The 114,898-nt window shown below is 38.9% G+C and carries 95 protein-coding genes and 6 tRNA genes (1 of these 101 running past the window's edge); 33 read left to right on the top strand and 68 right to left on the bottom strand.

Features of this window, described 5'->3' with window-relative positions; all coding sequences use genetic code 11:
- On the top strand, positions 1 to 228 hold a 228-nt coding region (locus tag K322_RS0108300; RefSeq protein ID WP_026626469.1), incomplete at its 5' end, for an ATP-binding protein.
- 100 nt (positions 229 to 328) lie between these two features.
- A complete protein-coding gene (locus K322_RS18950) occupies positions 329 to 1,042 on the top strand; it encodes a reverse transcriptase family protein (RefSeq protein ID WP_084158539.1) in 714 nt (237 codons plus the stop codon).
- Positions 1,043 to 1,159: 117 nt separating this feature from the next.
- Here the strand turns inward: K322_RS18950 and K322_RS20220 are convergent, their stop codons facing one another.
- The 5 genes from K322_RS20220 to mnmE all read right to left on the bottom strand — a co-directional run bounded on the left by K322_RS20220 (position 1,160) and on the right by mnmE (position 6,395).
- Positions 1,160 to 1,897, bottom strand: coding sequence for a hypothetical protein (locus tag K322_RS20220; protein WP_051290707.1), 738 nt, complete (start codon positions 1,895 to 1,897; stop codon positions 1,160 to 1,162).
- Positions 1,898 to 1,907: 10 nt separating this feature from the next.
- Complete coding sequence (locus tag K322_RS0108285; protein WP_026626468.1) at positions 1,908 to 2,441, bottom strand: hypothetical protein; 534 nt, start codon at positions 2,439 to 2,441, stop codon at positions 1,908 to 1,910.
- 276 nt (positions 2,442 to 2,717) lie between these two features.
- Positions 2,718 to 3,818 (bottom strand): site-specific integrase, encoded by a 1,101-nt coding sequence (locus tag K322_RS0108280; protein WP_026626467.1) that lies wholly within the window; start codon positions 3,816 to 3,818, stop codon positions 2,718 to 2,720.
- A gap of 2 nt (positions 3,819 to 3,820) precedes the next feature.
- Positions 3,821 to 4,747: a helix-turn-helix domain-containing protein gene (locus K322_RS0108275; protein WP_026626466.1), complete on the bottom strand. Its 927-nt coding sequence runs from the start codon at positions 4,745 to 4,747 to the stop codon at positions 3,821 to 3,823.
- A gap of 256 nt (positions 4,748 to 5,003) precedes the next feature.
- Positions 5,004 to 6,395, bottom strand: coding sequence for a tRNA uridine-5-carboxymethylaminomethyl(34) synthesis GTPase MnmE (gene mnmE / locus K322_RS0108265; protein ID WP_026626465.1), 1,392 nt, complete (start codon positions 6,393 to 6,395; stop codon positions 5,004 to 5,006).
- Positions 6,396 to 6,633: 238 nt separating this feature from the next.
- Between mnmE and K322_RS0108260 the strand changes: the two genes are divergently transcribed.
- Both K322_RS0108260 and K322_RS0108255 read left to right on the top strand, forming a co-directional pair.
- Positions 6,634 to 8,088 (top strand): sensor histidine kinase, encoded by a 1,455-nt coding sequence (locus tag K322_RS0108260; RefSeq protein ID WP_026626464.1) that lies wholly within the window; start codon positions 6,634 to 6,636, stop codon positions 8,086 to 8,088.
- Complete coding sequence (locus K322_RS0108255) at positions 8,085 to 8,783, top strand: response regulator transcription factor (protein WP_026626463.1); 699 nt, start codon at positions 8,085 to 8,087, stop codon at positions 8,781 to 8,783. Before K322_RS0108260 ends, K322_RS0108255 begins: the two co-directional genes overlap by 4 nt.
- Positions 8,784 to 9,203: 420 nt before the next feature.
- Here K322_RS0108255 and rpoC read toward each other — a convergent pair whose 3' ends face one another.
- The 17 genes from rpoC to rpsU all read right to left on the bottom strand — a co-directional run bounded on the left by rpoC (position 9,204) and on the right by rpsU (position 24,046).
- Entirely contained in the window at positions 9,204 to 13,487 is a 4,284-nt protein-coding gene (gene rpoC, locus K322_RS0108245; RefSeq protein ID WP_026626461.1) for a DNA-directed RNA polymerase subunit beta', read from the bottom strand.
- A gap of 130 nt (positions 13,488 to 13,617) precedes the next feature.
- Positions 13,618 to 17,430 (bottom strand): DNA-directed RNA polymerase subunit beta, encoded by a 3,813-nt coding sequence (gene rpoB / locus K322_RS0108240; RefSeq protein WP_026626460.1) that lies wholly within the window; start codon positions 17,428 to 17,430, stop codon positions 13,618 to 13,620.
- 108 nt (positions 17,431 to 17,538) lie between these two features.
- Entirely contained in the window at positions 17,539 to 17,913 is a 375-nt protein-coding gene (gene rplL / locus K322_RS0108235) for a 50S ribosomal protein L7/L12 (RefSeq protein ID WP_026626459.1), read from the bottom strand.
- A gap of 45 nt (positions 17,914 to 17,958) precedes the next feature.
- Positions 17,959 to 18,471: a 50S ribosomal protein L10 gene (gene rplJ / locus K322_RS0108230; RefSeq protein WP_026626458.1), complete on the bottom strand. Its 513-nt coding sequence runs from the start codon at positions 18,469 to 18,471 to the stop codon at positions 17,959 to 17,961.
- A gap of 16 nt (positions 18,472 to 18,487) precedes the next feature.
- Positions 18,488 to 19,186 (bottom strand): 50S ribosomal protein L1, encoded by a 699-nt coding sequence (rplA, locus tag K322_RS0108225; RefSeq protein WP_026626457.1) that lies wholly within the window; start codon positions 19,184 to 19,186, stop codon positions 18,488 to 18,490.
- A gap of 17 nt (positions 19,187 to 19,203) precedes the next feature.
- Complete coding sequence (rplK, locus tag K322_RS0108220; protein ID WP_026626456.1) at positions 19,204 to 19,647, bottom strand: 50S ribosomal protein L11; 444 nt, start codon at positions 19,645 to 19,647, stop codon at positions 19,204 to 19,206.
- Between the two features lie 75 nt (positions 19,648 to 19,722).
- Entirely contained in the window at positions 19,723 to 20,268 is a 546-nt protein-coding gene (gene nusG, locus K322_RS0108215; RefSeq protein WP_026626455.1) for a transcription termination/antitermination protein NusG, read from the bottom strand.
- 18 nt (positions 20,269 to 20,286) lie between these two features.
- Positions 20,287 to 20,478 (bottom strand): preprotein translocase subunit SecE, encoded by a 192-nt coding sequence (secE, locus tag K322_RS21340; protein WP_026626454.1) that lies wholly within the window; start codon positions 20,476 to 20,478, stop codon positions 20,287 to 20,289.
- Positions 20,479 to 20,495: 17 nt separating this feature from the next.
- Positions 20,496 to 20,568: transfer RNA gene (locus K322_RS0108205), tRNA-Trp, on the bottom strand.
- Positions 20,569 to 20,623: 55 nt separating this feature from the next.
- Positions 20,624 to 21,811 carry an elongation factor Tu gene (gene tuf / locus K322_RS0108200; RefSeq protein WP_026626453.1) on the bottom strand — a complete coding sequence of 396 codons (1,188 nt, stop codon included), beginning with the start codon at positions 21,809 to 21,811 and terminating at the stop codon, positions 20,624 to 20,626.
- A gap of 116 nt (positions 21,812 to 21,927) precedes the next feature.
- Positions 21,928 to 21,999, bottom strand: a tRNA-Thr gene (locus tag K322_RS0108195).
- A 6-nt stretch (positions 22,000 to 22,005) separates the two neighbouring features.
- Positions 22,006 to 22,078, bottom strand: a tRNA-Gly gene (locus K322_RS0108190).
- Positions 22,079 to 22,084: 6 nt separating this feature from the next.
- Positions 22,085 to 22,167 (bottom strand) — tRNA-Tyr (locus tag K322_RS0108185).
- Between the two features lie 42 nt (positions 22,168 to 22,209).
- Positions 22,210 to 22,283: transfer RNA gene (locus tag K322_RS0108180), tRNA-Thr, on the bottom strand.
- Between the two features lie 294 nt (positions 22,284 to 22,577).
- Positions 22,578 to 22,874, bottom strand: a complete 297-nt coding sequence (hpf, locus tag K322_RS0108175; RefSeq protein WP_026626452.1) for a ribosome hibernation-promoting factor, HPF/YfiA family — start codon at positions 22,872 to 22,874, stop codon at positions 22,578 to 22,580.
- 34 nt (positions 22,875 to 22,908) lie between these two features.
- On the bottom strand, positions 22,909 to 23,793 hold the full coding sequence (locus K322_RS0108170) for a tyrosine-type recombinase/integrase (RefSeq protein WP_026626451.1): 885 nt from the start codon (positions 23,791 to 23,793) through the stop codon (positions 22,909 to 22,911).
- Between the two features lie 61 nt (positions 23,794 to 23,854).
- Complete coding sequence (gene rpsU, locus K322_RS0108165) at positions 23,855 to 24,046, bottom strand: 30S ribosomal protein S21 (protein WP_026626450.1); 192 nt, start codon at positions 24,044 to 24,046, stop codon at positions 23,855 to 23,857.
- 674 nt (positions 24,047 to 24,720) lie between these two features.
- On the opposite strand from rpsU, the gene K322_RS0108160 reads away from it, so the two are divergent.
- The 3 genes from K322_RS0108160 to K322_RS0108150 all read left to right on the top strand — a co-directional run bounded on the left by K322_RS0108160 (position 24,721) and on the right by K322_RS0108150 (position 30,257).
- Positions 24,721 to 27,375: a TonB-dependent receptor gene (locus K322_RS0108160; RefSeq protein WP_026626449.1), complete on the top strand. Its 2,655-nt coding sequence runs from the start codon at positions 24,721 to 24,723 to the stop codon at positions 27,373 to 27,375.
- Between the two features lie 21 nt (positions 27,376 to 27,396).
- Positions 27,397 to 29,304 (top strand): choice-of-anchor J domain-containing protein, encoded by a 1,908-nt coding sequence (locus K322_RS0108155; protein ID WP_026626448.1) that lies wholly within the window; start codon positions 27,397 to 27,399, stop codon positions 29,302 to 29,304.
- 161 nt (positions 29,305 to 29,465) lie between these two features.
- On the top strand, positions 29,466 to 30,257 hold the full coding sequence (locus K322_RS0108150; RefSeq protein WP_026626447.1) for a TrmH family RNA methyltransferase: 792 nt from the start codon (positions 29,466 to 29,468) through the stop codon (positions 30,255 to 30,257).
- A gap of 94 nt (positions 30,258 to 30,351) precedes the next feature.
- On the opposite strand, the gene secG is transcribed toward K322_RS0108150, so the two are convergent.
- From secG to K322_RS20950, 11 genes are all read right to left on the bottom strand, one after another.
- Positions 30,352 to 30,711, bottom strand: a complete 360-nt coding sequence (secG, locus tag K322_RS0108145; protein WP_026626446.1) for a preprotein translocase subunit SecG — start codon at positions 30,709 to 30,711, stop codon at positions 30,352 to 30,354.
- A gap of 6 nt (positions 30,712 to 30,717) precedes the next feature.
- A complete protein-coding gene (locus K322_RS0108140; protein WP_026626445.1) occupies positions 30,718 to 31,644 on the bottom strand; it encodes a hypothetical protein in 927 nt (308 codons plus the stop codon).
- Positions 31,645 to 31,711: 67 nt separating this feature from the next.
- Complete coding sequence (locus tag K322_RS0108135; RefSeq protein ID WP_026626444.1) at positions 31,712 to 32,218, bottom strand: LptE family protein; 507 nt, start codon at positions 32,216 to 32,218, stop codon at positions 31,712 to 31,714.
- On the bottom strand, positions 32,215 to 33,516 hold the full coding sequence (locus K322_RS0108130; RefSeq protein ID WP_026626443.1) for a sigma-54 interaction domain-containing protein: 1,302 nt from the start codon (positions 33,514 to 33,516) through the stop codon (positions 32,215 to 32,217). Before K322_RS0108130 ends, K322_RS0108135 begins: the two co-directional genes overlap by 4 nt.
- A gap of 286 nt (positions 33,517 to 33,802) precedes the next feature.
- Positions 33,803 to 34,639, bottom strand: coding sequence for a 1-acyl-sn-glycerol-3-phosphate acyltransferase (locus K322_RS0108125; RefSeq protein ID WP_026626442.1), 837 nt, complete (start codon positions 34,637 to 34,639; stop codon positions 33,803 to 33,805).
- 127 nt (positions 34,640 to 34,766) lie between these two features.
- Positions 34,767 to 36,152: a phosphoglucosamine mutase gene (glmM, locus tag K322_RS0108120; RefSeq protein WP_026626441.1), complete on the bottom strand. Its 1,386-nt coding sequence runs from the start codon at positions 36,150 to 36,152 to the stop codon at positions 34,767 to 34,769.
- 18 nt (positions 36,153 to 36,170) lie between these two features.
- Positions 36,171 to 36,785 (bottom strand): DUF4827 family protein, encoded by a 615-nt coding sequence (locus K322_RS0108115; protein ID WP_026626440.1) that lies wholly within the window; start codon positions 36,783 to 36,785, stop codon positions 36,171 to 36,173.
- Positions 36,782 to 37,840: a DHH family phosphoesterase gene (locus K322_RS0108110; protein ID WP_026626439.1), complete on the bottom strand. Its 1,059-nt coding sequence runs from the start codon at positions 37,838 to 37,840 to the stop codon at positions 36,782 to 36,784. The genes K322_RS0108115 and K322_RS0108110 overlap by 4 nt, the downstream gene beginning before the upstream one ends.
- A gap of 32 nt (positions 37,841 to 37,872) precedes the next feature.
- Positions 37,873 to 39,831: a ComEC/Rec2 family competence protein gene (locus K322_RS18940; protein ID WP_051290706.1), complete on the bottom strand. Its 1,959-nt coding sequence runs from the start codon at positions 39,829 to 39,831 to the stop codon at positions 37,873 to 37,875.
- A 14-nt stretch (positions 39,832 to 39,845) separates the two neighbouring features.
- Entirely contained in the window at positions 39,846 to 40,496 is a 651-nt protein-coding gene (gene rpe, locus K322_RS0108100; protein WP_026626438.1) for a ribulose-phosphate 3-epimerase, read from the bottom strand.
- A gap of 102 nt (positions 40,497 to 40,598) precedes the next feature.
- Positions 40,599 to 40,766 (bottom strand): hypothetical protein, encoded by a 168-nt coding sequence (locus K322_RS20950; protein WP_169714140.1) that lies wholly within the window; start codon positions 40,764 to 40,766, stop codon positions 40,599 to 40,601.
- A 159-nt stretch (positions 40,767 to 40,925) separates the two neighbouring features.
- Here K322_RS20950 and K322_RS0108090 point away from each other — a divergent pair, with 159 nt between their 5' ends.
- Complete coding sequence (locus K322_RS0108090; RefSeq protein WP_026626437.1) at positions 40,926 to 41,759, top strand: RsiV family protein; 834 nt, start codon at positions 40,926 to 40,928, stop codon at positions 41,757 to 41,759.
- A 23-nt stretch (positions 41,760 to 41,782) separates the two neighbouring features.
- On the opposite strand, the gene nspC is transcribed toward K322_RS0108090, so the two are convergent.
- The 3 genes from nspC to K322_RS0108075 form a co-directional block, all read right to left on the bottom strand.
- Positions 41,783 to 42,925, bottom strand: coding sequence for a carboxynorspermidine decarboxylase (gene nspC / locus K322_RS0108085; RefSeq protein WP_026626436.1), 1,143 nt, complete (start codon positions 42,923 to 42,925; stop codon positions 41,783 to 41,785).
- Between the two features lie 214 nt (positions 42,926 to 43,139).
- Positions 43,140 to 43,221 (bottom strand) — tRNA-Leu (locus K322_RS0108080).
- Between the two features lie 95 nt (positions 43,222 to 43,316).
- Positions 43,317 to 44,606 carry an Nramp family divalent metal transporter gene (locus K322_RS0108075; protein WP_026626435.1) on the bottom strand — a complete coding sequence of 430 codons (1,290 nt, stop codon included), beginning with the start codon at positions 44,604 to 44,606 and terminating at the stop codon, positions 43,317 to 43,319.
- A 278-nt stretch (positions 44,607 to 44,884) separates the two neighbouring features.
- On the opposite strand from K322_RS0108075, the gene rlmH reads away from it, so the two are divergent.
- The 4 genes from rlmH (at position 44,885) to fumC (ending at position 49,817) form a co-directional block, all read left to right on the top strand.
- On the top strand, positions 44,885 to 45,358 hold the full coding sequence (gene rlmH / locus K322_RS0108070) for a 23S rRNA (pseudouridine(1915)-N(3))-methyltransferase RlmH (protein ID WP_026626434.1): 474 nt from the start codon (positions 44,885 to 44,887) through the stop codon (positions 45,356 to 45,358).
- Between the two features lie 76 nt (positions 45,359 to 45,434).
- Positions 45,435 to 45,794: a MarR family winged helix-turn-helix transcriptional regulator gene (locus K322_RS0108065; RefSeq protein ID WP_026626433.1), complete on the top strand. Its 360-nt coding sequence runs from the start codon at positions 45,435 to 45,437 to the stop codon at positions 45,792 to 45,794.
- 82 nt (positions 45,795 to 45,876) lie between these two features.
- Positions 45,877 to 48,318 carry an FAD-dependent oxidoreductase gene (locus tag K322_RS0108060; protein ID WP_026626432.1) on the top strand — a complete coding sequence of 814 codons (2,442 nt, stop codon included), beginning with the start codon at positions 45,877 to 45,879 and terminating at the stop codon, positions 48,316 to 48,318.
- 104 nt (positions 48,319 to 48,422) lie between these two features.
- Positions 48,423 to 49,817 (top strand): class II fumarate hydratase, encoded by a 1,395-nt coding sequence (fumC, locus tag K322_RS0108055; protein WP_026626431.1) that lies wholly within the window; start codon positions 48,423 to 48,425, stop codon positions 49,815 to 49,817.
- A 149-nt stretch (positions 49,818 to 49,966) separates the two neighbouring features.
- On the opposite strand, the gene K322_RS0108050 is transcribed toward fumC, so the two are convergent.
- From K322_RS0108050 to K322_RS0108025, 6 genes are all read right to left on the bottom strand, one after another.
- On the bottom strand, positions 49,967 to 51,811 hold the full coding sequence (locus K322_RS0108050; RefSeq protein WP_026626430.1) for a glycoside hydrolase family 13 protein: 1,845 nt from the start codon (positions 51,809 to 51,811) through the stop codon (positions 49,967 to 49,969).
- A 187-nt stretch (positions 51,812 to 51,998) separates the two neighbouring features.
- Positions 51,999 to 52,547, bottom strand: a complete 549-nt coding sequence (locus K322_RS18930) for a DUF4269 domain-containing protein (RefSeq protein ID WP_260203706.1) — start codon at positions 52,545 to 52,547, stop codon at positions 51,999 to 52,001.
- Between the two features lie 12 nt (positions 52,548 to 52,559).
- Positions 52,560 to 53,129 (bottom strand): GyrI-like domain-containing protein, encoded by a 570-nt coding sequence (locus K322_RS0108040; RefSeq protein WP_026626429.1) that lies wholly within the window; start codon positions 53,127 to 53,129, stop codon positions 52,560 to 52,562.
- A 109-nt stretch (positions 53,130 to 53,238) separates the two neighbouring features.
- Complete coding sequence (locus K322_RS0108035) at positions 53,239 to 53,670, bottom strand: GNAT family N-acetyltransferase (protein WP_084158538.1); 432 nt, start codon at positions 53,668 to 53,670, stop codon at positions 53,239 to 53,241.
- 8 nt (positions 53,671 to 53,678) lie between these two features.
- Positions 53,679 to 54,341, bottom strand: a complete 663-nt coding sequence (locus tag K322_RS0108030) for a SanA/YdcF family protein (protein WP_026626427.1) — start codon at positions 54,339 to 54,341, stop codon at positions 53,679 to 53,681.
- 190 nt (positions 54,342 to 54,531) lie between these two features.
- Entirely contained in the window at positions 54,532 to 55,398 is an 867-nt protein-coding gene (locus K322_RS0108025) for a nucleoside phosphorylase (RefSeq protein ID WP_026626426.1), read from the bottom strand.
- A 474-nt stretch (positions 55,399 to 55,872) separates the two neighbouring features.
- Here K322_RS0108025 and K322_RS20595 point away from each other — a divergent pair, with 474 nt between their 5' ends.
- The 6 genes from K322_RS20595 (at position 55,873) to thrA (ending at position 64,269) form a co-directional block, all read left to right on the top strand.
- Positions 55,873 to 56,838 carry a GNAT family N-acetyltransferase gene (locus K322_RS20595; RefSeq protein WP_169714138.1) on the top strand — a complete coding sequence of 322 codons (966 nt, stop codon included), beginning with the start codon at positions 55,873 to 55,875 and terminating at the stop codon, positions 56,836 to 56,838.
- 332 nt (positions 56,839 to 57,170) lie between these two features.
- The gene (locus K322_RS0108015) at positions 57,171 to 57,989 is read left to right on the top strand and encodes an enoyl-ACP reductase FabI (RefSeq protein WP_026626424.1); all 819 of its coding nucleotides are present in this window, start codon (positions 57,171 to 57,173) and stop codon (positions 57,987 to 57,989) included.
- 101 nt (positions 57,990 to 58,090) lie between these two features.
- The gene (locus tag K322_RS0108010; RefSeq protein ID WP_026626423.1) at positions 58,091 to 58,699 is read left to right on the top strand and encodes an L-threonylcarbamoyladenylate synthase; all 609 of its coding nucleotides are present in this window, start codon (positions 58,091 to 58,093) and stop codon (positions 58,697 to 58,699) included.
- 55 nt (positions 58,700 to 58,754) lie between these two features.
- A complete protein-coding gene (locus K322_RS0108005) occupies positions 58,755 to 60,161 on the top strand; it encodes a S41 family peptidase (protein ID WP_026626422.1) in 1,407 nt (468 codons plus the stop codon).
- Positions 60,162 to 60,330: 169 nt separating this feature from the next.
- Entirely contained in the window at positions 60,331 to 61,743 is a 1,413-nt protein-coding gene (locus K322_RS0108000; RefSeq protein WP_026626421.1) for a S41 family peptidase, read from the top strand.
- Positions 61,744 to 61,827: 84 nt separating this feature from the next.
- Entirely contained in the window at positions 61,828 to 64,269 is a 2,442-nt protein-coding gene (thrA, locus tag K322_RS0107995) for a bifunctional aspartate kinase/homoserine dehydrogenase I (RefSeq protein WP_026626420.1), read from the top strand.
- A gap of 80 nt (positions 64,270 to 64,349) precedes the next feature.
- On the opposite strand, the gene K322_RS0107990 is transcribed toward thrA, so the two are convergent.
- Positions 64,350 to 69,920, bottom strand: coding sequence for an alpha-2-macroglobulin family protein (locus tag K322_RS0107990; RefSeq protein WP_026626419.1), 5,571 nt, complete (start codon positions 69,918 to 69,920; stop codon positions 64,350 to 64,352).
- A gap of 311 nt (positions 69,921 to 70,231) precedes the next feature.
- Complete coding sequence (locus K322_RS0107985; RefSeq protein ID WP_026626418.1) at positions 70,232 to 71,110, bottom strand: LysR substrate-binding domain-containing protein; 879 nt, start codon at positions 71,108 to 71,110, stop codon at positions 70,232 to 70,234.
- Positions 71,111 to 71,217: 107 nt separating this feature from the next.
- Between K322_RS0107985 and K322_RS18925 the strand changes: the two genes are divergently transcribed.
- From K322_RS18925 to thiL, 5 genes are all read left to right on the top strand, one after another.
- Positions 71,218 to 72,537 carry an MFS transporter gene (locus K322_RS18925; RefSeq protein WP_084158541.1) on the top strand — a complete coding sequence of 440 codons (1,320 nt, stop codon included), beginning with the start codon at positions 71,218 to 71,220 and terminating at the stop codon, positions 72,535 to 72,537.
- A 371-nt stretch (positions 72,538 to 72,908) separates the two neighbouring features.
- A complete protein-coding gene (gene sppA, locus K322_RS0107975; RefSeq protein WP_026626417.1) occupies positions 72,909 to 74,672 on the top strand; it encodes a signal peptide peptidase SppA in 1,764 nt (587 codons plus the stop codon).
- Between the two features lie 5 nt (positions 74,673 to 74,677).
- The gene (gene lpxK, locus K322_RS0107970) at positions 74,678 to 75,790 is read left to right on the top strand and encodes a tetraacyldisaccharide 4'-kinase (RefSeq protein WP_260203667.1); all 1,113 of its coding nucleotides are present in this window, start codon (positions 74,678 to 74,680) and stop codon (positions 75,788 to 75,790) included.
- On the top strand, positions 75,747 to 76,562 hold the full coding sequence (locus tag K322_RS0107965) for a purine-nucleoside phosphorylase (protein WP_026626415.1): 816 nt from the start codon (positions 75,747 to 75,749) through the stop codon (positions 76,560 to 76,562). Before lpxK ends, K322_RS0107965 begins: the two co-directional genes overlap by 44 nt.
- Positions 76,562 to 77,608, top strand: coding sequence for a thiamine-phosphate kinase (gene thiL, locus K322_RS0107960; RefSeq protein WP_026626414.1), 1,047 nt, complete (start codon positions 76,562 to 76,564; stop codon positions 77,606 to 77,608). Before K322_RS0107965 ends, thiL begins: the two co-directional genes overlap by 1 nt.
- 76 nt (positions 77,609 to 77,684) lie before the next feature.
- On the opposite strand, the gene trxB is transcribed toward thiL, so the two are convergent.
- The 4 genes from trxB to K322_RS0107940 all read right to left on the bottom strand — a co-directional run bounded on the left by trxB (position 77,685) and on the right by K322_RS0107940 (position 83,074).
- The gene (gene trxB, locus K322_RS0107955; RefSeq protein ID WP_026626413.1) at positions 77,685 to 78,617 is read right to left on the bottom strand and encodes a thioredoxin-disulfide reductase; all 933 of its coding nucleotides are present in this window, start codon (positions 78,615 to 78,617) and stop codon (positions 77,685 to 77,687) included.
- A 128-nt stretch (positions 78,618 to 78,745) separates the two neighbouring features.
- Positions 78,746 to 79,378 carry a LolA family protein gene (locus K322_RS0107950; protein WP_026626412.1) on the bottom strand — a complete coding sequence of 211 codons (633 nt, stop codon included), beginning with the start codon at positions 79,376 to 79,378 and terminating at the stop codon, positions 78,746 to 78,748.
- Positions 79,379 to 79,420: 42 nt separating this feature from the next.
- A complete protein-coding gene (locus K322_RS0107945; protein ID WP_026626411.1) occupies positions 79,421 to 80,239 on the bottom strand; it encodes a VanW family protein in 819 nt (272 codons plus the stop codon).
- Positions 80,240 to 80,536: 297 nt separating this feature from the next.
- The gene (locus K322_RS0107940; protein ID WP_026626410.1) at positions 80,537 to 83,074 is read right to left on the bottom strand and encodes an FtsK/SpoIIIE family DNA translocase; all 2,538 of its coding nucleotides are present in this window, start codon (positions 83,072 to 83,074) and stop codon (positions 80,537 to 80,539) included.
- 487 nt (positions 83,075 to 83,561) lie between these two features.
- Between K322_RS0107940 and K322_RS0107935 the strand changes: the two genes are divergently transcribed.
- From K322_RS0107935 to K322_RS0107925, 3 genes are all read left to right on the top strand, one after another.
- Positions 83,562 to 85,550: a glucosamine-6-phosphate deaminase gene (locus K322_RS0107935; protein WP_026626409.1), complete on the top strand. Its 1,989-nt coding sequence runs from the start codon at positions 83,562 to 83,564 to the stop codon at positions 85,548 to 85,550.
- A gap of 81 nt (positions 85,551 to 85,631) precedes the next feature.
- Complete coding sequence (gene nagB, locus K322_RS0107930; protein WP_026626408.1) at positions 85,632 to 86,444, top strand: glucosamine-6-phosphate deaminase; 813 nt, start codon at positions 85,632 to 85,634, stop codon at positions 86,442 to 86,444.
- A 243-nt stretch (positions 86,445 to 86,687) separates the two neighbouring features.
- Positions 86,688 to 87,902: a TlpA disulfide reductase family protein gene (locus K322_RS0107925; protein ID WP_026626407.1), complete on the top strand. Its 1,215-nt coding sequence runs from the start codon at positions 86,688 to 86,690 to the stop codon at positions 87,900 to 87,902.
- An 84-nt stretch (positions 87,903 to 87,986) separates the two neighbouring features.
- On the opposite strand, the gene K322_RS0107920 is transcribed toward K322_RS0107925, so the two are convergent.
- From K322_RS0107920 to bcp, 4 genes are all read right to left on the bottom strand, one after another.
- The gene (locus tag K322_RS0107920; protein ID WP_026626406.1) at positions 87,987 to 88,850 is read right to left on the bottom strand and encodes an alpha/beta hydrolase; all 864 of its coding nucleotides are present in this window, start codon (positions 88,848 to 88,850) and stop codon (positions 87,987 to 87,989) included.
- Between the two features lie 119 nt (positions 88,851 to 88,969).
- On the bottom strand, positions 88,970 to 89,422 hold the full coding sequence (locus tag K322_RS18920; protein ID WP_051290703.1) for a hypothetical protein: 453 nt from the start codon (positions 89,420 to 89,422) through the stop codon (positions 88,970 to 88,972).
- A 92-nt stretch (positions 89,423 to 89,514) separates the two neighbouring features.
- Positions 89,515 to 90,558, bottom strand: coding sequence for a recombinase RecA (gene recA, locus K322_RS0107910; RefSeq protein WP_026626405.1), 1,044 nt, complete (start codon positions 90,556 to 90,558; stop codon positions 89,515 to 89,517).
- Positions 90,559 to 90,595: 37 nt separating this feature from the next.
- A complete protein-coding gene (gene bcp, locus K322_RS0107905) occupies positions 90,596 to 91,072 on the bottom strand; it encodes a thioredoxin-dependent thiol peroxidase (RefSeq protein WP_026626404.1) in 477 nt (158 codons plus the stop codon).
- Between the two features lie 349 nt (positions 91,073 to 91,421).
- Here bcp and K322_RS0107895 point away from each other — a divergent pair, with 349 nt between their 5' ends.
- Entirely contained in the window at positions 91,422 to 92,633 is a 1,212-nt protein-coding gene (locus K322_RS0107895; protein WP_026626403.1) for a cofactor-independent phosphoglycerate mutase, read from the top strand.
- 38 nt (positions 92,634 to 92,671) lie between these two features.
- Positions 92,672 to 93,976, top strand: coding sequence for a threonine synthase (thrC, locus tag K322_RS0107890; protein WP_026626402.1), 1,305 nt, complete (start codon positions 92,672 to 92,674; stop codon positions 93,974 to 93,976).
- Between the two features lie 95 nt (positions 93,977 to 94,071).
- On the opposite strand, the gene K322_RS0107885 is transcribed toward thrC, so the two are convergent.
- The 4 genes from K322_RS0107885 to K322_RS18915 form a co-directional block, all read right to left on the bottom strand.
- Positions 94,072 to 94,653: a LutC/YkgG family protein gene (locus K322_RS0107885; RefSeq protein ID WP_026626401.1), complete on the bottom strand. Its 582-nt coding sequence runs from the start codon at positions 94,651 to 94,653 to the stop codon at positions 94,072 to 94,074.
- Positions 94,654 to 94,685: 32 nt separating this feature from the next.
- The gene (locus K322_RS0107880; protein ID WP_026626400.1) at positions 94,686 to 96,065 is read right to left on the bottom strand and encodes a lactate utilization protein B; all 1,380 of its coding nucleotides are present in this window, start codon (positions 96,063 to 96,065) and stop codon (positions 94,686 to 94,688) included.
- Positions 96,062 to 96,802 carry a (Fe-S)-binding protein gene (locus K322_RS0107875; RefSeq protein WP_026626399.1) on the bottom strand — a complete coding sequence of 247 codons (741 nt, stop codon included), beginning with the start codon at positions 96,800 to 96,802 and terminating at the stop codon, positions 96,062 to 96,064. Before K322_RS0107875 ends, K322_RS0107880 begins: the two co-directional genes overlap by 4 nt.
- A 134-nt stretch (positions 96,803 to 96,936) precedes the next feature.
- Complete coding sequence (locus K322_RS18915) at positions 96,937 to 98,556, bottom strand: L-lactate permease (protein WP_084158536.1); 1,620 nt, start codon at positions 98,554 to 98,556, stop codon at positions 96,937 to 96,939.
- 208 nt (positions 98,557 to 98,764) lie between these two features.
- Here K322_RS18915 and K322_RS0107865 point away from each other — a divergent pair, with 208 nt between their 5' ends.
- Positions 98,765 to 100,111: a DUF4026 domain-containing protein gene (locus K322_RS0107865; RefSeq protein WP_026626398.1), complete on the top strand. Its 1,347-nt coding sequence runs from the start codon at positions 98,765 to 98,767 to the stop codon at positions 100,109 to 100,111.
- A 32-nt stretch (positions 100,112 to 100,143) separates the two neighbouring features.
- Here K322_RS0107865 and K322_RS0107860 read toward each other — a convergent pair whose 3' ends face one another.
- From K322_RS0107860 to K322_RS0107850, 3 genes are all read right to left on the bottom strand, one after another.
- Entirely contained in the window at positions 100,144 to 101,097 is a 954-nt protein-coding gene (locus K322_RS0107860; protein ID WP_026626397.1) for an NAD(P)-dependent oxidoreductase, read from the bottom strand.
- Positions 101,098 to 101,159: 62 nt separating this feature from the next.
- Positions 101,160 to 101,531 (bottom strand): DUF3127 domain-containing protein, encoded by a 372-nt coding sequence (locus tag K322_RS0107855; protein ID WP_026626396.1) that lies wholly within the window; start codon positions 101,529 to 101,531, stop codon positions 101,160 to 101,162.
- A 42-nt stretch (positions 101,532 to 101,573) separates the two neighbouring features.
- A complete protein-coding gene (locus tag K322_RS0107850; RefSeq protein WP_026626395.1) occupies positions 101,574 to 102,710 on the bottom strand; it encodes an AI-2E family transporter in 1,137 nt (378 codons plus the stop codon).
- A 254-nt stretch (positions 102,711 to 102,964) separates the two neighbouring features.
- On the opposite strand from K322_RS0107850, the gene dacB reads away from it, so the two are divergent.
- Positions 102,965 to 104,404: a D-alanyl-D-alanine carboxypeptidase/D-alanyl-D-alanine endopeptidase gene (gene dacB / locus K322_RS0107845; protein WP_035331686.1), complete on the top strand. Its 1,440-nt coding sequence runs from the start codon at positions 102,965 to 102,967 to the stop codon at positions 104,402 to 104,404.
- A 23-nt stretch (positions 104,405 to 104,427) separates the two neighbouring features.
- Here dacB and K322_RS0107840 read toward each other — a convergent pair whose 3' ends face one another.
- Positions 104,428 to 105,096: an FKBP-type peptidyl-prolyl cis-trans isomerase gene (locus K322_RS0107840; RefSeq protein ID WP_026626393.1), complete on the bottom strand. Its 669-nt coding sequence runs from the start codon at positions 105,094 to 105,096 to the stop codon at positions 104,428 to 104,430.
- 239 nt (positions 105,097 to 105,335) lie between these two features.
- Positions 105,336 to 106,877, bottom strand: a complete 1,542-nt coding sequence (locus tag K322_RS0107835; protein WP_026626392.1) for a glycine--tRNA ligase — start codon at positions 106,875 to 106,877, stop codon at positions 105,336 to 105,338.
- Between the two features lie 213 nt (positions 106,878 to 107,090).
- Between K322_RS0107835 and blaDYB the strand changes: the two genes are divergently transcribed.
- The 3 genes from blaDYB (at position 107,091) to K322_RS0107820 (ending at position 108,930) form a co-directional block, all read left to right on the top strand.
- Positions 107,091 to 107,843 carry a DYB family subclass B1 metallo-beta-lactamase gene (gene blaDYB / locus K322_RS0107830; protein ID WP_035331685.1) on the top strand — a complete coding sequence of 251 codons (753 nt, stop codon included), beginning with the start codon at positions 107,091 to 107,093 and terminating at the stop codon, positions 107,841 to 107,843.
- Positions 107,844 to 107,980: 137 nt separating this feature from the next.
- Positions 107,981 to 108,190 carry a hypothetical protein gene (locus K322_RS0107825; protein ID WP_026626390.1) on the top strand — a complete coding sequence of 70 codons (210 nt, stop codon included), beginning with the start codon at positions 107,981 to 107,983 and terminating at the stop codon, positions 108,188 to 108,190.
- The gene (locus K322_RS0107820) at positions 108,187 to 108,930 is read left to right on the top strand and encodes a shikimate dehydrogenase family protein (protein ID WP_026626389.1); all 744 of its coding nucleotides are present in this window, start codon (positions 108,187 to 108,189) and stop codon (positions 108,928 to 108,930) included. Before K322_RS0107825 ends, K322_RS0107820 begins: the two co-directional genes overlap by 4 nt.
- Before the next feature lie 54 nt (positions 108,931 to 108,984).
- Here the strand turns inward: K322_RS0107820 and K322_RS0107815 are convergent, their stop codons facing one another.
- The 7 genes from K322_RS0107815 to K322_RS0107785 all read right to left on the bottom strand — a co-directional run.
- Complete coding sequence (locus K322_RS0107815; RefSeq protein WP_035331684.1) at positions 108,985 to 109,356, bottom strand: hypothetical protein; 372 nt, start codon at positions 109,354 to 109,356, stop codon at positions 108,985 to 108,987.
- A 99-nt stretch (positions 109,357 to 109,455) separates the two neighbouring features.
- Positions 109,456 to 110,013 (bottom strand): RNA polymerase sigma factor, encoded by a 558-nt coding sequence (locus tag K322_RS0107810; RefSeq protein ID WP_026626387.1) that lies wholly within the window; start codon positions 110,011 to 110,013, stop codon positions 109,456 to 109,458.
- A gap of 4 nt (positions 110,014 to 110,017) precedes the next feature.
- Positions 110,018 to 110,389: a DUF6249 domain-containing protein gene (locus K322_RS0107805; protein WP_051290702.1), complete on the bottom strand. Its 372-nt coding sequence runs from the start codon at positions 110,387 to 110,389 to the stop codon at positions 110,018 to 110,020.
- Between the two features lie 92 nt (positions 110,390 to 110,481).
- Positions 110,482 to 111,846, bottom strand: coding sequence for a Kelch repeat-containing protein (locus K322_RS0107800; protein WP_169714137.1), 1,365 nt, complete (start codon positions 111,844 to 111,846; stop codon positions 110,482 to 110,484).
- 13 nt (positions 111,847 to 111,859) lie between these two features.
- On the bottom strand, positions 111,860 to 113,182 hold the full coding sequence (locus tag K322_RS0107795; protein ID WP_026626384.1) for a Kelch repeat-containing protein: 1,323 nt from the start codon (positions 113,180 to 113,182) through the stop codon (positions 111,860 to 111,862).
- A gap of 100 nt (positions 113,183 to 113,282) precedes the next feature.
- Positions 113,283 to 114,839: a PepSY-associated TM helix domain-containing protein gene (locus K322_RS0107790; RefSeq protein WP_051290701.1), complete on the bottom strand. Its 1,557-nt coding sequence runs from the start codon at positions 114,837 to 114,839 to the stop codon at positions 113,283 to 113,285.
- Positions 114,824 to 114,898: the 3' end of a TonB-dependent receptor gene (locus K322_RS0107785; RefSeq protein ID WP_035331683.1), read on the bottom strand. The gene runs 2,130 nt beyond the window's last position; only the last 75 of its 2,205 coding nucleotides appear in the window; its start codon lies beyond the right edge, outside the window — the gene reads right to left on this strand; it ends in the stop codon at positions 114,824 to 114,826. The genes K322_RS0107790 and K322_RS0107785 overlap by 16 nt, the downstream gene beginning before the upstream one ends.

The raw sequence follows: 114,898 nt of genomic DNA, 5'->3' as shown, positions 1-114,898 counted from the left end.
GTTCCTCTTGACGCTAAAGAACGTTCAATACTGCTTGACATCATCGAGGATCGTCATGAGCGAAAATCTATCATTGTGACTTCACAATTACCGGTTGCCAACTGGTATGATGCAATAGGAGAGCCAACAGTCGCTGATGCCATTCTTGACCGCATCGTGCACTCGGCACATCTGATAGAACTCACCGGTGAGAGTGTGAGAAAAATGAAGGTAGGTAAAAACAAGTAAATCTGAAATAAAAATGACCCCATCGACCAGGATATTTTAGGGGTAATTATAAAGTTTTTTCAGGGGGCAATTTAGATTTGGCACGAGGGGGCAACGCTCACTGGATTTTCCACATGCTTTTACAGGAAAGAAATCAATAATTAGTAATTGTAGAGTTCATATTGGTCAGCAAGAAATTTTAAAAATAGACTTAAAAGATTTTTTTCCATCCATTTCTTTTAATCGAATTATTTACTTTTTCAGAAGTTTAGGATATGCTAAAAACATCTCGTTTTATTTGGCAAAGTTGTGTACATACGAAGATTATTTGCCACAAGGTGCTCCAACAAGCCCTATCTTATCTAATATAATTGCAAGGAAACTAGATAATAGATTGATTAAATTTGCTCAAACTTTTGATTTAAAATATACAAGATATGCCGATGATATAGTTTTTTCTGGAAAAAAAATACCGATAAAACTTATTGAATATGTGAATGCTATAATTGTTGATGAAGGTTTTGAAGTAAATTGCAAGAAAACAAGGTTATATAAAAAAAATAATAAGAAAATAATAACAGGTATTGTAATAAATTCTGATACAATAACAATCCCGAGAGAATATAAGAGAGAGTTAAAATTATCGTTGAATTATATACTCAGTTATGGCTTAGATTCGCACATTAGCAAGAAAAAAATTAAAGATATACACTATTTAGAAAGAATTTTAGGAAAAGTTAATTTCTGGTTGCAAGTAGAACCAGATAATGAGTTCGCAAAAAAATCGAAAACATATTTATTAGATGAGTTTAGAAAAAAAGTGAATTATACATGAATGTAAAAAAACGCAAGTTCTTTAACTTGTAGTTTTAAATTTACACAATTATATGGATGGTATCCGAGTAAACATCCTTATCAACCCGTATATACAGTAATAAAAATGCTATACCTTTCATAATAATTTCTCTTGTAATCTAATTTTAAACTTCCCTTCATTAAAAGTCAGTTTCTTTCTTATCGTCTCTGCATCGACATCTTTTAGGCTTCGAGCAAAAACAATCTTAATGAATAGAGCTATATCATCCTGCTTATTTATCCGAAAATGATTCCAGATATTCCATCCAAAATGGTATAAATCTATGTTCTGTAAATCTTTCACTCTGATTGGTTCTACATCCTTTAGTTCAGTTCCAGTGGAATATTGAATAACATATTCACATAGGCGATTTATATTCTGATCATCTGCGAATGGGGCAAAGGTTGTTCTTGTATATTGAATAGCAACTTCAAGCACTTCTCGTTTTCTTATAATTTCGTCCTGCTCGTGCTTTTCCCTTATTACATCAAGTTCATTGATAACAGGTGTTTCAATTTCGATAGGTTCTTCTGGCTCTGACTCAACGGTGGGTTCAATATCTTCAACCATATCGCATTCGGGTATTATATCCTGATTTTCTATGGTTTGTTTTCGCCTTTTGAATAATGGAGGGATAACTTTCTGAATGATTTCCAGATAAGAAATAAAAAAGACTAACCCAACTACAAATATAATAATGAATACAAGGTTTGCCCCGAAATCATCAAATCCCCACTTCACAATAAAAAGATAGCGAAATATCAATGCAAGTGCTGCTATTCCTGTGCTTCCGCATATAATGAGTAATATATTTTCAGGGTCTTTGTAATTCATATTGTCAAAATTAGATTTTTTGTAAACTCTTTCCTGTTTGCATTGCTTTAAAAATATTCTTACGGACAGCTCTTATAGATGGAACTAAATCGCCTTCCATCATTGCAAGCATTGTTTTCAATTCTTGCACTAACTCAGGAATGGGACGGCATAATTCGTAAGCGATTTTCATACAAAGCGATTTTACTCCGGGCAATTCTTCGCTAGACATCATTCGCTCTAAACAGAAATCCAGAAAATCTACTCTTGGCGGATTCGGAAATGGTTGTCTGTAAAGTAGGTTGAGCATTACTCTTCGTCTTCCTCCATGTTTGCAGACTAGTACATTATCAATCAATTGATCTTGCTTATTGTATAGCCACTCGTTATCCAATGACGAAAAATGGGTGAAAATCCAAGCGGCATAATACCCGATGGCTTCATCATTACCAATCACTAAGTCATATAACTCTTGCTTTCGGCTGTCGCTATCATGAGTCAAACAAAGTATCTCATTGACATCGTTCATTCCTATACGTTGCGATAGCTTAGTTCTGAAATTCATATTTAGTTATTCTTATTTTCAACATGTGCAAAAAATACACAGATTCAAATTTTATTGGTAATGTGCAAAAATTACTATTTGCTGCTTGTCTCTATACAACTTGTAACTTGCTTTAACTATTCGAAAAAGCCGAACAGTTGAGTATTATTCATCGTCAAAAGAAGAATCAATACATCTTCTTTCTCTCTATAATTGAGAGCAGTATGTTCCAAAATGGAACATATGCGTTTTTTGCGACAATTGCACTAGGCATTTATTGCATATTACTTTAGTAGCTTATTTTAAACTTATCTTATTTGCCGACTCCCTTTTCTTTGCATTTACCAAGTCAGCATAAATCTGTGTTGTAGATACATTTTTATGTGTAAGCATCTTACTTACAGTATAGATATCAGTACCTAAAGCAACTTGCAAAGTAGCAAAAGTATGGCGAAAACAGTGAAATGTAATGTGCTTTGTTATCCCTGCATTGGACACCCAATCTTTCAGAGGTTGTTGAGTCATGGACTTTGTCAACCCTTTAAATACTTTGCCTTTGCCTCTTTCGCCGCATAATTCCAATGCTTCATCGCTAATGGGTAAGGTGGTTTCTGTTTCTGTCTTTTCGGTTCTTAACCGCATACAATAGCCACCCTCGGAAGCTGGGAGTATCTCTTTCCAATCCAACTTTAAAACATCACTTATCCGTAAACCTGTCATACACGAGAATATAGATGCAGATTTCAATATAGGGAAGTCGCAAGGTGTATTGGCTAATGCTTTTAATTCATCTAAAGTCAGGTATTCTTTCTTTACATCCGTGGTATCGATTGAGTCCAGATATTCATTGAGGTTCTCCCTGAAGAACTTTTCTTTGTATGCAACTTTCAGTAAGGCTCTGAATGTAGAGAAATATCCTGATGCCGAATTTTGTGATATGCAAAGGTGTTTGTGCTTCAATTGTTTTGCATCCATCAGATAATCCCGAAAGCGATTGCATAAGTCTACGTTTATATCACCAAAGGTACATTTTCCTTTGACAAAATTGGAAAAGTGCTGATAGACTTTCATCCACTTCTGGTCTTGCTTTTCGGCTTTCAGCTTGTAATAAGTGAGAAAGTCGGCTTTCTTTTTATTCTTATCGAGAAAACCATATTCCTCATTAATTATTGCCTGTACTCTCATACTACGTATGACTTCGGCTTTCATCAGCATCTCATTATTGTACTCCTTCTCAATTTCGTTGCGTGGTCGTCCATAAATATAGATGCCTAAATATTCTCTTCGTATCATCTTCATCGAATGAGGATCACGAATGGCAGGATAATAGTCGAGATACAGACTTTTTCTTCCTGCTGTAATATCACGCTGTCGAAGTGCTACTTTGCTTACTCCCATAGTTACAGTGTTATTTGAGGTTGAAACAATTTATCTAAATCAGGCTTGGATATTTTCAGATATCGTCCTTCTTTTACTTTAGGTATATTATGATACTTCACATAATGATAGAGAGCATCACGAGTGAGGTTATACTTTTGGATAGCTTCCTCTGTCGAGTAATATTCGGCTTCTTTGGGTTGCTCGTAACCTTTGGCTATGTCGAAGTCTTTCTTCGAATACAGCACTTTGCGACCGTCTTTCTTTCGTGGGATATTCTGCTCAGATACAAAACTATATATGGCTGCCGTAGATAGATTGTATTTCTCTTGAATGTCTTCTACTGAATACCACTCTTTTATATCCTGACTTTCGTTAAAGCCTTTCTTTTCAAAATATTTATCGATATACTCTTTACTGAAATATGATTTACCTCGGATCAATGTTTTAGGGATATTATTTTCTCTGGCAATCTTATAAAGCCATGACTCTTTGATCTTGAATTTTTCTTTAATCTCGGCTACTGTATATAATTCGGTTAATGGTTTTGGCTCTTTACTTGGCTTGGCTTTAGATTCGTATTTCTCCGCATTATCAAACATCTCATCGATATCTGATCTACGAATAAAAGACTTACCATTGGTTTGTACAGCCTTAAGAGTCCCTTTGTGTAAATAGCGATAAACTGTTGTACGTTCAATACCAAGAAGGAATGCAGTTTCTGAAACAGAAAGATATTCTTTATCTTTTATTTTTTCATACTTATCACTGATTCGCTCTATCTCCTGCATGGTAGAGTAATTAATCGCTACCATCTTAAACTCCCTCTTACCTTGTTTGTATGCCTTGGAGTTGCATTTATGCGAACAGTAACGCGTAGTCGTTTTCTGTGCGGTGAACGTATTTCCACAGCATTCGCAGACTTTCGATATTTCCATCTTACTACTCATGATTTCTCCTTTATTTCTCCCTGTTTTTGTTGCACTGTGTTGCGTGGTGTTGCACTGTGTTGCAATCATATATAATCTATGAACAAAAACTGAGCCATTTTTATATTTTGATAAAAACGGTACAATTGAGACATAAAAACTGCCACAATATCCATTATCATCAATATTCAAAGGTAGAAATAGAAAAGAAAAAGTCGCTATTTTATAGCGACTTAATGATTAATTATAATTATTATCTATCAAATTTGATTACTTATCATTTTCCGATACAGAATTTACTGAAAATATTACCCAATATTTCATCTGTAGAAATTTGACCTGTTATTTCGCCTAAATAATGCATACACTCACGAATATCTTGAGCAAGAAAATCAGATGATAATCCCGACTCCAGTCCCGATGAAACACGTTCTATAGCCTCCTGAGCTTTTCGCAAAGCCTCATAATGCCGCATATTGGTGACAATCACATCCTGTTCTCCAAATTCAGGAATATTAGCAGCATCTACCAACTGTTTTTGCAGCTCATCTGTACCTTGCTGGTATTTAGCAGAAATAAATATACGGTCGGGAATCTCCTTTTCCAACAACAACACCTTACTTTCTTTCCGTGCTGCAGGAATAATATCAACCTTATTAAAAACCAAGATTAGTTTCTTACCCTCGATCATCGGCAATATCTTCTTCGATAATTCCAAAGCATGATCATCTTCGGTTTCGGCATCCACGACCCAAAGTACGATAGAAGCCTGCTCTAATTTTTTGAAAGTACGTTCTATTCCCAGACTTTCCACAACATCATCCGTATCACGGATTCCTGCCGTATCTATCAATCTGAACATCAAACCATCTATCGTAATAGTATCCTCTATAACATCACGTGTGGTTCCATGAACATCCGATACAATGGCTTTTTCTTCTCTCAACAGAAGATTGAGAAGAGTAGATTTACCCGCATTTGTTTCTCCGATAATAGCTACCGGAATACCCGTTTTCACCACATTACCAAGAGCAAACGAATCTGCCAGTTTTTGAATATGTATATGTATATTTTGTGCAGCTTGCTTCAGATTATCACGATTCGCAAACTCGACATCTTCTTCCGAGAAGTCCAATTCAAGCTCAATCAGAGATGCAAAATTCAGTAGATTTGTACGCAACTCTATCAACTTAGTACTGAACCCTCCACGCATCTGATTCATAGCCAGACGATGTGTTGCTGCAGAAGACGAAGCAATCAAATCCGCTACGGATTCAGCCTGAGACAAGTCCATTTTCCCATTCATAAAAGCGCGCTGGGTAAACTCTCCGGCTGTAGCCAACCGGGCTCCATTATCGAGCAGTAATTGCAAAATACCCTGCTGTATATATATCGATCCATGACACGATATCTCAACACTTTCCTGCCCTGTAAACGAATTAGGACTATGAAAAACACTAGCCAGCACTTCGTCGAAAACTGCATCATCTTTCATTATCGCCCCAAAATGTATGGTATTGGCTTTACAGCCGGCAAGTTTTTTACCCGAAGGCGATTTGAAGACTCTGTCGACCAATCCAATACAACCTTTTCCAGATAAACGGACAACGGCTATCCCCCCAATACCTGCCGGAGTAGATATAGCTGCGATAATGTCTGATTGTAGCATCATAATTCAGATATTTTAAATGATAAAAAGGCACAAGACCTTATTCAAAGTTACTATTATTTCCGAAATAAGGCAAGTACACTTACCATTACGCAAGTACTTCGAGTAAACAAGACAGACTATTTGTTTTTTACCTCATTTAGATATTTGCTAATTTGACAAAGTCTTATTTAGTCTTAACACTTAACGGAATGAATCCTAAATATGTATACATTTGTTTTCAGTAATATTCAAAAATATGAATCGGAATTTCAAATATGTTGTTCTCGGAATTATAGTATCTCTCTCAATTGTTTTCATATGGCAACTTTATTGGCTCAGAGGTTTATATCATACAATAAAATCCGAGACTGAGCAAACTGTCATCGAATGTATTAATACAGCCAATCTGGAGGAAATTCAGTTTCGGATGGACAGCCTTGATAATAAACCCAAAGAAGGAAAGACAATTACTATAACACAAACTCTTTCAGACGATGATGATGACAATACGAAAAAGAATACCGAGAAAAAAGGCATAAAAAAGACAAAAAAAGTTGTCAACCAACAAAATGATACCACAACTACCGTTACGAAGGAGGAAGGTAATAATGCCCTAACAATCCAGCAATTGCAGAAAATCGCATTTTCTTTCACCGAAGCCATCCATCAGGCAATAGATACAGTTGTACCTGTCAACCTCAATAAGATAGACAGTATACTTGTATATAATTTCAACGCCAAGGGGATAAGATCCGATATATACAGTATAGAAATCATTGACCTAAATACAGACAGCATAAAACACCGTTTAGTCAATACCCCTGCAGCTTTAGCACGATCCGAATTTTACGACTTCAAATTTGACACGGAAAATAATACAGCATACCGCATCCACATAGAACCTCTGACAAAGACCATACTGATACAAATGTCGGGAATACTCGGTACAACCCTCTTGATTATTCTTATTCTGTGTTTTGCTTTCTGGTATCTGATACGAACAGTCATTCAGCAACGCACCCTCGAAGAAATGAAAGACGACTTTACCAATAATATGACACATGAGTTGAAAACCCCCATAGCAGTCGCTTATTCAGCAGCAGATGCCCTGCTCAATTTTAAACAAGGAGACGACAAAGAAAAAAGAACCCGTTATCTGACCATTTGCAAAGATCAATTAAGCGAGCTCAGTGCGTTGGTCGAACAAATATTATCAATGAGCATGGAACGGCGTAAAACATTTGTCCTTAACAAAGAAGATATACTGATCGAACCTCTTATACAAGTACTTATCGAACAACACAAACTAAAAGCCGGAAAAGAGGTAAATTTTGCAGTAAACATATCTCACGGAAATTTGAGTATCCATGCCGACCGCACCCATATCAACAATATAATGAGTAACCTGATAGACAATGCAATAAAATATTCCGATGGCAAAGTCGATATCACAATTACAGCAAAGGAAAACAATCGAAACTGTATTCTGACCATTTCAGACAATGGTATGGGCATTGTTCCCGAAAAGCAAAAATATATATTCGAGAAGTTTTACAGGGTAACATCAGGCAATCAATATACTGTCAAAGGATATGGACTGGGGCTTTTCTACGTAAAAACAATGGTCGAAAAACATCATGGAACAATCTCGGTAGAAAGCACTCCGGGAGCAGGTTCAACATTCACGATAATAATACCGACACAACTATGAAAACAAATAAAAATATAAAAGTATTATTGGTAGAAGACGAGCTTACACTGTCGATGATTATCAAAGACACTCTCGATGAAGAAGGCTTCGACGTCATTCAGGCAGAGACTGGCAAAAAAGGGCTAGAGTTATTCTTCAACACCAAACCAGACATTTTGGTTGCTGATGTAATGATGCCCGAAATGGACGGATTCGAAATGGTCAGCAAAATACGTAAAACCGATAAAACAACTCCTATTCTCTTTCTGACTGCCCGATCGGCAATAAAAGATGTGGTATCGGGCTTTGAACTCGGAGCAAGTGATTATCTCAAGAAACCATTCAATATGCAGGAACTCATTATCCGCATCAAAGTGCTGGTCAACAGAGCATATATCGAACAAAGCGAAAAAGAAAAAGAAACATTCGATATTGGTAATTATACTTTTGACTCTATCACGCAAAAGTTGATATGTGAAGGAAAAGAACAGGAATTATCGCATCGAGAGTCCGAAATCCTTAAACGACTATGCAGCAACATAAATGATGTAGTAAACACTCAAAACATCCTACTCGAACTTTGGGGCGATGACAGCTTCTTCAATACCAAAAGCCTGCATGTATTTATCACAAAACTAAGACACAAATTGTCTCTGGACAACCGTATACGCATTGTTAATGTGCGAGGAATCGGATACAAACTGATTGTCGAATAGAAAAAGGGTATCAAATAACATAGTTTTCCCATACCTTTTCCACTACCTTTTAGCACCCCTTTACCAGCAAAAAAGCCGCAACATCATAAGATATAGATATAGATATAGACAAGATATAAATAATAACTATAACTAAAGAAAACAGCCCTCAATTTAGAAATAATTTTATCTATACCTCAGAAAGCAGATACATCCGGCTATCAGATAAGCGCAATCAAATAACCCCGGAAAACTTCTGAGGACATACAACGTTGATCTCCGGTGGAAATCTGAGTGAACAGGCCGGCAATATAACATGATGTATCAATCGGATGAATGTACGGAAAGAGATCCTGCTTCTGATCTTTGACATTTTGAATAATAAAAAGAGCAGTCCGGGAAACCGAACTGCTCTTTACAATATTTTGATTTTCTGAGATATTACTCAACTTTGTCGAAATCGACTACCGTTTTGCGGTTAGCCATCACACGGTCGAAATCTTCCTTAGTACCCACAACGAGTTTTTCGAATTCTCTCTGACCTGTTCCGGCAGGAATCAAGTGTCCGCAGATTACGTTTTCTTTCAAACCTTCAAGTCGGTCAACTTTCGCATTGATAGCAGCGTCATTCAACACTTTCGTAGTTTCCTGGAACGATGCAGCCGACATAAAGCTGGTAGTTTGAAGTGCTGCACGTGTAATACCTTGTAAGATCTGGTTCGCTGTTGCAGGAATTGCATCACGAACTTCAACTGTACGAAGGTCACGGCGTTTCAACATAGAGTTTTCGTCACGAAGTTTACGTGCAGTAACAATCTGTCCGGGTTCGAATGTAGAAGAGTCTCCTGCATCTACAACCACTTTTTTACCCCAGATACGGTCGTTTTCTTCCATCACATCGTGTTTGTCAACTACCTGTTGTTCAAGGAAACGAGTATCTCCCGGATCAACCACTTCTACTTTACGCATCATTTGACGAACGATAACTTCGAAGTGCTTGTCGTTGATTTTCACACCTTGCAGACGGTAAACATCCTGTACTTCATTCACGATATATTCCTGTACTTCTGTCGGTCCTTTAATAGCAAGGATATCCGAAGGAGTAGTAGCACCGTCTGACAATGGCATACCGGCACGGATAAAGTCATTTTCCTGTACAAGGATTTGTTTCGAAAGCGGAACAAGATATTTCTTGGTTTCACCCAATTTGGATGTAACAATAACCTCTCTGTTACCACGTTTGATCTTACCGAACGATACCTCACCGTCTATTTCAGATACTACAGCAGGGTTAGATGGGTTACGAGCTTCAAACAACTCAGTCACACGAGGAAGACCTCCGGTGATATCACCCGCTTTACCTACCGCACGAGGAATCTTAACAAGAACATCTCCGGCTTTGATCATATCCTTATCTTCTTTGATAACGTGCGCACCCAACGGTAAACTGTATGTTTTAAGGATGTTGCCTTTATCGTCCAAGATATGAGCCTCAGGAGCTTTAGTCTTATCACGAGATTCGATAATGATCTTTTCTTTCAATCCGGTTTGTTCGTCCGACTCAACTTTATAAGTAACGTTTTCTATAACATTCTCGAATTGGATCTTACCTGTTGCTTCTGTAATGATAACCGCATTAAATGGGTCCCATTCACAGATAACATCACCTTTCTTCACAGCTGCTCCATCTTTGAAGTAGAGCTTAGAACCGTAAGGAATATTGTGAGTAAGCAATACAATCTTAGTGTTAGGATCTACGATACGAAGTTCAACAAGACGGCTTACAACCACCTGTATTTTCTTTCCTGCATCATCAACAGTTTCAACTACACGAAGGTCATCTAATTCAAGAATACCATCGTATTTAGTAATCACACTGTTTTCTGTAGCGATGTTCGAAGCGATACCACCGACGTGGAATGTACGAAGTGTAAGCTGTGTACCAGGCTCACCGATAGACTGTGCAGCGATAACTCCAACTGCCTCTCCTTTTTGAACCATACGTCCGGTAGCAAGGTTACGTCCGTAACACTTGGCACAAACACCTTTCTTAGATTCACAAGTAAGAACAGAACGGATTTCGACACGTTCGATTGGCGATTCCTGAATAATAGCCGCTGTATCTTCTGTTATCTGCTCACCTGCTTCCACGATAATTTCTCCTGTCAACGGATGTTGAATATCGTGTACTGAAACACGACCCAGGATACGTTCGTAAAGAGAAGCGATAACTTCTTCGTTATTTTTAAGTTCTGTACAAACAAGTCCGCGCAATGTACCACAGTCTTCTTCGTTGATGATCACATCTTGAGATACGTCAACAAGACGACGGGTAAGATATCCCGCATCGGCTGTTTTCAAAGCGGTATCGGCAAGACCTTTACGAGCACCGTGGGTAGAGATAAAGTACTCCAACACCGAAAGACCTTCCTTAAAGTTCGAAAGGATCGGGTTTTCGATAATCTGTGCTCCTTCTGCCCCACTCTTCTGAGGTTTAGCCATCAAACCACGCATACCTGACAACTGACGGATCTGTTCTTTCGAACCACGGGCTCCCGAGTCAAGCATCATATATACAGAGTTGAACCCTTTGTTGTCTTCCGAAAGTTGTTTCATCAAGATGTTTGACAACTTAGAGTTGACGTGAGTCCATGTATCGATAATCTGGTTATAACGTTCGTTATAAGTGATGAATCCCATATTATAGTTACCCATAATCTGTTCAACTTCATCATAACCCTGTTGTACCAGAGTTTCTTTTTCTGCAGGAATAATAACGTCTTCAAGGTTGAACGACAAACCTCCCTGGAATGCCATGCGGTAACCCAAGTTTTTGATGTCGTCAAGGAAGGCGGCTGTTTTAGCAACCCCTGCCAGTTTGATTACGTTACCGATAATATCACGAAGCGATTTCTTAGAAAGCACTTCATTGATAAATCCTACTTCGATAGGTGTATGTTCGTTAACGATTACACGTCCTACCGATGTTTCACGCATGATAGTTGCTACATTTCCGTTTTCGTCCAAGTCACGAACATATACTTTTATAAGAGCGTGGATATCCACTTTCTTTTCATTATATGCGATAATGGCTTCTTCGGGTCCGTAGAATGTAAGACCTTCACCTAATGCTCCGGGACGTATTTTTGTAATATAATACAGACCAAGTACCATGTCCTGAGAAGGAACGGTAATAGGCGCACCGTTGGCAGGGTTAAGGATATTATGTGAACCAAGCATCAACATCTGAGCTTCGAGGATAGCCTCGTTGCCAAGAGGTAAGTGAACCGCCATCTGGTCACCGTCGAAGTCGGCATTGAACGCCGTACAAGCAAGCGGGTGCAACTGGATAGCTTTACCCTCGATCATCTTAGGCTGAAATGCCTGAATACCTAAACGGTGAAGAGTCGGGGCACGGTTGAGCAATACAGGGTGTCCTTTCATTACATACTCAAGGATATCCCATACAACCGGTTCTTTGCGGTCTACAATCTTTTTAGCCGATTTAACAGTCTTAACGATACCGCGTTCGATCAGTTTACGGATAACGAATGGTTTGAACAGCTCAGCTGCCATATCTTTAGGGATACCACATTCGTGCATCTTCAACTCTGGACCAACGACAATTACCGAACGAGCTGAATAGTCGACACGTTTACCCAAAAGGTTTTGACGGAAACGTCCTTGTTTACCCTTCAAGCTATCAGACAAAGATTTAAGCGGACGATTAGATTCTGTTTTGATCGCACTCGATTTACGAGAGTTATCGAACAAAGAGTCTACAGCTTCCTGCAACATACGCTTTTCGTTACGCAAGATTACATCCGGAGCCTTAATATCGATCAAACGTTTCAAACGGTTATTACGAATGATAACACGACGATACAGGTCATTTAAGTCAGATGTAGCGAAACGACCTCCATCAAGAGGTACAAGCGGACGAAGTTCGGGTGGAATCACAGGTACGATTTTCACGATCATCCATTCAGGACGGTTTTTGCCTTTCGATCCACGGAATGCTTCCACAACCTGAAGTTGTTTCAACGCTTCGTTTTTACGTTGTTGCGAAGTATCTGTACTTGCTCTGTGACGAAGAGTGTTGGCCAATGAATCAAGATTCAATCTTGAAAGAAGGTCATACACAGCTTCTGCTCCCATTTTAGCGATAAACTTGTTAGGATCGCTATCGTCCAACAGTTGATTTTCTTTTGGGAGTGTATCTAAAATATTCAGATATTCTTCTTCTGTCAACAGGTCTTTGTAAGCAATACCATCTTCTTCTTTGATACCGGCTTGTATTACAACATAGCGTTCGTAATAAATAATAGTATCAAGCTTTTTGGTTGGTATTCCCAACAGATAACCCATTTTGTTTGGTAGAGAACGGAAATACCAGATATGAGCAACAGGCACTACCAAGTGGATGTGTCCTGTACGTTCACGTCTTACTTTCTTTTCGGTAACTTCCACACCGCATCGGTCGCAGACGATACCTTTGTAACGGATTCTTTTGTATTTACCGCAATGACATTCGTAGTCCTTTACCGGACCAAAAATGCGTTCACAGAAAAGACCATCACGTTCTGGTTTGTATGTACGGTAGTTGATAGTTTCGGGTTTCAAAACTTCACCGCTCGAGCTTTCGAGAATTTCTTCAGGAGAAGCCAGACTTACTGTGATTTTTGAAAAGCTACTCTTTACTTTACTATCTTTTCTAAAAGCCATATGTTTTCTTTATATAAAGAGTTATTGTAATTTATCAATATGATAATGAGATAATAACTGAATATTTTGAATGTGATAATATGCCAATGTCAGTAAAACGATTGGCACATTACCTCATTTTCTCATTATTTTAGTCGAGTGTAACACTTAGTCCCAAACCTTTCATCTCATGCAGCAATACATTCAATGATTCCGGGATACCGGCTTGTGGCATTGGTTCACCCTTCACTATCGCTTCGTAAGCTTTAGAACGACCCATCACATCATCGGATTTGATAGTCAGAATTTCTTGCAAGATGTGTGCTGCACCGAATGCTTCAAGTGCCCAAACCTCCATCTCTCCGAAACGTTGTCCCCCGAACTGAGCCTTACCTCCAAGAGGTTGTTGAGTGATAAGTGAATATGGCCCTATAGAACGCGCGTGCATTTTATCTTCAACCATGTGACCCAGTTTCAACATATAGATGATACCTACTGTTGCAGGCTGGTCAAATTGAACACCGGTTCCACCATCACACAGATAAGCTTTTCCGTAACGAGGTACACCTGCTTTGTCTGTCCATGAGTTCAGATCATCAAGACTGGCTCCGTCGAAAATAGGAGTAGCGAATTTCACACCAAGCTCACGTCCTGCCCAACCAAGAACAGTTTCGAAAATCTGCCCCAAGTTCATACGAGAAGGCACACCCAGCGGATTCAATACAATATCAACAGGAGTTCCATCGGGTAAGAACGGCATATCTTCCTGACGAACGATACGAGACACGATACCTTTGTTACCGTGACGTCCTGCCATCTTATCCCCTACCTGGATCTTACGTTTTTTAGCTACATACACTTTAGCTATCTGCACGATACCCGAAGGTAATTCATCACCGATAGTCAAATCAAAACGTTTACGTTTCAATTCTGCATCCAGCTCTTTATATTTACGAAGGTAATTAACGATAACATCTCTGATCAAATCATTTTTGTGGTCATCAGATGTCCACTTACTAACCTGAATAGATTCGAAATCGATGCTGTCAAGTGCCGATTTTGTAAATTTAGCACCTTTAGCTATTACATCCGTATTTAAATAGTCTTTTACACCTTGTGATGGCTTTCCATCAGTAAGTACCAATAGCTTTTCAACTAAAGTATGTTTTAGCTTAGCCATTTTTTCTTCGTACTCTTCATCCAACTTAGGCAATAAAGCTTTGCTCGAAAGTTTAGTTTTACCTTTCTTAGCTGCTTTAGAGAATAAGTTAGTGCCGATAACAACCCCTTTCAATGATGGAGAAGCTTTCAATGAAGCGTCTTTCACATCGCCGGCTTTGTCACCAAAGATAGCACGAAGCAGTTTTTCTTCGGGTGAAGGATCCGATTCTCCTTTCGGAGTGATCTTTCCGATAAGAATATCGCCGGGACCAACACGTGCTCCGATACGTACGATACCTCTTTCGTCAAGGTCTTTTGTGGCTTCTTCACTAACGTTAGGAATATCAGAAGTAAGCTCTTCTACCCCACGTTTAGTATCACGTACATCAAGAGAGAACTCTTCTACGTGAACAGAAGTCAACATGTCTTCACGAACTACTCGTTCATTCAATACAATCGCATCCTCATAGTTATATCCTTTCCATGGCATGAAGGCAACTTTCAGGTTTTTACCGATTGCCAATTCACCAGCTTCTGTAGAATAACCTTCAGTCAGAATTTCACCTTCAACTACACGTGCGCCTTTCTTACAAGTAGGACGCAAGTCGATAGTAGTATTCTGGTTAGTCTTTCTGAATTTAGGGATGTTATATGTTTTAATCGCACTGTCGAAGCTTACAAATTCTTCGTCATCAGTACGGTCATATTTAATCTTAATGGTGCTGGCATCGACATAAACAATTTCTCCTGCACCTTCGGCCACGATTTGTGTGCGTGAGTCCTGAATCAATTGTCCTTCGATACCTGTACCCACGATAGGAGACTCAGTACGCATCAACGGAACTGCCTGGCGCATCATATTAGATCCCATCAATGCACGGTTAGCATCATCATGTTCCAAGAAAGGAATTAATGAAGCTGCAATAGATGCAATCTGTGTTGGAGATACGTCCATCAATTCGAGCTCTTCTGGACCTACTACCGGATAGTCGGCATCCTGACGAGCTTTAACACGAGTGTTAATGAATGATCCGTCATCGTTCAGAGGTGCATTACCCTGAGCTATGATTTTATCTTCTTCTTCTTCGGCTGCCAGATATATGATACCGTTTTCCGACAAATCTACTTTGCTTTCTGTTACTTTACGATATGGAGTTTCGATAAATCCAAGATCGTTTATTTTTGCATATACACAAAGTGAAGATATCAGACCGATATTCGGACCTTCGGGTGTCTCAATCGGACATAAACGTCCGTAGTGAGTATAGTGTACGTCACGCACCTCGAAACCGGCTCTTTCACGAGAAAGACCACCAGGTCCAAGAGCAGACATACGGCGCTTGTGAGTAATCTCGGCCAAAGGATTGGTTTGATCCATGAACTGAGACAGAGCATTTGTTCCGAAGAAAGTATTCACAACAGATGATATTGTCTTCGCATTGATCAAGTCAATAGGCGTAAACACCTCATTGTCACGAACGTTCATACGCTCACGGATAATACGTGCCATACGGTTCAAACCTACACCGAATTGGTTGTAAAGCTGTTCGCCGACAGTACGTACACGTCTGTTACTCAAGTGGTCGATATCATCAACAATCGTTTTCGAGTTTATAAGCTCGATCAGATATTTGATGATTTCGATAATATCTTCTTTGGTCAATACACGAGTATCATCACTAGTGTGCAGACCTAGTTTTTTATTGATTCTAAAACGTCCTACTTCACCCAGATCGTAACGTTTTTCAGAGAAGAACAAACTGTTGATAACCTCGCGTGCGCTTGTATCATCGGCAGGTTCTGCACTACGCAACTGACGGTAGATGTGGCGAACCGCATCTATCTCTGAGTTACTGGGGTCTTTTTGAAGGGTATTATATATGATTGCAAAATCTGAAGCATTTTGCGAGCTTTTATGTAATAGTACAGATCCTACACCAGAGTCAATGATAGCATCGACATGGTCTTTCTCCAATACTGTTTCGCGTTCGATTATTACTTCATTACGTTCAATAGAAGTTACCTCACCGGTATCTTCGTCAACAAAATCTTCCATCCATGTCTTAAGGATACGTGCTGCAAGTCTGCGTCCCTCGATTTTTTTCAGATTCTGCTTGTTGACTTTAACCTCTTCAGCCAGATCAAAGATCTCAAGTATGTCTTTATCGCTTTCGAAGCCTATAGCTCTAAGCAATGTTGTTACAGGTAATTTCTTCTTTCTGTCGATGTATGCATACATGACATTGTTTATATCCGTAGCGAACTCAATCCACGATCCTTTGAACGGGATGATACGCGCCGAATACAATTTGCTACCGTTGGCATGTACACTTTGTCCAAAGAACACACCCGGTGAACGGTGCAGCTGAGATACCACTACGCGTTCTGCCCCATTAATGACAAATGTACCTTTCTCTGTCATATATGGAATAAGCCCAAGATAAACATCCTGGATCACTGTATCGAAGTCCTCGTGATCGGGATCGGTACAGTACAGTTTAAGTTTTGCCTTGAGAGGCACACTGTAAGTAAGACCTCTTTCGATACACTCTTCGATAGTATAACGAGGAGGGTCGATGTAGTAGTCCAAAAACTCTAATACAAAGTTGTTACGTGTGTCTGCGATCGGAAAATTCTCAGCAAAAACTTTATATAAGCCTTCTTTCTTTCTCTTTTCAGGAGGTGTATCAAGCTGTAAAAAGTCTCTAAACGACTTTAATTGTACTTCAAGAAAATCTGGATAATGCAGCGGATTTTTTATTGAAGCAAAGTTGACTCTTTGATTTGTTGTTGGTGAAGACATGGAATACTCTATTTTTTTGAACTAATTACTTTTGACGCAAAAAGGTCAAGAACCTCCTCCTATTAGAAGGTTCTCAACCAACATCCTGATAAACAGGATTTTCTTGTTTTATTTAAGTTCAATTTCAGCTCCAGCTTCTTCCAATTGTTTTTTCAATGCTTCAGCTTCGTCTTTAGATACGCCTTTCTTAAGGTCAGATGGTGCAGCATCTACAATATCTTTAGCTTCTTTCAAACCTAAACCTGTAAGTTCTTTAACAGCTTTTACAACTTGAAGTTTGTTAGCACCTGCTGATTTAAGAACAACATCGAAAGATGTTTTTTCTTCTTCTGCAGCAGCACCGGCAGCAGCAGGAGCAGCAACAGCTACAGCAGCAGCAGCTGGTTCGATTCCGTATTCTGATTTAAGAACTTCAGCAAGTTCGCTAACTTCTTTAACTGTCAAATTTACTAGTTGTTCAGCAATAGCTTTTACGTCTGCCATTTTTTTGTATGTATTAAAATTGTTATTACTTCTTTTATTAAAAAATTATCTGTTAGATAGAGTCTCAAGTACTCCATGAATGGTGTTACCACCAGATTGTAGAGCCGATACAACGTTCTTGATAGGAGATTGTAACAATCCGATAACATCTCCAAGAAGTTCTTCTTTGCTCTTGATATTTACTAATGCTTTCAAGTTATCTTTTCCTATATAGAAGCTTTCTTGTACGTAAGCAGCTTTCAATGCAGGAATACCTTCTTTGCTATATTTATCTAATAATTTAGCAGGTGCATTAGCAGTATTAGTAAACATGATAGCAGTATTTCCTTTAAGAGTTGGGATCAACTCTGTAAAGTCTGTATCTAATGATTCTAATGCTTTTTGCAACAAGGTGTTTTTTACAACCATCAGCTTAATATCGCTCTTGTAGCATTCTGCTCTTAGTTCGCTAGTTTTAGCAGCATTAAGAGTCGAAACATCTGTCAAGTAGAAGAAATCATATTCTTTTACCGTTTCAGCGATAGTACTTATAATAGTGCTTTTATCTTCCTTTCTCATAATTCCGTAGTTTTAATTAGTTTTCGTCTACTGATTTAGGGTCGATTTTAATACCCGGACTCATAGTACTTGAAAGAAATACACTCTTCACATAGGTACCTTTTGCTGAAGAAGGTTTCAATTTGATAAGCGTATTGATAAATTCTTTCGCATTATCTTTGATCTGATCAGCAGAAAATGATACTTTACCGATAGATGCATGGATAATACCTGTTTTGTCTACTTTGAAGTCGATTTTACCAGATTTCACTTCTGTCACGGCTTTAGCAACATCAACAGTTACAGTACCACTTTTAGGGTTAGGCATAAGACCGCGAGGTCCTAGAACACGTCCCAAAGCACCGATTTTACCCATGATAGCAGGTTGTGTGATGATCACATCGATATCAGTCCAACCACCTTTTATTTTTTCGATATATTCGTCCAAACCTACGTAGTCTGCTCCAGCTTCTTTAGCTGCAGCTTCAGCGTCAGGTGCACATAATACAAGAACTCTCACTTGCTTTCCTGTTCCGTGTGGCAGAGATACAACACCTCTCACCATTTGGTTAGCTTTACGAGGATCAACACCAAGACGTACATCTACGTCTACAGATGCATCAAATTTCGAAGAAGTAATATCTTTTACAAGTTGTGATGCGTCTGTCAGTGAATAAGATTTCCCTGCTTCAATTTTGCTGAAAGCTAACTTTTGATTTTTTGTCAGTTTACCCATTTCTCAATTGAAGTTAATTAATTATTATTTGGGAAAGCCCCTTTTACTGTGATCCCCATGCTACGAGCTGTTCCGGCAACCATCTTCATTGCTGATTCGACTGTGAAACAGTTCAAATCGTTCATTTTATCTTCTGCGATAACGCGAACTTGTTCCCAAGTTATTTCAGATACTTTTTTACGATTTGGCTCTGCAGATCCGCTTTTAAGCTTTGTGATCTCAAGAAGTTGTACTGCTACAGGAGGGTTTTTGATTATAAAGTCAAAAGATTTATCTGCATAGTAAGTAATTACTACTGGAAGAATCTTTCCTGCTTTGTCTTGAGTTCTGGCATTAAATTGCTTGCAAAAATCCATAATATTGATCCCTTTAGAACCTAAAGCAGGTCCTACGGGAGGTGATGGATTTGCTGCACCGCCTTTAATTTGTAATTTCAATTGTCCAGCAATTTCTTTAGCCATTTTTGTTTTAAATTTTTAGTTTTTGTTTAAAACTGGTAGATAGAGCAATAAATAATTATGCGTAACCAAATATATTTATTGTTCTTTTTCGACTTGCATGTAATTCAATTCGAGCGGAGTTTTCCGTCCGAATATCTTTACCATCACTTTGAGTTTCTTTTTCTCGGCATTTACCTCTTCGATAATACCGGAGAATCCGTTGAATGGTCCGTTGGTTACCTTTACGGTTTCACCAACAATGTACTGAACATCCATTTCTTCTGTCTGCTCTTCCAACTCATCCATTGTTCCCAAAATGCGGTTAACCTCAGATTGTCGCAATGGTTGTGGATTGGCTGCATCGGGAAGAAACCCTGCAACATAATTAATGTTGCGCAGTTCGTGCACAACTTCCCCGACCAAAGCTGCTTCTATCAGAATATAACCAGGAAGATACGCTTTTTCTTTAAGCACCTTCTTTCCGTTACGCATGATATAAGTTTTCTCGGTAGGGATAAGAACTTGAGAGATGTATTTTCCTAACTCGGTCTTCTTCATCTCTGCCTCAAGATATTCTTTGACCTTATTTTCTTTTCCACTAACAGCACGTAGTACGTACCATTTCTTTTCGATTTCAGTCATTTTAACAAATTGAGGAGATTAAACAATGCCGTAGAAATACTTCAAGCCCCATTCAAACAACGAGTCTACACCAAACACAACTAATGCCATGATAAAGGAAGCAACCATGACAACTAGCGCACTACTGGTAAGTTCGGCCCTGGTAGGCCAAGAAACCTTGTGTACAAGTTCGTTATATGAATCTTTTATGTATTGAATTATTTTTTTCATTATCCAAATGAGATTTGCACGGGTTGAGAGACTCGAACTCCCGACACCTGGTTTTGGAGACCAGTGCTCTACCAACTGAGCTAAACCCGTAGATTAAGCCGGCAATATTTCAGCCGGCTAGGCTTTATATCTTAGATAATAAAAATTATTCTACGATTTCTGTGATCTGACCAGCACCTACTGTACGTCCACCTTCACGGATAGCGAAACGTAAACCTACGCTACATGCTACTGGATAGATAAGTTCTACAGTAATTGTCAAGTTATCACCAGGCATTACCATATCTGTTCCTTCTGGAAGAGAGATTTCACCTGTTACGTCCAATGTACGGATATAGAACTGAGGACGATATTTGTTGTGGAATGGAGTGTGACGACCACCTTCTTCTTTCTTAAGGATATAAACCTCAGCTTTGAATTTAGTGTGAGGTGTTACTTTTCCTGGGTGAGTGATCACCATACCACGTTTGATTTCTTCTTTATCAACACCACGAAGTAGAAGACCTACGTTGTCACCAGCTTGACCTTCGTCAAGAATCTTACGGAACATTTCAACTCCTGTAACAACTGATTTTTTACCTTCTGATCCAAGACCAATGATCTGAACTTCTTCACCTGTTTTGATGATACCAGTTTCGATACGTCCTGTTGCTACTGTACCACGACCGGTGATCGAGAATACGTCTTCAACTGGCATAAGGAATGGTTTATCAACATCACGTGGAGGAAGTGGAATCCATGTATCAACAGCATTCATAAGTTCCATTACCTGACTTACCCAAGGTTCAACACCGTTTAGTGCTCCTAGAGCTGATCCACGGATAACTGGAGTATTGTCACCGTCGAATTCGTAGAATGAAAGAAGTTCTCTCATTTCCAATTCAACTAGTTCTAACATTTCTTCGTCTTCAACGATATCGCATTTGTTCATGAAAACAACTAGACGAGGAACGTTTACCTGACGAGCTAGAAGGATGTGCTCACGAGTTTGAGGCATAGGACCATCAGTTGCAGCAACTACGATGATAGCACCGTCCATTTGAGCTGCTCCAGTAACCATGTTCTTTACGTAGTCAGCGTGACCTGGACAGTCAACGTGAGCGTAGTGACGGTTAGCTGTTTGATATTCTACGTGAGATGTATTGATTGTGATACCACGTTCTTTTTCTTCAGGAGCGTTATCGATTTGATCAAAAGATTTAGCTTCAGAAAGACCTGCGTCTGCCAATACTTTTGTGATGGCAGCAGTAAGAGTAGTTTTACCGTGGTCTACGTGACCGATTGTACCGATATTTACGTGTGGTTTCGACCGGTTAAAATGTTCTTTTGCCATAATAAAATGTACTTATTAATTAATGATTGCTTATTTATTTTTTCCGTTTATCAGGATGCTACTGCATCTCAAAAAAAACTCTAGCCTCTACGCAAATTGCTTATCGGCAATCTTTGAGCCCATGACGGGACTTGAACCCGTGACCTCTTCCTTACCAAGGAAGTGCTCTACCACTGAGCTACATTGGCGAACAGAGCGGAAGACGGGGTTCAAACCCGCGACCCTCAGCTTGGAAGGCTGATGCTCTATCAACTGAGCTACTTCCGCAAAGAGTGGGCAGTGATGGATTCGAACCACCGTAAGCTTACGCTATCTGAGTTACAGTCAGACCCATTTGGCCACTCTGGTAACTGCCCATTTTCTCTTTACAAACAGATTTTAATCTGTTTATTTTTTTGAGCCTCTTGTCGGATTCGAACCAACGACCCCGAGATTACAAATCACGTGCTCTGGCCAGCTGAGCTAAAGAGGCATCTTTCAATATTTCATTGTTACAGAGAACAAAGCGCTGTTTCGACTTTGTAATTTGTGCGAAACGGCGACAAAAATAGATATTATTTTTTATAATCGCAACAGTTCTGCAAATTTATTTTTCTTCGCAGCGACATTTTAGCGGATATCGCATTTTTGGTTGTACAAAGAAAGGTATAATAGTTTAGATATACCACTAAAAAAGGCTGAATTTTTAAAATACCGGCCTCTTTAATCTTCAAAAAAACTGCCGGACATTTTTCTTGTCCGGCAGCCCTATTTATATTGTTACTTATTAGCTCTTTGCTTTTTCTTTATATTTTACCAATTGTTTTTCGAGAGCTTCGGTACATATATCTATTGCTTCTTCGAAACTTTCGGCCACCTTACTCGCAAACAGGTCGTCGTTTTTCACATTCAATTTAATTGAAGCCTCTTTATTCATCTTTGTCTCAGGTTTCACCACCTTCAGTATCACTTCGGCTGTTAATATATCGTCTGAATATTTTTCTAGTTTAGTTACTTTCTTTTGGATAAACTCTTTCAGTTTGTCAGTTGCATCAAAGTGCAGCGATTGAATGTTAATGTTCATGATAAATTCCTCCTTTATTATTGGTTGTTTACACTTATGCTCGAGGATGAGCTTTATTATAAATTTTCTTTAGTTCATCAAACGATGTATGTGTATAAATCTCTGTCGAAGCTAAGCTCGAATGCCCCAGCAATTCCTTCACTGCATTTATATCCGCCCCGTTATTTAGCATTCCTGTCGCAAACGAATGCCTCAATACGTGAGGGCTTGCCTTGGTCAAAGTCGGTATCCACCTGAGATGGCTTGTCACCACACGATGCACCAGCATTGGATATATGGGTTCTCCGTCTTTTCTAACAAAGAAAGTCTCGGTTTGGTTCTCAAATATTTCGCATCTAACCTCCAGATATCGCTCCAACAGCTCGATTGTCCGCTTACTGATGGGGATAATGCGCTGTTTATTACGCTTTCCGGTAACCCGGATGTTTCCTGCAAAAAAATCGATATCAACATCTTTTAACCCAATCAGCTCTGCTCGCCGCATACCGGTTACATAGAACAGTTCTAGAATAACTTTATCTCTAAACGCTTCATAATCGTCATCAGGAACATCAATATCGAGTACTTTCTCCATATCGTTGTAATTAATAAACGAAGGAATTGGCTTTTTTGCCTTGGGTCCCGCAATCCTTTTCATCGGATTGGATGTTATTTCCCCCATACGTTGCAGATAACGGTAAAACGATTTCAAAGAACTCAGTTTCCGGTTTACAGAACGGGCTGTATTTTTATGCCCCATCAACGACATAATCCATGCCCTGACAATATCTCCATCAACGGTTTCCAAAGCATATTCAGGATAATTACGTTCGAGATAATCCGCAAACTGCATCAGGTCTGTAGAATAAGAAATCTCCGTATGCGAAGAGTAATTCTTCTCATAACGGAGATAGCTTATATATTTTTCCACAATCGTCATACCCTATATTACTTTGGTTGATGACGAAGTTAGGAAAACACTGTTACAAATACAAATTTAATTATTCTTCTGTTTGTTGAAGTTTTTGTACATAAACAGCATGTATTTTTTGCTTTCTATTTGTGATTGAAGGTTTTTCGAAAGCTTGACGACGACGTAATTCTTTTACAACGCCTGTTTTTTCAAATTTTCTTTTGAATTTTTTTAATGCTTTTTCGATGTTTTCACCTTCTTTAATTGGAACTACTATCATGATTTTTTGTTTTAATTCGTTTTTTATAAATGAAATTTGTTTTGATTAGCTGTGAATCTGCATATAATGCAAATCACATTTCCTACACACACCTTAGTATATGTAAGAACGGTTATAACTTTATATATGTCTATTTAAGTTTTAATCAAAACCTCCCTTCATTTTCGGAGTGCAAAGATATAATTTTCAGCTATAAAAACAAAATTTCGATATAAATAAAATTGCACAGTTCGACACGCCGATACAGAACCAAAATCAATCGGAGGTTTTTTTATCAATAATATCACAACCGACTCCAGATACGCATAAAGCTTGTCTGTTAAATTTATTAACCAGTCGGCGTTTTTTTTATGATTTATTTATTATTAAATATAAAATATCTTACCTTTGTTACATATTTATATACTATAAGTGATTATTATGTGGAGTTATTTCTCCCTGTTGAGTTGTTTTTTGTTATTAGGCATTTGCCTTTGCGCTGCTTGTGAGAAGCATTTTCTCATGAGAAACCTGTATCGACGAAAATTCTATCTCGTCTTAACCTGAATCTAATGAGTTGCTTATGGTCACATATAAATATTCAAACGGGTAAAGAACACACACTTTCTTTACACCGCAATCTGACCAGAACAAAATCATCACATTATTTAATATTTAAACTATCTGAAATTATCATGAGGAGAAAACTATCTTTTCTGCTTTTTGCTGTTTTATTTTGTTCAATTTCAGCCTTTGCCCAAACAACGATCAAGGGTAAGATAATTGACAAAGACACTAAAGAACCACTAATCGGAGTATCTGTATTTTCTGAAGTGGCTAAAACCGGAACATCAACTGATCTTGACGGATCTTTCATCATCAAGGTTACATCAGTATCCGGCAAACTAGACATTACTTATGTCGGATACAAGAGCATGAAACTTGATGCTGCCGCCGATTTAGGTACAATAGAAATGGAAAGTGATGCGATCGGACTTAAAGATGTGGTAGTTACATCATCCATCGCTATCAGACGTAAAACACCGGTAGCAATTTCGGTTATCGAACCCGAAATGCTCGAAACCAAATTAAGTTCTCAGGAATTCCCTGAAATATTAAAATCGACTCCCGGGGTATATGCCACCAAACAAGGGGGAGGATACGGAGATTCTCGTATAGCTCTTCGTGGATTCCAATCTGCAAACATAGCAGTTATGGTGAATGGCGTTCCGGTCAACGACATGGAATGGGGTGGAGTTTACTGGTCTAACTGGGCAGGTCTGTCGGAAGTAACTCGCTCAATGCAGGTACAACGCGGACTTGGTGCATCTAAAGTAGCTGCTCCGTCTGTTGGGGGTACAATTAATATTGTAACCAAATCGACAGACACAACCAAAGGAGGTTTCGTTTCTTACGGACTAGGTAATGACAATTACAATAAATTAGCATTTAGTGTATCGACTGGACTTTCAAAAAGTGGTTGGGCCATGACCTTACTTGGCTCTAAAAACTGGGGAGACGGATACGTTATGGGTACTGAATTCGAAGCTTACACTTGGTTCGTCAATATCTCTAAGATAATCAACGATAACCACCAATTGTCATTCACAGCTTTCGGGTCACCTCAATGGCACAACCAACGTTATAATAGCGACTATCTTACAATAAAAGAATGGGCGCAACAAAAAGATGGATATAAATTTAATCCTACTTACGGATTTGGACCACAAGGAGAACGTATTAATTCAAACCGTAACCGCTATAATAAGCCTCAGATATCGTTGAATCACTATTGGACAATCAACGATAAATCAAGCTTATCAAATGTTGCATACGTATCCATCGGTGATGGAGCCGGACGTGCTTGGCGTGGTTCTAATTACAATGGTCTATATGGAACCGACTCTTCAAATGGACACCTAAACCTGGGCTATAGAAGTACAACAGGTTATAGAGATTATACTGATTTATTCAACAGCAACAAGGCGAGAGATAATGGTTCAGAAGCTATTTTGACCGAATCGCGTAACAATCATTTTTGGGCTGGACTTCTTTCTACTTATACTACTAAACTAAGTGATAACATCGACTTCTACGGAGGTATTGATGTTCGTTACTATGCAGGTCTTCATGATAGTAAAATTGTAGACTTGATGGGTGGTGATTTTTATATCGATCCACAACGCGCTAACATAAAAGATCAAAATTGGCCAAATTTGTCCAATGATTATAAAAACCAAAAATTAAAAGTTGGTGATATTGTATACCGTGACAATACAGGGTATGTTTCTCAAAACGGGGTATTCGCGCAAGCCGAATACAATAAAGATGCCTTAAGTGTATTCATCTCGGGAGCAGCATCAGGAAGTACTTACTGGAAAAAAGATCGTTACTATTATAGTAAGGAAAATCAGAAATCAGATTCTAAAACATTCTTAGGATTCAATGTTAAAGGTGGAGCTAATTATAATCTGACAGAAGAACACAATGTATTCTTTAATACAGGGTATATTTCTCGAGCTCCATTTATGAGCGGTGGGTACTTTACCAATATCCACACAAGCAATTCTGTTAATAAAGATGCAATCAACGAAAAACTGTTTTCTGCTGAAGTTGGATATGGATACCGTTCGAAATATTTATCAGCAAACCTGAATGTATATTACACTAAGTGGATGAATAAAACTATGGTTTCGACTTTAGGCAACGACCTTAATTCATTCGTAAATATGAGTGGTATAAATGCCCGTCACCAAGGTATTGAACTTGACTTTGTAGCAAAACCAATCCGCAATCTCGAAATCACAGGTATGCTTTCATTAGGAGACTGGATCTGGGACAGCAAAGCTACCGGATATGCTTATATGAGTACAGGTCAAGCAACCAATGATGGCAACACCCCCTTGGCGGATGGAGAAGAGCACAAATCGTTCTTTGTGGATATGAAAGGTGTACGTGTAGGAAACTCAGCTCAAACAACATTTGCCTTAGGTGCAAGTTATAAGATATTTGACGAAAAGCTTACTCTAGGACTCGATTATACACACTTTGCAAACAACTACGCCGATTTTAAAATAACAATGCCCAACGCCGGAGGAACATATAAATATTACAGTCCTTGGAAAATTCCTAGTGCAGGTCAACTTGATGCCAGAGTAAATTATAAGTTCAAAATCGGAACGCTAGATGCTGCACTTACCGGTAATGTAAATAATGTCCTAAACCAAGAATACATTACAGATGCAATGGACTACAATGCTCGTACTGAAGGTGGTAGCAGCTGGGAAAATGTAGGTGTTTTGTATGCTTTCGGTCGTACTTATACCGCATCATTGAAAGTAAAATTCTAACCTAAATAAGATTTTTATAAAATGAAAAAATATATATATCTAGTTGTAGTATTATTCACAGGGATGTTTTACGCTTGTGACTACAATGAACACTATTTTGACGATTTCGAAGACAAAACCGAACCTGGAAATGTAGCTTCATATGAATATACATTTCAGGATGCCGATGTTTCAACTATCGTAAGTGCTTTAAGAGCAAACAAAACAGCAGCAGACAGTGCTTTAGCAGATGCATTCAACAAGGCTAAAGTATTTTCGGAAGGACTTCCCGCATCGAAACTTATGCCTTACCTTCTAAAGACAAAATATATAGCAGGGGATGTAGGCTCACAAGCCAAGATTACTTACAACTATGACGAGAAGAGAGATTCTGTGGTTACAAGTCTTTCTACTAAATCGCATGAGATGAGTGCCGCAGACTACAAATTGGTTTGGGGAGACCTTTACCCAATGGCTTTTACTCCTAAGAAGTCTCCGGAAAAGAATATCCCGACCATCTTAAAAGAACGTTATAAAGATGCTAAAAAAGGTGATTTAAAGAACGTTACTTACGAATATTCGACAGATGAACCTGTAGATGCTACGGTAGTGGGTAAAATTCTTGCAAAAGAGGACTTCGAAACACTAAAGGCTTATGATAATGTAACTATCAAAGGATGGCAAACTCAAGATCTTTTGGGAACATTCAGCTGGCAAGGTCGTTCATACAATAACAATATATTTGCTAACGCATCTTCATATAACTCGAAAGGAAAGAACGATATTTATATGATCTCACCTGAATATAACTTGTCTGCAATCAATAATCCTCATCTTTCTTTTGATGTCAATGTCCGTAACTTCACCGAAAACTGTTTATCGATACTAGTTTCAGACAATTTTGATGGCACCAATATCAACAGTGCAAAATGGACTGATATCTCCAAATCATTTGATGTATCTCTTATTACAGATAAAGATAGCCCCGACTATGACAAATTAAGAGCTGCAGGTATGGGATCTCTGGCCGCATTCAATGGTAAAAAGGTGCATATTGCATTCAGATACCAAGGAGATGATACATCTACCCCTAAAAGGACAACTACTTACCAGATCGATAATGTACAAGTATTCGAAGCCATACCGGGCGTGAAAGTAGAAGAATCATCAACGGTATATGCTGCTTATGAATTTGATGGATCTGTATGGAAAACATCAACAGGAAAAGAAATTCTTCAGCCGTCAGATTACACAACAATGGGTGTTACTTACCTGACTACTGATAATGCCACTCCATATATTTCAACATACCTGAAAGCTAAATATCCGTATGACCAGAAAGGAGCTACACGTGTTGTTGTTTATAAGACCAAAGACTCTAATCAAGCAGACGAATACATCTTTGATGGCACATCATGGACACCTAATACATTTATCGTAACCAAAACCGATCAGTTTGTATTTGCCAATGTTAATGGTGTAAAACAATGGATATTTGATCCTACAATTGCTGAAACGATGCAGAAGTCAGACTATCAGATCATAGTTGATTATGTAAAAGCTCATCAGGCTGTTGATAATCCTGCGTTATGGGATACAAGAGGTAATGCCGAGTTTTATTACGGATTCAGTGCATATTATCCAAATGTCAGCTATCGTGACAAAGACCGTACATTAGATCCTCTTTATCCGATTAATGGAACATCTGCTGAAAAAGAGACGTTCTGTAACGACCGTACTATTGAAGGTATTATAATATTCTTAACAGAGAAATACCCAGATACAGCTCCGATGATTAATGGAGTAGAACAAAAGGCTAAAATAAAGGTGAAGATATATTCGAGCCATATCAGCACCATAACTACCGAAACCTGGATATACACACTCCAATGCACAGGTCCCAAGGCTTGGAAGTTCTTAGAGCGTGAATCTAAAGGTTTAGAAAAGTAAATAATCAAATATTCAGGTATTATACCGACAAGAAGGCTTATCCGAAAAAGGATAGGCCTTCTCCTTTTTAAGTATCATTATTCGGATTATGCGAGGATTTTATGTTCCTTTGTATGCTCTAAGATTAACATAAGAAGAGATTAGTACCTCAGTATAAGCACATGGAAAAGATTACAAGCCTTCAAAATACAAGGATCAAGAATATAGTAAAGCTAGGCAAAGCAAAAGAACGCAAAGATCAGAACCTCTTTATTCTCGAAGGTGCACGAGAATTAACATTGGCCCTCTCAGTCGGCTATAAACCCGATTCAGTATTTGTCTGTCCTGAATTATTTGCTAAGACCGATTATCCTCATGTGCTTGATTCTATTGGAAAAGAGCTGATGTATGAAGTATCTCAACAAGTATTCGAAAAAGTAGCGTACCGTGAAGGTTCTGATGGACTTATCGCTCTTATGAAGCCAAAACAGCATAGTCTGGTCGACTTATCAATCAAAAACAATCCGTTCATCATCATATTAGAGGCAGTCGAAAAGCCCGGAAATCTCGGAGCAATACTCCGTACTGCTGATGCAGCACAGGTAGATGCCGTTATTGTATGCGATCCTCAAACTGATGTGTATAATCCGAATGCAATACGGTCGAGTGTAGGTTGTATATTTACAGTTCCGGTAGCAGTCTGTTCATCAACTGAAGCTCTGGCATGGCTTAAACAGCAAGGCATAACCTCCTATGCGGCAGAATTGCAAGCATCCGAATGGTATCAGGATGTCAACTATACAACTCCTTCGGCTATTGTGATGGGAACTGAGGCCGACGGACTAACAGACTTCTGGCTCAATAATGCAGACAAGCGTATCAAGATACCTATGAGGGGAAAGATAGACTCTCTGAATGTTTCGGTTTCAACAGCTGTAATAACATTCGAGGCAATGCGGCAAAGAGGATTTTAGTCAACAGACAACTATCATTCAATACATTATATAACAAAAGAGGCAAACCCGAAAGTTTACCTCTTTTTATATCTTATGTAGATAGTCTACTTAATTAGTTTGCTGGAGCTGGTACTGGTGCAGGAGTTGTATTAGCCGGAGTCGGAAGAGTCGCTGGCTGTGGTGAGTTCATATCAGGAGCCTGAGTATTATCTACCGGAGTCTGCACTTGCTGTTGTGGTTGTTGAGCAGAGTAAGTAATAAACTTAGTGCTTAACATACTTAATACGATGATTGCTCCGGCCAGACACCATGTTGCTTTCTCAAGGAAGTCTGCAGTTTTAGGAGCACCCATAATTTGATTTGAAGAAGAAAAGTTTGAAGATAAACCTCCTCCTTTAGATTTTTGAATTAAAACAACTAATACTAATATAATAGATGCTAGTATAGTTAGAATTGAAAATACAGTTACCATTATGATTTATTTTGTTTTTTTATTCGAATTCTTTATCAGTTTTTCCAAAAATGATAATTGGTCTGCAAAGTAAGTGTTTTTTTCGGGATAATTCAAGCTCAAACGCTTAATAATTTCATATGCCCGATTATATTTTTTCTGCTTAATATAAATATTAGCAAGAGTTTGAGTAAAAAAGATATCATCATCCAACTCCTTATCACTTGCATTCCCATCCATATCCGCATCACTGTATTCTTCTTCCGGTTGGCTTGCCAGATCAGCCTTATCTATTTTAATACGGATATCTTCCTTGTTTTCGGCTTTAGATATAAAACTGTCGATGATATCCTGATGTTTGAATGCCGGTATATCCTCTACGGCTGATATTTCGGATACAGATACCGTATCGTCCGTCAACCCCTCGTCATCAATAGAATATGCTTCAATAGAAGGCACTCCTGATACACCAAGTGTAAAATCGAAATTTTCGAGTAATTCATCGGTCTTACTCTTTGCATCTCCCTCGAGAGAAACCTGCTGCGACGATTCGAGATACGAAAAGTAATCGAGAGACGCCATGCTCGAATTCACAATAGCATGTTCAAGCTCCCGCTCTTCATCCTCCTTGTCGGTCAAGGTATCAAAGAAAGCGTTGATCAATATATCTGTACGATCCTGAGTCAGTTTCTTTTCCGCTTGCTTTTCAAACTCACGGAATTCATTGTTCATGACATAATAGAACAATGCCTTGCGATCTATAACGAAAGCGGACAGACGTTTCAGTTCCGGCCTGAACAACTCATCATCAGCAAGATAAAGACATTTGACATACGTAAATATACCCGCCTGAAAGAAAGGATATTTCTGCGTCAAGTACTTCAATTGCGCCTGCATCCCGGCTTCGGGTTCACGCTCTAAAGTAACAAGCTGGTAAAAATCCTTTATATTCATAGCTAGTATTTTTCAAATTGAGGTCTCAGACCTATTTATTTTTTGACAAATTTAAACAGTTACTTATCTACCAATTAGACATCGTAGCATTGAATATCTGATCTACGATCTCTTTATTCAGTTCATCATAAAGCCCCTCTTCAACGCTGGATAATCCTAATCTGGAATCGAAATCACGGTATGCACTGAAAGTCTCTTCTTTATCTTCATTCGGATTTACGTTATTCCTGTATCTTACTCTCACAGCCATAGTCAAACGGGTGGTAGATGCCAGAGCATTCTCTTTCACAGCCAATCCCATCAAATCATACCTTATGATTTCTCCTTCAATCTCTATATCAGCCGGACCATTAGATAAGATGTTCAACTTGGTATTACGCGTAAATACATCTTTCATCTGAATATTAAATGCCGGAGCCAAAGAAGGATTAACACGCTCTGCTTGATTCTGAAAATTCTTTATATACAAAGTTTTAATTTTCGAGTAGTCGATAGATGCACCGTTAAACTGGTAAGATACCCGGCACGATACCACCGCTGCTATAACAAGCAGGCAGGCTATAAATTTATTCATAAGTTTTCTAAGTTATATTCTTTAATCTTTCGGTACAATGTTCTCTCCGATATTTTAAGATCCTGAGCTGCATATTTCCGTTTGCCGTTATGACGCTCAAGTGCTTTACGTATCATCTCACGCTCGACATCCTCCAGAGAAGCGGCTTCTTCTTCGAAATCATTTGCTTCTATCTCCACAGCATCGTCTTTCATCGGACGCGGTGTCAAGGGAGTAGCATCAGGATATTTGATCGGAACTGCTATATTCTTATCCTTATCTACTACCGTAATAGATGACGCAGAAGCAAGCCCGTTTTCGGAGCCCGACAAGTGCTGAGCTACATTATCAACGGCATTTGGCGAAATTTTACCGGAAACCAGATCATGTACAACCTTTTTCAAATCGTTCATATCCTTACGCATATCGAATAAAACCTGATAAAGAATTTCACGTTCACTGTTAAACAACTTCTGATCGCTACTTCCTCCGCCGGCATTAATCGTACCGACAGGCACTATACCCACCTCATTAGCCGGAAGGTATAACTTTAGGATATCGGGCGAAATTTCACGTTCCTGCTCTATGATAGATATCTGTTCGGTAATATTTTTGAGCTGCCTTATATTTCCCGGCCACCTGTAATGTTTGAGCATATCTTTGGCTGGTTCACTTAAGACAATAGCAGGCATCTGGTACTTTTCGGCACAATCGCTCGCAAATTTACGAAACAAAAGAGGTATGTCATCCTGACGGTCACGCAAAGCCGGAACCCGTATCGGAACGGTATTGAGTCTATAATACAAATCTTCCCTGAACTTACCGTTCGATGTAGCAGTTACCATATCCAGATTGGTTGCAGCAACAACACGAACATCGGTTTTCTCGACTTTAGATGAGCCGACTTTCATATATTCACCTGTTTCCAGAACCCGCAGCAAACGAGCTTGTGTTGATAAGGGTAACTCTCCTACTTCATCCAAAAATAAGGTTCCGCCGTTAGCGGCTTCGAAATATCCTTTACGGTCTCCGGTCGCACCGGTAAAAGATCCTTTTTCGTGTCCGAAGAGCTCCGAGTCGATAGTTCCCTCCGGAATAGAACCGCAATTGACTGCTATATATGTTCCGTGTTTACGGCGGCTAAACTGATGTATAATCTGCGGAAAGGTCTCTTTTCCCACCCCACTCTCTCCTGTAACAAGGACAGACATATCGGTGGGGGCAACTTGCAAAGCTACATCAATAGCCCTGTTCAGATCGGGACTGTTTCCTATTATTCCAAACCGCTGTTTTACCTGTTGTATATCGGGTTTTGCCATAATCTAAATATAAGTGAGGTCTCCTGAGACCTTTTTATAAAGTGAGATAAACAAATTTAGAAAAATTCTGATAATCGGTAATCTTATCTCTGTTCTTTTGTTGTTATAAAACAATAAAAAGGAATAAGCTCATTTACCTAAAAGGTTACAAAAGTAACTCCCCAAATGTATTTTTTCTATTGTTACTTTATTGGCTGATTTTCTTATTTCCGAATTTCTTCAATTATTGAAAGAACGCTTTATAAACAAGAGAGACTGAGCCTCCTTTCTATAAAGATAAAAAATTTCAATCGCTATCTTTCGCCAAAGCATATGTCTTATCTTTCAGAAACTCGCCCAGTTCATCCAGATCCGTATGGCGGGCTATTTCATCCGGCATAATAGGTTCACCGAAACGCACATGAATTGTTTTCCCCCGCTTATTATATACTTCATGTCCGAGCCGGAGACTCCTCAACCGCCAATCGACCAGATCGAGAAGATTAAAGAACCACGAATTGTTTCCACTGAAATACATAGGAACAACCGGAACTTTAACTCCCTTGATCAATTTAATTACTGATGGCTGCCATTCTCTGTCCCGAACTGTCATTTTCAAACCCTTCAGCTTAGTTTTAGACACTGCTCCTGCAGGAAAAAAGCCCAAAGGATGCCCTGCTTTCACATGAGCTATACATTGTTTAACACCATCGAGACTTGATTTGTTGGAAACCGTTCCTTTTTGATAAGGATTAACCGCAATAAAATGCATAGACATTGTGTCTATCATTGCCAAAATGAAGTTGACCATCATTTTATAATCCGAACGAACCGAGCCAACAACATCAATAGCCGTTATCCCGTCGATATGCCCGTAAGCATGATTCGATACAGTAATAAACGCCTGATCTTTGAACTGGTCTAAAACTTCTCTGTTTTCAATTACAACTTTTACGCCTACATCTTTCAGCAAATGGTCGCAAAAGGCAACTCCCTCGTATTGTTTTGAGGTATCGTAAACACGATTTACTTTATTCAGTCCGGTAATGCTCATTACCATTTTGATAAGTATATTCCCGAAACGCCCTCTGAATATGGGGTGTATGCTTTTTATTTCTTCTGCACTTATTAATTTTTCTTTCATTACACTTTTATCGTCAAATTTTCAAGAATTCAAATCTTTTCAAATATCAGGTATAATAACGACAACAAATCGACTTGCTACATATAGAATGCTACAAGCCGATCTGATTTGTTCTATTTAGGTTATCCTATTTTGTAAGGCTTTTGATTATTTCAATAATCTCCGCACCGGCCGCATCTGCCAGCTCTGGTGTAGAAGCCTCGGTATATATACGGATAATAGGCTCAGTATTCGATTTGCGCAAGTGTACCCACTTTTCAGGAAAATCAATCTTAACACCATCGATATCAGTCACATCATACGATGAGAATTTATCTTTCACAGCCAACAGAATAGCATCGACATCAATATCAGGTGTCAATTCTATTTTTTGTTTAGACATATGATACTCAGGATAAGTCGCACGTAGTTCGCTTACTGTTTTCTTTTCATGAGCAAGATGACTCAGAAATAGAGCAACACCCACCAATGAATCCCGTCCGTAATGACTTGCCGGATAGATAACTCCTCCGTTACCTTCGCCTCCTATGACAGCGTCGGTCGCTTTCATCTTGGTTGTCACGTTAACCTCACCCACTGCTGCAGCATTGTACTCCATTCCATATTTTCGGGTTACATCTCGCAATGCACGGCTCGAACTCAGATTCGAAACAGTATTTCCGGGAGTATGTTTCAATACATAGTCTGCAACTGCCACCAAAGTATATTCTTCACCAAACATATTTCCTTTTTCATCAACCAAAGCTAATCGGTCAACATCGGGATCAACAACGATACCGACATCTGCTTTTCCTGATTTCATCAGATCAGATATCTCAGTCAGATTTTCAGCTAATGGTTCAGGATTGTGAGCAAAGTCACCTGTCGGTTCGCAATTCAATTCAATAATATGGTTAACACCAAGAGCTTTCAGCAATTTGGGTATAACAATACCACCTACAGAATTCACACAATCGATAGCCACCTTAAAATCAGCAGCTTTTATTGCCTCTACATCAACCAATTTAAGATCGAGTACTGCTTTGATATGGGCATCGGTATAGTCTTTATGTGTCACTTTACCCAAATGATCCACATCTGCATATGTATAGTTTCCGGCTTCCGCTATCTGGAGAACGGCTTCCCCTTCGACCGCATTCAGAAATTCGCCTTTTTCGTTCAATAACTTCAAAGCATTCCATTGTCTCGGATTGTGGCTTGCTGTTAATATAATTCCTCCGCAAGCACCCTCCATAGCTGTAGCCAGCTCTGTAGTAGGAGTTGTAGCCAGACCGATATTTACGACATCGAATCCGATACCCATAAGAGTACCAACAACCACCAGCTCCATCATGCTCCCCGATATACGGGCATCACGTCCTACAACTATTTTATTGGTTTGTATTTTTGTATTATTCTTGATAAATGTAGCATAAGCCGATACAAATTTGACAGTATCAAGCGGGTTTAACCCTTCGCCGATCTGTCCTCCAATTGTACCTCTAATCCCTGATATAGATTTAATTAAAGACATGCTGTGTTATTTTTGCTTTTATTGATTTATTTTTGTGTATTGCAATCTTGTAAAATATAAAGGAAAGCTTCCGCTATTTTGGGCAGTCGAACCACTGTTGAATGGAACAATCAGACTTACAATTGCTTTTTCTCCGACATATTTAAGAGGAATTACCATACCTTTAGACAAGAATCTGTATTCCATATAATCCAGATAATTGGAACTCGTTCCATTGGAATTGGTATATGTAGATTCCACACCGTACATAAACTGCATAGGTTCAACCCCCAACTCCCCTCCTCCGGGATTAAAAGTTATAGTATCCGATTCACTGGCAGGCATCGACATAGCATCCCAAAAACGGACATTCACAATAGCACGTTTATCTGCATCAGCCCGCTTTCCGTTTCCGGAATCAATCACATTAATATATACTCCGGTAGTTGGCTCGTGGTAATACTCGTTTGCCTCAAAAACCCCCGAAGCAGGATATGTATCCAACACCCTGATATCATGTTCACTAATAAATCTCTTGATATTTTTACGTTCTCTCTCCAGTCTATCAGCATACGAATCACTGCTACTGCACGATGCGAATATAGCCAATATACAAACAAAAAGTCCGGTTAGTCTTAGCGCTGTTTTCTTCATCTTTTATCTAAGTTATTCTTGTTAGTTATCAATAATTCGGCATACTCGTCCAGTGTATTTTCGAACAGCTCTATGGCTTCTGCCAGAGAACCGTAAAACTCACCTCCTGAAGCATTGAGATGCCCTCCGCCATTAAAACACTGAGCGGCAAATGTATTGCAAGGAAATGTACCTTGCGACCTCAACGATATTTTAATCATATCTTTCTCCGTATCCTGACGAAGGAAGACCGAAAACGTAATACCCGAAATACTCAAAGGAAGATTAGCAAAACCTTCGGTATCACCTTTCTGCGAATGGTATTTTATCTGATCATCTTTGTTCAGCCAGATCAGAGCGGCTCCGTAATTCTCATATATCTTCATTCGCTCCGAAAGGGTATGTCCCATCATTCGGTAACGGTCAGCAGTATAACTGTGATATACTTTCGAATATATATAATCTTTATCAATGCCTTTGAGCAGCAATTGTCCGATGATATAATAAATCTCAGGACTATTCGAATTGTATGTAAATGCTCCCGTGTCTGTCATCATTCCTGTATAGATGGACTCTGCCGAATCTTTACTCATCTGCTCGAAATCACCCATACGGCAGATCAAACGAAATATGAGTTCACTGGTCGATGATATTTCGGGATGGGAAATAGTCACATCATAAAAATCAGCCGGATCGGGGTGGTGATCTATCAGCACTTTTTTTGCTTTCGACTCTTTTACCAGATCTCCGACAGCCTTAATACGTGAAAGCACATTAAAATCGAGACAAAATATCATATCTGCATCGGCTATCAGTTGAGCGGCAAAGTCCGGATATTTTTCATGAATCAAAACATCCTTTGCCCCTTTCATCCACTTCAGAAAATACGGAAACTCATTGGGTACAATTACTGTAGCTTCCATTCCCGAATCCTGCAAATAATGATATAACCCCAGAGATGAGCCTATTGCGTCTCCATCAGGCGATACGTGTGTTACTATTACTGCTTTATCGGCTTTATCGATTAAGTCTGCTACTTTATTAATCTTTTCTTGCGCAATTATTTTTGAGAACATTACATCCAATTAAACGAATTTGCGCAAAAATACTAAAAAAATATCCGTAATGCCCCATCATCTGAAACTTGATGATATGGAATTCGTAATTTTTCACATTCTAAAGCTAATCTTTTTGAATGATAGTCTGATAATGTACCGTCTAAGATAACTTTTTTTATATTAAAAATTGCAGAAACAACAGACATTGACACATCATTACCCTGAACAATATGCAAATAATCAATATCCATTCGGGAATCAGATGGGCGAGTATTTTTCCATCCATCATCAACCAGAACTAAATAAAGCTGACCTTTCAGATTTATTATATGATTCGACGTAAACCCGGTATGATTGATTCCGGTAAACCCTATGGAATATTGCACACTAGGTTGACCACGATTATAACGGACAGTCAATGAGTCTTTATACTGCACCATATCATATATATTCATAATCAGAAAAATTAACAATATAGATATTCCGTAAATTAACAAACGAGGTTTATTGTATTTTACAAAAAAGACAAAAGTTGATACCCCTGTCCATATGAGGAATACCGATATAAGATTTATCCTCAAGCCATCCTGTAAAGCAAGAGGCAGCTGCTCAAAAAAGCAACAGATAGTTGTCAGTACTTTAATCACCATTTTAAAAGACTCTATCGGAATATAAAGCAAATAGTCTGCAGCCAAAGGAGACAGTAAAGCAAACACCGACACTCCGATAATACATAAGGCAATATATACAGCCAATGTAAAAAGAGGAATAATCAACAGATTGGTTATAATAAAGTAAGAAGGAAAAACACCAAAATAATACAAGCAAAGGGGCAGTGTTCCGATTTGAACAACAACCGAAATAACAACAATATTAATAAAATAACGAAATATCTTATTTCCTTTATGCACAAAATCAGGCAGCAAAGGGAGAAAAACAAGCATTGACAGTACCGCCGAAAAACTCAACTGAAAACCGATATCGAATAACCAGAGAGGATTCCAGACCAGCATTATAAAAGCACAAGCAAAAAAGGTATTGAACGAATACAACTGAACTCCTCTTATTTTGGCGGCACATAAAAAAGTAAGTGCACTACCAGCTCTTACAGCAGATGCCGGAAAGCCTATTACGAGTAAATATATCCACAACAACACGATAACCAACACATACCTCGCACTTCGAAATCGACTTTGATATAATACCAAACCTGTAATAAAAAAGATAACCGAATAAAACAGAATCATATGCATACCACTGATAGCCAAAAGATGCGCCGTACCTGTAGTTCTGAAAGATTGAACCAGATCGTCTGACAATGAATCTGTATATCCTAAACTGAGGGCAGATAATATCCCGAATTCGGCTTCGGATAAATCGAGCGAATGATAATACTTCAAGACCGTCTGACGGCAACGGCTGCTCCAGATTTTAATACCTGAAGAAGAAGACTCGTTTTGCTGCCATTCTCCATTTTTGACAAATATGACTCCTGCATATCCTTTGTTACGCATAAAGGCCGCATAATCAAATCCTTCAGAATCTCTGCTGCTTTCGAATTTTGATATCTTCCCGAAAAAAGAAATATGATCTCCGGCTCTTAACCCTTTAGATAACTTATTTTTAGGAAGATAACAAACAACCTGCTTACGGGTGTCGGACAGTTCTACTTTCAGATTAATTGTATAAGGTTTCTCTTGAGGAATATCCGTTATCACAGCATCGTATACCTGCGAAATATCAGGAAATGTAAATAATGAAGCCTCTTGACGTAATCCTGTAGATACAGTACCGATGCCAATCAGGCATAAAGACACACCAACTCCGAATAAATATCGGTGATAATGCTGATGCTTAGCTGTGACTATATACGACAGGAGTATGATACCGCAGCCTATGCTTATCGGAATCATACTCCACCTGTATATATCAATGTAATATTGAAGAATTATGCCTATCAGAAGAGGAAGCAGCAATTTCAGAAAAGGAATTCTGTGTACAACCTCCATTATCCGCTGAGTTGTTATAGCTTTTTCAACTCTGCAATAGTTTTCGACGGATGACCCGATGAGAACACAAAACTACCGGCAACCAACACATCAGCTCCTGCATCAAGCAGTTGTTTTCCGGTATGTAAATTCACTCCTCCGTCAACTTCTATCAATGTATTCAAACCTCGTTCATCGATCATTTTGCGAAGACGGGCTACTTTATTGATTGCATTAGGGATAAATTTCTGTCCTCCGAATCCAGGATTAACCGACATAATAAGAACCAGATCAAGATCATCTAATATATCCGTAAGAAACTCAACGGGAGTATGTGGATTGAGTGAGACTCCGGCTTTCATTCCGGCTTCATGTATCGCCCCAACTGTACGGTGGAGATGCGTACACGCTTCGTAATGAACAGTCATCATATATCCGCCTGCATCTTTTACCTGCTGAATAAACTTATCTGGCTGAACAATCATCAAATGAACATCGAGAGGCTTTTTTGCCACCTTATTCACTTGTTCGAGAACCGGAAACCCGAATGATATATTAGGAACAAAAACACCATCCATAACATCGCAATGAAGCCAATCGGCTTCGGATGCATTCAACATTTCAATATCTTTCTGCAAATTCAAAAAATCTGCAGATAATAACGAAGGGGATATTTTATGGTTCATAAGTCTAAGAATCTGATTTGGAACAAAGATAAGAAAAAACAGCCTTCCTTAACAAAATAAGGAAGGCTGTAAACATTGTTCTGAATAAATTCTCCATCCGGATTAATTCAGAATAGTAGCATTAAGCTGATCTGGAAGCGAAGGCTCCACATGATAAGTTCGGGCAAATTGTTTCAGGAAATCCAATGTTCCCTCAGATGGCCCTTTTTTTGATAACAACACTTCCACAAGCTTTTCCTCTGCTTTTAATTGAGTAGATTTGTCAGCCATAGGCACAATTACTTTTTTGATTGTACTATTTAAACGATTATATTTTACTCTTATTATATCAACCGAACATTTTTTTCTGAAATTTGTTTTCATAGTCTTAGAGTATGTTTAAATTTTGTTCGAATAGGTCTGAGACCTTAATTTGAAATATATCTGAATATGAAAAAAATTGGAATCCTTGCTATTTTAGCAGTACTTATTGCCGTATCTTGCAAAAGACCCAAACCCGAAACCACTGCAGTAATCGAAACTTCAAGATGGACGTTTGACACCCTACATCTGGCGAAAGAAATTTTCTTAAATAACGATTCGACAAAAGGCGGTCTAAAATTAACTCTTGAGTTTGATTACCCTTCAACGTTTGTCAATGACAGCATTCTGAAAGCTGTACAAACTCAGTTTCTCGCTTCATTCACTGACGATCAGAACGGATCTTATAAAGGACTTACTCCCGTCAAAGGCTTTGAGGCTTTCACGGATAAGAACGTAGAGGAGAGTGTAGAATTAGGTAAAGCGGCACAAGGAAGTGTTATTGACTTTTCGGAATATTACAAAACTGTAAAAACTTCGGTTACCGACACTACCCTGCTAACTATAACCGGAAGAACTGAAACTCTTCAATATTCGGGAGGTGCGCATGATTCACGCTACATTGACTACTTTAACATAGACTTGAGAAACGGAAACCGCCTGACTATCGAGTCATTATTCAAACCCGAAACAAGCAGTCGGTTAGTAACATTAATCAAAGAGGTATTGGCTACTACTAAAAATTCGAACGGAGATAATATCACATTATTGGATCCGGACTCGGTACAGCCCAGTCAGAATTTCTATTTCAACGAACAAGGAGTAGTCTTTGTCTATAACACATACGAGATAACTCCCCATTCTGACGGACTGATACAGGCTCTTATCCCTTATGATAAACTAAAAGACCTGATAGCGGATCCATATAAAGAAATAATCACTTTAAAAACAAAGAAGGCTTAAGTGATACAAAAAACAGAATGAGCTTAACTCATTCTGTTTTTGTAATCATTATATTCAAACTCGCGGTAAATCTCGAGTTTTTCTTCTTTTGTCCACAACGCAATGGCAGGATGCGAAACTCCATTAAACATAGTTGTTTTTACAATCGTATAATGGATCATATCTTCAAAAACAATTTTATCGCCAATAGCCAAAGGCTCATCAAAAGACCAATCTCCCATAAAATCGCCACTCAAGCAACTGCTTCCCCCCATTCGGTATGTAGGTTTTCCTGATTCGGGTTCATGATAGGCTCCACGTATACGAGGTTTATAAGGCATCTCTAAGCAATCGGGCATATGACATGCAAAAGAAACATCGAGTATAGCTGTTTTTATTCCTCGGTTTTCCACAATATCAACCACGGTAGACACCAATACCCCCGTCTGCCATGCAAAAGCACTTCCGGGTTCCATTACAATTTTCAAATGAGGATATTTTGCGCTCAGTTTCTGAAGTAAAGCAACGAGATGTTCGACATCATAATCGGCACGGGTCATCAAATGCCCTCCACCCATATTGAGCCATTTGGCTTGTCTCAGCAATTTATCGAACTTAGATTCAATCACTTCGAGTGTTTTCTCGAGATCATACGACGACGACTCGCAAAGTGTATGAAAGTGAATCCCGTCCAATCCTTCGGGCAAAGTATCTCCTAACAGATCAGCCGTTGCCCCGAACCGGGATCCTGGAGCACAAGGATTATACAAATCTGTTTCCACTTCGGAATATTCGGGATTAATGCGTATACCGCATGATACCTTATTGCCATCGGCAACTACCATCGGATAGAATCGCTCAAACTGACTCAACGAATTAAAAGTAATGTGACTGCTGTATTTCAGAAACACAAGAAAGTTCTCTTCAGTATAAGCCGGCGAAAAAGTATGTGCAGGACTTCCCATTTCTTCATAAGCTAACTGAGCCTCGAATACCGAACTTGCTGTTGAATGAGGAATATATTCTTTTATTATAGGAAAAGATTTCCATAAAGCAAAAGCTTTAAATGCCAGTATAATATCTACGCCGGTACGATCTTTGACCGATTTGATCAACGTCAGATTCTTCCTCAGTAAGTCTTCTTCCATCACATAGCATGGAGAAGGCACTTTATGTATTTGGATCATATGCTATTATTAATAAAAAATATAAGACTCTGCAAAGGTAGCAAAAGTTATAGTTAATTCAGAGACGCTCCCTTTACCCTACGGAATATTAACATCTGAAGTCAACGCCATTACTCTATAAAAAGTATATTTGTCAATTCGAGTAAAAAAAGAGTAGTGAACTGAAGAGTAAAAAAGCGACAAAAAGAAGAAATCTTCAATTTGTCGCTCTCAGTGCGGATGAAGGGACTCGAACCCCCACGCCTCTCGGCACCAGATCCTAAGTCTGGCGCGGCTACCAATTACGCCACATCCGCGGCTACCATTGCGTTAGCGGGTACAAAGATAATTATAGTTTTTAGAAATCAAATAGTTTAACGAATATTTTTTGTGAAATAGTAAAAATACTATATCAACCATTTATCCAATCAGCAGCTAAACTATATAACAACCAAACATTTAACAGTGTAACAATAGTTGCAATAGAGTATAACATATATTTTGTCAGAGGACGATTTGCATATTTACCCATTACCTCTTTCGATGAAGTAAGCCTTACCTGTAAAAAGACCGTTATGGGCAGCTGCATACTCAAAACAGCCTGGGATATTATAAGACCCTTGAATGGATTTGTTATCAGAAATATAATTCCTAATGCAACACCCAGCGAGATAGTAACACCTGTACGTGAGTGTATATCTTTTATATTATACGGTTCATCATACATTCCTGCAAAAATAGATCCCGCAGCAATGCCCGAAGTCATTGAAGATGAAATACCGGCAAATAATAACGCTACTCCAAAAACAATAGCAGCACCACTTCCCAATAATGGCTCTAAAAGGCTTTTGGCTTGTTGCAAATCATCGACAACTAATCCTTGTTTAAAGAATGTAGCAGCAGCCAAAAGAATCATGGCACTATTGATCGCCCAGCCTATAACCATTGAAAAAAGCGTATCAAAGAACTCATACTTAAGTTGCTTTTCTATTACCTCATCATCTTTCAGATTCCATTCCCGGCTCTGGATCACTTCCGAATGAAGAAACAAGTTGTGAGGCATAACCACAGCACCCAATACGCTCATTATTATCAGTATGCTGCCTTCGGGCATAGATGGCACAACCCATGCCTTTGCAGCCTGTCCCCACTCTATATCAACAAGAAACAGTTCATAGATGAAAGATAAACCGATAATAGATACAAAGGCGATTATATACCGTTCGATCTTCTTATACGAACTGGAAAACATCATACAGAATACAAAAATTGTAACCAGCACCGCCCCCACTTTTATCGGGATAGCAAATAGCATATTCAAAGCGATAGCTCCACCCAGAATTTCGGCCAGAGACGTAGATATCGATGCTGCAATTGCAGACCATAATACAACTCTCGAACCGGTTCTCGGCAGATACTTATTAGCAGCTTCCGACAAACAGAGCCCGGTAACAATACCCAAGTGGGCCACATTATGCTGCAAAAGAATAAGCATTACGGTTGATAACGAAACAACCCACAATAGTGTATAGCCAAACTGAGATCCGGCAGCGAAGTTTGAAGCCCAATTACCGGGGTCAATAAACCCTACAGTCACCAGCAACCCGGGTCCTATATATTTAAAAAGGTCAAATGCACTCGACTTCAGTTTAGTATCTCTCTTTGTGTAATCTTTCTTGAGTTTCTGCCAAAAATTCTTCATTCACATTTCTATTCTGTTTCTATGAGTGACAAACTTCACAAACCACTACAGACTGGTATTGCCTTTTGTCTCCTTTGTATTTTATTCGTAATCAAGGAATATCCCCTAAAAAGTGACAAAGTTATACAAAAGTGACACATTTTTCACATTTTCCATATCCACTTCGCTTATCAATCTTTTTTATAACCGATAGCCGCAAGAGATTTTTATAAATGTAAAGATATTCGAATTAATCATAAAGTAATATTTTTGTATATAGATAAAAAATAGAATACCCGATGAAAATAAGCTTACTCGTTATAGGAAAAACCGATGCCGGATACTTTTCTCAAGGAATACAAGAATATGAAAACAGGTTGAAGCATTACCTTCCTTTCGAGATGCAAGTCATTCCGGACATTAAAAATGTAAAGAATTTATCGGAAGAGCAACAAAAAGAAAAAGAGGGAGAGCTTATTCTCAAAAATCTGCTGGCAGGAGACTATCTGGTATTGCTCGACGAAAGAGGCAAAGACTTTTCGTCTCTGCAATTTGCATCCTATATCGAAAAAAAGACACACACCATAAGTAAACGTCTTATTTTTGTGATAGGTGGCCCTTACGGCTTTTCAAAAGCTGTTTATGATAAAGCAGCAGAAAAAATATCGTTATCAAAAATGACATTCTCGCACCAAATGATCCGTCTTGTATTTGTTGAACAATTATACAGGGCAATGACGATATTGAATAACGAACCATATCATCACGAATAATAAATAGGCAAAAATTTGGATATTTAACAACAAATACATTTCTTTGCAAATATTTCATACTAGCAAATATTTTCATATGGAATCAATCTGCAAATTAAAAGACGTATACAAAGCACTTTATAACTTCGAAAAAGAGTTTGCCGAAAACAATGGCATCACAATAAACGAAGGAATGATACTATGCTGTATGAAGGACGGAAAGCCACGTGCCGCAAATGAATTATGCGATTTTGTGGGCTTATCCAATTCTCGCGTATCCAGAGTTATAAATACCGTTGAATCTAAAGGATATATTACACGAGAAATGGGCACGACAGACAAACGGCAGATGATTTTCACTCTGACTGACAGCGGAAAGCAAAAAATAAAAGAAATGCTGAAGCACGAAATGGATTTCAAAGGATTGGGACATCAACTTTCAAAATTAATGGAATAACTACCCATTTTCTTTTGACTATTTATTTGCTAATAGCAAATATGGTTAATGAAATATATTATTGAAATAAATAAAGAAAAACATGAAGATTTTGATTATCGGAGGAGTTGCAGGTGGAGCCACTGCTGCAGCCCGGCTTAGAAGAATGGACGAAAAAGCTGAAATAGTACTATTCGAACGGGGTGAATATGTTTCATATGCCAATTGCGGCTTACCATATTACATTGGTGGAACAATCGGTGAACGTGACCGCTTATTTGTGCAGACTGCTGAAGGATTCGTCAATCGTTTCAATATCGATATACGGGTTAAATCAGAAGTCACACAGATAGATACAAACAGCAAAAAAGTGACTGTACACAATCACACAGATGACAGTAAATACACTGAAAGTTATGACAAATTAATTATTTCCACAGGGGCTGAACCGATAAAACCACCTCTCCCAGGAATAGACGATAAGCGCATATTCTCTTTACGAAACGTTCCCGATATGGATCGTATCAAAAAATATATCGACACACACAACCCAGGCAGAGCAGTCGTAATAGGAGGAGGCTTTATCGGTCTCGAAATGGTAGAGAATCTTCATGATGCCGGATTGGAAGTCTGCGTCATAGAGCGGGGTGATCAGGTTATGACACCCATCGACTTTCCGATGGCAGCACACGTACACCAACACCTGAAAAGCAAACATGTAGATCTATACCTCAATGAGAATGTAACCGGATTTAAACCCTCCGACAATGAAATATCCGTAAATATGGAAAGCGGCAAAAGTATTCCCGCCGACATGATCATTTTTAGCATCGGAGTCCGCCCCGAAACCAAATTAGCGAAAGAAGCCCGACTCGAACTTGGTCCACTCGGAGGAATAAAAGTAGATCAGTATATGCAAACATCAGCACCTGACGTATACGCTTTAGGTGATGCTGTGGAGGTATATAATCCCGTTATAAAAAAGCATGCGTTAATACCGCTTGCAGGCCCTGCCAATAAACAGGCACGAATCGTTGCCGATAACATCTTGGAAGGAAATAAAAATACTTACTGTGGAACCATCGGAACATCCATCGCTAAAGTTTTTGATATTACTGTAGCTGCAACAGGAGCGTCATCAAAACTTCTCGACAGAGAAGGTATCCCTCATATATCGTCTTATACACATGGGAACTCTCATGCCGGATATTATCCCGATGCCCTTCCTCTCTCTATCAAGATAAACTTTTCTCCGGCAGACGGACGCCTCCTAGGGGCACAGATTGTGGGCTTTGACGGCGTGGATAAAAGAATCGACCTCTTTGCCCAGATAATAAAGAAAGAGGGTACAATATACGACCTGCAAGAAATAGAGCACGCTTATGCTCCGCCCTACTCTTCGGCTAAAGACCCTGTAAATATGGCAGGATATGTTGCGGAAAATATACTTAAAGGAAAAGTCAGAATTTTGCAATGGGACTCACTCCTTCAACGCCTATCGGAAGGAGCAATACTGATAGATACACGCACAGCGGAAGAATATGAAATGGGACATATAGAAGACGCTGTAAATATTCCGGTGGATGAAATACGCAACCGTTTAAAGGAAATACCCAAGAACAAACCTCTGATCGTATACTGCGCTGTAGGGCTTCGGGGCTATCTCGCCTCACGCATATTAATGCAGCATGGATATGCAGATGTACATAATCTTTCGGGAGGATATAAAACTTATGCGCTGGCAAGCGGACAGCAATCTACAGAAGGTACATTCTCAACGAACACAAAGAACGAAAAAGAACAAGAAACAGCAAACAACATGAAAACAATTAATATAGATGCCTGCGGGCTGCAATGCCCGGGCCCGATCATGCAATTAAAGAAAAATTATGACCTAATCGGCGAAGGAGATCGTCTGGAAATAAAAGTAACTGATCAGGCTTTCGGCGAAGACCTTAACGGATGGTGCCGGATGGTAGGTGCAAAACTCATAGACATTGACAATTCGGGCGGAATAATTACAGCGACTATCGAAAAAGCACTAGAAACAGAATCGTGTCCTGTAAAAAAGCAAGGGGATAACAAGACTCTGATCGTATTCAGTGATGACCTTGACAGAGCATTAGCATCATTTGTAATAGCGAATGGAGCGGCAGCTTCCGGCAAGAAGGTAAGTATCTTCTTTACATTCTGGGGATTGAATGTAATCAAGAAAGAGAAAAAACAGAATGTAAAGAAAGACTTTCTCGGTAAAATGTTCGGAATGATGCTCCCCGCAAACAGTAAAAAACTGAGCCTATCTAAAATGAATATGGGAGGAATCGGCAGTAAAATGATGCGATATATAATGAAAACAAAACATATAGACAGCCTTGAATCACTGATGCAACAGGCAAAAGAAAACGGAGTGGAATTTATCGCCTGCTCTATGTCGATGGATGTAATGGGCATAAAAAAGGAAGAACTGATGGACGGCATAACCATCGGAGGAGTGGCCGCCTATCTCGACAGAGCCGAAAACGCAAATGTAAATCTGTTTATCTAAGGTATTACATTTCTCCAAAAATCATTATAAATAGGTATTGTGAATGGCATTGATAATAACGACCTTTAAGGTACTTTATTTAAGACTTATCAAAGTATAGAATTATGGAATATCGCATCGAAAAAGACACAATGGGCGAAGTAAATGTACCTGCCGATAAATATTGGGGGGCACAAACCGAACGCTCAAGAAATAATTTCAGAATAGGCCTCGAAGGCTCTATGCCTAAACCTATTATATACGCTTTTGCTTATCTGAAAAAAGCAGCCGCATACACCAATGCTGAACTGGGTGTATTGCCGATTGAAAAAAGAGACCTCATAGCAAAGGTTTGCGATGAAATACTAACAGGAAAACTGGACGACCAGTTTCCATTGGTTATCTGGCAGACCGGATCGGGAACACAATCCAACATGAATGTTAATGAAGTTATATCCAACAGGGCATTGGTATTGAGTGGAGGGAAACTCGGAGAAAAAAGCCCTGTACATCCGAATGATGATGTAAATAAGTCTCAATCATCAAACGATACTTATCCAACAGCACTACACATAGCTGCTTATAAAGAAGTGGTAGAACACACGATACCTGCAGCCCAAAAGTTACAGAAAGCACTGGCTGACAAAGCCGAACAATTTAAAGATATCGTAAAAATAGGACGCACACATCTACAGGATGCAACACCTCTTACTCTCGGTCAGGAGTTTTCAGGATATGCCGCTCAGGTTCAATATGGCATCAATGCCATAAAAGCAACATTGAGTCACCTGTCTCAGCTCGCATTGGGAGGAACAGCCGTTGGAACAGGATTAAATACCCCGAAAGGATATGACGTAAAAGTGGCTCAACATATTGCTGAGTTTACAGGACTTCCTTTTGTTACCGCACCAAATAAATTTGAAGCTTTGGCTTCTCACGATGCTGTGGTGGGCACACATGGAGCTTTAAATCAGTTGGCTGTTGCATTATTCAAAATAGCACAGGATATCCGTCTCTTGGGATCAGGTCCAAGATCGGGAATCGGAGAACTGCTCTTACCGGAAAACGAGCCGGGATCATCTATCATGCCGGGAAAAGTTAATCCTACTCAGAATGAAGCCTTAACAATGGTATGCGCTCAGGTGATGGGAAATAATACAACCATTACTTTTGCCGGAGCAAATGGAAATTACGAGTTAAATGTATTCAAGCCGGTGATAGCTGCAAACTTCCTGCAATCGGCACAACTACTTGGCGATGCCTGTATCTCATTTACCGATCATTGTGTTTCGGGTATCGAACCAAATAAAAAACGGATCAAAGAACTGGTCGACAACTCACTGATGCTTGTCACGGCTCTCAATACACACATCGGATACGAGAAGTCTGCAAAGATTGCAAAAGCAGCTCACAAAAATGGTACAACTCTGAAAGAAGAAGCCGTAAAATCGGGATTCCTCACAGCCGAAGAATTCGATAAATGGGTAAAACCTGAAGACATGACCGGCAGCCTGAAATAAGGTCTCAGACCTATCTTTATATGAGATAATTTTTACAAACTCTAATCATAGTTAAGGGCGAAATGCATTGATCTCCATCAAAAGCATTTCGCCCAACCTTTATATAATCACAAAATAAAGACTAAGACTGTTTTTTATCCGACTGAATATTAAAATTCAAGGATCATGGCACTTCTCGGAGCCACAGTTAACGAACTACCGCTTACATCTACAACTTTACCCGTCAGCACATCTTTAGACTGAGCGACAGGCAGAATTTCGCGATATTTAGCCAAATCCAATGTGATATCCTTATCCAATCCACTTAGAAAAACAACCACCGAGTGCCCGTTGTATTTTCGTTCGTATACATACACTCCGTCCACAGGAGCATAATGTTTGAAAGTACCTTTGGCTATCACATCATTACCTCTCCTCCATTTCAGAAGCTTGCTGGTCAGATCAAATGCTGCGTTTTGCTTATCGGTACGCCCAGCTTTTGTGAATGCGTTCTGCTTGTCTCCATCCCATCCTCCGGGAAAATCTTCACGTAAAGTACCGTCACCCTTGCCTTTATCAGCCGACATAAATATTTCGGTTCCGTAATATAACTGAGGAATACCTCTTGTTGTCAATAAGAATGTCAAAGCCTGTTTATAGCGATTTGTATTATTCGTAGATTCTTCGGTAGTGAAAAATCTCGAAGTATCATGATTATCAAGAAAAGTCAACAGATTAGAAGGATCGGCATACACAATATCCTGACTCAGATAATCATGCAGAGCTGCCAGCCCTTTATCCCAGCCCGGTTCTTCATCAAAGACACGGTTCATCAAGCCCTGAAGCGGAAAATCCATCACAGTTCTTAAATGTGTATTTTTAGGATAAGCCAGCTTACTGTCTTTCTGCCAGAAAGAAACGCCTACATTATTATTCAACCATGTTTCTCCGACGATGTTGAAATCGGGATATTCTTCTGTTACTTCCTTACACCATCTCGCCATCATATCGAAATCGGCATACGGATGTGTATCCTGACGTATACCATCCAATCCGCTGTACTCTATCCACCAGATACTACTTTGGATAAGATAAGTTGCCACATGACGGTTACGCTGATTAAAATCGGGCATCATTGTTGCAAAAGCTCCATCGACTGCCATATCTTTATCGTATTGAGAAGTATATGGATCGTACTGAGAAGAAGTACGGAACGATGATTGTACAAACTTATCGGGATAATTAAACCAATCTTTCGAAGGCATATCTCTGAAAAGATAATTCTCACTTCCGCAATGATTGAATATCATATCCATAACCACTTTCATCCCTTTGGCATGACTTTGATCAACAAGAGACTTAAACTCTTCGTTTGTTCCGAAGCGTCTGTCAACATTATAATAATCTGTTATGGCATAGCCATGGTATGATCCGTGAGGCATATCGTTTTCCTGAATCGGATTTACCCAAATAGCAGTAATACCCAGCTCAGACAAATAATCAAGATGATTTTCAATCCCTTTAAAATCTCCGCCATGACGTCCATATTGATCTGTTCTATCAACCTTATCGTCAATCATCCCCTTAATTACATCATTAGATGTATCGCCATTAGCAAAACGATCGGGCATTATAAGGTATAAAACATCACTCGAATTAAAACCTACACGGTCAGAAGATGCCTCTTTTCGGGCTTTCAGTTCATAAGGTACTTTTTTCATTACCTTCCCGCGGGTCAGCACTATATCAAACTTTTCGGGAGTAGCTTTTGATAAATCAAGATAAAGAATAAGATAATTCGGATTTTCTTGCTTTACAATATCTTTCAATGTTGCAGATTTCGCAGCTATAGACACTTCGCATTTTCCGATTTGATCGCCATATAACAATACCTGTAATTCGGAGTTCTTCATACCGGCCCACCAGAACGTAGGCTCGAGTTTTTTCACTTCTATAGCAGAAGCCGTTACAGTAAACAGCACTGCCAGAAAAAGGAATAAGTAAGATTTTTTCATTCTTGCTTGTTTTTCTTTTGTTGTATAAACGTATGATTTATAGAAACACACGTCGGTTTTATTGATAAATAGATTTTCAGACTTTAAACAAATATAGAGATTATAAGGTTGGGGTTTTAACAAATAGCTTGTGCATATAGCTGAAAAACTATGCAAACGATTGCAAAATAGTCACATATAACACTTCTTATTTCAGGGCAGACCTGATTATTGCAGATAGTTCGGAATCTGTCTTTTGCGACAATGTAAGCAAGTCTACATAAGGCTCTTCCAAATGAAGTAAATATCCGAAAGCAGGTTCTGTTTTATAACCGGACTGTTTCAGATTAACAATTTGTTCTTTAAAATTTTGCCCTGCTAAGCGCAGTATGCGGGATTCTACCAACATATGACGATAACCATTTTGGAGAGTAGAAAGACAGCTCTCGGCATATACCTCAACGGGTAAATCCATCTCTGTAAATGACGCAACATAATTGTAGCCCGACAATATATCCGTAAAATTCTTTTTGTCCCCGTACATCAAACGGATTCTCATTTGTATTTCATGCAAATCCCGAGCACAGCACACAATATCAGCATCACTGCCTTCTATATCTATTTCTATAGGAATAGTTCCGACCAGAATAGGAGCATAAGGTCGAAGATATTCCATTATTCTCAAATTTTGTAAAACCGCATAACAATGTCTCTGTACGGGATTTCCTTCCCGAAGGTATTCAATATCCTCAAACACAACTTCAATCCTTTACTTAACTTTTATCTCTTTCCTATATGTGATTGTTTTTCGTTTCATATCATAGATTTCAGTCACGGGACTATCTTCCGAATAACCTTTCTCTATACAGTACTTTGTTATGGCAGGGTATACTTTAGTCAACCCCAAAAGGATAGACAAATAGCCTTTCAAGGGTAGTTCGGTCACAATATAAACTTGTTGGGGCAATTCTTTTACCTTATATTTTGCTTTTACTCTGTTTAAGCGCAGGCTATCGACACTATCCAGAACACAGCCGACTTCCGATCGCAGCTTACTCCGTTCTACTTTCTGCGGATTATCATAAAACACACCAAATCCTTTAGAGGTATTCAGAGTATCAGTATAAAGCAAACTGTAGTATAATTTATTCGAAACCGGACCTGCCTGAGAATAATCACCAACAACATCCTCATACACGACAATTTCGCCTCCGTCTACTCTTTCTTGTATATTTACAGGATGAAAACCGCCATAATACCAATAGCAGATAAATCCACTGACCAATATCAGACCTATAATGATCGAACCTATAATAATCTTCTTCTTGCTCACCGCCATATCCTGTTCTGCTTATTCTGTGTATTGAAATTTGAAGTCTTTTTATTGACTTCTCAAGCATAATAACAACAGTTAATTATCTCAAAAACGCATCATTTAAGACTTGCAGTCAATCAACGAGTTGATATCTGTATACATTTGTATCTCTCAACACGAAACCTATCTTTTTATATAATTGATTTGCCACCAAACGATCGGGACGCGAAGTTAAATCTATTTTTTCAATGCCTGAATTTTTTGCGAACTGAATTACAAATTCGATTAACTTTCGACCTATTCCCTCTCCTCTGCGGGAAGTATCCACAACAACATCTTCAATTGAAGCCTTGTAACCAGAAAGAAGATTATTTTCTACTAAAGTCAAAGCCCCGATTGTACGCTCCCCGTCTTTTGCAACGAAAAGGTGTACAGAAGCAGAACCAATTATATCCTTTAATAAAATCTCCTTTATCGGATTTATGTCGACAGATAATTGCCCTAATAAACGATTCAGGTCATCCAGAACAATACTGTCAACCGATTTTAACTCTTCTATTTTCATATTAAACACTATAAGATTTCGATTGGTTCACCTAAAAACCGAGGTTGTTTATTTATTAACCTATCTACAAAGACTTTTACACGTGCAAATTTTTCTCGCAGAATTGTTTTATAAGATACCCTGCCTAATCCGACATCTTTAGCATTATATCCATAAATATCTAGTCCATATTGCTGACCTATAAATACAGCCCTTTCATTATGAAACCCCTGAGAAACTACGATAAAAGAATCCTGACCGAATATCTCTTTCATCCTCACAACCGAATCCAGAGTTCTGAATCCGGCATAATCAAGATAAATAATACTATCCGGAACTCCCATTTCTACGAGAGCATTTTTCATATCTTCAGGCTCATTGTATGATTTACGTCCATTATCACCGCTCATAACAAAGGCTTTTACCTTTCCTGCATCATACAATTCTTTTGCAGCAGTTATACGATATGTGAAATAGGGGTTGGGATATCCCCCTTTCAGATATCTCGAAGCACCCAATACCAACGCCGCTTTACGAACAGGAACACTATCAACACTATGGGTCAAATAATGACGTGTATCTGCCGGCACTTTCCAATTGGCATAGACCAATACTCCTATTATTAAAAAAAATACAATGGAGATAGCTATAATCACTTTCTTTATGACTTTCCCTCTTCTACGTTCCTTCATCAATTAGTCCCCTATACTTCAATCGTTAAAACCTGTAACTATTTTATTCTTTTGGTAAACATACAAATTTAAAGTACATCTCCAAAAGGTAATCCTCAGGTTATGATTATATCTAAAAAAACAACATACCCTATCCCATTTGCAATAAAGATAAGATATGCTGCTTTATATTTTGCTGAAGAAAACAGGATCAGATACGCTCCAACACCGTTTTAACTAAATCTTCGATAGATCCTTTATAATTTGAATTCGATTCACCTGCAAGGCGGTTAGCGATTATCGAACAGACAGTCATAGCTTTGTGTCCCATCAATTTACCAAGTCCGGCAAGAGGCGCACTTTCCATTTCGTAATTGGTTATAACATCTTTTCCGAATTTAAAAGACTCAATCTTACTGTTCAGATCGGGATTTGCTAACGGCATACGCACATACCGTCCCTGAGGTCCGTAAAAACCTATAGCGGAAATGGTTACACCCTTAATCATATCATGTCCTATTTGCTCTACCAAGTCATGATCGGCTTTCACTACATAAGGGGAACAATGTAAAGGAGACCAGTTTACATGCTTCTTAAAGGCATCTTCAAAATCGAGTTCTGAAACAGAATTACGTCCTTCGTAATAGTTCAGAACACCATCGAAACCTATCGATTTCTCTGAAACCACATAAGACCCTATCGGGCAATGAGGCTGTAATCCACCGGAAGTTCCGACCCGTACCATTGTCAACTGTTTGAAATCTTTTTTCACCTCACGGGTTTTAAAGTCAACATTAGCGAGGGCATCCAATTCGGTAATCACAATATCGATATTATCGGGACCGATACCATGAGATAAAGCTGTGATACGTTTGCCTTTATAAGTCCCTGTTATGGTATGAAATTCCCTGCTTGAGACCTCACATTCGATGCTATCGAAGAACGAAGCTGTAAGGGTTACTCTCGACGGATCTCCCATCATTATTATCTTATCCGAAAGCTGTTCGGGTTTCAGATGGAGATGAAAAACACTGCCATCGCTATTAATGATTAATTCCGATTCTGGTATTATTCTCATAATCTTTTCTCTTTTAAGTAACAGAAATATTTAACAATTCATCATCAAGAGATAACGAACCTTCGCTGTTATACTTGACTTGTCAATACAAAGGCTAAAGCCTCATGTTGTACACAAATATAGCAAATGTAAATCTGCCTTTGAAATTATTATAGATTTAAATACCTTCTATTTATTAAATAAAACAATATCTTTGCCTTTAGATAAATTATTCTGTTTTTATGACTGCTACTACATTGATATTGGTGAAGTAAATAATCTGTGACACTTTTACAGATTATCCCTTCATCTTAACCGAACAAATTCCTGTCCGGTTATTAATCTATTTATATACAATATGCTATTCGCCCGAAAACATTCGGGATGCACTGCACAACGCCCTGCAGTTTTTAGAAATAGCAGAACTTCAAATACTCAAAAAAGATGACATTACATACAAATCATTTATATATTAAGCCTTTAAGCATACAGCAAATGAATTTATTCATTCAGGGCACAGAGAAATTAGAAAATGAATTGGGGTTGACACCTTCTGTTAAAACACTCGATGCGAAAACCGAATACGCACTGCGCTACAATTATAACCTTGCGGTAAATGATCCTGATCATCATATCTGGTACACATTCTGGATTATCATAGAAAAAAAAGTTAATAGAATGGTAGGCAGTATTTGTTTTAAGAATAAACCGGACAAAGAAGGTACGGTCGAAATCGGTTATGGCACGCATGAAGACTCTCGCAACAAAGGTTTTATGACAGAATCTGTTGCAGCAATAACCTGTTGGGCTTTGACCGGAAACAGAGCACATACGGTAATAGCAGAAACAGACAAAGATAACTTTGCATCACAGAAAGTATTACAAAAATGTAACTTCGAGCATATCGCAGATACAGCAACGGGATATATATGGAGAAGACTGAAATACAACATACGCCCCGAAACAGAAAGTGATTATTCTGAAATATACCAATTGATCAAGACTGCCTTCGAAACCGCTAAAGTAAAAGACGGAGACGAACAAGATTATGCAGTGAATCTGAGAAAAAGTTCCAAATATATTCCGGGACTATCTTTAGTTGCCGAACATGAAGGAAGACTCATTGGGCATATCATGCTTACCCGTTTGGAAATCAGTTTCACTTCGGGAATTAATAAAATAAAAGCTTTGCTGATAGCTCCATTATCAGTAAAATTAGAGTACCGAAACAAACAAATCGGTTCCGCTTTAATAAAAGAAAGTCTCAGATTGGCTAAAAAGGCAGGTTATACAGCCGTATTTTTATGCGGCGATCCTGAATACTATAAACGTTTTGGCTTTATCGAATCCTGTAATTTTAATATTAATAATATTAACGGAATCCCAGATCTGTATTCCCTTGCATATGAGCTAGAACCGGGAGCATTAGGGAAAGATTCCGGAATCATTGATTTCTATTAAGGTCTCAGACCTATTTTACCAGACTTTGCATACATAGCAGCAGTCGGCCATCACTTAAAGACATCATCAAATGCTTTCTATTACTTAAATATAAGACGAATGATCCACTGAAATATAAAATTTGCACCAAGAAAACATTTTTATTGCACAATTTTAGTATTTTTGTGCCGATTTACTTTTGGTTTTAAGGTCTCAGACCTACTTTATTGTCGATCCAAGCATAATAGCAAAAGCTAGTTATTACTGGAAATTTCGACATTAAAGATTTACTGTTACTTTATTACTTTAAAAGTATTATTCGATTGATTATTCATTTATTACAAATAAAAAAGATGGGTCATAATTTATTAAAAGGCAAAAGAGGGATCATTTTCGGAGCCCTTAACGATAAGTCTATTGCTTGGAAAGTTGCCGAAAAAGCGGTTGAAGAAGGAGCTGTTATCACATTGTCGAATACAGCAATGGCTCTGCGCATGGGCGAGTTGAACGGTTTAAGCGAAAAACTAAATGCTAAGATTGTACCTGCGGATGCAACTAACGTTGAAGAGTTAGAGGATGTATTCAAACAATCAATGGAAATTCTTGGCGGAAAAATAGATTTCGTTTTGCACTCGATCGGTATGTCTCCTAACGTTAGAAAAGGACGTGCATACGACGACTTAGACTACAGAAATCTGGATAAAACATTAGACATTTCAGCTATTTCATTTCACAAAATGATGCAGGCTGCAAAAAAACTGGATGCTGTTGCTGAAGGAGGATCTATTCTTGCCTTGACTCACATCGCTGCACAACGTACATTTACAGGATATAACGACATGGCAGATGCTAAAGCATTGCTCGAATCTATAGCACGCAGCTTTGGATATGTATACGGACGTGACAAGAAAGTACGTGTAAATACAATATCTCAATCACCTACATTGACTACTGCCGGACAAGGTATCGGAGGAATGAACGCTTTCTTTGACTTTGCCGAAAAAATGTCTCCACTAGGCAATGCCAATGCAGAAGAATGTGCTGACTATTGTGTAGCTATGTTCTCAGACCTGACCCGTATGGTAACTATGCAAAACCTTTTCCACGATGGAGGATTCTCCAACATGGGATTAACTCAGGCTGTAGTAGAAGACTATATCGAGAAAAAATAATTGCACATCAGATGCAACAAAATCGCAGAAACAGTTGTCTTAATATAGAGGCAGCTGTTTTTGCTTAAACCTCGGAATATCAAACTCAGAATATCTGTCAAATGCTCGTAAAACTATACGAAACAAATACCAACCCAAAAGACATCGAAAAAGTCGTGAAGGTGCTTCAGGACGGAGGACTCGTTATTTATCCGACCGATACTGTTTATGCCATGGGATGCGACGCTCTGAATGTCAGAGCTGTGGAACGTATTTGCAAATTGAAAGGGATCAATCCGTCAAAAAGTAATTTATCTATAATCTGCTACGACCTGAGTAATATCAGTGAGTATGCCAAAGTAGATAATACTACTTTTAAGCTAATGAAAAAGAACCTCCCGGGACCTTTTACATTCTTGTTAAAAACCACATCGTCTTTACCAAGAATATATAAGGACAAAAAAATGGTAGGAATAAGAATCCCCGATAATAATATTATTCGCGAAATAGCCAGAATATTAGGAAATCCGATCCTTACAACCTCCATAAAAGGTGATGATGAAGTAGTTGAATACCTAACGGATCCGGAATTAATTAACGAAAAATATGAAAACACTGTCGACCTTATTGTCGATGGAGGATACGGAGGGATAGATGGTTCTACCATTGTAGATTGCACAGACTCGGAACCAACAATAACCAGACAAGGGAAGGGAGACCTAATTTGGTAGAAATAAAATAAATACGTATTTTTGAATCGGGATATAATCGCACAACACAATAAAAATGATAAGAAAAGAACTCTTTTTAGCAATAACAATCGCCATCGGCGGTCTGTTTTCATGGGCATGTAGTAATAACAATGGATCAGACCCTGTGATCGAATTTTCTGACGAAGCAAATGATTCAATACTAAAACTGATGAAAGCAAATTATTGCTGGAACCTTCCGACTGAAACTCCGGATATAATGATGAACTCGGATGCTTTTTTCAAAAAATTACTTAATTCGAAGGATACTGTTTCCTGGATTAAACTAATCGCAGATATACCAACTGCTACTACTGCTTACGATATTGGTTTTGAATATGCCGCGAATAGGTACGATGATGGTAAGACATACTATGCTATCTTATATGTAAAAAAAGGAACTAAAGCTGAAAAAGTTGAAATAGAAAGAGGATACTTAATCACACACGTAAGCCCAACAGGATTGGCAAAAGATACAATCGCAGTTACTAAAGATAATTACAATACATTATTGCCTAATTGTATAACAAGCGGAAAACAATTCAGTATACTTTACCGTAGACCTGGAAGTGGAGAAGCTGCTTCCACATTCAATCCTGAAGATGTAGCAGTGAGTCCTTCTAAGGTACAAGATCCATTGTATTATTCGAGCGCGGATATCTTCCCTGCATCAGGCAAAAAAATCGGATACATCGTATATAACCATTTTCTCTCAGCTGGGACTTATTTAAGCCCACTCATCAGCAAACTGAACGAATTTAAAAATCAAGGGGTAGAAACCCTAATTTTGGATCTTCGCTACAATGCAACAGGAGGATATGACTATTTGTCGGCTTTGGGCAGTTCTCTTGTAAAGACACAAGATCAGGGAGCAGCATTTGCATATCTGGCCAGAGAAGATGCCAGCAAAGATATAGCCTACAAATTTTCAACAGACAAAACCATCCAGAACTTAGGAAGTCAATTGGAAAGTATTTATGTTATAACTGGTCAAAGTACAGCCGGACCTTCCGAAACACTGATACACGCATTGAGAGCATACTGGGGTGATAAGATCGTTATTACCGGTGAAGACATGAAAGGGCAAAATTTAGCTACCAGCAACCAAGTTGCGATTAAATTATCGGATGGTAGTTCTAAATGGGCTGTCAAAATTGCCCTTGGTCATTTTGCCGATAAAAATAAGAATTATAGCTACCGTACAAAAGTTAATAACGAACTCAAAGAGATTAACACCGAATCGGGAACAAAAACACAATTAAAACCTCTGGGAGATATAAAAGAATATGTCTTAAAGGGAACTTTAGAAGAAATTACCGGTTTAACAATAGATCCAGACAAACGTTCGGCAAAAGTATCGAATTGGCCGTCTCCTGTTGAATACTTAGGTTCATCTATAAAGAGCGAACAAGGAACAATATCAATCGACAATCTGAGACCTTAAAACGACATTATATATATTAGCTAGAAAAAAGGCAGGCTCTACGGAGCTCTGTCTTTTTCTTTTACAAAGAAAGCGATTCTTTATTTGTCGACTACAATTAAATCTTTATTTTTGTGAAATACATCATATTGCTGTAATTTCTGTTGAAATGAACTCAAGAACATAAGAAATGCGTCAGGTAAAAATTCTATTTTATATTTTTCTGTCAGGGATATTAGCTTTGTCGTCATGCAGCGACGATGATAAGTCATCGAACCTAACCGATAATGAATATATCAACAAATGGATATATTCACAAATGGAAGAATGGTATTTATGGAGTGCTGATATGCCATCTACACCTGATTACAACACAGAACCGAATACATTTTTCAAAAACCTGTTAAATAAATCGGATGATCGTTTCTCGTGGGCAACGAGCGACTATAATAATCTTATTAACTGGACTAATTCTATATCAACAGATATCGGCTTTGAATATTTCACTATATTGGATGACAACGACAAACCCGAATACTATAATATCGTATATATCAAACCGAATACCGATGCAGAAGCCAAAGGTTTAAAAAGGGGTGATAAAATAACTAAGGTAAATGGTGTAACTCTTACCTCCGACAATTACGGTTCTCTCCTCTCTTCTGGAAACGGAATTTACAGCCTCACAATCGAAGGAAAGTCCGAACCTGTCAATATCAGCAGTATGGCGAATTACCCTGAGAATCCGGTATACTACAGTAATACTTATACCGAAGGGAATAAACGAATCGGATACCTTGTTTATAATTCTTTCACTCAGGATAAAGGAGATGATTCGGGTGATTATGATGTTGCGCTGATAGCTACTCTGAAACAATTGTATGACAATAATATAACCGATCTCGTACTTGATCTGAGATACAACAGCGGAGGATTGGTTAAATGCGCTCAGATTTTAGCCAGTGCAATTGTTAAAAACAGAGATATTAACAATGTCTTTATCAAGAACGAATACAATGCAAACATAACTGCACAAATCGGAAATTTTTCTACATTGAGTCTATCTGATAACTTTCTGGATAAATTCAGAGTGGGCTCTACTCGTACAAACAAAGACATTCCCCGTCTGGGAGACAAAATAAGCAAAGTATATATACTAACGGGAAAATATACTGGCTCATCGAGCGAGCTAATCATCAATGGACTGAAGCCTTATATGGATGTTACACTTATAGGTCGTACCACTTATGGAAAGAATGTAGCCTCGATTTCTTTATACGAAGAAAAAGATTATCGTAATAAATGGGGACTACAGCCCATCATCATGAAAGTGTACAACAGTGCCGGTCAATCCGATTACACTGAAGGTTTCCCCGCAGATATACCAATCAATGAATTTTCGTACGAGATGAAACAATTGGGCGATAAAGATGAAATCTTATTGAAAGCAGCAATTAATGCAATCACCGGAAACGAGATAGTCCCTTTACGGTTGTCTAAAGCAGCAGATATAAAAGCAGTATCGCCTGTTGTAAACAGAAAAGGAGCAATGGATATGTTTATTGATAAGAAGTTTGCAGAAGAAATAAAGTCCATAAAATAATAGCAAGTATTAACTACGCTATATTATACTTAAAGAATAAATAAGAAGGTCTGAGACCTTAAAAACAGAAAATATACTACTCTGATGAAAGTAATGAAATTTGGAGGCAGTTCTATCGGTTCTGCTCAAAATATTCTGAATGTAAAAAATATAATAGCCGCCGAAAAAGGAGCTTTAGTGGTTGTCATTTCCGCTTTCGGAGGAATAACGGACAAACTGCTCGAAACTTCTCGGTTATCAGCAAATGGCAGTATAGACTATGCAGCTCTATTCGCTGAGATTACCGATACGCATATAACTATAATCAGGGAACTGCGACTCGAAAAAGCAAAGGAAGAAGAACTGTTTATGAAAATAAACGTACTGATTGACGAGTTGAGCAATATTTTCAAAGGAGTATACCTGATTAACGACCTGTCGCTTCGCACAGCTGATAAAATAGCCAGCTATGGCGAACGGATGTCCACATTGATTGTCAGTTATGTATTAGACAACTTCGACTCATTGGATGCTATACAACTCATCAAAACAAATTCGGCCTTTGGGAAACATACTCCTGATATCGAATTGTCATCATCTCTGATAAAGAATGCTTACGCAGCATCATCCGGAAGAGTAATCGTATCAGGATTTATCTCGGCTTGTAAGACTCAAGGCGAAATTACAAATCTGGGACGTGGAGGTTCTGATTATACCGCTGCTATTTTTGCTTCAGCTCTCGACGCTGATGTTTTAGAAATATGGACGGATGTAGACGGCTTTATGTCTGCCGACCCCAAAGTTATCAGTGGAGCGTACGTCATTGAGCATCTAACTTTTACTGAGGCTACCGAATTATGTAACTTCGGGGCTAAAGTGATTTATCCTCCGACTATATTCCCTGTATATCATAAGAATATACCCATCCGGATAAAAAATACATTCAGACCGGAACTGCCCGGAACATTTATTTCCAATGATACAAATTATCCAAAGAAAAAAGCCCTGATCAAAGGTATCTCGTCTATAGAAGACAGCTGCCTGCTCACTATTCAGGGATTAGGAATGGTTGGTATTATAGGTGTCAATTACCGAATATTCAAAGCATTGGCTGACAACGGAATCAGCGTATTCCTCGTATCTCAAGCCTCATCCGAGAACAGTACATCGATAGGTGTACGCTCAGTAGATGCTCCTCTCGCTGTGGAAGTTATAGAACATGAATTCCAAAATGAAATACTGCTAGGCAGTATCAACCGTGTTCAATTGGAGCAGGAGCTGGCTACAGTAGCCATTGTCGGCGAAAACATGAAATATACTCCGGGAATTGCAGGAAAATTATTTGAGACTTTAGGAAAAAGCGGTATAAGCGTGGTTGCCTGTGCTCAAGGTGCATCAGAAGTAAACATCTCGTTCGTTATCAAGAACAAGTACCTTCGCAAGGCTTTGAACTCCATCCACGATTCATTCTTCTTGTCTGAATTTAAAGCATTGAACCTATTTATTGTAGGAACAGGTATTATCGGGAAAAACCTGATACAGCAAATAAGGATGCAGCAACCTAAACTGCAAGAGCAATACTCCTTAAAACTGAATGTAGTAGGAATATCCAACAGCCGCAAAGCCCTGATTACAAGAGACGGAATTGATCTTGATAATTACGACGAACTGCTGGACAAAAAGGGAATAGCCAGCTCGCCCAGCATTCTTCAAGATAAGATATTGGATATGAACATCTTCAATGCTGTTTTTGTCGATTGTACAGCAAGTGAACCAATAGCTGCTCTATATGAGAAAATGCTCGCTAACAATATATCGGTTGTTACAGCCAACAAGATAGCAGCATCATCGGCATACAGCAGTTACCTGAAATTGAAGAATACTGCACGAGAACGGAATATTAAGTTTCTGTTCGAAACAAATGTCGGAGCAGGTCTTCCGATTATCAATACAATGAACTCATTGATCAATTCGGGAGATAAGATCATCAAGATAGAAGCTGTATTATCGGGAACTCTCAATTTTATCTTCAATACAATGAATGACCGTATCCCATTCAGCGAAACAATTAAAATGGCTAAAGATGCCGGATTTGCAGAGCCTGATCCCCGTGTAGACCTATCAGGAACAGATGTTGTACGAAAACTGGTCATACTAACCCGTGAAGCCGGATATGAAGTAGAACAGAAAGATGTAAATGTAAACCTATTTATCCCTCAGAAATATTTTGACGGAAGTTTGGACGAATTCTGGAATAACATAAACCAGATGGATGAACAATTTGAACAACGCCGCAAAAAACTTGAGTCGGAAGGAAAACGCCTTCGTTTTGTTGCTAAATACGAAGATGGAGCGTGTCAAGTCGGATTACAGGAAGTAGATCTGAGCCATCCTTTTTATGAACTCGAAGGCAGCAACAATATCATACAGATTACGACCGAAAGATATAACGAGTATCCGATGATCATAAAAGGATATGGAGCTGGTGCAAGCGTAACGGCTGCCGGTGTATTTTCTGATATTATCAGTATAGCTAATGTGAGATAAGTTGTTTCAATACTATAAAAAAATGGGGGCTGAATAAAATCAGCTCCCATTTTCTATATTATTGAAATTTAGTAAATCTATTATTGTATTACCTCTACCCACATACCGCTTGTACAGCTTTGAGTGCGAGCATTATACATAGCCTCTCCGGATACAGCGGGCAAATAGAATCGTCCGCAATAAGCCGCCTGCAAACGAATCTTCACGGTTGTTGAATATCCGTAGCCCAGGTTGAAGAATGTCATTACACGATCATCCCTGATATCCTGATAAGTGAAAGACGATGTATTATTTGCTCCCGAATTGAACAAACGATTATTGAATATCTCCCATCCTGACGGGAATATCTGATTCAAAGCAAGGTCTGTTATAGCTTCACCGGATACATTCTGTATGACTACTACTGCATAAAACTCTGTACCCTGACGCAGCGATTTCACATCTATCTCGTTATTATTTTCATCCACATATTTCACATACAGATTGATACCATCACTCTTCGGTTCGGATTTGTCTGTAAGAGGTTGTGTACGACCAACCAGACGAACATATAATTGTCCCTGCCCTTTATTCGTAAAGTTCACATTTATACTCTCCTGCGGTTTGATCGGGAATTCCTGATATACCAGTCCAGAACTTTGCGATTTCTGAGAAACACCGTTCAGAGACCATTCAAACGCAATAATACCTTTACCCATTTTTTCTGCAAGTTTCGACATAGCTATCAATCCGTAAGCCGCACTCTGTGTTGAGATATAGGAAGAATTCAATTCTTCCGAAACTCTAGGAGCAATAGACAATGCTTTGGATGTTTCTCCCATCAACAGGTTTGTTTCCATTATCATCGCCATATCACGAGCCGGACTTCCATACGTATTGTTATATACCGAATAATTTTCGATCACCAGATTCGCGCCGTTTATCAATTGTCTGGCAGCATCTTTTTTACCCGCCAGAAGATAAGCGGCAGCTAATCGCCAGCGAGCCTGTACCGATAATCCGCTCATTTCTTTCAGGCGGTTCATCGCTCCCAATTCGGGTTGATTTGCCAAAGCCAATGTATACAAACGGTAAGCTTGCTGCAAATCGCTCATCGAATAGCTATAGTATGAACTATACAAGTCTCCCCTATTCCATTTCTGAGCGGCTTTTTTCTGGAACTGTTTCCATTTCGAGATGACCGATTCGGGCACATTATATCCTTTATTCTGTGCTTCTACCAAGAAATGTCCTGCATATGTAGTCACCCATTCGGCAGGATAGGATGCTCCGGGCCAGTAAACAATACCTCCGTCTCCCATCTGACGAGCTGTCAATATCTTTATGGCTTCATTTATTACATACTTCATGCGCTCGCTCTCTTTGTCTGTAAACGTTCTGAATGCACTTACATACAACAAAGGGAATGCTCTCGATGTAACTTGTTCCGAACATCCATACGGATAACTGAACAGGTAATCCATATTTTTACTCAGGTTAACTCCCGGCATACGAGACACTTCGAGTTTAGCCCAATCACCGGCAGTCGGATAATCCATAGAGATTGACAGATCTTCGCTATGCCCCGATCCGACTAAGGCTTCGGATGTAAGCAATATCGCCGGATTTGGATTACGAACCTCGATATCTATTGTTTCATTCGAAGTTTCACCTCCTCCGGTTGCTTTTATTGTAATCTTCTCAGCTCCGGTTTTCTTAGCCACTTTCACTTTGAAATAAACAACCTTATCTCCGACTTCTGTGAATGTTACCGATTTGGATGTACCGTCCACAAATTGCATCAGTCCATTCGCTGCATGCACGGTAACATTTACATTCCTGACCTTTTTGTCCATGGCAAATACATTCACCGGAAGCATTATTTCTTCATCAGGACCCGCAACACGAGGCAGAGTAGACAATACCATTAACGGATTTTTTACCTGTACTGTTTTTTCTGCACTACCGTATGCTCCGTCGGTATTTCCGGCAACAACCATCACCCGTACCGAACCTACATAAGGATCGAGTTTTATCTTATGGTTCTTGTTTTCTCCTTTTTTCAAGGTAAATGGCCCCAGGTACTTAACAATAGGCTTAAATCGGTTTACCGGATTAGTTGAGGGCTTTAAGGCCTCATCACCACCGATACTCAACAGGGGGCCTAGTTTTCCGGTTTGAGCGCCCACTACCATATCGAACATATCCCATGTGCGGACTCCTAACGCCTGACGGGCATAAAAATCACTCCACGCATTTGGAGTCTTGAATGACGTCAAATCCAATAACCCTTCATCCACAACGGCAAGAGTATAGGTCATTTCTTTCTTATTCTTTTCGGATACAGCCACCGTAAACTCTTTTTCGGGACGAAGTTCATTCGGCATCGTAATTACGGGTGAAAGTATTGTATTCTTATTATCAACACTTATGTTTAATACTCCGTACATACGTATAGGCAGATCATTGTCTGTCTGGGCATGGGGTTGTAACAATGTCGCAAAAATATAGAAGTTAGGGGTCATATCCTCTGTTACTTCAAAAGTATACTTAGTATCTTCTCCTGCGCTTGTTTTTACCCAATTGCGTGACAATACTTTCGATCCGTTCTCGATACTTATTAAAGCCCGTCCATCGGAACTTTTAGGAAGTATTACCGTAGCCTTTTCTCCTACATTGTACGAACGTTTATCTGTCGAGAATGACAGCATTGTCAAACCGCTGGCATCCTGTTTATCAGCACGTCCTCTCCACGAAGGCCAATCTATATAGAGTATTTTACCCGAGGTATGCCCTCCCTTATCGGTAGCTAATACCAGATAACGTCCCCATTCGGGATAATTGACACGGAATTTCACACGGGCTTTACCTCCCGACGTGGATATATCTTCATCCAGTACGATATTGGCAGAAGTATTATTCACATATGACGACAGGTCATCATCATTACGGTTCCACCACCACGACCAGTTTACTTTATATACCTTCACGTTGATGCCCGAACGATTTATAGATCGGCCATCTGCCGTAAGTGTTACGACATCTATCATATTATCTTTATCCGTTTCTAGCATATCATAATCCGATTCAGCCGGAGATTTCAACCCTATATAAGCAGGATAAGGCGAATAAGCAGCAGTTTGAGTATAAATACTGGCATCTCCACCTGATTCGAACACTCTCGATACAAAATTTGCTTTCAGCATACCCGGAGCATTTACCGCAGGAGGCAGCTGAGCCGATACGTTGGAGTTACCTCCAGCATCTAACCGTCCATCGAATATAGTATATGTATCGGAATTGAATTTATTCGCGGGATTATTAAATGAATATGCCTCATATCCTTTAAACGGATTACCCAGATACGACAAAGTCATTTCTACCGTTGCTTTCAGATTGGCAGCCGGTGCTCCATGTAACCATTGCGAAGATAAACTCGAAGAGAATGATCCCCTGCTAGCATCTATCACCTCGCCTACGTTCAGACGTATTTTGAGCCTGTTAGGCTTAACGGTTTCGATTTTTACTGTTTTGGAAAATGTAGCTCCTCCCACTTTTATCAATGCCCGCCAGTTACCGGTAACAGCATTAGCATCGGTAGTTAATTTAAACGGATAGAACCCGTTTATACCGGAAGTATTCACCCCCTTATAATATAATTGTCCTGTAGGAGTGTATAGTTCGAGAGATACCGGATGCCCTTTTGGTAATTCATTTCCTTTATCATCCAAAATAAATGTGAGATAAATAGAATCACCCGGACGCCAGACTCCCCGTTCACCATAAATATAACCTTTCAGACCTTTTTCGATTTCTTTTCCGCTGACATCGAAGTTACTCAATGAAAGCGACATATTTGAGGTTACTTTCAGATACCCTTTCTCCTTTCCATCTGATGCGACAATAACGAAGGGCACTCCTCCCTGATAGGCAATCGAAGCAAATCCGTCTCCGTCGGTCTTGCCCGAACCTATCCGCTGCATCTGGTAATTATAAACATCCACCTCGGCTCCCGACAATGGTTTAGTCGTAAGGATATCAGTCAATGCAATCTGTACTTTCTTTTCCGAACCTATTTTGGCAACCATCCCTATATTGGACGCAAGAACTACACAATCGGCTTTACGGTTTGTATAATAGCTCTTTTTACAAGGATCTTCCCGCTCTTCCCAGTTATAATCCTCCCAATCTGTAGGATCGTAATAATATGAGTAAGGCTGATCCCAAACAGCTTCATCTTCTTCCGACATATTATTATCAAAGCGTTGGAGCCCTGCATCCTGAGGAACCTGCGGAATCATTCCGCCACATGGATATAATGAATACTCCTGTTTGAATGTAAACAATACCCTGTAGATAGCTCCCGGATCTTGCTTTATGAGAGTAGATAAATCCAGAGAGAAATTATTCCATTCATTCAGTTTCATCGTACGGTCTTCATCCAAACGGATACGTTTTTTGAGAACCAGCCGCCCAAAACGACGCAACTCTTCCGATCCGCCAATATTGTTCGATTGCAAATAACCTAGTATATTATTTTCATATATTTTGACGATAGATACATCCACCGCCCATAAATTCACAGCCTGAAAAGGAATATTCAGGTGATCCGAATTAGGCAGGATATTACCGGAGTTCAATAATTTAACATCCGGCTTGTTTTTCTCTACCGAAAGACTGTAGCTATATGTTTTATCCAGAGATTTACCTCCGGCACTTTTCAGTTCCTTATAGATGCTCAAATCAATATTTGAAGCACTGTTTGTTCCATCAAGATATAGTTTCAGAACATTTTTCTGTATGTCGTACGAAAAATTCTCTGCTCCGTTCGGTGTTACAAGACCTTGAATATTCTGGTTGCTTGATAACGGATCGCTGAAAGTAATACGTATACATTCGGTAGGTTCGTAAGCAGTACGTACATCAACCACCGAGAATGTCTTCTGTTTGATTCCCGGAATATTTATTTGCAGTTTTTCGGGTTCTTTTTTTGCGCCGACTGCACTTCCATCTACCCTTAGGATATAAACCAAATCCTGATTTGTCCGTTTCAGACTATCAATAGTAAGGGCATACCTCCCCGTAGTTTCGGTAGGCGACACCTTTACTTTCGCGTCATTGGGATTGCCTTCGACCTTAAACATCTTTTCGATATCAGCTATCTGAGCATCATCGGCAAAAGAAATAGTACCCTGCACGGTATTCCATGTCAGGTCATTGTCTTTCGTGGGCGAATAAGGCAATAGATCTACAGTAAAATTCAGCTCGGGAACTTTGAAATAAAAATAAAACTCCTTGAAATCTTTTTCGACTTGTAAAACTTTATCCAGTTTAAACCAAGCATCATATATTTCGCCCTGCTTCAATTCTCCGGCTTCGGGTACAAATTTGATAGAACGGGAACTTGTCCAATACGCCTTACCTTTTATTTTAGGCGAAAACTCGAATAGGTCTTCGTCTATCTCCTTATTCAATTCTACGGCAGGCATATCCTGATTTAATTCGATCTGAATAGATGAAGATGATGACACAGTTCCGTATGTAAAGGCTGCTATATACCGTGCAAATTCGGGATTAATTGTCCGGGGACCTTCGCTCCGGCACGAGTTTACCAATAGTAAAACAAGAAGAGCCGACAGGGTCATAAATCCTGAGATAATATGCTTTCTCATGAGCTATATAAATTTTAGTGAATACTGATTTTTTTAGGTCTCAGACCTTTTTATTTACTTTACAAGTACAGAATCAACAGACAGTTATCACCTAAATACATCATTACATACTGACTGTTACCTAATATAAGTCCTCAGACCTTTTTAATGCTTTGGCAAGTATAAAAACCAAAGACTACTAATAGAAAGTATATCATTAAATACTTTCTGCTACTTAGTTATGGCAAATGTAATAAATTTAGATTAACACACATATCCCTATTCAATTATACCGTCTTCTTTTAAACGATCAATACACCGCAATATTATATTTACAACTCACGATTCGATAAAATCTCGGCAAAGGCCAACGCCGATTTCTTACGATAGGCTCCTCTGGCCCAAAACAAAGAAGCATGTGTTGATAAATCTTCATCTGTATCTATCGGTATAGCAACCAATTCGGGCTGATCTTTGATCGAAGCCAGAGAGACTATTGTTATCCAGTGTCCGGTATTTACAAGATGCAATATGGAATGAACATCATTCAACTCGATATTAATAAACGGACTCAATCGTTTCTTTTTGAAAATAGCATCTAAAACACGGCGTGTAATAAACCCTTTAGATGGAAGAAGAAGCGAGAATTGTCCGATTTCGTTCAATGTTACAGTCTTGAGTTTAGACAGTCGATGAGACTGATGAACGACTAAATGCAGGTTCGATTCGAACAGGGGAACTACCTCGAAAGAAGGGTCAATATTCTCGGCTTCCAATGACAAAATAAAATCGACTTTGTTGTTTATCAATTTTTCAACCAATTCTTCGGATGTGGCAAACATGATCTCAACATGTATTTGGGGATATTTTTTTGAGAAGCTGATCAAAGCCTTTGTCAATAAAGAACTCAGGCTGTACGTTACTCCAATATTAAGCACTCCGGTTTGTAAACCTTGCAGATCCAAAATTATCTGCTTGCCGTTTTCCGAATCCAATATTGTTTTTCGTGCATAAGGAAGAAAAGAAGCACCCGCTTCTGTCAGTACAATGTGTTTTCCCACCCTGTCAAACAAAAGTACCCCCAATTCATCCTCCAATTGCTTTATCTGCTGAGACAATGTACTTTGCGATATAAAAAGCACACGTGCAGCCTCAGTAAAGTTGAGCAATTCGGCTGCCTTATCAAAATACCTTAGTTGCCGGAGTTCCATACAATCAATCGGTTTTACCTATGGTTACTATCGAAAAATACCTTTTCACAAATCTATCTATAATTTTTGATATAAGTAACTTTGCAATTGATAAAAGAAAAGCAGTAATGAAAGAGATTGTTTTAGACATTAAAGAAAACGACGAAGATGATTATCCTGCTCAATCTGACAAAGCAGGAAAACACTCAAAAAGATTCAAACAAATCCGAAATTGTATATTTATATCAGGGTTATCTGTTTTTGCTCAGTTGTATTTATTTCAGCCAATGCTCTCGTATCTATGCAATGATTTTGACATAACTCCGGCAATGAGCAGTTTAGCCGTTTCCTCAACAACCATAGGTATGGCTGTCGGGTTGTTTATATTTGCTTTTAAGGCTGATGCTATCTCACGGCAAAAGTTAATGACTATCACTTTATTTATATCTTCACTCCTGACTATCGGCTCTGCATTCGTTTGGAATTTTCCGATGCTTGTAGCCATTAATTTCATGAAAGGACTTGTTCTCTCTGGAGTATCGGCAGTAGCTTTGGCTTATCTGTCGGAAGAAGTCAGCCTTGCAGTTATCGGTTTGGCTATAAGCCTTTATCTTAGCGGAAACACTATCGGCGGAATGTCGGGACGTGTAATAGCCATTCTTATTTCGGGATGGAGCGACTGGCGATATGCTACAGCAATAATCGGGATAATAAGTCTGGGTCTCAGTTTTATATTCATGAGAAGGTTTCCAAAATCTCATCATTTCGAACCTAAGCAGGTTCATTTTAATGAAAAGCTCTCTCAAATGAAGACCTTCCTGAAAGACCCTCTTTTCTTAGGTATGTATTTTGTCGCAGCAATGATTATGGGAGTATTTGTAAGTATCTACAATTATCTCGACTTTATCCTTGAGTCGCCTCAGTTTGCCTTACCTCACTATGTTGTGGCTATGGTATTCTTGATGTACATAACCGGAGTCGCCGGATCGATACTTACAGGCAGCTGGTCTGATAAGATAAGCCCCGTATTACTTCTCAAAGGATCATTGATATTGATGATCGCCGGTCTGTTCTTACTTCAAACCATGCAGTTATGGACAATCGTTTTCGGTCTGGGACTGATGACTTTTGCTTTTTTCAGCGCACATACCATGGCTAGTCGTATTGTTTCGCTGCATGCCGAAAAAGCAAAAAGCAGCGCCACCTGTTTATATTGGCTATTTTATTATGCCGGATCAAGTCTTACCGGATCATTAACCGGGATTGTCCTATTCAAATTCGGCTGGTTGTCCTTTATGAATGTAACTCTGATCATGGTAAGTTTTGCTCTGTTTATTTCCTTTATATCAACCCACAAATTAATAAGCATACATCTTGTATTCAAACGTGTATCAACACTGATTCACAAATCAGTTATTGCCGAAAATCATCGGATAGATCATAAATAAGGTCTATGAAAATTTTTATCTATGTAAAAAGAGATCTTTAAACGGCTGGGGTCTAAAATTTAAAAATATGCAAATAAATTAACAATCGAGAAAATACATTTCGGTGTCACTTTTGTAACCTTTTTTGAAGAATCACCTCAAACCCCTGAAGGGACTTTGCAGAGTCGAAGACATGCCCTTTAGGAAACAGAGAGGTAAGCATAATTAATAATGACTAACTGATTATTGTTTATTGATCCTGTTACTTTTGTTACCTTTTGAATCAAAAAGATTTTACCATAACAGAATGTGAGTTGATTAGGTTACTTTCATCTTTTTTCTTACATTTGTTATAAGTCCGTGATTTTGCTTTTTATATATTTTGCTTTTGTATGAAGAAATTTTTCAAAAGTGTTCTGGCTGTAATAGCCGGAGTGTTAATCAGCTGCCTTATTATCGGGGGTATAGCTGTTTTAATCATTGTAGGGTTTACAGGAATATTCTCAGACTCATATTCACTCAAGGATAATACTGTACTCACGATCAAATTATCCGGTGTAATGAAAGACAAAGTTACACCTAATCCTATATATGACTATCTGGATATAGGAGGCAGTCCCGAAATAAGCTTAACAGATATACTTTCCGCTATCAAAAAAGCCAAAGACAACGATAAAATCAAGGGGATATACATCCGATCAGGATATTTTACCGCTCCGAGTGCTTCTCTTGTCGAAATAAGGAATGCACTGATAGACTTCAAATCCACGGGAAAATTCATTATATCATATGCAGATGATTACCTTCAGAGCGGATATTTTGTAGCATCTGTGTCAGACAAAGTAATCATGAATCCTCAGGGAACACTCGACCTGCATGGACTTGCCGTGAGTCCTACATTCTATAAGGGCTTACTTGATAAGATCGGGGTAGAGATGCAGATATTCAAAGTCGGAACATACAAATCGGCAGTAGAGCCCTATATGCTTGATAAAATGAGTGATGCCAACCGCGAGCAGGTAACTGCTTTTGCGAATGACATCTGGTCAACTGTGTTAAAAGGTATATCCTCATCGAGAAATATATCTGTAGAAAAACTGAATCAGTTGACTGATACTCTTCCGGCTTTCAGGGCAAGCTCTTTTGTCATAGAAAACAATCTGGCTGATACCTTAATGTATGAAACCGATGTCAAAGAATACTTAAAAACATTGCTTCATGTAGAATCATCGAAGGATGTTCATGTTGCAACCATAGACAATATGCAATCGGTGGATGATCCGAAGGAATCGGAATCAAAAGACCAAATCGCAATTCTGTATGCAGAAGGATCTATTGTGAGCGGAAACAGTTCGTCAGACATCAATGACAAATACCTGATCCGTCAAATTGAGAAACTGAAAAAAGATGAAGATGTAAAAGCCGTAGTATTCAGGGTAAACTCTCCCGGAGGGAGTGCTTACGCATCGGAACAGATATGGAGAGCCATTACCGAACTCAAAGCATCTAAACCTGTTGTAGTATCAATGGGCGGATATGCAGCTTCAGGGGGATATTACATATCCAGCAATGCGACAAAGATATTTGCACAGCCAACCACATTAACGGGATCTATCGGTATATTCGGTATGTTTCCAAATATGGAGGGGCTTACCAATAAAATAGGGCTTACCTTTGACAAGGTGAAGACTAATAAGTTTTCTGATTTCGGAAATGTCACACGACCTATGTCTTCCGAAGAAAAAGAAATACTGCAGCAATATATCAACCGGGGATATGATCTGTTCCTGACCAGATGTTCAGAAGGCAGAAATATACCAAAAGATCAGTTGGAAAAGATTGCAGAGGGCAGAGTCTGGACAGGTCAGCAAGCGCTGAAAATAGGATTGGTGGATGCTATCGGCGGAATTGACGATGCTGTAAAAGAAGCGGCCAAACTGAGCAATACTCAGGAATATTCGACACACGAATATCCTCATAAACAGGGAATGCTTGGCACGCTCCTGAAATCAGGAAAAGACCAGTTTGCAACCCGCGCCTTAAAAGAATATTTGGGCAATGATTTTCAGCTACTTAAAACAATAAAAGAAATAAACAACTTAAAAGAACAAGATTTCATACAGGCTCGTATGCCTTATGATCTCGATATACAGTAATGCCTGTGACAAATATCAAAAATTTACATATCAATAAGTGGCTGCTTCCATTATCATGGATGTACGGTCTTATTGTATTTATACGTAATAAGCTTTTCGACTGGAAAATTCTAAAGCAAAAAGAATATCCTGTACCTGTTATATGCATAGGAAACATTACGGTAGGCGGAACAGGGAAAACACCTCATACCGAATACTTAATTTCTCTGCTCAAAACAAATTATAAAGTAGCCGTATTAAGCAGGGGATACAAACGAAAATCATCGGGATATATTTTAGCGACACCCGATTCTACAGCGTCTCAGATTGGCGATGAACCTTACCAGATAAAGAATAAATATCCGGATATTTCGGTCGCAGTAGACAGTAAGCGACAACGGGGAATAGAGAATCTTCTATCTCTTCCGGATAATGAAAAGCCCGATGTCATACTTCTTGACGATGCCTTCCAACATCGATATGTAAAGCCTTCCTTTACGGTTTTACTGACAGATTTCAACCGTCTCATGACTCACGATGCTTTGCTCCCGGCCGGACGCCTTAGAGAGCCTGCTCATTATGCAGAGAAAGCCGATATCGTGATCATAACCAAATGCCCAACCTCTACTAACCCATTGGATCAAAGAATCTTATCTAAATACTTACACTTATATCCATATCAGAATCTATTCTTCACCTCTTTTCAGTATGGACTTCTTACCCCTGTGTTTAATACAGATAAGCCCAAATTATCTTTAAATGAGATATCGAATAAAGATGTACTCATCGTTGCAGGCATTGCTAATCCGAAACCTTTCGAACGAAAGATCCGCAGGCATGCAAAGAAAGCCGAAAAGATGCTATTCTCAGATCATTATCAGTTTAGCGATAAAGACATCACCTCGATAGAAGAAAAGGTAAACTCGTTAGGTAAAAGAGAAAAAATGATCATCACTACAGAAAAAGACGCTGCCAGATTGAAATCTTTTGTTAATCTGGATAAATCTTTCAAAGAAATGCTCTATTATCTGCCTATAGAGGTTATCTTTGTTAATGAACACGATAAAGAAATATTTAATAACAAAATAACAGAACATGTTAGAGAAAATACAAGAAACGGCCAACTACATCAGAAATAAAGTAGGCAATATACCCGAATATGCTATCATTTTGGGAACCGGACTTGGAGAGCTTGCTAACGCAATTACCGACAAGAGAGAGATTCCGTATAACGAAATCCCTAATTTTCCGGTATCGACTGTCGAAGGACACAGCGGAAAACTGATCTTTGGCAAACTTGGAGAAAAAGAAGTTATCGCCATGCAGGGACGCTTCCATTATTATGAAGGATATAACATGAAGGAAGTAACATTTCCCGTTCGTGTGTTTCAGGCTTTACAAGTAAAATACCTGTTTGTGTCGAATGCCGCAGGAGGAATGAACGGAAGTTTCGATGTTGGAGATATTATGCTGATCGACGATCACATCAACCTGTTTCCGGAACACCCGCTTCGAGGCAAAAACTTCAATGAACTGGGAACCCGTTTCCCTGACATGAGCAATGCTTACGACAAAAACCTTCGTCTTCTAGCAATGGAAATTGCTAAAGAAAACGAGATCAAACTTCAGCACGGAGTATATATCGGAACTTCGGGCCCGACTTTCGAAACTCCCGCCGAGTACAATTACTTCCGTATTATAGGAGGTGATGCAGTAGGTATGTCTACGGTACCGGAGGTAATCGTGGCTAACCATGCCAAGATGCAAGTCCTTGCCTTTTCCATCATTACCGATATAGGTATTATTGGCAAGATTGTGGAAGTTACTCACGAAGAAGTACAAGAAGCAGCTAAAATAGCACAGCCCAAAATGGCTTTCATTATCAAAGAAGTTATCAAGAGACTCAACTAATGCAGAATACCAAACGTACCGAAATCGCTCATTTAGGCGAATTCGGATTGATAAAGCATTTAACCGAAAAAGTAGAGCTGCGCAACAACAGCTCTGTTTTAGGAGTAGGAGATGATGCCGCTATACTTTCATATACTGATGACAAAGACAAACGCGTCCTTGTCACAACCGACTTACTATTAGAAGGCGTACACTTCGATTTGGTATATGTGCCACTTAAACATTTAGGCTACAAATCCGCTGTCGTCAATTTTTCGGACGTATATGCGATGAACGGTCAACCTAAACAGATAACAGTATCATTAGGTGTTTCGAAGCGATTCTCTGTCGAAGATATGGATGAGTTCTATGCAGGACTTTATCTTGCATGTGAAGAATATGGGGTAGACCTTGTCGGCGGTGATACTTCGGCCTCACTAACCGGCTTGACTATCTCGATAACCTGTATCGGAGAAGGAGCAGAAGGTAAGATTGTGAAACGAAACGGAGCAAAAGAAACCGACATCATTTGTGTATCGGGAGATCTTGGTGCAGCCTATATGGGTCTACAATTACTGGAAAGAGAAAAAGCTGTATTTGATGGCAAAACCGATTTCACACCCGACTTTGCAGGTAAAGAGTACTTGTTAGAAAGGCAGCTGAAACCCGAAGCCCGTAAAGATATAGTAGCGGCTCTTGCTGCCGAGAATATCGTCCCGACATCTATGATCGATATTTCAGACGGACTATCTTCCGAACTGATACATATCTGTACACAGAGCAAAACAGGATGCCGGATATATGAAGAACGTATTCCTCTCGATTATCAGACCGCATCTATGGCTGAACAATTCAACCTGAATGTCACAACTGTCGCTCTAAGCGGAGGAGAAGACTACGAACTACTGTTCACCGTACCTCTTCATAAACACGAGATCGTATCGAAGATGAAGGGAGTACATGTCATCGGCCATATAACCAATGAGTCTCTAGGTCTTGCTCTCGAAACCCGAGATGGAACCGAGATCGAGCTCAAAGCTCAGGGCTGGAACTCATTAGCTGAATAAACACGGACTATAATACCATAAAAGGGAGAATAAACTATGTTTATCCTCCCTTTTACTTATATACAGTGCAGATTCATTAGTCTGCTAAAAAGCGTTCTGCTTCGATAGCTGCTTTACAACCACTTCCGGCTGCTGTAATAGCCTGACGGAAAATAGGGTCGGCAACATCACCGGCAGCAAACACTCCCGGAATATTTGTAGCTGTCAGGTTAGGCTGAGTCTTGATGTATCCTACTTCATCAAGGTCTAACTGACCTGCAAAAATATCGGTATTGGGCTTGTGCCCTATCGCAAGGAAGAACCCATCGATAGTAATATCGAACTTCTCTTCGTTAGCCTCACCTTTAAAACGGATCAAATGCGCACCCTCCACTCCATTTTCACCAAATAGGCCAAGAGTATTTGTATTATATAGAATTTCTATCTTCTCGTTCTTTTCAACCCTGTCTTGCATTACTTTAGAAGCTCTCAAAAATGGCTTACGCACAATAAGATATACTTTGCTTGCCAATCCCGAAAGATAAATTGCTTCTTCACAGGCTGTATCTCCACCACCTACTACGGCTACCACTTTTTTACGATAAAAGAATCCATCACAAGTAGCACAGGCAGAAACTCCCATACCTGCATATTTAGCTTCATCGGGCAAGCCCAGATATTTAGCTGTTGCTCCCGTAGAAATAATAATAGTATCGGCTTCAATTTCAGTCTTTCCGTCAACTGTAACCTTTTTAGGGGTAGACTTCAGATCGGCAGCGGTAACAATACCGTTACGAACGTCTGCGCCATACCTAGAGGCTTGTTTTTTCAGATCTTCCATCAATTCTGTTCCGGTAATACCTTCAGGATATCCGGGGAAATTCTCAACTTCGGTAGTTGTTGTTAACTGCCCTCCGGGTTGGATACCCTCATAAAGAACCGGAGAAAGATTTGCTCTTGATGCATAAATTGCCGCAGTATATCCGGCAGGACCTGAACCAATGATCAGACAACGTACTTTTTCGCTCATAATGTTTGTATATTTTATTTGTTATTTTCAATATTGAGAACAAAGATATAGATACAACTTATCAAAAACAAACTTTAATAGTTACTTATTTTCTATATAAAGATAAACAAATTCTATCCAATTCGTATTTAGCGTAAGTCGATAATATCCACATTCGGATATTCTTTCTTATTAAAGATAAACGTTGCATCAGGCAAGTTCATTCCCGACTGCAGTTTCCGTATTTTCAGATAGTTATTTACTCCGCTTGTTCCGTACAGGCTCACTGATGTAAACAGATAAGTAGCCTTGTCAAGGGTTACTGTCATCTTGCTGTATTCTTTTATCTTCACAGGGATAAGATCCACAACCAAAACAGTTTTCCCACCTTCTTTCTTCTCTCCTTTATAGTTCAGCTTATATCCTGTTTTATATATGCTCAAAAGAACAGAAGGGCTAACACCCGCCAGCTCATCACCGGTAGGATTACTCACATTCACTTCATCACCTCCTTTTGCATATACCCACTGGGTTTTACCATCGAACCAGGTAATTCCATCAGGCACATTTATTTTAAACTTATTCCCTTTCAGATAAGCCTCACCATCCTGACTGTGAGTAACCTTTTGCTTTACCTCCTCTATATTCACAGTAAATACGGCGTGCATTCCTCCGGCTTTATTATAAGCGGCACTTGCTTTATCCAGAATTTGTCTTGCATCCTGAGCAGATACCTGCATTATTATGCAGATAAAGAAAAGTAATATAAATTTTATTTTCATTTTTCAGAGTTTCTTATTTTGACTGTCCAATTTACCAAACGTTTAATCTGATAACAGAGGATTATACATAATTATTGCATGATTTTCGGATACCAATGTTTCCTCTATACCATTATCCTCCAGATTTATTTTTCTCTTCCATATTTTATTATGACGGGTATATCCGCCCCACCATTGCTGTTTGATCTGATGATCTGTTTCGAAGACCTCATATCTGCTGTCAACAGGTATATTGGTCAACAATTCGCCATTCAGATATTTATCATCGAGCCACAAATTAATGCGATAACTGGCTGATGTATTATTTGTCAACTGCAAATCAATATAATTATAAGACAATGTCGCACCACATGCAAATGGAATCTTTCTGTTGACATCCGGAAACACATCAAAACTGTGCCTCCAACGCTCCGTCACTTCCAGATCGGAATGAAGAGCCATCCAATAAAGAAGATTTCCAAGTTGACACAAACCTCCGCCTATGTCTGACAATATCTGTCCGTTATGCAGAGCCAAGCCTTCGAGATACCCTTTATGCTTAGAGGGACGTCCAACCTGACGCCAGATAGAAAATAGTTTTCCCGAATGAATCACTGTCCCATTAAGCTTTTCGATAGCTAACCGCAGATTGATTATTTTGTTATGCTGAAGATGCATATCCACATCTTTCAACGGACGTAATAGCAACGATCTGTGTTTTATCAATGAATACTCGCAGTCTTCATTCTTTATATCTACAAAACTATACAGGGAAGAATCTTTCATCCAACGTAGTTTTCGTTTCAATATAAAGTATTCTTTACCGACAAAACTTCTGAGCCGTCCTCGCTGTTCCGGCTTTATAACAGTCCGAAAATCCATAGTGTTCAGTTGTTGTTTTCAAAAATCAGGATCTGTATCCCAACAAGACTTAAGTGTAATTTCCACAAAAGGTAACAAAGGTTACTTTAAATTACATACTTCCCGATGTTTTCTTTTACCCTTCGGTCTACTAAAACTCAGAAAGCCCCTTCTGGGGTTTGGGGTGATTCTTCAAAAAAGGTTACAAAAGTGACACCGAAAATGTACTTTATCAGGTGGCATCGTTTTCCTTTTCTCAATTTTTTTCAGTTATTCAAAGAATATCTTACTATAGATAAATATGAATCAAACACGTTCTTATATCGAGTTGATCTTCTGCTCAAGACTATATTCATCTGCGATAAGCACATCACGGGGTTTGCTGCCTTGTGTAGGGCCAACAATACCCGCAGCCTCGAGCTGATCCATCAATCGTCCGGCACGGTTATAACCGATAGAAAATTTACGCTGAATCAAAGAAGTAGAACCTTGTTGATGCACCACGATCAAACGGGCAGCTTCTTCAAACAATGGATCTTTGTCACTCAAGTCAACCGCTCCCGGTCTGTCATCATCCCCTGCTCCTACAAATTCGGGCAGTTCAAAAGCATGGGCATATCCCTGTTGTTTTCCTATATATTGTGTTATTTCTTCCACTTCAGGCGTATCCACAAAAGCGCACTGAATACGAACCAGATCGCTACCCTGCGAAAAGAGCATATCTCCGCGACCGATCAGCTGATTAGCACCCGACATATCAAGAATCGTACGCGAGTCGATCTGCGATGTCACACGGAAAGCCATACGTGCAGGGAAGTTTGCCTTTATCGTACCCGTGATAATATTTGTTGTCGGACGTTGTGTTGCTATAATCATATGGATACCAACCGCACGGGCTTTTTGCGCAATACGGGCAATAGGCATTTCTATTTCTTTTCCGGCAGTCATTATCAAGTCACCAAACTCGTCAATAATAACTACTATATAAGGAAGGAAACGGTGTCCTTTTAAAGGGTTCAATCTCCGTTTTCTGAATTTTTCATTGTATTCTTTGATCGTCCTCACATTTGCCGCCATCAATAATTCGTAACGATCGTCCATTTCTTTGGTTAAAGAATTCAATGTTTGAGTGACCTTCGTTACATCGGTGATAATGGCTTTTTCTGCATCGGGCAGTTTTGCCAGATAGTGTTTTTCAATAGTAGAATAAATATTAAACTCTACCATCTTAGGGTCTACCAACACCATCTTCATTTCGGCAGGATGCTTTTTGTAAAGAAGAGAAGTGATAATAGCATTTAGACCAACGGATTTACCCTGCCCTGTAGCACCTGCCACCAACAAGTGAGGCATTTTGCAAAGGTCGAACATAAATATCTCATTGGTAATGGTTTTACCCAAAGCCACGGGCAGATCATAAGTACATTCCTGAAAACGTTTCGAAGCAATAACCGACTGCATAGACACAATCTGTGCATCCTTGTTCGGAACTTCTATCCCGATTGTTCCTTTTCCGGGCATCGGCGCAATAATACGAATACCAAGAGCCGAAAGGCTGAGTGCAATATCGTCTTCCAGATTTCTGATTTTCGAAATACGGACTCCTGCCTGAGGTACTATTTCATACAATGTAATAGTAGGACCTACTGTTGCTTTGATATTGGTAATCTCAATACCATAATTTCTCAGGGTATTGATAATTTTCTCTTTATTAGCCTTCTGCTCAGCCATATCCACACCTTTACCGGTTGTGTCATATATCTTAAGCAAATCCATCGAAGGAAATTGAAACTGAGACAAATCTTTTGTAGGATCATACTCTTCCATTTCCTCCGTATCTTCTGCATTTAACAAATCGGGTTCTTCAGATGTATTCTGTACAGGCGGAGTTACTACAGTTCTGGGTTGCTCGGCACGTGGCGCATACGACTCTTCCTGGGGTACAACCACTTCGAAATCATCATCGAGACTTGTATGCTGTATCGGATTATTGACAGGCTTATTTACTCCTCCCGTATTCAGAGAATCAAAGTCGACCTCCTCTTCGGGATAACTGTTTATCGTATCTATTTCCGTACCCTCTTCTTTTTCATCTACATTCGTCCCAGCATCCGACAGCACTTTACGTTTAAACAAATTGAGAAAACGGGCTATTAAAGAAGGTTTCTTTTCTTCAATCGCTTCTTCGGGAACCTCTATATCATATTCAGAATCTGAGATATCCTCTGCATCCTTATTTGCTCCGGGAAATTTGTTCCTGTAAAAATCCATCGAAGTCTTTTTGGTAATAACCGAAAATATTACCAGTAGCATGACTATAATCAATATCACACCGATACTGCCTACTGTAGTCTCCAGCAACTGCTCTAAGATATAACCGTGGCTTCCGCCCCATTTAACATGGCTGTCGGGAAATATTTTGGTTAAGAGAAATGAACTGAATATCGAACCCCAGATCAAAACAAAGGCACTCATTACGAAACCTTTGACTAACGACAGGGTTTTAATCCCCATCATACGTAATCCTACAATAGCAATGTAAAGCGGAATAATCAGGGTAAATATTCCAAAATAGTTATTGATAAGCCCTTCGGCAACAAAAGCTCCTCCAACACCTGTCCAGTTAGCTATCTCCTGTTTATGAATAATGAGATCGATAAAATTCTTATTTACAACCTTACTCTGGTCAGCCGCTCCCGTTACAAAGAAAGAGATCATTCCTATCAGCATATACAATGCTATGAAAACGATACAAACTCCTATAAGGAAACGTCCTCTCTCGCTTCGTAAAAAGCGAAGTATCTTCGATCCTGTTTTTACATTATTTTTTTTCTTATTGCTCTTTTTTGCAGGCATAATTATAGATGTCGGCCTATTGACCGGTTTAATCGTTTACAAAGTCCAATCCTCTCCGAATAATCTGGATATAAAACAGATAACATCTATCCCTATATCCGGTGGATAGTGGAGAACAAAGATACATTTTTTCAATTTAGAATCAATATTTCATTCGACTTTAAGGAGACAGACCTTCCTGATAACTTTGTAAGCATAGCTGAGCTGTTTTTACAGACCTTTTATTATTAAAAAATTCTCCACAAAAGAACATCTAAAAAACATTTGTTAAGAAAACAATTCCGATCTTTACTAAAAAAGCATAATGATTAGGGTATAAATCACGCTTAATAAACAATATTTGATGTCATTTTGTTATAGATAATTCACAGAAAGTATTTAATGATATACTTTTAATTTACAACAGTCTTTGGTTGTTACACTTACCAAAGTTATAAAAAGGTCTGAGACCTTAATTCACTGAAGCAAATATAAAACCTGTAATCAAATGAAAACAGATCTTAGTTCTCAAATCACGTTGGAACGCATTCCTGCAAAGTACTACCTTCCATCTAATGCTTTTGAACAAACTGCCTTGACTCGTTTCGAAAAGGTTGACACACAGATATACGAATCGGCTCAAAAAGCCTCTATTTATATCGCCGGTAAGATAGCTGAAGAAATACAACGAAAGCAGGCTGCCGGCGAAAATTTTGTTCTTGCCCTACCCGGCGGACATTCTCCACAAAGCATATATCAGGAACTCGTAAGACTGCACAAAGACGAGAATCTGAGTTTTAAGAATGTTATTGTATTCAGTATTTACGAATATTATCCGCTAGCTAAAGGTTCGAGTAACAATCTTCAGATATTAAAGGAATTATTATTGAATCATGTAGATATTAATACGAATAATATATATGCTCCTGACGGCACAATAGCCAAAGACTCTATTTTTGGACATTGTAAAGAATATGAACGGCAAATAGAAAAAGCCGGAGGCATCGATTACCTTTTACTGGGCTTAGGTCGAGGAGGAAACATCGGAGTAAATATTCCAGGTTCAAATATAAACTCTCAAACCCGTCTCATATTATTAGATAACCAATCTAAAAAAGAAGTGGCAAATACTTTCGGAACACCTGACTCCATTCCGGTAAGTGCCATCACAATGGGTATATCCACCATGCTTAAAGCAAAGAAAATTACTTTGATCGCATGGGGTGAAGATAAATCGAAAAGTGTTAAAGATGTAGTCGAAGGGGAGGTTAGTGACTCTATTCCTGCTTCGTGGCTGCAAAACCATCCGAATATACGATTATATACTGATCTGAATGCGGCATACGATCTGACCCGCATCAGTAAACCTTGGCTTGTAACCAGCTGTGAATGGACAAATCAGCTTATACGCAGAGCTATTGTATGGTTATGCTTCAAAACTGACAAGCCGATATTAAAGCTCACTAACAAAGATTATCAGGACAATGGGCTTGGCGAACTCCTTGCTTTATACGGTTCGGCATATAATGTGAACATCAAGGTTTTCAACGATCTGCAACATACAATTACAGGATGGCCGGGAGGTAAACCCGATGCAGATGATTCTAATCGTCCCGAACGGGCTAAACCTTATCCTAAGAAGGTGGTGATATTCAGTCCTCATCCTGATGATGATGTGATTTCGATGGGTGGAACATTCCAAAGACTTGTCAATCAGAAGCACGATGTACATGTTGCATATCAAACATCCGGAAATATCGCAGTCGGAGACGAAGAGGTGATTCGCTATGCTTCTCTGATCAACAATGTGATACAGAAATATAATCCGTCAGATAAAGCATTGAAGGAGCAAATGGATAAAGTGCTGAATTTCCTGATGAAAGAAAAGAATATCGGTGACGAAGACAATAAAGACGTACTGTTCATGAAGGGACGCATACGCCGGGAGGAAGCGACTACAGCCTGTCGTTTTATAGGCATCCCCGATTCACATATCACGTTTCTTGACCTTCCTTTTTACGAAACAGGAAAGGTGCAGAAAAGCCCCATCACACAAGCAGATGTTAACATCGTTAAAGCATACCTGCAAAAGGTTCAACCTCACGAAGTATTTGTCGCCGGAGACTTAGCGGATCCTCATGGAACTCACAAAGTTTGTCTGGATGCAATACTGGCTGCCATAGATGAACTTAAATCAGAAGGGGCGACATGGCTTAAGGAATGCAGGTTCTGGATGTATCGCGGTGCCTGGGCAGAGTGGGAAATCGATTATATAGAAATGGCGGTACCCATTTCCCCGGAAGAGCTAAGATCGAAACGCTTATCTATATTGAAACACCAGTCGCAGATGGAAAGTGCTCCGTTTTTAGGTAATGACGAACGGTTATTCTGGCAGCGGTCGGAAGACAGAAATCACGCAACAGCCGAACTCTATCATAAACTGGGATTGGCATCCTATGAAGCTATTGAAGCCTTTGTTGAATACAAACCTCTTTGATTTATTGTTATAAAACACAACGGAGAATAGACGAAAAGCGTCTGTTTTTCGTTTTATAAACAAATATCTAAAACAACCTTCATGAGATTAATTATTCAACCTGATTTCAACAACATTTCACAATGGGCAGCAAATTATGTTGCTCATAGAATCAACACTGCACAACCGACATCAGCCAAACCATTCATCTTAGGATTACCGACAGGATCATCGCCACTCGGTATGTACAAATGTCTGATTGAGCTTTATAAGCAAGGAAAAGTCTCTTTCGAAAACGTCGTTACATTCAATATGGATGAATATGTAGGATTGGCGGAAGACCACCCCGAAAGTTATCATTCGTTTATGTGGAGCAATTTTTTCAATCACATAAATATCAAGAAAGAAAATGTCAATATCCTGAACGGAAATGCTCCTGATCTTGAGAAAGAATGTGAAGACTACGAGACCAGAATTAAAATGGCAGGAGGTATCGACCTCTTTCTGGGAGGTATAGGACCCGACGGGCATATTGCATTTAACGAACCCGGATCGTCTCTTTCGTCTCGTACCCGCATGAAATCATTAACTAAAGATACGATTATCGCCAATTCACGCTTTTTCGACAATGATATCAATAAAGTACCAAAAACAGCTTTAACAGTTGGAGTTGGAACGGTGATGGATGCCGATGAAGTACTTATCATGGTAAACGGGCATAACAAAGCCAGAGCTTTAGCTCAGGTTATCGAAGGATCGGTAAATCACATGTGGACTATCACAGCCTTACAACTTCATGCCAAAGCAATTATAGTATGTGACGAAGCTGCCACTGAAGAAATAAAAGTTGGAACGTACAGATATTTCAAGGATATTGAAAGTGAGAACTTAAATCCATCGGATATTCTGAAATAAAGACCTCGATATACTACCGTAAAATTAAAGCAGCATAATCATGTTGCTTTTTTTATCAATATACCACATTTAAGGGATTTTTATTTATCAAACTTGCACTACTTTTGTATCATGGTTTTAAGTCACAGAGCTAAAAATAAGTAATAGAAAGTATTTAATGATACATCTCTAATTTGCAACATGATTTGGTTGTTTTAGTTATCAAAATAATAAATAGGTCTGAGACCTTAATCACATACAATTATGAAGAAATATATATTCGGCGCAGGTATTCTGGCTTCATTACTTTTCGGAGCCTGCAATTCGGGAACTCAAAAAAACAACGATTACCTGAAAGATGGTAAATGGCGTGGAGAATTTACCGTAAAAGACGGAACAATACCGTTTATCTTCGATATTAAGGACACTCATTTAACCCTCATCAATGGAGAGGAAGAAGTAGTATCTGATTCCATAGCATACAAAGGGGATAGTATATTTATACCAATAAAAGCATACGACACCCGATTCGAAGGAACTTTCAGTGGTGATACCCTTCAGGGTGTTTTCAGAAAGCTATTTGCTGAAAATGATCCGGGTATACCATTCAAAGCAATACACGGAGAAGCCCCACGGTTTCAGAAAGAAGGTATCTCGCAAGATACAATCAGCGGAAAATGGGATATTCAGTTTCTTACAGATTCAACGACTGCTAACAACGTAGGTATTTTCAAACAAGATAACAGCATCCTTACCGGATCAATACTTACCAATTCGGGTGACTTCCGTTACCTCGAAGGCGTGATTGATCAGAACGGTTTCAAACTTTCTGCATTTGCCGGTTTGAGTCCGTATCTGATACAAGGAACATTTACTGATAAAGATAATTTCAAAGGGGAATTTATTACCGCCAGAGGCAAACAAAAAATAGTAGGTAAGCGAAATGACAAAGCTGCATTAGCAAACCCTTATAGCTTAACTCAACTGAAAAAAGGGGCTAAATCATTAGGATTCAAACTCCCTGATCTGAAAGACAATACCGTTTCTCTTTCGGATGAAAAATTCAAAGGGAAAGTCGTTGTGGTTTCGATTCTTGGCAGCTGGTGCCCGAACTGTTTAGACGAAGCAGCATTCCTTGCACCCTGGTATAAAGAAAACAAAGACCGTGGTGTCGAAATCGTAGGGCTGGCATTCGAAAGAAAAGACGATCCTGCATACGTAAATAAAGTATTGTCGAACTTTATTCAAAAATACAATATCGGATATGACGTTCTCTTTGCCGGAAAAATAGGTAATGATAAGAATGTTTTACCGGAAATTGACGGATTGAAAAGTTATCCGACAACATTCTTTATCGATAAAAAAGGAAATGTAAGAAAAATACATACAGGCTTTAACGGCCCGGCTACCGGTTTGTTTTACGAAGAATTTAAATCCGATTTCAACAAGATTATCGATGTGTTACTTGCTGAGAAATGATGTTTTGGTTATTTATGGTTAAAAAAGAAAAACAGGAAAATTCTTAAAGGATTTTCCTGTTTTTTTGTAACATAAACTATGTTATTATTTATTACCTCCCATAAATCCGACCGAGATATATTGTAAAACAGGAACAAGTCCCGATTGCCAATAATCCCAAGTGTGAGCACCACCCCGCATGCGATATTCGAGAGAAAGACCTCTTTCTTTCATTGCAAGAAAATACAAGACATTCCCTTTCGAAAGAAAATCTTTATCTCCACAGTCTACATACCACCTCACACTATTCAACTTCGACAAAGTTTCTTTATCTGCATTGTGAAGAAAAGCCGTAGGGTCATCATTTTTCATTTCTCTCAGAAAATCGGCATCTACATCCCTCGAAGGTATTTCATCCGAAGCAATCAATGCCCCACTCAAAGAACAAGCAGATCCAAAATAATCAGGATACTTCTGTGCTAAAATGATACTTCCACCTCCTCCCATAGACAAACCTGCAATAGCACGATGCTGTTTATCTGACTTAATCCGATATTCTTTTTCAATGGCAGGAAGAAATTCCAAAATAAAAAACTCCTGATATTTCCAGTCAGGATAATTAAAATACCCCATATGATGCCCTCCGAAGTTATCTTCTTTCCCTCTGGCATCAGGCATAACTATAACCATCTGAGAAGCAAATCCTTCATTAATTGTTTTATCTGCAACAAATGCCAGATTACCGGCATTTAGCCAATTCGTATGATTGCCCCAAGCACCATGCAATAAATACAATACAGGATATTTATATCCGGAGGTTTCGTATCCGTCGGGTAAATAAACAGAGTACTCTTTGTCCACACCCAAAATTCGGCTATAAATTTTTCCGGATTTCACACTTCCTTTCTGAGCGTTAACAGAAAGGGACAAACAACAAAAGAAGCTGACTATTAAAATTAGATTTTTCATTTTTCAGACTACGAAAGGTTATAGATCAATCATTTATACAAAAATAAATATTAATATAAATAATCATGTATTATTTATACTTTTCATACAACGTATCGGCTTATTATACTTAAGACGGATCAATCTATTTCCTCTTTAAGAGACTCATACATTTCCAGCATTTTATCCTTATTCGAACTTAATGCCTGACTGGAAATAGCAAAATTTCCTTTATCTATTCTGTCGTTGAGCATAGGCATACAAATTTTCTGTCCATTATATAAAAAGACAATAAACTTACCTATTGATTTCTGGGTAGCATCCCCGTAAACTTTCATTTTTGAAAGTTTAACTTTTCCATTTATAACATACACAGAATCTACACCATCAACATTGGTTACCTTCCATGCTTCAAACTTAAGAGAATCAAAATCTTTTGTCGAAACTATAATTTCACCAATACTATCAGGAGCTTTAAAATCGACAAAATACCATCCATTTACTTTCGCTTCTTGAGTATTATTCTTCGGGGTACAACCAAGTATCATTGTGAATACAATAGCTGCTATTAATAATAAATCTTTCGTGTTCATAAATGTTTTAGGTGTTAAGTTTAATAAAACAAAAAGAGCCCCGAAATTATTTCAAGGACTCTTTTCATATATTGAAACAACCCTGTTTGGGTTTATTTATGCTTTGTTTTCAGAGCTTCGAAAATCAAGCCTTCCAACTCTTCAGCCAATTCGGGATTGTCTTTTACCATGTCTTTAGCAGCTTCACGACCTTGCCCCAGCTTAGTTTCGTTGTAGCTGTACCACGACCCGCTTTTCTTAATAATACCCAAATCCGCACCCAAATCGATAATTTCTCCGGCACGGGAAATTCCTTCGCCATACATGATATCGAATTCGGCCTTACGGAAAGGAGGTGCTACTTTATTCTTCACCACCTTAACACGTGTTTGACTGCCTTTTACATCTTCTCCGTCTTTCAATTGTCCGATGCGGCGTATATCCAATCGTACAGAAGCGTAAAATTTCAGAGCATTACCTCCCGTTGTGGTTTCGGGATTACCAAACATCACACCGATTTTGTCACGCAACTGGTTAATGAATATACAAGTAGTATTGGTCTTATTGATGGCCGCAGTCAGTTTACGAAGGGCTTGAGACATCAAACGAGCCTGAAGACCCATTTTTGAATCACCCATATCACCTTCCAATTCCGCTTTTGGTGTTAGAGCGGCAACCGAGTCAATTACGACTATATCTATAGCCGATGAGCGGATAAGCTGCTCTGCAATCTCCAACGCCTGCTCTCCGCTGTCTGGTTGAGATATCCAAAGATTATCAATATCAACGCCCAATTTTTCGGCATAAAAACGGTCGAACGCATGCTCTGCATCCACAAAAGCGGCAATACCTCCGGCTTTTTGAGCTTCGGCAATCGCCTGAATAGCCAATGTGGTTTTACCTGACGACTCAGGCCCGTATATTTCAATGATACGTCCGCGAGGGTATCCACCGACACCCAGAGCGGCATTTAAGCCGATCGAGCCGGTAGCTATAACAGGTATCTCTTCGACCTTCTCGTCACCCAATTTCATAATAGAACCCTTACCATAGCTCTTTTCGATTTTTTCCATCGCAGCTTGTAAGGCTTTCAGTTTATCATTTTTAGGATCCTTAGCTTCTCCTTTTTTGTCCTTATTATCTTTTTCTTCAGCCATCTGGTTTTAATTATTTCGATATATCAGTATCTTAATTTTATTTTTTCACACTTTGCAGCCATTCCAGTATCTGTTCGGCATGCTCTTTAGCCTTAATATCTTTAGGTGTGAATATCTGTGATATTACACCGCTTTCATCAATCATAAAAGTTGTGCGTAATGTACCCATATATTTTTTACCGGCAAGAGTTTTTTCAGCCCAGACTCCAAACGCTTCAACCAATACCTTGTCGGTATCAGCTATAAGGCGGAAAGGCAATTCAAATTTCTCGATAAATTTATTGTGTGATTTTTCATCATCCACACTCACTCCTACAATTTCATAACCGGCGTGGCGCAATTCATAAAAATTGTCTCGGAAATTACAAGCTTCGGCTGAGCATCCGGGGGTATTATCTTTCGGATAAAAGTATAAGATAAACTTCCGTCCGGCATAATCACTCGTCTTGACCTCTTTTCCTTCCTGGTCTTTTCCCAATAATTCGGGGATTTTGTCTCCAATATTCAATGCCATATAATCCTTTGTTTAAATAATAGAAAGTGCTTAAAATTCATAGCAAGTTTTAATTGTTTGCTTGCTAAAGTAATAAAAGGTACGAGACCTTATATTGAAACCAAAGATAAGATTTAATTCTTTTGACAAAAAATAATTCTAAGGTCTCAGACCTTTTTATTGATTTTTCAATAAACAAGATATAAGCAGGCTTGTAAATCTGAAGATTACCTATTTACTTGTCAACTTGCTTATTTTTATCGGCAAATAGATGTACAATAGAAACCAATTCTGCTATTTTTCTAAATATTTTATCTAATTTAGCAATTCTGAAATTCTGTACGGAATAAAATTTTAGGTAAATAATCATATGAAAACAATCGTAATACTAGGTGATGGAATGGCCGACGAGCCTATCGAAGCGTTAGGTAACAAAACTCCTCTGCAAGCAGCAAAGAAACCATATATTGACCTGCTCGCATCAAAAGGGAAAAGCGGCTTGCTCGATACGATTCCGCCCGGATTCAAACCGGGCAGTGAAATTGCCAATCTATCGGTACTGGGTTACGATGTACCTAAGGTATTTGAAGGTCGTGGTTCGCTCGAAGCCGCAAGCATGGAAATAGATATAGAAGAGGGTGAAATGGCTATGAGATGCAATGTTATCTGTATAGAAGACGGTAAAATAAAAAACCACTCTGCAGGACATATCTCAACAGAAGAGGCTGCCGAACTTATCAAGTTTCTGGATAAAGAATTAAATGACGGTACAGTAAGCCTTTACCCCGGAGTGTCTTACCGCCACTTATTGAAAATGAAAGGCGGCAATAAAAACCTCGATTGCACTCCTCCTCATGATGTAATAGGTACTCCATTTGAGCAGGTAATGATAAAAGCTACTACTCCTGAAGCTGAAGATACTGCTAAATATCTAAATGAACTTATCATCAAATCTCAGCAATTATTGAAAGATCATCCTATAAACCTGAAACGTATTGCAGAAGGAAAAGATCCTGCGAACAGCATCTGGCCTTGGTCGCCCGGTTACAGACCTCAAATGCAAACCTTACAGGAATTGTACGGTATTAAGAGCGGATCGGTAATCTCTGCCGTTGACCTTATTATGGGTATCGGTAAGTATGCAGGATTAAAACTTATCCACGTAGAAGGTGCAACAGGTCTGTACGACACCAACTACGAAGGCAAAGCTCAGGCTGCCATAGATGCTCTAAAGCATGACGATTTTGTATATCTGCATATAGAAGCCAGTGACGAAGCCGGACATGAAGGAGACTATGAATTGAAAACCAAAACTATAGAATATCTCGACTCACGTGTAGTCAAAACGATATACGAAGCAACCAAAGATTGGGATGAGCCTGTAACAATAGCAGTATTGCCCGACCACCCCACTCCATGCCATTTGCGTACACACACAAACAAGCCTATACCATTTCTTATTTACCGCTCGAATGAAGCAGGAGATAATGTGCAGGTATATGATGAATTCGAGTCTGCAAAAGGAGCTTACGGGACAATTGTCGGACACGAATTTATGGATACTTTGTTTTTCAAAAAATAAGAACCGCTGAACGTAAAAGAATTAACACCTTCATAAACATGAGATATTACAGTACCAACAAACAAACTCCGGATGTTTCTTTGCAAGAAGCGGTAGTCAAAGGGCTTGCCGCCGACAAAGGGCTTTTCATGCCGGAGAAAATAAAGCAACTACCAAAATCTTTTTACGATAAAATAGATACTCTTTCTTTTCAGGAGATAGCATATACTGTAGCCGATGCTTTTTTCGGAGAAGATGTCGATTCAGATACTTTAAAACAGATCGTATACGACACTCTTAACTTCGATACGCCACTGGTACATGTAAATGATAACATATACAGTCTGGAATTATTTCACGGTCCTACATTGGCTTTCAAAGATGTAGGCGGTCGTTTTATGGCTCGCCTGCTTGGATATTTCATTAAAAAGCAAGGACAGAGCGATGTTAAAGTGCTAGTTGCAACGTCTGGAGACACCGGTAGTGCCGTAGCAAACGGATTTCTTGGAGTAGACGGCATACATGTATATGTTCTTTATCCGAAAGGAAAAGTCAGCCACATACAAGAATGCCAGTTTACGACATTAGGACAGAACATCACTGCAATAGAAATAGACGGTACATTCGATGACTGTCAGGCATTGGTGAAAACGGCTTTTATGGATGTAGATCTAAATAAACAACTGAATCTGACTTCCGCTAATTCTATTAATGTAGCACGTTTTCTTCCTCAGGCATTCTATTATTTCTATGGATATGCTCAATTGAAAAAGGCAGGAAAAGCAAACGATGTGGTATTCTGTGTTCCGAGTGGAAATTTCGGGAATATTACAGCCGGACTCATAGCTAAACGAATGGGATTACCTGTAAAACGGTTTATAGCAGCGAATAACAGCAACGACATATTCTACGAATACCTTCAAACCGGTAAATACAATCCACGTCCTTCGGTACAAACCATTGCTAATGCTATGGACGTAGGTGACCCAAGCAACTTTGCGAGAGTTATAGACCTGTACAATCATTCGGCAGATGAGATCAGAAAAGATATTACAGGCTTCCGGTACAAAAATGCAGCCATCGCCGAAACAGTAAAAGACACATTCGAGAAAACAGGATATCTACTCGATCCTCATGGAGCATGCGGATATCAGGCTTTAACAGATGGCTTATCGAAAGACGAAAACGGCATCTTCCTCGAAACGGCTCATCCTGCTAAGTTCAAAGAAACGGTAGAAGAAATAATCGGAAAACCGATAGAGATACCTCAACTATTACAAGCTTTTATGAAAGGCGAGAAAAAAAGTATCGGATTGAAAAATAATTATGATTTATTTAAAGATACTCTTCTAAGCAAAAAATAACTTATAAAAAAGGTACTGAAACCTTAAATGATTGCAATCAATAAAAGCCAATTAATCGTTTGATTAATTGGCTTTTGATATTATAGCGTACTATCTTATTTCAAAAGAACCATTACACCTTTAGCTCCATGCGCGCCGACTACCAGAGCCTGTTCTATATCTGCCGTTTTGGAAGGGCCGGAAATAAATACACCAAAACCATAATCATTAAACTTAATCTGATTATACGCCTCGTGCATATTATTCACAATAAAGCTTTTGTCCAATAATATCACCAGATACTCGGAAATAAAATAAACGACCTTCTGACGGACATTTTGCGGAACCCAGACACAAGCATTCTCGGCAACACCCAATTCGCCTTTGATGATTCCCAAATCCGTCCCGTTCAGTTTATGCGGATCATCTATATCATCCGGATTTACCGTTGCTATGTTTATTTCCGGCAGATTGGATACTATCACCTTTGCATCAGGATATAATGACCTGATCACTTCATTTACATCTTCATCCGGAGCAAGCACTCGGGCGTCACCTCCCACACCTTTACACATCTGCATAAATTTTTCGAGTTTGTTCTCGTATTCTATTCCTGCAATATGGTCAAGATCCGGCATATCGTACTGAGTTGAAATATGCCGTTTGACGTTATTTAATATATCATTTTTACTACTCATAGTTTTCTGTTTTTTAGATTAACGGCTGTGGCTTATTTCTTATTCTTCTGCACTTTTCCTTTTTTCCACATAGAAGTGAACGACTCCTTGGCAAAACGGGGCAATTCTCGCCCTTTTCCCCAGTCATTCAACCCATTGTACAGCATAAAACGAGGCATACTATTAACAATCGGAGCCATACTCAAGGCAGTCTTGTACAAAGCCGGATGAGTAAACAGGAATTTCATTCCGCCCGACATCATCTTCTTCATCTTATCCGCTTTACCGATAGAGTCAAGTCCCTGCCTCCATTTGTATATCTGATCGGCAAGATCTATCTTGGCAGGACATACATTGTTACATGAAAAGCAAAGAGAGCAAGCTGAAACATTATCCGAGTATTCTTCGGGATTTTTCAGCATACCCAGATTAATACCTATAGGACCCGGTATAAAATAGGTATAAGAATATCCCCCGCTGCGACGATACACCGGACAGGTATTCATACATGCTCCACACCTGATGCACTTCAATGACTGAATATGATCGGGATTACTTAATATTTCGCTTCGTCCGTTATCTACAATCACGATGTGCATTTCGCAGCCTTCGCGAGGTTTACGAAAATGAGACATATACGATGTAACCGGCTGACCTGTAGCCGAACGTGCCAATAAACGTGAATACACACTCAATGACTTATGATCGGGAATAATCTTCTCCAGCCCCATCGACACAATATGCACTTTAGGCAGAGACGTCCCCATATCGGCATTACCTTCATTGGTACACACGACTACATCACCTGTTTCGGCAATACCGAAATTACATCCGGTCATACCCACATCGGCTGTCATAAATTCATTCCGAAGATGCTGGCGGGCTGCACGAGTCAGATATGTAGGATCGCTGTTTCCTTTTTCGGTTCCTAGTTTTTCCTCGAAAAGTTTACCGACTTCCTGACGGGTCATATGTATGGCGGGCATTACGATATGACTCGGCGGCTGATTATCGAGTTGAAGAATACGTTCTCCCAAGTCACTTTCGACAACATCGATACCTCTTTCAATCAGATAGGGGTTGAGATGACATTCTTCGGTAAGCATCGACTTACTCTTTACCAGCTTTTTAGCATTATGCCCGGTCAGAATCTTATGTACTATCTCGTTATGCTCTTTAGCATCCTTCGCCCAATGCACTATTACACCATTGGCTTCGGCATTTTGGGCAAACTGCTCGGCATACTTATCAAGATGAGTAATAGTATGCATTTTTATTTTACTCGAGAATTCCCTCAAGGCTTCCCACTCCGGAACATCTTTGGCTACATTATCTCTCTTTACTCGTACAAACCAGAGAGTTTCGTTGTGCCATGTTTCTCCTTCTTTATTTGATATGAAGCGGCTTGCAGCTTCTGCATGTTTTGTACTCATAGTCCTGCAGCTAAAATTTGAACAACATGGATAAACTTAATCGGTAGTTTCTCGCGATTAACTACTCCTTGCATATGCATCAGACACGAATTATCTGCCCCCGTGATATACTCGGCTCCGGTATTCATATGGTTCTTTACTTTATCTTGTCCCATACATACCGATACAGCAGGCTCTTCGATGGCAAACATTCCTCCGAATCCGCAGCACTCATCCACTTTTTCAGGTTCGAGCACTTCTATTCCTTCAACCAAAGATAAGAGGTCTTTGATTTTCGAATATCGGGGTTCCATCAACTCACTTGCCGATGACAAGTGCAATTCTCTTACCCCATGGCAACTGTTGTGCACACTCACCTTATGAGGAAATTTACCCGGAACTTTATCTACCTTCAATATATCATGCAGAAATTCACAGATATCATAAATCTTTCCGCTTGTCTGGCAAAGATGATCTTCTTTACTCAAAATTTTAGGATAATTTTCTTTGACAAACACGGCACAGCTTGCCGATGGAGCGACAATATACTCATACTTGTCAAATAGTTTTTCAAACTGCTTTGCTAAAGGAATAGCTTCATCCTCAAATCCGGCATTTGCCATCGGCTGTCCGCAACAAGTCTGATCGAGCGGATAGTCAACTTCTACCCCCAGCGAATCAAGCAATTTGTAGCATGCGACCCCCACCTCGGGAAATATCGCATTTACATAACATGGAATAAATAGTCCGACTTTCATTTCTATATAGTATTTTAGTTGTCTTTAATGTATCAGGTCTCAGACCTTTGGTTGTTTTTAATGAAGAAAGCAGCAGTTATCATCAAATACAAACCACTTCTTCAATCAGTGCTGTTACACAAGTAAAACAATTCTCAAAAGAGTATTGTTCCCATTATTTTTGGAACAAAATACACCATCAGCCCGGATACTACGATATATCCCAGAGCATAGGGCAGTGCTTTCTTCATGATCTCACCTTCCCTGCCTTGCAATCCACAGGCGGATGTAGCAACAGCTATACTTTGCGGAGAAATAATCTTCCCACCTGTTGCTCCTGCTGTATTTGCAGCTGCCAGCCAACTAGGGTCTGCACCTGTTGTATGCGCAACCGAAGCCTGCAATTTACCGAACAATATATTTGAAGAAGTATCACTACCGGTAAGGAATGTTCCGAGACAGCCTATTGTTGGAGCAAACAGCGGATATAATGAACCTGTGGCTATCGCAAGAGCCAGTCCCAGTTGAGAAATCATTCCCGAAAAATCCATTATAGAAGACAAAGCAATTAGCGAACAAACAGTTACTATTGTTTTGCGCTGCTGCTTTATTACGGTTCCAAGAAGCTTAATAAGTTCTACTATTTTCGCTCCCTGAAGCAACCCACCTAAAATAGAGCCTAAGAATAGCAATACTCCGGCATCGGTCAACCATGAAACTTTAATAGACCGAACAACCTCTGTTTGTGTTACTGCATCGAATATATTCTGGCTAAACAATGTTGTAGCCGACAGAGGAGCTAAAATATTCCTAAGAGGTAACAATGGACTTGTCAGTATTACTAATATGAGGATAAATCCATAAACACTCCATGCGTTTATTATCTCCCCCATAGTTCTTTTCGGAAACTTAGCTTTCAATTCTTTATCTTCTTTCGTCGCTGTCAACTTCGCATATATAATGATAGCGATGATAGATGCAATACTACCTAAGATGGCAGGTGTTTCGGCTCCCATGTATCGGGCTGCAATATACTGAACCGCAAGAGATACAACTCCCACAATCACACTCAGCAGGATATGTTTGGGTAAAGATTTAATCCTCGGATCGGTCATAAACACCAATACAAACGGTATCAGGATCATCAAAGGTGATAATTGCAATACCACCTGAGTACTCAGCACCTGTATATCGGTCACTCCTGCCTGTTCTGCCAATACTTTTACGGGCGTACCTACGGCTCCAAATCCGGTTGCCACACTATTGGCAATAAGACTTGCAACGGCCGAAAATATAGGCTTAAAGCCTAAGCTGATTAATATAGCTGCCGGAATAGCTACCGCTGTTCCGAATCCTGCCATACCTTCGAGTAACCCCCCGAATCCCCAGGTAAGCAATAGCACCTGAATACATTTATCGGATGAGATGGATGAAAACTGCTCTTTCAGAATTTCCATTTTTCCTGTTTTCACCAGTACATTATAGCTGAATATAGCCATAATTATAATGATCAAAATAGGAAAAATAGCCTTAAGAACCCCATAAACAAAAGAAAGACCTGTATCTGCCACAGGAAAACCGAAAGCAAACAAGGCCAGTACAATTGTCGTGACTAGAGTTATCAGAGCACTTTTATCCCCTGCCATTTTAAGAAATCCCATCAGGATTATTAATAAGAGGACCGGTATCGTAGCAAAAGCCACATGTCCCCATGAAACCTCCAGGTTACCGGCCAGAGCGGTACTTTGTAAAAGAATATTCAGTGCTGTAAACATGGTGTATAAGTTTTTTGGGTTACGTGAATTGTATGTAGTTTTTCGTTGATTACGCAAATTATACTTTTTTTACGAAAAGACTCTATTCTTTTAATATGTTATATTGCAGGTTTAGCAAGTTTTTTTTCTTAATTAAATATTAAAAAAGTCTTTGCACAACTCAATTTTTGCCTATTTGTTATACATTTGCGTCCAAATAACACTTTCAATGAACACAAACATTAGAAACTACGAATTATTGGCCGAAGGCAAAAAGTACCAGCACTCAAAGATTGGAGCTATACCTATTCACGAAAGAGTATCACCGAATATAAAAAAGGCCTTATATTCTCCCCTGTTCGATAATGACATCGAAGTATTATCGGTAAAAGACACCCATCTATTACAATCATCTGCAGAAAAGAAATACGGGATATCTTTTCTATACAAGGGTGAAAGATATGAATCGGAAATAGCTGTCCGGAAGATAGAAGACCTGGATCTTCAGGATTTCGGATTGGCAAATACCGCCGAAGATTGCGATTTCCACGAAATGATCGCTCACTCCGAGTATATCGAGGTGAGTATGCTATTCGGGGAAAGCTCTCTAAGATCTTTTCACTGCCAGCTAAAATTGCTTCATATCATCGTGCCCGAAGCCTTAATGGTTATCGACTTCTCTACTTACAGAATACTGTCCGGCAAATGGCTCAAGCTGGCCGCAGAATCCAAAATTCCCCCTTCGCCCGATTATTTGTATGTATTGTATGCAGGATATGAACAGAAAAACAAAGATAAAATATACTGGTTCAGAACTTACGGATTATTGAGGTGCGGTATTGTAGACCTCGAGATGTTGAATATACATTCGGATTCCCATTCTATGTATGACCTGGTAAATAATGTTGTTAAACGCTTCCTCTCTTCCCCTGTAAAAGAAAATGAAAAGTTTACAATCGGATTCGACGGCTTACAGATCAATCTGGCATGGATAAGGTGGGAGCACGCATTATCATACTTTCCGGAAGACATACTGGGTGGTATTATTGAGCGGGAAGAAAGTGATAGAATCCAATCTTCTCCTGCCGGTATTTTGTTTGCGGTGGAGGACGGCAATCTCACATCTCCCGAAATATATGTTTCGGCTCTGTCAAACAATCCTATACTCTTTGTTTCTGCCGAAGAAACAATAAGAATGAGCAGTCTGGCTAAAGAACGTTATCCGTACTTTTTCCGGTTATTTTTAAGATACAGGGACAGACAGAACAGTTCATTCCTCCGTAAAATATTATATCCAAGAGACAAAACGATAGACGGTTGGTCTTTTTGGGTAAAAATCGGCATAACAATAGACTCCCCGAAACAAGATTCGGAGAAAGAGCATTTGTGGTTTACGGTTATTAATGTGACGGAATCAACTATTTGCGGACAATTGATAAACGACCCGTACTGGATAGCGTCTCTCAACAAAGGAGACATCGGAACATACCCGACAGGAATGCTTACCGACTGGTTGATTTCGGATAAAGAAGGTAATCAGTATACTCCTGATTCTATCTATCTGCTGCTTGATTAAAACTATTATAGTATATCTGAAAATCGGAGACCTTAATTCACTTTCGAGACTTTCTCTCCTTTGAAAAAACCTATTATATTGCTTGCCACTTCACGCTGCATATCGTGACGCCCGTCAAGAGTCTGGGTTCCGGCATGAGGTGTAAGAACAACATTATCCAATGCGAAGAATTCGGGATTAATATTAGGTTCCGTTTCATAAACATCAAGACCCGCCCCATATATACGGTTTTCTTTTAATGCTTCTATCAAAGCCTTCTCATCGACAGTAGATCCACGCGATGTATTGACCAGAATAGCCGATGATTTCATCTTTGCTATTGCCGCGGCATTTATTATATGGTAAGTTTCGGAAGTGGCAGGTGCGTTTACCGATATATAATCGGACTGTATCAATAAGTCGTCAAAACTAACATACTTGGCATTATACTCTTTTTCGATAGATGGATCAAGCGGTCTGCGGTTATGATAGATCACGTTCATACCCGAAGCGATAGCTCTACGGGCAATAGCCTGTCCGATACGCCCCATGCCGTATATCCCCAGTGTCTTGCCATATAAAGACAATCCAAGATTATCATACAAGCCCCAGCCAACACGCTCCGATCCTCGAAGTTTGTTATTGAAGTATCCTATTTTACGAGCTACAGCATGCATCAATCCAAAACACAACTCGGCTGTAGGTTCAAGTACCGCCTGAGGGGTATTTGTTACGGTTATACCTTTCTGCGCAGCATAGTCTACATCTATATTATTGTATCCTACTCCGTAATTTGCTATTAATTTCAGATTTACTGCTTTATCTATAATCTCCTTATCGGTAAAAAAACTGAAATTAGGAATAAAGACATCGTACTCTCCAATCATTTCAAGAATTTCATCTTTCTTGAAATAACTCTTTTCCGGATATGTTATGTCGAATAGAGTTTCCAACTCAGAGAATGGTTCTCTATGAAAATTATGTCCTGACAGTATTTTCTTTTTCATAAAATATGCTTTATTCCTAAAAACGCTTATCCTATAAGGAATGTTTACATCTTAGTAATCTTTTAGAAAGGAAGATCGTCGGCACTGTCTCCGCCAAAATCAGCAGGTGCAGGAGGAGCCTGATCATAACTCGGAGCAGGAGCTCCGGCTGGATACCCCCCCCCTGTTGGTGCTGCCAGATCTACTTTCCATGCACGTATATCGGTGTACCAGCGACCATTATATTCACGGCTTTCCACATCGAAAGATATGTCTAAGATATTACCAATCTGAAGTACGGCATCACTAGCCTTATCACCCCAGATAGAGATACATACTTTTTTAGGATACTGACCGTCTGTTTCTACTATAATATCTTGTTTTCTCCACTCTCCGTTTTTACTTGTTCCTGATTGCAGAGGTAACATCTGAACCAATTTCGCAGTTAATTGCATGATTTAAAGAATTTATTTTTGTTCATACAAATGTACAAAAATCTACTCACTTGGGAGGGTATCATCGGTATTTTCTAAACTACCATTATCTTCGGATCCTTCCGATTTATTCAGAAACTCCTGATAATAAGAGATCAAAAGAGTTGTCATAGGTATTGCAATAATCATTCCGGCAATTCCCATCAACGACCCCCATACAGATAACGACAACAAAATAATAGCAGGATTAAGTCCCATGGCTTTACCCATAATACGGGGAACCAATATCATATCGATAATACATTGCACAACAACATACAAGAGTAATACCATTCCGACAAGTGCCCAAAAACCCTGTCCGGTCTGCGAGGCCTTAAGCCAACACAGCAGTACGGCAGGAGCTATACTCAATATATGCATATAGGGTATCATATGCAGAATACCGATACACACACCTAATACAATAGCTAACGGCAGACCGATAATCTGAAACCCGATCGCAAACAGTGTCGCCACAATAACGCAAATCAGAGCCTGATGCCTGAAATAAGTATTCATACTTTTTTCTACATCAGCGGTGAGCTTACTTACTGTTTTCCGATGACGGTGAGGAACCATATCCATCCACAGCTTATTTATTTTATCATAATCCAGTAAGATAAATATCAGATACAAGATCACAATAAATACAACTGTAAACCCAAGTATAAATGAGATACCGCTCGATAACATATTTTGCACTGTAGGCATAATATATTTCAATGTTTCAGTAGCATTTTCGGTAGACAATGTGTCCCGCAAAGACTGAAAGTCTATGTGTTTTTCGATAAAATCATGGACACTCAATGGAATTCCGTTTATCTCAAACGATTGAAGCTGGTATGTCGTGACCAGATTATTAATCTGATAAATTTCGTTTTCTATAAGGGGTGTAATACTCATGATGAGCAAAGTGAGGACTCCTATCAGAATCGCAAAAGTGAGCATTACCGCAAGATAACGTTTCTTCAAATGCAACTTTACCTGTAAGAAACGGACTATGGGGTTTAACAAATAGGCAATCAGCCATGCTATAAGAAACGGCAGCAACACACTCCTCAGAATATAAATGAGGTAAATACCGGCTCCCAGTAACATTAAACTTATACAAAGCCGAATAACCCGATCGAATGTAAACGGCTTATCGAAACTATTATTCATAAGAAAGAAGATGTTTATTTAGGTATCAAACCATATCCTATCTTTGCAAAGATATTTCTTTTTCGTATAGTACAACTCATAAATATAGAAGATTTAGTTCGTAAAAGCGGATAATTTGTATCTTTAAGCTGTACTCATTATCAAGATCACAGACATGTTTATTACTTTGACGAGTATAGTATCCTGAGCTTATTATAATGTGAAAACAGATCATTAAATACAGTCATTGACTTATATTTGTACACCTATCTATTATGAAATATTATTTGCTTTTACTATTGTATATATCCATGTTTTCGACCGGTTCGGCTCAAAATGCAGCAGGATCTTCGTTCTCTTCTTTTCCGGGATTCGAAAACGCCTCAATCGGTTTTTGTGTCAAAGATTTAAATGGAAATGAAATAGCCTCTATCAATAAAAACACGACTTTAACGCCTGCCTCAACCCTAAAGATCTTAACATCGGCAACAGCCCTAGAAATTATGGGAGATAAGTATTCTTACCCCACAACACTGGCTATAAATACAAATAATCCTCAACAACTGATCATCCACGGATATGGAGATCCGACTCTGGGCAGTGAATATATAGGGCGAGGAGCCAATGATTTTCTGAAAGACTGGGTAGACCATATCAAAAAACAGGTAGATTCGCGGCAGCCCATCGATATATTGGTTATCGATAACTATTTCGGATACAGCGGCGTCTCATCCAAATGGTTAAAAGAAGATCTCGGCAACTATTTTGCTGCGGGAGCATACGGTATAAGTATTTACGATAATACGTACCGCCTTTATTTTAACACAACTGACACCGAATCCGCTCCGCAGATAATTAAAACTCAGCCAGAAATGCCCGAGCTGATCTTCAGGAATACCCTGAAGATGAACTCCAATAACGAAGACAATGGGTATATCAACGGAGAAATATTCAGTAACTACCGTACACTTGTAGGAGATATTCCGGCTAAAAGAGCCTCGTTCTCTATCAAAGGAGACATCCCCGATCCGGGTCTGATGCTGGGTAAAATAATTTCGACAAAACTACAAGAGGAAGGATACTCCATAGCTAAACTCGAAACTTCTCGAGATCTATATTACGAAAATATGTATAACAGATTCGGCTCTGCAAATCCCGAAGAAAAAGTATTCTATACATATCGTTCTCCGGCTTTAAAAGACATAATACGTGTAATAAACGAAAGAAGCAACAATCATTATACAGAACACCTTATTCGGACAATAGGTCGTACTATCGGAGATAAAAGCATTTACACAGATGCTCTTACGGAAGGAGTCGCTCAAACATCTTTATTCTGGGAGAACAAAGGTATTAACACCAATTCTCTCCGTATGTATGACGGATGCGGACTTGCCCCATCGGATGGCATCAGTGCTGAAATGTTGTGCGATATTCTCGTGTATATGAAAGCCAAAAGCAAATACCGTGATGCTTTTGTAGAATCTCTCCCAAAAGCCGGAAAAGAAGGAACTGTACGTAATGTATTAAAAGGAACACGCCTGGAGGGTAAAGTGGTCATGAAAAGCGGCAGCATAGCCAATGTACAGTGTTTCGCAGGATATTATACCGACGGAGACAAACAATATGCATTTTCCATTATGGTTAATAACTACAATAGCTCCCGCAAACAAGTTGTGAGAGCTATTGAGAATTTATTATTAAATACCTTTTAAAGGATTCTGTTCTAATTCAGTCTTTAGGAAAGACCTGCCATTGGGATAATTTTCAGCAGTTTAATTCTATATCTCAGCATGGTGTATGCAGGTATATATGTCTGTGCAACACCATAATATCCTAAATTGTAAGGAACAATTGCCTCACGTTCTTCATTCAGTTTCATATCCTGAATAAGTGTAGCCCAAGCATCAGTTCTAAGATCTATAGCACTAGCACCTGAAGAGAAGCGGTAATATTCGGTCGTAGCAGTGGTAGAAGTAACACGCCTGTTTACACAAACCTTATACGGGTTTTTATTGGGATTTGCCATCAAACTGTAATAAGATGGGTTTTCGGTAGAAGCCGCAATTATCTTCTTATTGTCCTTATCATAATACCAGACTTCAAAACGAACTTCCACTGTATCCGTAAATTCAGGTTTTGCATCAACAGTCATTCGCAATGCTATATCAGAATCTGTAATAACCGAAGACTTTTTCCAATATAGACTTCCTTCTTTGGTCTGAGATTCCAAGGCTTCCCATCCCGATGCTTTTATAGAGTCTGAAAATCTCTTTTCATTTAATGCTTTCCATTCCTCATCAATCGTCACATCATTATTATCATCGTCATCGACACATGATACTCCGATGAATAAACTGAAAGCAAAAAGCAGGAAAAGTGTTGAGTAGTATGTTTTCTTCTTCATTTGAAATTATTATCAATACCTATATTAATTTATAAAACAATAGACAACGACAAATCATTTTCTATCAATTGCAATTCTCGCAAAAATAAGATATTTAAAGAGAAGTCTTTTATAAAAAATGTAAATAAGTAAAATAAAGTATTTAATGATTCCTTTTTTAGATATACAATATATGCCGATTCCGCAATCTGAATTGCTCAACCGGCATATAATATTTTGTTAGTTTCGGTTTTCGGTCATTACACCAATTTTTTCAACAAGCTCTTCATACTCACTTGTTCCGAAATAATATTAGAGAGTTGATCGATAACAACACGTTCCTGAGTCATTGTATCACGATAGCGGATAGTTACTGTATTATCTTCCAATGTCTGGTGATCCACAGTTACACAGAACGGTGTACCTATAGCATCGTGACGGCGATAACGTTTTCCGACACTATCCTTTTCATCATACTGACATTTGAAATCGAATTTCAAAGCACTCATAATCTCCTCTGCTTTTTCAGGCAAACCGTCTTTTTTCACCAACGGTAAAATACCTAATTTCACAGGAGCAAGAGGAGCCGGAAGTCTCAACACAACTCGTTCCTCTCCACTTTCGAGCTTTTCTTCACAATACGATGCCGCAATAGTCGAAAGAAACATACGGTCTACACCGATCGAAGTTTCGACCACATACGGAGTATATGATTTATTCAGCTCAGGATCGAAATACTGGATTTTTTTACCTGAGAATTTTTCATGGCTGCTCAGGTCAAAGTCTGTACGTGAGTGAATACCTTCCACTTCTTTGAACCCGAATGGCATTTCGAATTCGATATCGGTAGCCGCATTAGCATAGTGAGCTAATTTATCATGATCATGGAAACGGTATTTCGCATCTCCATAACCAAGAGCCTTGTGCCATTTAATACGGGTTTCTTTCCATTTTTTAAACCAATCCAATTCTTCTCCGGGACGAACAAAAAATTGCATCTCCATCTGTTCGAATTCACGCATACGGAAAATGAACTGACGGGCTACGATCTCGTTACGGAATGCTTTACCTATCTGGGCAATACCAAAAGGTATTTTCATACGTCCGGTTTTTTGTACATTCAGAAAATTAACAAAAATACCCTGAGCTGTTTCAGGACGCAGGTACACCTTCATTGCTCCGTCAGATGTAGAACCCATCTCTGTCGCAAACATCAGGTTAAACTGACGAACTTCAGTCCAGTTACGAGTCCCGCTGATAGGGCATACAATCTCACAATCTACGATAATATTACGAAGTTCTTCCAGATTGCCATCGTTCAATGCTTTTGCAAAACGGGTATGTACTTCATCCCTTTTTGCCTGATATTCTTTTACGCGGGGATTCGTATCTTTAAACATAGCCGCATCAAAACTTTCACCGAATCTCTTGGCTGCCTTTTCTACTTCTTTGTCGATCTTCTCGTCTATCTTTGCCAGATAATCTTCAACAAGGACATCGGCACGGTAACGTTTTTTACTGTCTTTATTGTCTATCAACGGATCATTGAACGCATCAACGTGCCCCGACGCTTTCCAGATAGTAGGGTGCATGAATATAGCAGAATCGATACCCACAACATTTTCGTTGAGAAGTACCATACTATCCCACCAATACTTTTTAAGGTTGTTTTTCAGCTCCACCCCGTTTTGCCCATAATCGTAAACGGCTCCCAGCCCATCATAGATTTCACTTGACGGGAATACAAATCCATACTCTTTACAGTGCGAAACAATCTTCTTGAAAACGTCTTCTTGTGCCATATTTATAATTAAATCTATATTTAAGGTCTCAAGACCTTTATTTATCCATTTTTCTTCGGAAAGGCAAAGTAAATGCTTTTTTCGCAAATTTCATATCTTTTTATTGTTTTGGTAAAACAACAGACATCAGTCTGTTAGATTCTTTTTTATATCTGTAAATGTTTTCATTAGTATTATTCTTATTTTTGTATGAGTTTATAAAAAACAATTCTCATGCTAAAAAAATTCCTACTCCTGATACAGGTATTCTGTGTCGTAACAATCTCGGCTCAATCTAAAACTGAAAAAACCGAGATTGCAGATGATATCGAAATTCTGAAATTATCAGACAACCTTTACCTCCACAGAAGTTTTCTCGAAACCCAAAGCTGGGGTAAAGTAGGAGCAAACGGATTGATTCTCATAAAGAACAACGAAGCATTGCTTATTGATACTCCGTGGAACAATGAACAAACCGAAAGACTCGATAAATGGATATCAAACTCTTTACATGCAACCATTAAAACAGTAATACCTACCCATTGGCACGAAGACCGCATGGGCGGCTTAGCTTACCTTCAGTCGAATGGAGTAAAATCTTATGCTAATGAGCAGACGATAGAACTAGCCAAAACTAAAAACCTTCCTATACCCGACACCGGATTTAAAGATTCAATCGACATCAATTTTCAGGGATTCGATCTCAAACTATATTATCCGGGAGGAGGACATACTACTGACAATATAATTGTATGGATTCCGTCCGAAGATATCCTTTTCGGAGGGTGTTTTATCAAGGACTTGCAATCATCCAATCTAGGAAATCTTGCCGATGCCGATGTTGCTGCATGGCCACAATCGATAAAATGGGTTCTAACCAAATTTCCTGACATTAAGACTGTTGTTCCCGGACACGGTAACATGGGAGGATACAACCTCTTAACCCATACATTAAAGCTTATTAATGAACATAATACGGTCAGGTAATATTTTTTTCTTATTTTTACGAGTAAGTAATTAATTTACTGCAAGTATTTTAATGATATACTTTTAGTTTATAACAGTTTTTGGCTATTACACTTGCCAAAGTAATAAATAGGTCTGTGACCTTATAAACTTCTTATATGAGAGCACTTACAGGAATACTAATAACCATCATCGTATTAACAGGAGCCACTCTTACCGTATTGGCTTTGTGGGGAATACAGCCCATATCGTGGACTATTGTATGGAAATCGGGAGTTACCATCGGCATTGTTTGTGCAACTGTGGTACTTATCTATCTCCTTTATTTTCTGTTTTTCAAGAACTTTCAAAAAAATAGACAAAAATGAAAACTTTCGGTCTGATAGGCTATCCTCTAAAACACTCTTTCTCTTATCGTTTTTTCGGTGAAAAATTCACAAAGGAAAGAATAGATGCTCAATATCTGAATTTTGAGATTGCCGATATAGACAGACTTCCCGATATCATCAAAGAATACACCAAGCTGGCAGGATTAAACGTGACTATTCCGTATAAGGAACAAGTGATTCCTTTTTTGGATGAATTAGACCCGACTGCAAAAGCCATTGGAGCGATTAATGTCATTAAAATCGACAGAAGAGGAGATAATATACACCTCAAAGGTTTTAATTCGGACTACATCGGATTCAGAGATTCTATTTCACCACTGATCAATCCGGAAGTACATCACAAGGCTTTGATTTTGGGTACAGGGGGAGCTTCTAAGGCTGTGGAATACGGGCTCAAAGATCTGAATATAGAAACCCAATATGTATCTCGTTCGAGAAAAGAGGGAGTTATTACCTATGCTGATCTTTCGGAAGAAGTCATGTCGGAATATACAGTTATCATAAATGCCTCACCCATAGGTACGTTTCCGAATATAGACGAATGCCCTGATATTCCATATAATTACATCGGAAAGAAACATTTACTGTACGACCTTGTGTATAATCCGGCAGTTACGAAGTTCCTCGATTTAGGAAAGAAACAAGGAGCAAAAATCAAAAATGGAGAAGAAATGCTTGAGCTGCAAGCAATAGCAGCATGGCATATCTGGAATGAATAGCATCTTAGATAAGAAGATATAAAAGAGAGATTTGCCGAAGAGTCTCTCTTTTCATTATTCCTTCTTACCGGACTTTGATCCGCTGTGTCTTTTTTCGTCAAATGCAGAAATAAACAGATAAACACTGCAAACAGAAACAATACTCAATACGGGAATGTAAACCGATGAAGACAACAACGCCTGACTACCATACAACAGATAGACAATCAAAAGTATAACGCCTACTATACCATACATAACTCCAAGAATAGGGAATAAAGTCGAGAAAACAGAACTTTTTTCTTTTATATTCTTGCGAGACAAGGATGTTTCGGTCTCTATCTGCCGCATGATGCGATATTTAAGATTCTCTCCGGCTCGTTCTTTTGTTCCGGAGAATAAATTCCTCAGCTGATCGTCGTTTCTTTTATTTATATTATTATCCATAACTATATCTATATTAAGTAATAGAAAGTATTAATGACATGTTTTGAAGCGATACCCTGCTATTGCAGCTATGCTTGCAAAGTCAATAGGTCTGAGACCTTAAAATATTTCTTTTTGTACAGATGCCGTTAATAATTCGGCAAACCTTTTCCTCGCTCTGAAAAGCCTTACTTTTACATTCGATTCGCTAAGCGATGTTATCAGAGCAACATCCTTTATCGAATTTTCTTCCAGATAGAACAGAGTCAGTATCAAAGACTCTTCTTTCGGCATACTCTCCAGAGTACGTTCAATTATAACCTTACGTTCATGCTCTTCCATCTGAGCCACGGGGTTCCAGTCATCAGACTGACTTTCGTTATTCAACTCTCTGTAATCAACAAATTCAGTATGGAAACTCGCTACATTTATATAAGACAATGCGGTATTATATACTATACGGTAAAACCATGTCGAAAATTTACTGTCCGCTCTAAAAGTATGTAAATTATGAAAAGCTTTGACAAAGGCATTTTGTACAATATCTTCGGCATCCTGCCTGTTTTCGCAGATACGGAAGGCTATGGTCACAGCCATATCCTGATAGGTATCCACAAAATAGGCAAAGGCGGACGTATCCCCCTTTAGCACTTTACGTATCAACGGCCTCTCATCCATCCGCTTATTCGTCGAAATTTTTGTCCTTTGTGACCAGATAGAAGAGAATATAAGCCAGACCTAAAAACAGCAATATACATGCCGCCAGAATAAAGAATCCGGTATCTTCCGACAAAGTAAAGACGGTTTTCAATATAATTCCGAGAATAAGCCCGATAGCAATTCCCACACACAAAAAACCATTACGCAATGAGCGGTACTTATTAGGTGTTGGTTTTGCCTGAGTTGCAGGCACAATGCCTTGCTTTATCAGTTCCAGATTTTCTTTGTGCTTAGTCCGCAGACCGACCAATCCTAAATACAGACTGAACCCGATTGGAAGGGCTACTGCCGACAGGATTGCTATAATCGGAACCAGATCATCTAAATCATTCATATTTATATTTATTTATTGGGTTACATGAATATGACCGGACAAGTTATATTTTGGTTACAACTTTTTTCGGTTATTTTTTTTGAATCGAACTTTTATCTGAAAGAATGAGACTTCGTCTGTTTAAAATCAGAGATATTTACTCTGTAGACTTTGGAAGACGGTATATTATCCTTTTTCCCGCCTAAAATAAACAACGCTTCATTTTCGTATAACATTTCAGCATTATTTACATCAAAACCAATATAATATCCGGAAAGTTCACCTGTATGAATATTATAAGTATATATCCGCCCACTATCGTAAAGATATACTGTATACTTATTGTCGAAAGCCACAGCCGGACGTTCCATTGACTGAGGCAATTGCCCTTCAATCCGGTATTCTCCGGTAGATATATTATAAGTCCCTATATCATAAAGCGGACGTTCTTTGTACCCTCCAAACAGATAAATAATATTGCCAGCAATAATCCCTTTTGTTTCTTCGGCATTTGCAACAGGCACATCAGGCAACTCATACCAATAACCGCTTTTCAAGTCAAGCATATGCACTTTATTAGTATAACCTTTTACGATTTTATTGCCATGCTCCGATGATTTGACCGAACCGCCCAAGACTATAATGTTATTATCGGCAATGACTGATGCCGAATTAACAGCCTGATGAGGATTTGTTTCATCAATAATTAATGAATCCTGAGCAATATTATATACTTCGACCTTGTTATTCAATCTTTCGAATTTTATATTTTTCGTCTGAAGTTTACCTCCTAATACGTATATTTTACCTTGATTATACAACACATTGTGATATGCCCTTTTTGAAAATCGGTGATTGGATGTCATCCATGTATCTGATCCCAGATCATAAATATACATTCTGTCGCTAAATCTGAATAATTGCATTGCAATGTCTCCTCCGATCACACCTTTCATACTCGCCTCTCTATAATCTTCATCCAGAAATGATCCTTCCGCCGTATGGGCATCTACCGAAATATCCCCACCTATTATATATATTTTATTTTCAGCTATGGTTACTCCAAAGTTGGATAATTCCACCGGAATATCTGCTAATTCAGAATAAGGCAAACTGATTGCCAAATGAGGCTGTACACTTGTTACTGTAACCTGAGATAAAGACTCATCTTGTAATTTCAGATATACAAGATTATCTGATTTCTTAATGTGTCCAACCGTTATTTCCTGCAATGCATAACCGATGCATGAAAATAATATAGTATCATTATCCAATATGGGCTTAAAGCTTTTCAGACTGAATACTCCGTCATTATCCGTTGTTGTTTGTTCTCCTTTGTTCTTTAATGTAATACTTACCCCGGATAAAGGCTGATTAGTCATAAAATCTTTCACCTTTACTTTATCCTGACAAAAAAGAACCTGAGACATACCTGGAATCGCCAATAACATCAATAATCCAATCTTTAGATTCCTCATAAACTCCGTTGGTTTATCTGTTGTATAATACATATTCTCTTACCTTTCTTAGTTCCGACGTATCCACTTTATATAGTTTATCAGAAGGATCACCAAACCTTTTTCCTCCGAGAATATACAATTCGCCTTCTTTATAAAACATCTCGGGATTAACAAGGTCTGTCAATAAATAGTAGGCCTTCATCATATTACTTTTCACATCCAGACAATACAATACCTGATCATTATAGATATAAATGGTCGATTTATTATTATACGCTATAGCAGGACGCTTCATAGCTTCAGGCAGTTTTGCTATTAATTTGTATTCTCCGGAAGAAAGATCATATGTACATATATCATGAAGAGCATATCCCCTGTAGCCTCCGATCAGGTAAATCGTTCCACCTACAACTGTCCCGTTCAGTTCTGAAGCCTTCTCTTTGGGCAGTTCCGGTAATTCGTACCAATATCCGGTCGACAAATTGAGCATATGTCCTTTACTGGTATACACCTGATTACCTCCATTATATAATTTAGTCGATCCACCCAATACTATTATATTATTATCATAAACCACAGACAAGCTATTGACCGCTTGATGCGGATTACTTCGGTCAACAATCAGGGTATCCTTAACCGAATCATATACTTCTATTTTATCATCCAGATATTCTAACTTTTTATTTTTAGAATTGCGTTTTCCGCCAAGTATATATATTTTACCATTGTTATTAATCACGTTATGATTTGCTCTTTTAGAGAAAAGATATCGGGATGTTGTCCATGTATCTGTAGGAATATCATAAACATACATCTTGTCATTATAAGCAATCCATTGAAAAGCTGGCTTTGTTCCACTTATAGGAGCAGCATTAGGTGCGATTACTTCATTTATGGAAATATTCCCACCTACCACATAAATTTTCTCTCCTACAATAGCCGCTCCGAATTCGCTCACCCATCCGGGCATGTGACTAAGTTCGGTAAAAGGAATAGAGGACAGCAGTTCGGGTTCACGGCCCTCAACTACAGCCTGACCTAAAACTTCGACCTTCATTTTAAGGTAAACGGTGTATTCCATGCCTTTCAATGCCGAAATCGGAATAATCTCCTGACCATACCCGACACTCGATACGATCAGAGTATCTTTTTCGGTTATAGGATGTAATTTTTGCAGATCGAACATCCCATCGTCTCCGGTCTGGAGCTGTCTCGATGTTTTTTTCAGCAGAATACCTGCTCCCGATAAAGGCTGATTAGTCATAAAATCTTTCACAGTGACTTTATTCTGAGCAGATAACAATATCCAAGGATAGATAAGTAAAAGAAAAAAGGCTAGTTGTTTCGTATTCATAGTGTTTCAGTGTTTGGTTAAAAGTGATGTCTAAAGTTAAGAATAAATCTAAGGCAGAAATAAAAAGGGGATCGTTTTTCAACCATCCCCTTTCTTTCTGTCAACTATTTTCAAGTTTCTCTTTTTTTCTTTTCTTATATCGTTTCCGGTACACAATATATCCTGATACTAAGATAGACACAAATAATACTCCGGAAATGAAAACAAACAAATCGGATAACATCTCGAAATATAGAGGATATATCCGTCCGACATGTACTTCGAGACTGGCATGCCACAAAGACATCCGTCCGTTTTCGACCAGTTGAGTCGGCATCGGCGTAAACTGAATATCAGAATTTAGGGTATGGGCCCCTTTTCCGTATTCAAATGCAACCGGATATCCTTTATAGTCATTAATGTAACCACTTACCGGATTTGTAATTGTAGGACGTCCTCCCATTTGCGGTATATGCGGCGTTTTTGTAATAGCATTTATACTCTCTCCCGTATGCTTATCCCAATAAAAAAGGCCGCTGAAAGACCCTACAACCCATTGAGTCGAATCGAGCTGCTCCATAACATTTACCCCCATCACACTTACAGGTGGTGTCTTTTTCATTTTCTGAGGAGTATCCTTCAGATCTTGCATTTTGTAAAAACCTTCAGAGGAATATACAATCCATTCTTTATCAAATGCATCATATCTCAATGTCCTTAGTTTGTCAAACCAAGCATTACCGCTTGCCAGAGATGTTCCCGGTATCGGAACCATTTTACCCCTTATAATAGAGATCAGCAGCGGCGGACGCAGGAAAGCACCTGAAATACCCAATATCAGAAAAAAGACAAGAAGCATTACCCCCAACTTATTATGCCATTTAAGCGATCCTTTCCAAGTGGAAGTATATCCGGCTGTTTCTTTTTGCTTCTTCTTACGGCGTTTTATTATTCCCGGAAATAGAGTGATAATTATTCCTGTAATACAAAAAAAGATGGCGACCAATCCAAGAAAATCAACAAATAAACGTCCGGGCATATGAAACAATTCTCCACTATGCAAAGTCCACATAGTGCGGAAGAGTGATGCTTCTTTTTTATAAAAAACGGGAGCTTTCAGCTCAATTTTTGTATAGAAATCGTACGGATATGCGGAAACATATATATGAGAGCGGGTCATTACAAACAGAGAATCATCCTTTACCGCCAAATCGCTGATTCTTTCGTCTAACTCTGCCTTTTTTGACAGATTTATCCATTCAGACTTTGACTTATCTAATCGATATAAATCGAATGTCGACACGGTAAAAACATCTCCCCGATCAGACTTAACAATGCTGGTTATGGAACGGTTATCGGCTCCCTCCTTAAAACCATCCTGATATGAGGTAAAACCCGAATAATTCTTATCGGTCAACCACAAGCCGCTGCTGCCGTATACAAAAACAGAATCGGCTGATAAATCGAAGCTCCCCTTGATTGCTCCGTTATTCCAATTATTGTACCTGTAGTTCTCAGGCATCCACGAACGTGGAATATCCAAGCTGGAAATCAATTGACGGTGATTCAGAAATATACCTGATACCGAAAACATAATAATGAAGAATGATGACACCAAGCCTATCCACTTGTGCCACCATCTCATTTTGCGTGCTTTTTTCTTTAGTTTAGTTTCCATTTTAGACTGACATAGAAAGTTCTACCCGGTGATATACTCGAATAGAAACTACTAAATTT

Source organism: Indolivaga capnocytophagoides DSM 22835 (assembly GCF_000426485.1).
Classification (GTDB): domain Bacteria; phylum Bacteroidota; class Bacteroidia; order Bacteroidales; family Dysgonomonadaceae; genus Dysgonomonas_A; species Dysgonomonas_A capnocytophagoides.
The sequence above is the reverse complement of the archived record's forward strand: the minus strand, read 5'-3'. Positions and strand labels throughout refer to the sequence as shown.

What these genes read in the sequence shown, in the direction of transcription:
- K322_RS0107840 (WP_026626393.1), bottom strand. Translation starts at nt 105,096, where the DNA reads ATGAAGAAGAAAACATACTACTCAACACTTTTCCTGCTTTTTGCTTTC.
- blaDYB (WP_035331685.1), top strand. Translation starts at nt 107,091, where the DNA reads ATGCTAAAAAAATTCCTACTCCTGATACAGGTATTCTGTGTCGTAACA.
- tuf (WP_026626453.1), bottom strand. Translation starts at nt 21,811, where the DNA reads ATGGCAAAAGAACATTTTAACCGGTCGAAACCACACGTAAATATCGGT.
- K322_RS0108060 (WP_026626432.1), top strand. Translation starts at nt 45,877, where the DNA reads ATGAAGATTTTGATTATCGGAGGAGTTGCAGGTGGAGCCACTGCTGCA.
- K322_RS0108130 (WP_026626443.1), bottom strand. Translation starts at nt 33,516, where the DNA reads ATGGCAAAACCCGATATACAACAGGTAAAACAGCGGTTTGGAATAATA.
- K322_RS0108005 (WP_026626422.1), top strand. Translation starts at nt 58,755, where the DNA reads ATGATAAGAAAAGAACTCTTTTTAGCAATAACAATCGCCATCGGCGGT.
- fumC (WP_026626431.1), top strand. Translation starts at nt 48,423, where the DNA reads ATGGAATATCGCATCGAAAAAGACACAATGGGCGAAGTAAATGTACCT.
- rplL (WP_026626459.1), bottom strand. Translation starts at nt 17,913, where the DNA reads ATGGCAGACGTAAAAGCTATTGCTGAACAACTAGTAAATTTGACAGTT.
- K322_RS0107825 (WP_026626390.1), top strand. Translation starts at nt 107,981, where the DNA reads ATGAGAGCACTTACAGGAATACTAATAACCATCATCGTATTAACAGGA.
- mnmE (WP_026626465.1), bottom strand. Translation starts at nt 6,395, where the DNA reads ATGCTACAATCAGACATTATCGCAGCTATATCTACTCCGGCAGGTATT.
- rpe (WP_026626438.1), bottom strand. Translation starts at nt 40,496, where the DNA reads ATGAACCATAAAATATCCCCTTCGTTATTATCTGCAGATTTTTTGAAT.
- K322_RS0108255 (WP_026626463.1), top strand. Translation starts at nt 8,085, where the DNA reads ATGAAAACAAATAAAAATATAAAAGTATTATTGGTAGAAGACGAGCTT.
- K322_RS20950 (WP_169714140.1), bottom strand. Translation starts at nt 40,766, where the DNA reads ATGGCTGACAAATCTACTCAATTAAAAGCAGAGGAAAAGCTTGTGGAA.
- K322_RS0108050 (WP_026626430.1), bottom strand. Translation starts at nt 51,811, where the DNA reads ATGAAAAAATCTTACTTATTCCTTTTTCTGGCAGTGCTGTTTACTGTA.
- K322_RS0108025 (WP_026626426.1), bottom strand. Translation starts at nt 55,398, where the DNA reads ATGAGAATAATACCAGAATCGGAATTAATCATTAATAGCGATGGCAGT.
- K322_RS0108150 (WP_026626447.1), top strand. Translation starts at nt 29,466, where the DNA reads ATGGAAAAGATTACAAGCCTTCAAAATACAAGGATCAAGAATATAGTA.
- nspC (WP_026626436.1), bottom strand. Translation starts at nt 42,925, where the DNA reads ATGATCCAAATACATAAAGTGCCTTCTCCATGCTATGTGATGGAAGAA.
- K322_RS0107880 (WP_026626400.1), bottom strand. Translation starts at nt 96,065, where the DNA reads ATGAGTACAAAACATGCAGAAGCTGCAAGCCGCTTCATATCAAATAAA.
- thrA (WP_026626420.1), top strand. Translation starts at nt 61,828, where the DNA reads ATGAAAGTAATGAAATTTGGAGGCAGTTCTATCGGTTCTGCTCAAAAT.
- rpoB (WP_026626460.1), bottom strand. Translation starts at nt 17,430, where the DNA reads ATGTCTTCACCAACAACAAATCAAAGAGTCAACTTTGCTTCAATAAAA.
- K322_RS0108160 (WP_026626449.1), top strand. Translation starts at nt 24,721, where the DNA reads ATGAGGAGAAAACTATCTTTTCTGCTTTTTGCTGTTTTATTTTGTTCA.
- K322_RS0107820 (WP_026626389.1), top strand. Translation starts at nt 108,187, where the DNA reads ATGAAAACTTTCGGTCTGATAGGCTATCCTCTAAAACACTCTTTCTCT.
- K322_RS0107940 (WP_026626410.1), bottom strand. Translation starts at nt 83,074, where the DNA reads ATGCCTGCAAAAAAGAGCAATAAGAAAAAAAATAATGTAAAAACAGGA.
- K322_RS0108125 (WP_026626442.1), bottom strand. Translation starts at nt 34,639, where the DNA reads ATGAAAGAAAAATTAATAAGTGCAGAAGAAATAAAAAGCATACACCCC.
- K322_RS0107805 (WP_051290702.1), bottom strand. Translation starts at nt 110,389, where the DNA reads ATGAATGATTTAGATGATCTGGTTCCGATTATAGCAATCCTGTCGGCA.
- K322_RS0108110 (WP_026626439.1), bottom strand. Translation starts at nt 37,840, where the DNA reads ATGTTCTCAAAAATAATTGCGCAAGAAAAGATTAATAAAGTAGCAGAC.
- K322_RS0108035 (WP_084158538.1), bottom strand. Translation starts at nt 53,670, where the DNA reads ATGAAAATAGAAGAGTTAAAATCGGTTGACAGTATTGTTCTGGATGAC.
- K322_RS0107815 (WP_035331684.1), bottom strand. Translation starts at nt 109,356, where the DNA reads ATGGATAATAATATAAATAAAAGAAACGACGATCAGCTGAGGAATTTA.
- K322_RS0107800 (WP_169714137.1), bottom strand. Translation starts at nt 111,846, where the DNA reads ATGAGGAATCTAAAGATTGGATTATTGATGTTATTGGCGATTCCAGGT.
- K322_RS0107935 (WP_026626409.1), top strand. Translation starts at nt 83,562, where the DNA reads ATGAAAACAGATCTTAGTTCTCAAATCACGTTGGAACGCATTCCTGCA.
- K322_RS0107945 (WP_026626411.1), bottom strand. Translation starts at nt 80,239, where the DNA reads ATGGATTTTCGGACTGTTATAAAGCCGGAACAGCGAGGACGGCTCAGA.
- K322_RS0108170 (WP_026626451.1), bottom strand. Translation starts at nt 23,793, where the DNA reads ATGACGATTGTGGAAAAATATATAAGCTATCTCCGTTATGAGAAGAAT.
- K322_RS0107925 (WP_026626407.1), top strand. Translation starts at nt 86,688, where the DNA reads ATGAAGAAATATATATTCGGCGCAGGTATTCTGGCTTCATTACTTTTC.
- K322_RS0108135 (WP_026626444.1), bottom strand. Translation starts at nt 32,218, where the DNA reads ATGAATAAATTTATAGCCTGCCTGCTTGTTATAGCAGCGGTGGTATCG.
- K322_RS0107855 (WP_026626396.1), bottom strand. Translation starts at nt 101,531, where the DNA reads ATGCAATTAACTGCGAAATTGGTTCAGATGTTACCTCTGCAATCAGGA.
- K322_RS0107885 (WP_026626401.1), bottom strand. Translation starts at nt 94,653, where the DNA reads ATGAGTAGTAAAAATGATATATTAAATAACGTCAAACGGCATATTTCA.
- K322_RS0108115 (WP_026626440.1), bottom strand. Translation starts at nt 36,785, where the DNA reads ATGAAGAAAACAGCGCTAAGACTAACCGGACTTTTTGTTTGTATATTG.
- K322_RS0108260 (WP_026626464.1), top strand. Translation starts at nt 6,634, where the DNA reads ATGAATCGGAATTTCAAATATGTTGTTCTCGGAATTATAGTATCTCTC.
- K322_RS18920 (WP_051290703.1), bottom strand. Translation starts at nt 89,422, where the DNA reads ATGAACACGAAAGATTTATTATTAATAGCAGCTATTGTATTCACAATG.
- K322_RS0107990 (WP_026626419.1), bottom strand. Translation starts at nt 69,920, where the DNA reads ATGAGAAAGCATATTATCTCAGGATTTATGACCCTGTCGGCTCTTCTT.
- thiL (WP_026626414.1), top strand. Translation starts at nt 76,562, where the DNA reads ATGCAGAATACCAAACGTACCGAAATCGCTCATTTAGGCGAATTCGGA.
- K322_RS0108030 (WP_026626427.1), bottom strand. Translation starts at nt 54,341, where the DNA reads ATGAAGGAACGTAGAAGAGGGAAAGTCATAAAGAAAGTGATTATAGCT.
- nagB (WP_026626408.1), top strand. Translation starts at nt 85,632, where the DNA reads ATGAGATTAATTATTCAACCTGATTTCAACAACATTTCACAATGGGCA.
- rlmH (WP_026626434.1), top strand. Translation starts at nt 44,885, where the DNA reads ATGAAAATAAGCTTACTCGTTATAGGAAAAACCGATGCCGGATACTTT.
- K322_RS0107860 (WP_026626397.1), bottom strand. Translation starts at nt 101,097, where the DNA reads ATGAAAAAGAAAATACTGTCAGGACATAATTTTCATAGAGAACCATTC.
- K322_RS0108010 (WP_026626423.1), top strand. Translation starts at nt 58,091, where the DNA reads ATGCTCGTAAAACTATACGAAACAAATACCAACCCAAAAGACATCGAA.
- rpoC (WP_026626461.1), bottom strand. Translation starts at nt 13,487, where the DNA reads ATGGCTTTTAGAAAAGATAGTAAAGTAAAGAGTAGCTTTTCAAAAATC.
- K322_RS0108275 (WP_026626466.1), bottom strand. Translation starts at nt 4,747, where the DNA reads ATGAGTAGTAAGATGGAAATATCGAAAGTCTGCGAATGCTGTGGAAAT.
- K322_RS18940 (WP_051290706.1), bottom strand. Translation starts at nt 39,831, where the DNA reads ATGGAGGTTGTACACAGAATTCCTTTTCTGAAATTGCTGCTTCCTCTT.
- thrC (WP_026626402.1), top strand. Translation starts at nt 92,672, where the DNA reads ATGAGATATTACAGTACCAACAAACAAACTCCGGATGTTTCTTTGCAA.
- bcp (WP_026626404.1), bottom strand. Translation starts at nt 91,072, where the DNA reads ATGGCATTGAATATTGGAGACAAAATCCCCGAATTATTGGGAAAAGAC.
- K322_RS0108285 (WP_026626468.1), bottom strand. Translation starts at nt 2,441, where the DNA reads ATGAATTTCAGAACTAAGCTATCGCAACGTATAGGAATGAACGATGTC.
- K322_RS0107950 (WP_026626412.1), bottom strand. Translation starts at nt 79,378, where the DNA reads ATGAAAATAAAATTTATATTACTTTTCTTTATCTGCATAATAATGCAG.
- K322_RS0107810 (WP_026626387.1), bottom strand. Translation starts at nt 110,013, where the DNA reads ATGGATGAGAGGCCGTTGATACGTAAAGTGCTAAAGGGGGATACGTCC.
- recA (WP_026626405.1), bottom strand. Translation starts at nt 90,558, where the DNA reads ATGGCTGAAGAAAAAGATAATAAGGACAAAAAAGGAGAAGCTAAGGAT.
- rpsU (WP_026626450.1), bottom strand. Translation starts at nt 24,046, where the DNA reads ATGATAGTAGTTCCAATTAAAGAAGGTGAAAACATCGAAAAAGCATTA.
- secG (WP_026626446.1), bottom strand. Translation starts at nt 30,711, where the DNA reads ATGGTAACTGTATTTTCAATTCTAACTATACTAGCATCTATTATATTA.
- K322_RS0107795 (WP_026626384.1), bottom strand. Translation starts at nt 113,182, where the DNA reads ATGAATACGAAACAACTAGCCTTTTTTCTTTTACTTATCTATCCTTGG.
- rplJ (WP_026626458.1), bottom strand. Translation starts at nt 18,471, where the DNA reads ATGAGAAAGGAAGATAAAAGCACTATTATAAGTACTATCGCTGAAACG.
- K322_RS0107920 (WP_026626406.1), bottom strand. Translation starts at nt 88,850, where the DNA reads ATGAAAAATCTAATTTTAATAGTCAGCTTCTTTTGTTGTTTGTCCCTT.
- K322_RS18925 (WP_084158541.1), top strand. Translation starts at nt 71,218, where the DNA reads ATGAAAGAGATTGTTTTAGACATTAAAGAAAACGACGAAGATGATTAT.
- K322_RS0107965 (WP_026626415.1), top strand. Translation starts at nt 75,747, where the DNA reads ATGTTAGAGAAAATACAAGAAACGGCCAACTACATCAGAAATAAAGTA.
- K322_RS0108090 (WP_026626437.1), top strand. Translation starts at nt 40,926, where the DNA reads ATGAAAAAAATTGGAATCCTTGCTATTTTAGCAGTACTTATTGCCGTA.
- trxB (WP_026626413.1), bottom strand. Translation starts at nt 78,617, where the DNA reads ATGAGCGAAAAAGTACGTTGTCTGATCATTGGTTCAGGTCCTGCCGGA.
- K322_RS0107985 (WP_026626418.1), bottom strand. Translation starts at nt 71,110, where the DNA reads ATGGAACTCCGGCAACTAAGGTATTTTGATAAGGCAGCCGAATTGCTC.
- K322_RS0108065 (WP_026626433.1), top strand. Translation starts at nt 45,435, where the DNA reads ATGGAATCAATCTGCAAATTAAAAGACGTATACAAAGCACTTTATAAC.
- K322_RS0107875 (WP_026626399.1), bottom strand. Translation starts at nt 96,802, where the DNA reads ATGAAAGTCGGACTATTTATTCCATGTTATGTAAATGCGATATTTCCC.
- rplA (WP_026626457.1), bottom strand. Translation starts at nt 19,186, where the DNA reads ATGGGTAAACTGACAAAAAATCAAAAGTTAGCTTTCAGCAAAATTGAA.
- K322_RS0108155 (WP_026626448.1), top strand. Translation starts at nt 27,397, where the DNA reads ATGAAAAAATATATATATCTAGTTGTAGTATTATTCACAGGGATGTTT.
- K322_RS20220 (WP_051290707.1), bottom strand. Translation starts at nt 1,897, where the DNA reads ATGAATTACAAAGACCCTGAAAATATATTACTCATTATATGCGGAAGC.
- sppA (WP_026626417.1), top strand. Translation starts at nt 72,909, where the DNA reads ATGAAGAAATTTTTCAAAAGTGTTCTGGCTGTAATAGCCGGAGTGTTA.
- K322_RS18915 (WP_084158536.1), bottom strand. Translation starts at nt 98,556, where the DNA reads ATGTTTACAGCACTGAATATTCTTTTACAAAGTACCGCTCTGGCCGGT.
- nusG (WP_026626455.1), bottom strand. Translation starts at nt 20,268, where the DNA reads ATGACTGAAATCGAAAAGAAATGGTACGTACTACGTGCTGTTAGTGGA.
- K322_RS0108075 (WP_026626435.1), bottom strand. Translation starts at nt 44,606, where the DNA reads ATGAAGAATTTTTGGCAGAAACTCAAGAAAGATTACACAAAGAGAGAT.
- secE (WP_026626454.1), bottom strand. Translation starts at nt 20,478, where the DNA reads ATGAAAAAAATAATTCAATACATAAAAGATTCATATAACGAACTTGTA.
- K322_RS0108040 (WP_026626429.1), bottom strand. Translation starts at nt 53,129, where the DNA reads ATGGCGGTGAGCAAGAAGAAGATTATTATAGGTTCGATCATTATAGGT.
- K322_RS0108000 (WP_026626421.1), top strand. Translation starts at nt 60,331, where the DNA reads ATGCGTCAGGTAAAAATTCTATTTTATATTTTTCTGTCAGGGATATTA.
- K322_RS20595 (WP_169714138.1), top strand. Translation starts at nt 55,873, where the DNA reads ATGAATTTATTCATTCAGGGCACAGAGAAATTAGAAAATGAATTGGGG.
- K322_RS0107790 (WP_051290701.1), bottom strand. Translation starts at nt 114,839, where the DNA reads ATGGAAACTAAACTAAAGAAAAAAGCACGCAAAATGAGATGGTGGCAC.
- dacB (WP_035331686.1), top strand. Translation starts at nt 102,965, where the DNA reads ATGAAATATTATTTGCTTTTACTATTGTATATATCCATGTTTTCGACC.
- K322_RS0108140 (WP_026626445.1), bottom strand. Translation starts at nt 31,644, where the DNA reads ATGAATATAAAGGATTTTTACCAGCTTGTTACTTTAGAGCGTGAACCC.
- K322_RS0107850 (WP_026626395.1), bottom strand. Translation starts at nt 102,710, where the DNA reads ATGAATAATAGTTTCGATAAGCCGTTTACATTCGATCGGGTTATTCGG.
- K322_RS0107895 (WP_026626403.1), top strand. Translation starts at nt 91,422, where the DNA reads ATGAAAACAATCGTAATACTAGGTGATGGAATGGCCGACGAGCCTATC.
- rplK (WP_026626456.1), bottom strand. Translation starts at nt 19,647, where the DNA reads ATGGCTAAAGAAATTGCTGGACAATTGAAATTACAAATTAAAGGCGGT.
- glmM (WP_026626441.1), bottom strand. Translation starts at nt 36,152, where the DNA reads ATGTCTTTAATTAAATCTATATCAGGGATTAGAGGTACAATTGGAGGA.
- K322_RS0107865 (WP_026626398.1), top strand. Translation starts at nt 98,765, where the DNA reads ATGAACACAAACATTAGAAACTACGAATTATTGGCCGAAGGCAAAAAG.
- K322_RS0108280 (WP_026626467.1), bottom strand. Translation starts at nt 3,818, where the DNA reads ATGGGAGTAAGCAAAGTAGCACTTCGACAGCGTGATATTACAGCAGGA.
- K322_RS0108015 (WP_026626424.1), top strand. Translation starts at nt 57,171, where the DNA reads ATGGGTCATAATTTATTAAAAGGCAAAAGAGGGATCATTTTCGGAGCC.
- K322_RS0107835 (WP_026626392.1), bottom strand. Translation starts at nt 106,877, where the DNA reads ATGGCACAAGAAGACGTTTTCAAGAAGATTGTTTCGCACTGTAAAGAG.
- hpf (WP_026626452.1), bottom strand. Translation starts at nt 22,874, where the DNA reads ATGAACATTAACATTCAATCGCTGCACTTTGATGCAACTGACAAACTG.